This is a genomic window from Flindersiella endophytica, assembly GCF_054779015.1.
On sequence record NZ_BAAGYY010000023.1, the window covers coordinates 57,204 to 154,781 of the forward strand.

A 97,578-nucleotide genomic window follows, 5' to 3' on the forward strand; every position below is an offset into this window, starting at 1 on the left:
CGCGGGCGGCGATACCGGACTCGAGGGCGTCGACGTCGGCCATTGCCAGCGCGCCGAGGGCGTGGATGTGGGCGATCTGCTCCGTCAGGCTCTCGCCGTTCGGGCGCGGCCGCAGGGTGCCGTCCAGCGCCACGATCTCCGCGCCGGCGGCCACGACGTCCGACGCTGCCTGCATGGTCGGCGTGATCGAGACGCCGGAAGGCGAACCCTGCTTGAAGATTCCGATCATCGGCAGGTCGACGGCCGCCCGGATCGCGGCGATGTCGGCAGGGCCGTTGGCGCGGATCCCCGCGGCTCCGCCCGCCAGTGCCGCCCGCGCCATCAGCGTCATCGGCTCCGGGCCGTGCAGCGGGTTGCCCGGCCGCGCCTGGCACGACACGATCAGCGAGCCGCGCGGGAACGGCAGCTCCTGCCCGGCGGCTGCCACAGCGGCCCGCTCCCACCGGTGGACGTGGACGAGCGGCTCGTGCGCCCCAAGCGGACCCGACGCCAGCCGCGCCGCACCATCGAGCGGATCGCCTTGCGCGGCACGCACATCCACGCCGGGCACCAGCCGAGCCAGCTCCGTCGTGAACGGCTCCAGCAGCACCGGCCCGGCCTCGAACAGCCTGCCTGTGTACGCGACGGTCTCGACGCCGACTGCCCGCACCGCCGTAGCCGTGGTCTCGGCGAGATCCGATGCGGCCCGCTCGACGATCTCGAGCGCGGCGGCATCGCCGGAAACCGCAGCCTCGACAACGTACGGCGCGAACCGCGCCACGTCCGAGACGACGGCCGGCGAGGTGTACAGCGACTGGGCCAGCTGCGAAAGCTCCACGGCGTAAGCTCGCCGGGCCAGGGAGGAGAGCAGCGTCGCACCGGCTCGGCCGTCCGCCGCCCGATGCACCGCGACCAACCCGGCCCGGCCGATCGCGAACGCACTGCCCGCGTCACCGAACAGGTGCCCGCAGCCGTCGACTCGATGCGTACGCCCATCGGCGCCGACTCCCAAGCAGACAACGCCTGTGCCGGCCGCGAGCACCACGCCGGGCACACCTCCGAGCGCGCCCGCATGCGCGGTCACCATGTCGGGGCACAGCCGCACCTCGCGCGCGGACAGCGCTTCCGCTATCCCGGCCGCCAATCGCGAGCGCAGCAAGGGATCCGCCGGCGCACCGGACAGTCCGGCACATACCACGTCGACCGGTCCCGTCAGTCCGGCAGAAGCAGCAGCCGTCCGTACGGCCGCCACCATCGCGTGCTGATCATCGTCACCGGCGTGATAGCTGAAACCCCGTGCGCTTCCGGTGGCGCCGGACGGCAGGCAGCGCAGCCGGAGCCCGGTCTGCCCGCCGTCGACGGCGACCGCCGTGCTCATCGCCAGGGCCCGATCACACGTTGGCGGTCGCGCGGTAGACCGTGCCCTCGCCGCTGAGTACGACGGCACCCTCGTCCGCCCCGGCATACGCGGAGTGGCCAGGCGTCAGCGAGACCGTCTGCTTGCCGACCACCGACACCGAACCCGACGTACACACGAGGATCTGCGGCCCGTCGACCTCCAGCGGCACCGACTCGCCCACGGGCACGTCGACCCGCGACAGCCGGAACTCCTTCGCCGGCGTGACGTAGACCGCTTCCACGCCGGAGGTTTCCGGCCGCAGCACCCTGGGCGCCGCCGGAGTGAAGTCGAGGATGCTCACCAGCTCCTGCAGGTCGATGTGCTTGCTGGTAAGGCCTCCGCGCAGCACGTTGTCGGAGTTGGCGAGGATCTCCACGCCGAACCCCCGGACGTACGCGTGCAGGTTGCCGGCCGGCAGGTACATCGCGTCGCCGGGCGAGAGGAACACGTGGTTCAGCAGGAACGCCGCCACCACGCCGGCGTCGCTGGGGTAGCGCTCCCCCAGCCGCACCAGCAGGCCGGCGATCGGCAGGTCGGACTGTCTCGCGGCCGCCACCACCGCCTCGATCAGGCCCGTGCGGCTGCGCTGCGGCGCCGACATCAGCGACGTGAACGCCCGCCGGACCCCTTCATCGGAAGGGTTCTCGCGGATCGGCGTGAGGTAGCGCTGCAGCTCGGGGACGCCGAGCTTGTCGGCCTCGGCCAGTACGTCGTCGACCGGCCGGAAGCCCACCAGCGCCTCGAACGGCGTCAGCGCGCAGATCAGCTCGGGCTTGGCGTACGGGTCCTGGTAGCTGCGTTCGCGCGCGCCCATCGGGATGCCGGCGGCGTTCTCCCGGCCGTAACCCGCGCGAGCCTGCTCCGGGTTCGGATGCGCCTGCAGCGAAAGGGGTTGCTCGGCCGCGAGCAGCTTCAGCAGGAACGGCAGTCGTACGCCGAACTCCGCGTGCACCTTGGCGCCGAGCTGCGTCTCCGGGTCGTCGTTGATCAGGTCGAGCAGGGAGCCACCGTCGGCGTACGAAGGCGAGCCGGGGTGGGCGCCCATCCAGAGCTCGGCCTGCGGTTCGCCGGTGGGCGGCACGCCGAGCAGGTCGGGAATCGCGGTCTGGGATCCCCAGGCGTATGGCCGGATCGTGTTGTGCAGAAGGAACATCGAAGCTATGTCTCCGTCGAAGCGACGTAGCGGCCGAGGCCGACCGCGAGGTAGACCGCGGCATAGGTGCCGATCGCCTGCAACGCCGCATAGCGCGCGACCACCGGACCCTCGGTCCAGGACAACGTACGTGCGCGCACCTCGCGTGCCTCCGCCGCGGCCAGCAGCCGGCCGCGGCCTTCCCGGATCGCCGGCTCCTCGTTGCCGTCGTCCAGGAGGAACAGCGCGTGGCGCAGCTGTGGTGCCGCCGGGTCGGCGAACGGGTCGGCGAACGGGTCACGCGGCGGCGTCCCCTCGATCACCGGCAGCAGGTGGTTGGCGTCGGCGGCGAGTGCCGGACGTCCGGTCGCGCGCCGCAACGTCTCGACGATCCGCCGCCCGGCCCGGGCGGCCAGCACCGAGCCACCCCACACCAGCGGCAGCGCGTCGGCGAGGACGAGCGCCAGGTCCTTGGCGGGGTTGGTGGCCACGTCGGCGTACGGCGAGCACATCGTCGCCACCTCGTCGAGCGCCACGGCCACGGAGTCCGCCGCCAGCTCGGGGCCGAGCTCCATGCTGTGGAGCGCCTGCAACACCACGACGGCCAGTGCGAGCGGGTCGCCGGTCTGCGACGGCACGATCACGGTGTCGCGGCCCTGCCCGGCCTCGGCCAGCTCGGACTCCTCCGGGCAGGCGAGCAGCAACGTCGAGCCACGGCGTACGGCGTCGTTGACCGCGGAGGCCGTCTCGGCGTCGGCGTCACCGGCCGGCGCGAGAACGATCACCAGGTCGAGCGCGCCGACCCAGCCCGGCAGGCCAGGACCCGGCCAGGCGACGAACGGGACCGGGCACCAGGGCTCGAGTACGGCACGCAGCAGCCGGGCGTCGGCACCGGCGGCGACCACCGCGCGGGGGCGGCCCTGGCCGATCAGCGCGTGCACGGCGTGCTTGGAGGCCTCGGCCTCTCGGCGTACCCGGGCGCCGGACTCCGCCAGATGGCGCAGCGCGGAGTCGGCTCGGGCCAGTGCGTCCGAGTCGTCGAGCAGCGCGTCGTCGAACGGCTCGGTGCTCACGCGCCCGACCCGCTGTCGGACTCGCCTTCGTCGTCCGCGTCGTCCGTGCCGGTCTTCGCGGCGGACTCGCCGGGCTTGCGGGCCTCGTCGACCAGCAGCACCGGGATGTCGTCGCGGACGGGATAGGCGAGCAGGCAGTCTGTGTTGGTGCAGATCAGCTCGGAGGCGGCGTCGTCGACCCGAAGCGTCGACTTGCAGGCCGGACAGGCCAGGATCTCCAGGAGTTCACTGTCGAGGTTCATCACTTTCGTCCTTACTTCAGCAACCCAAGTACCTCGTCCCGGACCTGCTCCATCGTCTGCCCGTCGGACGCTTCGGCGTTGAGGCGAAGGACCGGCTCGGTGTTGGAGGGCCGCAGGTTGAACCACCAGTCGGCGTGCTCGATCGTGAGCCCGTCGAGCTCGTCGACCGTAACGCCGTCGCGGCCGGCGAAGGTCTCCTTGACGCGCGCCATCGCGCCGGCCTGGTCGTCGACCCGGGTGTTGATCTCACCGGAAGCGGCATAACGGGTGTATTCCCGCAGCAGCTCCGACAGCGGCTTGTCCTGGCCGCCGAGCGCCGCCATTGTGTGCAGCGCGGCGAGCATGCCGGAGTCGGCGCGCCAGAAGTCGCGGAAGTAGAAGTGGGCGGAGTGCTCGCCGCCGAAGATCGCACCGGTCTCGGCCATCGTCGCCTTGATGAACGAGTGGCCGACGCGCTCGCGGATCGGCTCGCCGCCGTTCTCCCGGACGATCTCGGGGACCGCGCGGCTCGTGATCAGGTTGTGGATGATCTTGGCGCCGGGTTCCTTGGCGAGCTCGCGGACGGCGATCAGCGCGGTGATCGCGGACGGCGAGACCGACTCGCCGCGCTCGTCGAGCACCCAGCAGCGGTCGGCGTCGCCGTCGAAGGCCAGGCCGATGTCGGCCTGGGTCTCGCGGACCTTTGCCTGGAGGTCGACGAGGTTGGCGGGCTCGATCGGGTTGGCCTCATGGTGCGGGAACGTGCCGTCGAGCTCGAAGTACATCGGGACCAGTTCGACGTTCAGGCCGTCGAGGACCTTCGGCACGGTGTGGCCGGCCATGCCGTTGCCGGCGTCGGCTGCGACCTTGAGGCGGCGGATTCCACTGAGGTCGACCAGGGTCTTCAGATGGTCGGCGTAGTCGGCGAGCAGGTCGCGCTGCTCGACCGTGCCGGCCGGGCCGGTGGCGGGTTGCAGGCCCTCCTGGAGCAGGCTGCGGATCTGCTCCAGGCCGGTGTCGCGTCCGACCGGAGCGGCGCCCGCGCGGCAGAGCTTGATGCCGCCGTACTGCGCGGGGTTGTGGCTCGCGGTGATCATCGCGCCGGGCTGCTCGAGCTTGCCGCTCGCGAAGTAGAGCAGGTCGGTGGATGCCAGGCCGATGTCGATCACGTTCGCACCCTGCGCGGTCGCGCCGGCGATGAACGCGGCGGCCAGCTCGGGCGAGGAGGTCCGCATGTCGTGGCCGACCACCACCGACTCGGGACGCTCCAGGATCTCGACGAACGCCGCGCCGACGGCATAGGCGATGTCGGTGCTCAGCTGGTCGGGTACGACACCGCGAATGTCGTACGCCTTGATGATCTCGGACAGAACCGATTCGAGGTCAGGCACGCCGACACCCTATCCGGATTGACTACTCGGTGATCTCGGGTGCGTAGAACGTGGGCAGCGGCTGTGGGCCGGTGTACTTCTGGCAGGTGCAGGGCTGCCGGGTGTTGCCCATCCAGCGGCCCTCCTTCCACTCGGTGACCTCGGCCTCGGCCCTGCAGCGGCCGTCCTCGCCGTGGAAGGAGACGGCGTGGCCGCAGGCGCAGATCGGCTGGATCTCCTTCTGCTTCCCGCGCCCGCCGCGACGGCTGGGGAGGAACCGGCCGGCAGCCATTCCGGCGGCGAAGATCGCTGCACCGATGAGCATCTCCAACATCTGTTCAACCCCTCCCGAAGCTTTGTCACAAGCCTATGCCCTGCGTGGGCGGCGGGGAGACCGTGGACGACGTACCGTTACTGCATGTCTGACTCTGGCTGGGTCATCCTCATCGTGATCTTGAGCATCCTCGCCCTGGCCACCCTGGCGGGCGCGATCGTGCTGCTGGTGAAGGTCTTCCGTACCCGGAAGCTGCTGGCCGAGCTGGGCACAGGCGGAAACGTGGCGTTCTGGCTCGCCGTGGTCTACACGGTCTTCCCGGTCGACCTCATCCCCGACCCGATCTACCTGGACGACATCGGGGTGCTGGCCGGCACGCTCGTCTACCTCACGCGGCTGGTGCAGAAGCGGCGGGCGGAACAGCCAGAGCTCCCCCGCGTCCGCTGACCGCGGGTGCCGGGCGCGCTGTTCAGCGCCTCTGTCCGATGGCCGAAGCCGCCTGGCGTCCGTGACCGCGTGTGCTGGGCGCGCTTCCGCACCGCTACCGGACGGCAGGCGCTGCACGGTCGTGTTCGCGGAGTGCGGTGCTTGGCCCGGTCGGCCGGATGGCGGAGCACTCCAGCGGCTGCGTTGGCCGGTGGGCCGCTCGCCGGGGGCGCTGCCCGCGGCGGAGCTCGATGGCCGACGCCGCGTGGCGTTCGCGGGCGCTGGGCCTGTTCGTCGGGGTTGCGGAGGACGCGCAGGTGGCCGCGCCGACCACTCGGCCGGTTGCCGAGCTGACTGCCCGGCGCCGATGCCGGATGGCGAGCATCGAGTGTCGTGCTCGTGGAGTGCCGTGCTTGGCCCGGTCGGCCGGGTGGTGGAGCACGCCAGCGGCTGCGTTGGCCGGTGGGCCGCTCGCCGGGCGCGCTGCCCGGGGCGGAGCTCGATGGCCGAAGCCGGGTGGCGTTCGCCGGTGCTGGGCCTATTCGTCGGGGTTGCGGAGGACGCGCAGGTGGCCGCGCCGACCGCTCGGCCGGTTGCCGGAACCGCTGCCCGCGCCACTTCCCGATGGGCGGCGCTGGCGGTCGTCCGGTTGGGTGGCGGCCTCGCGGACGGCGTTGGCCAGGGCCTCGAGGTCGTCGTGAGATGGGCGCAGGGCGTCCTCGTCGGGCGCGAGCCGGATGATCTCCCAGCCGCGCGGTGCGGTCAGCCGCTCCGCATGCTCGGTGCACAGGTCGTAGCAATGCGGTTCGGCGTAAGTCGCGAGTGGCCCCAGCACAGCCGTGGAGTCGGCATAGACATAGGTGAGGGTGGCCACCGCAGGCCGGCCGCATCCCGACCTTGAGCATTTCCGCAGCGAACCCACGCGAGGAAGAGTAGCGGCCCCCACCCCCAACGTCGCGCCGCCACGCGGCGGCCGGACTGGCCGAAGTTCGGCGACAGGCCGCAGTGGCCGTCTGTACCGGGCAGTAGGCTCGTTGGCTGTGTTGACGGATCGTCCTCAGCCGGGTTCGGCCGGCCGCCAGCCCAGCCGCCGGCGCGACCGGCACGGGCGTGGCATGCGTGGGCCGCTGGCCGTACGCGGACCGCTCGCGCCCACCGGCGTGCCAGTGGCGCGCAGCCGCGCCCAGCGGTTCGACGACATGGTGCTGGACGCCCTGGAACGCCTGGAGCGGCGGCTGCCGGACGAGCTGACCAGCGTCGAAGTGGCCGTCGAGGAGGTGCCCCCGCCGGATCGCCTCCTGCTGTCGGACGACATCCCGCTCGGCGCCGTGCTCACCACCGGCAACGGCCCGCGGATCGTGATCTACCGCCGGCCGATCGAGCTGCGGGCCGGTGGGCGCGCGGAGCTCGCCGCCCTGGTCAGCGACGTCGTGCTCGAGCAGGTGGCCGAGCTCCTCGGCCGCCACCCGGAGGACATCGACCCCGGCTGAGCCCTCACCCAGGCGCGCTCACCCGTCACCCGGGCCGGGGCACGTTCGCCTTGCAGGTCGCGTCCGCCTGGTTGCCCGCCAGGCGCTTCGGCAGCGTGCCGCTCGCCAGGTAGGCGGCCACCTGGTTGCCGACGCAGGGGAGGTTGCCGGTCAGCGACTCCGCGTGCGCGGTGCCGCCCGGCACCGCCAACAGGCTCGCCTTCGGGATCAGCCGCCGCAGCTCCAGGCTCCCCGCGTACGGCGTCGGCCCGTCGTGCGTCTGGTCGATCAGGAGCGCACTCCGCACCCCACTCCCCGACACGGCAACCGGCTCCTCCGCCGAGGCAGGCCAGTACACACACGGCGCAGACTGCCAGGTGTTCGCCCACGTCACCAGCCGTGCCCTCCCGTACGTCGAACGGGTGTCGCGCACCAACGTCTCGAGCGACGGCCACGGCGTGTCGGTGCAGGTGACCGCGAGGCTGGCCGCTTTGGTGTTCTCCGGCTCCAGCTTCAGCGTGTTCACGATCGGCGTCGGATCGCGCGAACGCAACCAGCTGGTCCACATCGTGGCCGAGCTGTCCCAGTTGTCGGGCGAGTACAGCCCGGTCAGGAACGCGTCGATCCACTCGTTCCGGCCGATCTGCCCGGGCGGTGGGTTGGCCGGCAGCGCGTTCATCGTCGCGTAGAACTTTCGCTCGACGGCCGACTCGGTCTTGCCGAGGTGGTACCGCCTGTCGTACTTCGCGAGCCAGCCGAACCAGCTCCTGCCGTTGGCCTCGAAAGCGATGTCCTGGCTGAAGATCGAGCGGTACCACACCTGCCGGGGGTTGACGTTGCTGTCGAGCACCAGCTTGTCCAGCCGGTCCGGGAACCGCGTCGCGTAGACCGCGCCGAGGTACGTGCCGTAGGAGAACCCGTAGTACGAGACCCGCGTGGCGCCCAGCGAACGCCGGATGCTCTCCAGGTCGAGCGCGGTGTCCAGCGTCGTCATGTGCTCGAGCAGCTTGCCGCTGCGCTTCCCGCACGCGGCGGCGTACCGCTGGGCGTGCTTGCGCCAACCCGCCACCTCGGCCGCCGTCGTGGTGACGTAGGTCCGCCGGTAGAGCAGGTCGTTGTCCGGGTCGCAGTGGACTGCCGGCCGGCTCGCGCCGATGCCGCGCGGGTCGAAGCCGATCCAGTCGTACCGGTCGCTGACGTGCCGCGGCAGGCCGTCGACCAGCGTGGGTACGGCCAGGCCGGGCTCGCCCGGGCCACCGGGGTTGGTGAGCATGACGCCGAGATACTGCTGCTTGGACACCTTGCGGGGCAGCCGCGACACCGCGAGCCGGAGCTTCGTACCGCCTGGATTCGCGTAGTCCAGCGGAACGGCCAGCGTGGCGCAGTCCATCTTGAGCTGGCGCAACTCGTCGTCCTGGCACCTGCTCCAGGCGAGCTTCCCGGCCACACCGGTCAGCCGCTCCGGCACCAGCGAGTCCTCGACGGCATCCTTCGGTGGCTCGGTGCATGCGGCGACGGCGGCAAGCAGAATCGCGACAGTGAGGGTGGCACGAGGCCAGGGAACGGCCATGTAGCGGCGCGTACCCCAGCCGTCACTCCAGGAAACTAGCGCAGTGCGACGCCCGGGTCCGGCGAGGCAACGGGACGCACGGTCGTCGTACGAGCGGTCGTGAGCTGCCACGACGACACCAGCGGCCCGTCCTCGGCAGACTCCACCTGGAGCCGGGTGCCGACCAGCTTGCCCGGCTCGGCCGGTGTCACGACCACGGTGTACCGCGACGAGCCCTTGATCCCCGGCAGCTTGGTCGAAAGCGTTCCGCCGGCCGGCACGGTCACCTTGATCGGCGGCTGCTGCCGTCCGTCCGGCGCGAGCAGCGTGATCTCGGCGTCGACGGGGGTACGCCCGAGCGCGCTCAGCAGCAGCGACGCCTTGATCTTCGAGCCGCTGAGCGTCGTGGGTACGACCGCCGGCCCGGTCAGGGGCGCCACCGCCGCCGAGTGCGCGAAGTCGCTCGGCCCGGCCTTCGGCCCGAGGTCGCTGCGTACGGAGGCGGTCACGGGCACGTCGGAGCTGATCCGGAGTCCGGACGCGATCTGGTAGGTCGCCGACTCCAGCGCGACCTGCTTGACGGTGCCGGCGGGCACCTCGAGCCGCCCGAGCTTGGCCGGCGTGAACGTGTTGTCCTTGCCCATCACCCCGAGGTCGACGACGGCGGAGGTGTCGCCGGGCGCGACGATCGTGAGCACCCTCGCACCGCTGCCGGACGCCAGCCCGGGTACGACCAACTGCTTGCCCGGCGCGCTCGCCGGCGGAATCCAGTCGATGCCGAGAGGCGTACCGGTGCTCCCGTCGACCATGTCGTCGCGCATCGCCGCGACCACGCGGCCCCGGGACACCTTCACCTGGACGGCCAGCCGCTGGCTGGTCGGCGCGTAGGCGTCGAGCTTGACGACACGCTGCTTGTGCGCGCCGACCTCGAGGCTGCGCGTCGCGTCGTCCTTGATCAGGCCCTTCTCGTCGTACAGCAGGATGTCGAGCTGGGCCGCGGTGTCGTCGGCGTTGCTGAGGTAGAGCCGGCCGTGCCGTCCGACCGCGCTGCCCGGGCCGACGAACCAGAACTCCGAGCCAGGACTCGAGCACGCCGCCTCCGACAGGCCGCGCGCCGGTCCGGAGGTGGTACGGGTGATCTGGCCGGCGGTCGCGCCGGGCGCGAGGCCCTGCGTCCCCTCCGCGATCAGGGGCTGCTGGCCGCCCTTGCGTACGGTCGTCGAGGCCTGCTGCTCGCGCCGGTTCGCCTTGGCGAGCGGCTTGCCGCCCGCGAGGTCAGCGATCGTCAGCTCGCCGCCTTTGCTCGCCTCACTGGCGGCCACGTCGTCGAGCTTGGACGGCGCGGCGACGGCGGCGACCTCGGTCGACGTCGAGCTCTTCGCGAACGCGGACTCCGGGCAGGCCAGCGTCGCCTGGTCCACGGGGACGCGGACCGACTGGGCGGCCGCCTTCCCGCTGTCGCCGGAAGCCGGGAAGAGCGTCGCGAGCCCGACCAGGAGGCCGAAGCCGCCGAGTACGGCACCGACCCGCAGCATGGCGTCGCGGCGACCGGCGATCGGAGTGGGCCGCCGGTTCCGCTTCTGCCGCTTGCTGGAACCCGAGCCCGCAGAACGCCGGCGCGTGGTCACCCGCCCGGCCCGCGGAGGCTGCCCCTGAGGTCCCTGAGCTCCGGGTGGCCCCTGCGGTCCGGCCTGCCCGGGATGCCCCGGCTGGCCAGGGCCTTGGTTCGGCGTGCCTCGTCTGGGGTTTCCGGTGTTCATGAGCGTGTCGTCACCTGGTCTCCGGCCCGGCGGATCGCGGTGTGATCCGGCAGCGCCATCGGGTCGGTCGCGCCGTGCCTGCCGCCCGGCTCGGTGTACTCGATCGGGGTGTCGCGGCGCGCCCTGGTGGGCAGCGACAGCACGAGCACCAGGATCACCAGCAGGCCCTGGAGTACGACCAGGCGTAGGTGCAGCGGCGAGTCGTGCTCGACGACCAGCCGGCCGCCGCCGCTCGGCAGCTCGAACGCCTGCGCCCACCCGTCGTACTCGATCGGCTTGAGCCGCTCACCGTCGAGTGTGGCGGTCCAGTCGGCGTCGGCAGCCTCGGCCAACACCAGCTTGCGAGACTTCTCGCTCGCAGGGATCGAGGTCTGGATCGCGCCCTGGCCGCCTTCCAGCACGGTCGTCTGCGCCGGGTCGCGGTCGCCTTCCTCGACGATCCGTGCCTGGCCGGCGGGCAGCTCGAGCTGCCAGGCGCCGGCGCCCGCGGGAGCGCTCGAACGGGTCAGGCCCGGCGTGGTGTCGAGCAGCTCGGAGAGCCGCTGGTCGGCCGGTGCGGGCAGGTAGATGTAGCCCACGCCGAACGTCGCCAGCCGCTGCGCACCGCGTTCCCTGGAGGCCTCGCCGAGCACCTGCGACACCGCCTGGTCGACCACGCGCAGCTTCGACACCGGGCTGGACGACTCGGCGTCGCCGAGCCGGGCTCCGTCGCCCCGGAGCAGGGCGTAACGGATCTGCTCACCGCCCTGTCGCAGTACCAGCGTGCGTGGAGCGGTATCGGACTCCATCGCGCGTGCCATGTAGGCGGGTACGGCTCCGGGCTGGCTGTCGAGCGGGCCGTCGGCGCCGCGGATCAGCCACCAGCCGCCGAGGAACGCCGGCGTCATCGCGCAGACGATCAGCAGCAGGCCGGCGCCTGGCTGCCGCCAGGAGAAGCTGCGCTGGCTGAACACCTGAACCGCGCCATCGGCCGCGTGCGCCACGGCGACGATCCAGCCGGTCGCGATCACGACGGCCGCGAAACCGGGCCACGCGGGCACGGAGTCGGGCAGCCAGTCGGTCTGGATCAGCAGCCGGCTCTGGACCAGGCCGATCGCGAGTGCGACCAGCGACACCGCCCAGGCGGCGATCACGCCGTTGGCGCGGTCGCGGCGCAGCAGCGCGATCAGGGCGACCGCGGCCAGCGGGATCAGGATCCACCAGGGCGCGCCACCAGGACCGCCGGGATCGGCGAACGCGAAGAGGTACGGCGGCAGCGCGGAGTCGGCCAGCCCGACCGTCGCGCGGCCGGCCTCGCCGAGCACCCATTCGGGATTCGACAACAGGGTCGTCAGCCACGGCAGCAGCAGGACGGGCGGTACGACGAGCACGATCGCGAACCGCGCCGCGAGCCGTCCGCGCGGGGCGTACGCCACCAGCGCCGCGATGGCGAGCACGGCCGCGAAGCCGTACGCCAGCGGGACGAACGCGGTGACCACGGCGAGCGCGAGCGCGGTCGCCCAGGTGCTGCTCCAGGACGCTTCCTTGGCGTTGCCGCGCACGGATCGCACCATGCGAACCGCCGCCATGCCGAGCAGCGGGAGCAGGATGGCCGCGGTGCAGGTGCCGATCCGACCGGCGGCGATCGCGCCGGTCGCGGCGGGCAGCAGCGCGTAGCTCGCCGCCGCCCAGATGCGTACGGCACGGGCCTTGGCGATCTCGCGGCTGAAGAAGTAGGCCGTCAGGCCCGCGAGCGGCACCGAGCCGAGCACGAGCAGGTCGACCGCCAGCCCGACGTTGCCGATCGTCAACGTCGACAGCGCGCCGACGACCGCGACGTACGGAGGCATGGGGGCTCCGCCGCCCAGCTCGACCAGCGGCCAGCTGGAGGTGTACGCGCGCCACAGCTCGCCGAAGCTCTCCTGAGCAGGCAGCAGCGCGCCACCGCCGAGCGAACCGCTGCCCAGCAGGCCTCGGCTCGCGACGACCGTGATAAGTACGAGCGCGCCGACCAGTAGCACGGACGGACGGGTGAGCACCCAGCGCACGACGCCGGAGCTCGAGTCGTCCATCGACTCGGCCTCCTCCGAGACCGGTCCGGACTCGGCGGCCGCGCCCCTGCGGCGGCGGGCCGGCCCGCTGTGGGTACCGGTGCGGGCCGAGACGACGCCCGCGAGCTGGTCGACGGTGTGCAGGATGCCGATCCAGGGCGGCGGGAACAGGTGGCGGATCGCCCGGCGGTTGACCTTCTTACGGCCGGCCCGGCGCAGGCGTCCGACCAGGATCAGGTCGGGACGCAGGAACGTGGTCAGCGTCGCGCGGAACTCGTCGTACGCGGCGTCCGGCCACTTGGCGATCAGCAGACCGATCGTACGGAAGAGACCGCCCGCGATCATGCGCAACCAGACCAGCGGAACGGCCCACCATGCGCAGTTGGCCAGCAGGGTGTACATCGCGTGGGTGCGGTCGACCCGGCGCACGCGGCCGCGTACGGCGTGCAGGCGACGGCCGCCACGGGCGGCTGCCTCGGCGTGGAAGACGATCGACTCCGGGCAGGTGATCACGCGGAACCCGGCTCGGATGGCGCGCCAGCCGAAGTCGACGTCGTCGCGGAACAGCTTGATCCGCGGGTCGAAGCCCTTGAGCCGTTCGAACACGTCGCGGCGGACGAGCATGCCGGCCGTACCCACCGCCAGCACGTCCCGGATCGAGTCGTGCTGGCCCTGGTCGAACTCGGCGTACTCCAGTCCGGTCTCGCGGTTGCCGCTGCCGGTGATCTGGACGCCCATCTCCAGCAGCTGGCGGCCGCGCGGCCAGCTGCGCAGCTTCGGCCCGATCACGGCTGCGGTGGGGACGTTCTGGGCCAGTTCGAGCAGGTGGTGCAGCGCTGCCGGCGTGGGGGAGCAGTCGTCGTGGAGCAGCCAGAGCCACTCGACGGCATGCTGGTTGCGAGCGGGCAGGGCACGCTCGGCCTTGTTGACGGCGGCACCGAACCCGGTCGACGGCGGCGCGTTCAGGATGACCTGCGGACCGAACGCCCGGCCGATCAGGTCGCGTGAACCGTCGCTGCTGCCGGTGTCGACCACGACGACCCGGTCGGGGGTACGCCGCTGCTGCCGGAGGCCGGCGATCAGCTCACCGAGCCAGCGTTCACCGTTGTGCGTGACGACGACCGCGGTGACGATGTGAGCCACCTCGTGCGGTGACGATGAGTTACCAGGCTGTGCCTGCCTTGGTGAGGCCCCGGAGCCCGGCGGTGCATTTCTGGGGGCGACCCCAGACCCCGCCATTCCTTCGTGCGCGCTCATGCCTGGCTTGAAGTCCTCTTGTCCGTTCGGTGTTGCTGCTCGGGGAGGAGCAACCGGTGGACACCGGCACCGTCGGACGTGGGCGAAGCCGCTGCCTCCGAGGTGCGGTGCAAGGCCTCACCCTAAGGCAGAACGCTGGATACTGCTTCGGCTTCGCGGGGTTACCACCCCGCCCGGGAGAGCGTCCCGCTGGCTCACCAGCCGGTTTGCGCGGATTGATCTTGCCGCGCTCGCCTCGGACCGGATGGGACCGTTGATCGTCGGCCCCGGTCCGAGCCCGGCACGGCAGGTGCCTGCCGGGCTCGAACCGGTTGGACTTTCAGCACGCTTTGGTGACTTTCGTACGGCCGGCCCGACCGTCTCTGTCACGCCCCTGAAGACACTCCATGCGCCAGCTCACCGCGCAACGGCAGGGTTGGCCCGAACTGACCCGAGCCGTGGATGTGCGGTGGCGAACTGGTGCGGAAGTTGTGGCCCCGTTGTCAGCTGGCCGCGCGTCTCTTCAGACGTCTGCGTTCACGTTCGGAGAGTCCGCCCCAGATGCCGAAGCGCTCGTCGTGCGCCAGCGCGTAGCTCAAGCACTCGTCGCGGACTTCGCATTCCAAGCAGACTCGCTTGGCTTCGCGGGTGGACCCGCCTTTCTCCGGAAAGAACGCCTCTGGATCGGTCTGCGCGCAGAGTGCGCGCTCCTGCCAGCTGAGCTCTTCCTCGGCGCCGCCGTGCAGCAGGTAGTTCTCTAGCACGGTCCTCGCCTCCTCGACCCGTTTCCCCGTCACATTGAGACCCCGTTTGGACGATGCAGGAACTTCCGTCAGAGTCGGGCCACCCCGACGGGGCCACGGCCGCAGGTGCCGCTACCCTGCACGTCATGTCCGTTTTGTCGCTTTCAGGTCAGTTGGCCCGATCGCGAGTGAATGACACGAGTGAAATTACACGCCGGAAATCCGCAGAAGTCAACCCGGGGTCTGCTATGAGGTCCATAACGGGTCTGCTATAGGGCGGAGAACTGGGCGCGCCGCCTTGACAATCGGGCCGTTCATGATCTTGCCGTGCCGGATCGGCGTCGCGGCGGACGCTGACAGCAGGAGAACGAGCAAGGGCCGCCAGTGTGCCGCCCACGCTCGCCAAAAGCCGCCGCGAGGCAGCTCCAAAGCCGCGCGAGGACGGTGGGAAGACACAGAGAAGCGGCATTCTAGGTCGCGGCCGCGTCCGCCGCCGGACACCCTCATGTCCGCCCACGGACGCCCTGCTCGGCTCTGCGGGGCTTCCCGGTGCGGCAGGGCATGGCCAGCCCGGCATCGCGGGGCAACGGCGAGGCATGCGGCTCAGCTGCAGCGCTCGGCCCCGCGGCGGGAGCTCTCGGGCCGATGCGGGCGAGGTGCGGCCAGATGCGGGGCGGGGTGGCTTGTGGGCGGCGGCGAGGGGACTTAAGGCCGTCCTGGGCCACCTCTCGTGCGGTGGCAGTCGGCCCCGAAGCTCCTCTAAAAGCGCAGGAGGGCCGGGCCGAGGCACGTGGTCTCGGTCCGGCCCTCCACGGTGTTCAGAATCGTGGCGAGCGTTGGCTCTGGCGCGTTACCGCGGGGGCTGGGACCACCAGCCCTGCTGCTGGTCGCCCTGGCCTTCCGGCTTGTCGGCGGGGTCCTGGGGTTGGTCCTGGCCGCCCAGCATTTGGTCGAGCTGGCCGCCCGAGCCCGCCGGGGGTTCGTCGCGGATGGCGCTGAAGTCGCCGCCGAAGATCTGGGTCTTCTCATCGACGGGCTGGGACTGGGCGGGCTGCTGGCCGCCGGGCTGGTCGCCATAGCCGGGCTGGCCGTACTGCTGCTGGCCGAAGTCCTGGCCGCCGCCGTACTGCTGCTGACCGTAGCCCTGCTGCGCCGGGTCCTGACCGTAGCCCTGCTGGCCGTACGCAGGCTGGCCGTACTGCTGCTGGCCGAACTCCTGCCCGCCGCCGTACTGCTGCTGCCCATAGCCCTGCTGGGCCGGGTCCTGCCCATAACCCTGCTGGGCCGGGTCCTGCCCATAACCCTGCTGGGCCGGGTCCTGCCCATAACCCTGCTGGGCCGGGTCCTGCCCATAACCCTGCTGTGCGGGGTCCTGGCCGTAGCCCTGCTGCGCGGGGTCGTAGCCCTGCTGGCCGTAGCCCTGCTGCGCGGGGTCCTGGGCGTAGCCACCCTGCTGCCCGTGCGACGAGACCGCACCGGCCTGGTCGCCGTAGCCGGCCTGCTGGCCGTACGCCACGGTCTGCTCAGAGCCGTACTGGCCGTAGGCGGGCTGCTCCTGGCCATAGCCCGGCTGCTGCTCCTGCCCGTAGGCCTGCTGCCCGTGCGAGGACACCGCGCCGCCCTGGCCGTAGTCCTGCTGGCCATGCGACGACACCGCACCACCGCCGGCACCCGCACCCGCCGGGTCGCCGTAGGCCTGCTGCCCGTGGGACGACACCGCGCCGCCCTGGCCGTAGTCCTGCTGACCGTGCGACGACACCGCACCAGCGCCAGCACCGGCACCAGCCGGGTCGGCCTGCGGCTCGCCCTCCTGACCGGGCAGGCCGTACGCACTCGGCTGCACCTGGCCGTAGTCCTGCTGGCCATAGGCGGGCTGCTGCTCCTGCCCATAGCCCTGCTGCTGATAGCCCTGCGGCTGCTGGCCGAACGCCTGCTGGCCGTACTCGGCGGCGCCATAGCCCGCCGCAGCACCCGCCGCGGCACCGGCACCGGCCTGCTGGCCGTAACCCTGCTGCGCGGGCTGCCCCTGCTGGTAGCCACCGAACTGGCCCTGCTGCTGGTAGCCGCCCGGCTGCTGGCCGGCGAACTGCCCGAACTGCTGAGCCTGCGCCGGCTGCGGCGCCGGCAGGCCCTGGAAAGTCAGGAACGTGAAGAACGCACCAGCGCCAAGCGCAACCAGTTGGGCAATCTGCACAATCAGTCCGACGATCTTGTCGGAGGCGTCGAAGTCGGACAACAAGCCCGCGAAGGCCGAAACCAAGCCGATCACACCAAGGACAGCGAGCCCGATCAAGGCGATCAGGGTTACGGTCCGAGCATTGGGAGTGGGCTCGCCAAGCCGGGTGCACAAGATCACCGCGAGCACGACCAGGGCGACGGACGCGAAGGCGGTGAGCTCGGTTCCGCCTGTCAGAGCGGCATCGGTGAACTCGCTCGCCCCGAACAAGCCGAAGAAGATCGTTACGCTCCTGAGCACCGCGGCGCCAAGAATCAGCCACGCGAAGATCTCGCGATAGCGCCCGGTTGTCTCGGTTAGCACTGTGCTACCCCCAGTCATGGTGGTTTCTCATCCATTTCAGCCTCCCATAGTCGGGAGTCGGCACGCTGTGTCCGCCCGGCGCGCCGCACGACTCACTATGTCGGATCTCCGGGTCTGGCGCACTCACTACCCCCGACGGTACGACAGATAAACCGGGACGGGTCCCGGTCCGGCCCGGCGATGTGCTCTGTCGGCGCTACGGGGGAGACTGGACGCGTGCGAATCACCGTCTTGGCGGGCGGAATCGGTGCCGCCCGCTTTCTGCGCGGCCTGCTGGCCGCGACCGAGAGCTTCGACGAGCCTGCCGACATCACCGTCATCGGCAACACCGGCGACGACATCACTCTCTACGGCCTGCGGGTCAGTCCCGACCTCGACAGCGTGATGTACACGCTGGGCGGAGGCAACGACGAGGCCCAGGGTTGGGGTCGCGCCGACGAGACCTGGAACGCGCTCGCCGAGGTCACCGCTTACGGCGGCGCGCCGGCCTGGTTCGGGCTGGGCGACCGCGACCTCGGCACCCACCTCGTCCGCACGTCCATGCTGTATGAGGGCCATCCACTCTCCGAGGTGACCGCGTTGCTCTGCGCGCGGTGGAGCCTGCCGGTCCGTTTGATCCCGATGACCGACGAGCGGGTCGAGACCCATGTCTACGTCGAGGACCCAGCGGCCGACGACGGCCGGCGGCGCCTGCACTTCCAGGAATACTGGGTGCGCCACCACGCCGGGCTGCCCGTCGCAGACCTCGAGGTCGAGGGGATCGAGCAGGCCAGGCCCGCACCAGGCGTGCTGGAGGCGATCACCAAGGCCGACCTGATCGTGTTCCCGCCGTCCAACCCCGTCGTGAGCATCGGGCCGATCCTCGCGGTGCCGGGCATTCGGGACGCCGTACGTTCGGCCGCCGCGCCGGTCGTCGGCATCTCACCGATCATCGGCGGCGCGCCCGTCCGCGGGATGGCCGACAAGCTGCTGCCCGCGATCGGCGTCGACACCTCGGCGAGCGGCGTAGCCCTGCACTTCGGATCGAGAAGCGACGGAGGCCTGCTCGACGGCTGGCTCGTCGACTCCCGCGACGAGGCCGCGGTCGCCCACGTGCAGGCGGCCGGCATCGCGTGCCGTGCGCTGCCGTTGCTGATGTCCGACGTCGAGGCGACCGCCGAGATCGCGCGCGCGGCGCTGGAGGTGGCGGAACAGGTGAAGCAGCAGTGAACGACGGCACGGTCTCGGTCCGGCCGGTCCACGGGCTGCCGGAGTTCGGTGCGGGCGACGACCTCCCGTCGATCATCGCCGGGGGCCTCGGCGCCGGCGGGCTCGCAGACGGCGACATCGTGGTGGTGTCCAGCAAGATCGTGAGCAAGGCCGAGGGCCGCGTCGTCGACGGCGTCGAACGTACCGACGCCGTGCGCGCGGAGACCGTACGCCTGGTCGCGCAGCGCGGGCAGACCCAGATCGTCCAGACCCGGCACGGCTTCGTGATGGCGGCGGCGGGTGTCGACAACTCCAACGTCGCGCTCGGCTCGCTCGTCCTGCTGCCGCTCGATCCTGATGCCTCCGCACGCGAGCTGCGCCAGGCGCTGTCCGCGCGCTTCGGCGGCGTCCGGATCGGTGTCGTGGTCACCGACACGTTCGGGCGGCCGTGGCGGCTCGGCCAGATCGACCTCGCGGTCGGCTCGGCCGGTGTGGTCGCGCTCTCGGAACATCGCGGGATGGTCGACGCCTACGGCAACGAGCTCGCGGTCACCGCTCCCGCCTACGCCGACGAGCTGGCCTCGGCTGCCGACCTGGTGAAGGCGAAGCTCGCGCAGGTACCGGTCGCGGTGATCAGCGGGCTCGGGCATCTCCTGACCGACGCCGACGGTCCTGGGGTCAGCGCGCTCGTACGCACCGGGCCCGACGACATGTTCGCGCTCGGCACCCGCGAGGCCATGCGCGCGGCGGCCCGGCTCCCCCGTACGGTCGGCGCGCTTCGCGAGGAGCCCGTCGACCTGGAGGTGGTCCGCGAGGTGCTCGCCGCGTTCGCCGTCCCGGGCGTGACCGAGATCGACGACCACCAGACCCGCAAGCCGATCCTCGACCAGTACGCCCTGCCGTCCACCTGCTGCCTGCTCTCCGTCGACGGTGCCGACCCGGTCCTGCTCGATCGGCTGAAGCTCGGGTTCGCGGTCGAACGCCTCGGCGTGCTCGACGTGGCCGCCTCCCTGCTCGCGATCGGCGCCCCGGAATGACTCCGGCGTAACGCCACGCCGTCGCCGGCCCAAGTACGGGCAAGAAGACGGCGACGAAGGGGGTGGCGGTGGAAGATCCACGGCGGATCGGCTCCGATCCGGAGGCGTTCGAAGCGTTCTATCGCAAGCACATCGAAGCGATCCAGCGGTTCGTCGCGAGGCGGGTCGACGACCCGTACCTCGCGGCGGATCTCACGGCCGACGTGTTCCTGGCGGCGATCGACTCGGCGGCGACGTACCGGCCGAGCCGGGGCAGTCCGGCGGGCTGGCTGTACGGCGTTGCGCACAACGTCGTCGCGGCCGAACGCCGGAGGCAGGCACGTGAGTTGCGCGCGACGAGCCGGCTCTCCGGCCGGCGGCTGCTCGAGGCCGACGATCTGGCCCGGTTGGAGGAACGCATCGACGCCGAGGCCCGGGCGAGGCAGCTCTATCAAGCAATGGACCAGCTGCCCGACAGCGAACGAGCTGTGCTGGAGCTGACCGCGCTCGAAGGCCTCACGGTGTCCGAAGCCGCACAGGCGCTCCGGATCACGCCGGTCGCCGCCCGCGTCCGGCTGCACCGCGCCCGCCGGAAGCTGCGTACCCCCTTCGTCGCCGGCGCCCGTACCGAGGAAGCGGAGACCCTGTCATGAACGGAACCTTCGAGGACAAGCTGCTCGGCCAGCTCAAGCAGGTCGTCACGGAACGCGCGGCCGAACCGGTGACGCGACGGCACTGGCGGCCACGGCTGGCCCTGGCCGGAGCGGTCGCGGCCACAGCCGCGATCGGCATCGCCGCGCCGGTGCTTGTGGCCGACAGGACCTCGCCGGCCTGGGCGGTCACACAGACCGGCGATCGGATCCACGTGACGATCCTCGACTACCGCGACGCCGAAGGGCTCGAACGCAAACTCGAGTCCATGGGAGTCAGCGCGGTTGTCGACTATCCACCGGCCGGCATGTCGTGCGGCCGAAACCAGTGGTTCCTCGACCACCCGAACGAGCACGAGACAGTCATCTGGTTCGACGGCGACGGTGACACGCTCAGCTTCTGGTTCAGGCGCGACACGCTTCGGCCCGAAGACACGCTGGTCATCGAGACCCGGGTCTTCGACGTGCGGCTCGGCAACGATGTGCCGGAAGCCGAGAGAGGCATCCGGTCGGTGCCCTCGATCCAGGTCGCCGGCTCCGGGGCGGAGGTACCCCCCTGCGACCCGACCCCGGATGACCGGCTCACCCGGTGACCTGTCACATGCCGCGGTACTCCCGCGGCGCATAGCGCGGGCCTCGGCGGGGTGGTGCCGACACCATCCCGCCGAACGCCGCCATCTCCAGCAGCCGGGTGACGCGATAACGATGCCCGCGCCAGCGCTCCAGTGCCGCGAGCATCGTCTCGTCGTCCCAGCGTTCGCCGGCGAGGGCGTGGCCGATCAGCTTCGGCAGGTTGAAGTCACCGACCGAAACCGCGTCCGGGTCGCCGTGGGCGCGCTGGCGTACCTCCGCCGCCGTCCAGACGCCGATGCCCGGGATCGACCGCAGCCGGCGCTCGGCCTCCGCGGGCGCGAACGAGATGGTCTCCTCCAGCCGGCCCGCGACAGTGCACGCACGGATCAGCGTGTTCCGGCGCTCCGGCCCGACGCCGGCCTTGTGCCACTCCCAGACCGGCAGCGCCGCGAGCCTCGACGGCTCCGGCATCACCCACAGCTTCACCGGCAGGTCCTTACCGCCGGGCGCGCGCTCGCCGAAGCGCCAGGTCAGCTCGCGGAACGAGCGCCAGGCCTCGGTCGCCGTGACCTTTTGTTCGAGGATCGCGGGGATCAGCGCCTCCATGACCAGGCCGGTACGACAGACCCGCCAGCCGGCGTATCGCTGCCGGGCGCGCTCGAGCAGCGGCAGCCCGGGCTCGAACCCGCTCGGGTCGTCCTCGCCGCCGACCATGCCGGGCAGCTGCTCCAGCACCCACTCCGCGCCCACGCCCCAGGCCTGCGCCGCCACCGTACGTTCGCGGGGCCGGGCCGTGATCCGCATGGTCGCCGGGCCCGCGGGGGTCCGGACACCGCGCCAGATCGCACCGTCGGCGGCAAGCCGGAACGTCGGGTCGCCACCGCCCCGGCGCAGTCCGGAAAGCGTCGAGCCGGGGTCGATCGGCGCCTCGAAAGCGAGCGAGCGGGTACGGCCGGGAACGTCGAGCACCGAACCAGTGTCGGCTATGAGTTTCGTTCCGTAGACTCCTCCCCTGGCCCAGCACATGTGACAAGCCGAACACGAGGACTCGAGGGGCAGGAAACCCGTGGCCAAACGCACCAAGACCGAGCCGTCCAGGCGTGAGCGCCTGGAGCAGATGCGCCGGGAGCAGCAGGCGACCGAACGCCGCCGGACGATCCTGATCATCGGTGGCTTCAGCCTGGTTGGCGTGCTGATCGTCGGCGCCGCGGCGTTCGTCCCGATCAAGAACTGGATCGACGACCCGGCGCGCAAGCCGATGTCGGCGTTCGGCGTCCCCGCTGCCCAGGCCGGCGTGACCGCGCCCACCAAGGACAAGGCGAGCGGCAACTCCGACCACAAGGAAACCGGCACGAAGATCAAGTACTCCACCGTGCCGGCCTCGTCGGGCCCGCACTGGGACACCCCGGCCTCGTTCGACCGCACGTTCTACACCAAGGAAGACCGGCCGGCCGTCGAGACGCTGGTACACAACCTGGAGCACGGCTACACCATCGTCTGGTACGACGAGACGCTCGCCAAGGACAGCGAGCAGTTGGACCAGCTGAAGCAGCTCGCGCAGAAGTTCAACCACACGACGCCCGACAACTCCAAGAAGTTCATCGTGGCTCCGTGGCTGAAGGCCGACGGCGGCTCGTTCCCGAAGGGCAAGCACGTGGCGTTCACACGCTGGACCAACGAAGCAGGGCGGCGGGTGTTCGCCAGCAAGGTCAGCGGCGAGGCGATCGAGCAGTTCATGAAGAAGTTCCCGCAGAAGGACTCCCCCGAGCCCAACGCGGCCTAGAGGGCTCCGCGCCTGTTTGCGAACGACCACGTTGGCCACGCCAGTAGGACCTTCGCCACGCCCCGGGGCGTGGTTAACCAGCCAATTGCGTGGTTAACGTGGTCATTCGCGGCGGGCGGGCATCGGTGGTGGGTGACGTCAGGCGTAGCGGTTGCCGTGGGTGTGCTGGACCCGCGCCGCGAGATCCTTCACCCGTTCGGCCATGCCCTTCGGGCACACCATCGTCACGTCGCGGGTGTGGACGACGATCGTGTCGTGCAGGCCGAGCGTGGCCACCAGATGGTCCGGATCGTCGCTCACCACGATGTTGCCCTCGGAGTCGACCATCACCGTGATCGCGTTGCAGGCGTTACGCGCCTGGTCGGCCTCCAGCGTCCGCGCGAGGTTCGGCCACGAACCGACGTCCAGCCAGTCGACGCTCATCGGCACCACCCGCACGTGCGCCTCGCCCTCGCCACGGGCGGCGGGCTCCATCACGGCGTAGTCGATGCTGATCTTGCGGAAGCCCTCGTAGGTCGACGCCAGCACCTCGTCCCGCGACGGTGTGTCCCACGCGGCCGCGATCCGGCGCATACCTTCGTACGACTCCGGCAGGTGTTGCCGCAGCTCGCCGAGCAGGGTGTCGGCGCGCCAGACGAACATGCCGGAGTTCCACAGGTAACGCCCCGACTCGACGTACTTCTCCGCCGTCTCGGCGTCGGGCTTCTCCTTGAACGCGGAGACGGTGAAGACGTCCGGCGCATCAGGGAGTGCCGTGCCGCGCTCGACGTAGCCCAGCCCGGTGTGTGGCGAGGTCGGCGGGATGCCGAACGTCACCACCGCGTGCGGGTCGGCCTCCACGGTCTCGAAGCCGAGCCGCAGGCCCTCCTGGAACTTCGACAGCGGCTCGATCACGTGGTCGGACGTGACGAACGCCAGCACGGCCTCCGGGTCGCGTGCGCCCAGCACGGCGGCGGCGAGACCGAACGCGTTCGCGGTGTCGCGGCCGGCGGGCTCGCCGAGCAGGTTGCCGGCCGGCAGCTCCGGCAGGTGCTCTGCCACCGTGTCGAGGTAGGCGGTGCCTGTGCAGACGTAGATGCGCTCGGCGGGCACCAGCCCGACCAGCCGTTCGAAGGCCAGCCGGAGCAGGCTCTTACCGTCGCGAACCGACAGCAGTTGCTTGGGTCGGGTAGCCCGGGACAGCGGCCACAGCCGGGTCCCGGAGCCGCCGGCGTTGATCACCGCGTACCGCATGTGCACCGACCCTACGTGATTTTGGTGACGGTCCTCGGCTGGGTCACCGCATTGGCACCGTGGATAGGCTGCGGACCGTGGCGAGTCTTCAAACCCCGACCAAGCTGCTGGCGGCCGCGTTGCGCGACGACCCGGGCCGTCCGCTCTACACGTTCTACGACGACGCGACCGGCGAACGGATCGAGCTGTCGGTCAAGACGTTCGAGAACTGGGTCGCGAAGACCGCCAACCTGCTGCAGGACGGGCTGGACGTCGACCCCGGCGAGCGAGTCGCGATCATGCTGCCGTCCCACTGGCAGGGCGCGGTCTGGATGCTCGCCGCCTGGTCGGCCGGCCTGATCGTCGACCTCGACGCCACCGCCGACGCGGCCGTGATCGTCACCGGGCCGGACACCATCGACGCCGCCAGCGCGGTGGGCGCACACGAGGTGGTGGCGCTGTCGCTGCGGCCGCTCGGCGGCCCGTTCACCGAGCCGCTGCCCGAGGGCGTGATCGACTACGGCGCCGAGGTACTGACGTTCGGCGACGTCTTCTCCTCACTCGGCTCCACCGACCCCGAACAACCCCTGCTCGGCCGCGGCGACGAGCTCCTTGACGGCATGCAGCTGGTGAGCACCGCGCTGGAACGGGCAACCGAGCTCGGCCTCGGCGAGGGCGCCCGCATCCTCACCGACGCCAACCCCGTCGGCCCCAAGGGCTACCTCGACGCCCTGCTCGCACCACTGGCCCGCAACGGCTCGGTCGTGCTCGTCCGCAATCCCGACCCCGACCTGGTCGACCAGCACGCCCGCGACGAGAAGGCCACCCACACCTTTCTCACCTGACCCAACGGGTTGATCTTGCTACGGGGTTCGAGTAGAACCCGAGAATGAGCGCCGACCAGACCGGCACAAACCGTACGCGCGAGGAGCTGTGGTTCCGGCGGCTCTCGCCACGAGAACGCCGAACGTTCTGGGGCTGCTTCGGCGGCTGGGCCGTCGACGCGATGGACGTCCAGATCTTCAGCCTTGTCATCACCGGCCTGGTCAGCCTCGGGTTCCTCGCCGACAGAGCAGAGGCCGGCCGGATCGCGACCGTCACACTGTTGTGCTCCGCCGTCGGCGGCTGGCTGACCGGCGTGCTGTCCGACCGGGTAGGCCGCGCGCGGATGCTCCAGATCACCGTCGTCTGGTTCTCGGTCTTCACCCTGCTCTGCGGTCTGGCCCAGGACGCCACCCAGCTGACGATCTTCCGCGCGCTGATGGGGTTCGGCTTCGGCGGTGAGTGGGCCGCCGGCGCGATCCTGATGGGCGAGACCGTCCGCGCGAGCTACCGCGGCCGCGCCGTCGGCACCGTGCAGTCCGGTTGGGCGATCGGCTGGGGCGTCGCCGTCCTGCTGTTCCTGGTGACCGACCAGCTGTTCAGCGACGACTGGTCGTGGCGGGTCCTGTTCATCCTCGGCGTCCTGCCCGCGCTGCTGGTGTTCTACGTCCGGCGTTTCGTGCAGGAGCCCGAGGTCTTCCGGGCGGACCGGCCGAGGGAGAACTTCCTGGCCATCTTCGCGCCGGCGCGGCTGCGGATCACCGCGCTGTGCGCGCTCGTGGCTGTCGGCGCCCAGGGCGGCTACTACGCGCTGACGACCTGGCTGCCGAACTTCCTCAGCACGGAACGCAACCTGAACCTGCTCGGCCTCGGCGGCACGCTGGGCCTGGTGATCGCCGGTGCCTTCGCCGGTTACCTGTTCGGCGCCTGGCTCACCGACCGGCTCGGAAGGCGCTGGGCGATCGTGGTCTGCGCGGCCGGCGCGTTCGCCGTGGTCATCCCGTTCACGACGGCCGACCTCCCCACCGCGCTGTTCACCGTCCTGAGCTTCCCGTTGGGCTTCTTCGGCTCGGCGTACTTCAGCGGGCTCGGCGCGTTGTTCACCGAGCAGTTCCCCACCGCGCTGCGCGGATCCGGGCAGGGCTTCGCGTACAACTTCGGCCGCGGCATCGGTGCGCTGTTCCCGTTCCTGGTGGGCGTCCTGGGCGACGCGCTCTCGATCGGCCTGGCGATCGCGATCTTCGCCGGCGCGGCCTACGCGGTGATGGCGGTCGCCGCGTTGCTGCTGCCAGAGACGCGCGGCATCGAGCTCACTCCGGCAACCGAGCCTTCCGGTACGGAAAGCGCCTGAGGTCGGCACTGGTCACGCCCGGCGTGTCGACGAACAGCACCTCCCGCGCGATCGGACCGTACGCCGCCAGCGGCGAGTGCACGCCCTTGGCCACGATCGCGCGGAACGACAACGGGTCGAGGCCGAGCGACGTCACCTGCGCCAGCGCCGACGGCATCACGACCCGGCTGGTGAGGACGACTGTCTGCCCCTCGTCGAGCGACACCACGGCGGTCCGTCCGCTGTCGAAGTGCCGCTGCCCCGCGTGGGTCGCCCCGCTGTCCTCGTACCGGCCGAGCGACAGCCCACGTACGGTGCCGGCCGTTTCGAGCGGCGGGCCCACCGACGGATCGGTACGCGCACCGATCCGCAGCTCGACCCGGCCACTCACGCCGGCCCGCCAGCAACGCTCCACCGCGTCGGCGTCGTCGATGATGCACAGCAGCTCCCGCAAGCCCAGGTGACGTGCCGCGTCCAGGAGCACGACCGAGTCACCGGGCGCGCCGGCACCGATGTTGTCGCCGACGTCGAGCAGTAGCACCGGACCGGCCCCGGGCTCGGCGTCCCCTGCCCGCCGGATCGCTTCTGGCACGGGCACCGCGCGGCCGGTGAGCTCGGCCCGCCGGGACAGGATCTCCTTGGCCAGCAGGTCCGCCTCCCGCTGCGCCAGGCCGGCGTCGCCGTCGGCCACCACGACGACGCTCATGCCGAGCTCGGGTACGTCGGCGTACGGATAGCCCTCGGCCACCGAGGCCGTGAGCACACCGGGCAAGGCCAGCGTGCGATCGAGCGCGGCCAGGATCTCGCGCATCGGTGAGGCGTCCGTGTTCTGGCGCAGGATGTCGATGACGGCAGGCACGTGTACGAGCGCCTGTGCCGGCACGACCTCCCGCCGCGCGGCGGCGGCCACCAGCTGGGCGACCTCGTACGCGCGTTCCTTCGCATCGACGTGTGGGTTGGTGCGGTAGGTGACAAGCAGGTCCGCGTGCTCGGCCATCCGTGGGCTGATGTTCGCGTGCAGGTCGAGCGCCGCACCGATCGGCGTACCCTCCCCGACCACCGAACGAAACCGCTCCAGCAGATAACCGTCGACATCGTCGCACTCCTCGGCGACCGCGGCACCGTGCAGCGCGGCCAGCACACCGTCCCAGGGTCCGCCCTCGGCCAGCGCGGCGACCAGCTGATCGGCCAACGTACGCAGGGCATCCGCGGTGATCGGGCCGGCGGGCGTCACCGTGGTGAACAGCAGCGGCACCACCTCCACCGGGTTGTCGTCCCGTCCGGCGGCCGCCAGGAAGCCGGCCATCGTCGTGCGCGCGTTGACATGCCGGTCGACGATCTGCTGTCCGCGCAGGATGCCGTCGCTCTCGAACGCCGCCAGATCGACCCGGCTCGGCGCGAACGTGTTCGCCTCGTGCATCAAACCCAGGGCGGCAAGTCGGACCATCACACCATCTTGACGCGACAAATGAGCAGAGTGGACGTCAGCCCGATATTTGTCTGCGGGCAGAGGATCGGACGTCAGTCCAATCTGGGTATAGGTGCGCGCATGCGAGGGATGACGGTGTTCTTGATCTGCGCGCTCCTGCTCTTCTTCTCCGCACCCGCGGCGGCGGCCGGAGCGCCTGCTGACCAGCCAGGGTTCGAGGTCGCGGCCAGGCCGGCCGGTGGGAAGTACCAGCTCGCCGGCCACGGCTGGGGCCACGGCCGGGGTATGTCGCAGTACGGCGCGTACGCCGCAGCCAGGACCGGCGCCGGCTATCGGGAGATCCTGAAGTTCTACTATCCGGGCACGAAGCTGTCCGGCCTGCCCGACGCCACCATCCGCGTCCGGCTGTCCCACAACGGCTCGCCCGTCCGCATCCGGCCCGAGCGCGGCCTGCAGGTCTGGTGGACGTACCAGAACGGCGCGCTGCGGCACGCCACGTTGCCGAGTACGTTCAAGGGCTGCCCCTACAGCATGTGGCGGGTGTCGAAGTCGGGCTCGTCGGACCTCAGGCTCGACGGCTACGCCTGCGGCAGGTGGCACACCCGGATCAAGCCGAGCCAGGTGCTCGGCAGCGGCCGGATCTCGTTCATCCCTCCCGACGACACGATCGGGGTGGAGCGGCGCGCGTCCGGCGGCTCGGCGGCCCGGCGGGCGTACCGGGGTGCGATCCGCGTCGTGCTGAAGGGCGGCAAGCTGCGGGCGATCAACATCGTGTCGTACGACAAGTACCTCCGCTCGGTGGTACCGGCGGAGTCGCCGTCGTGGTGGCCGCCGTCGGCGTTGCAGGCGCAGGCGGTCGCCGCCCGAAGCTACGCGGCGCGATCGGCGCGCAACAACAGTGGACGCTACTTCGACGTCTACGACACCACGGCCTCGCAGGCCTATCCGGGCTGGGTGAAGTTCACCTCGAAGTGGAAGGTCGCCACGGTCTACGAGGCCGGCCGTACGTCCAAGGCGATCAACGCCACGCGCGGCAAGGTGCTCGTACACAGCAAGGCGATCGCGCTCACGGAGTTCGGCTCGTCCAACGGCGGCTGGACGGCCTCAGGCCAGGTGCCGTACCTGCCTGCTCGCAAGGACGGCTGGGACCCGCGCAAGGACCCCAACCACAACTGGTCCGGCTCGGTGACCGTCAGCCGGCTGGAGAAGCGCTACCCGTCGATCGGCAAGCTCAAGGAGATCCGCGTCGGCAAGCGCACCGGCCACGGCGACTGGGGCGGGCGGGTCACCGAGCTGCGCATCGTCGGCACGAAGAAGACCAAGGTCGTGCGGGGCGAGGACGGCGTACGCAACGCGCTGGGCGTCAAGTCGGCCTGGTTCAAGATCCGCTAGCGCGGGCAGTGTCGGTGGTCGCCGCTAGCGTGCCGGAGCATGGCTGACCAACCGCCGCTCGTGCTCGTCGACGGCAACAACCTCTTGTGGCGTTCGGAGTTCGGCTTCCCGGCGAGGATCCTGAGCCGCGACAAGACGCGCGACGTGACCGGTGTGTTCGGCTTCTTCGCCTTGTTACGCAAGGGCATCCGCGAGAACGTCTCGTCCGAGCCCGAGGTCGTCGTGTGCTTCGACGGCGAGGGCGGTGCGGCCAGGCGGATCGCCGTCGACCCGGCCTACAAGGCCAACCGGTCAGGTGCCGACCTGACGCCGATCCTCGGCCTGCCGCACGTCCAGCGCGGCCTCGACGCGTTCGGCGTGCCGCACGCGCTGCTCGACGACGAGGAGGCCGACGACCTGATCGCGACCTACGCCGACCAGGCCGGTGCCGACGGCCGCGAGGTCTACATCTTCAGCCGCGACAAGGACTTCTTCCAGCTGCTCGACGACCGGGTGTGGCTGCTCGACACCGGCCGGGCCGCCGAGCACCGGCTGATCGGGCCGCACGAGGTGGAGCAGCGCTTCGGCCTGCTACCGGCGCAGTGGTGCGACCGTGCCGCCCTGGTCGGCGATCCGAGCGACAACCTGCCAGGCGTCCGCGGCGTGGGCCCGATCCGCGCGGCCCGCTATCTCGCGGGCGGACTACCGCTGGCCGAACTGCCCGGCTCGGGCCGGCTCACCGGCAAGACGGGGCAGACCGTGCTCGACAGCTGGCCCGACGTCGAACGCTGGCGGGGCCTGGTCGAGATGCGCGGCGACCTCCGACCACCGCATGACCTCACCGGGCAGAGCATGCCCGAGCTCCCGCTGGCCGCGGTCATTCTCGAGGAGCTGTGCCTTTGGTGACCGAACGACCGCCCGCGAACGCGCGATACTCCTCGACCATCCGGTCGATCGCCTCGGTCGCGTGCATCTCCTTCTCCAGCAGGTCGCGCAACTCCTCCTGGTAGAACCGCAGCCTCCGCCGGTCCGCCTCGGTCAACGGCACGCGCCGCTCGAACCACAACGGCAGCACATAGGCGTCGAACGCCTCCCGGAGCCGGCTCGAGGTCATGCCGAGCATGCCCGACCAGTACTCCACGTCTGCGATGGCGTTGCTCAACGACCGCGGGAGCACGGCCACGGCCTCCGAACGCAACAGGTGCGTGAAGTCGATCGGATTCGCCGTGACGGTGTAGTTCAGCAGCTCCCACGTGCCCTCGTCCAGCGGCTCCGTGGTCGTTGCCCAGCTGTCCAGCGCCCGGTCGATCGCCTGGAACGTGCTCTGCACCTCGTCCGCGCCCGGCCGTTCCAGCCCGATGAACCCCATCAGGTGCTCCAAGTGCTCGCGCACCCAGCGCCGGATCACCCTGCGTTCGCGCCAGTTCTCCAGCCCGATCGCCAGGAACGCACCCACGAACACACCGACGAACGACAGCGCGATCTCCACTCGGCCTCCCGCCCCATAAGCCCGCACGATCTGCGAAGACTAACCGGCCGCGGCCACCGGCAGGGTCACCTCGGCGAAATGGCACGCGACCGGGTGGCCGTTGCCCCGGTCCACGAGCTGCGGCTCCTCCTTCGCACACACGTCCTGTGCCTTCCAGCACCTGGTCCGGAACCGGCACCCGCTCGGCGGGTCCAGCGGGCTCGGCACATCGCCTGCGAGGACGATCCGCTCGCGCCGGCGTTCGGTCTCCGGGTCGGGCGCCGGCGCCGCTGAGAGCAGCGCCTGCGTGTACGGATGCGCCGGCCGGTCGTAGACGTCGTCGCGTACACCCGTCTCGACGATCTTGCCGAGATACATCACCGCGACTCGATCGCAGATGTGGCGGACCACCGACAGGTCGTGCGCGATGAAGATGTACGCGACCTCGAGTTCGTCCTGCAGATCCTCCAGCAGGTTGACGACACCCGCCTGCACCGACACGTCAAGCGCCGACACCGGCTCGTCGAGCACCATCAGCTTCGGTCGCAACGCCAGCGCTCGCGCGATGCCGATCCGCTGCCGCTGACCACCGGAGAACTCGTGCGGGTAGCGGTTCCCGTGCTCGGGGTTCAGCCCGACCAGCCGCAGCAGCTCGGCGACCCGCGCGCGCCCGCCATCGGCCCACTGTTTGTGGACCTTCAACGGCTCGGCGATGATGTCGTTGACCGGGAGCTTGGGGTTGAGCGAGGCGTAGGGGTCCTGGAACACCACCTGCACGTCGCGCCGCACCGGCTTGAGCTGCGCGGGCGACAACGTGGTGAGCTCCTGGCCCTCGAAGCGGACCGAACCGGACGTCGGCTTGTGCAGCTGCAGGATGGCCCGGCCGGTCGTCGACTTCCCGCAGCCGGACTCTCCCACCAGGCCCAGCGTTTCGCTCTTGTCGACTCGCAACGACACGCCGCTCACCGCCTGCACCTGGCCGACGACGCGTCTCAGTAGCCCCGAGCCGCGTACGGGGAAGTTCATCACCAGGTCTTCGACCTCGAGCAGAGCCATCACGCACTCTCGCTTTTCACTCTGAAGAACGCCGTGGGGTCCTCGGCGCCGGCCAGCTTGTCCCAGTGGTGGCAGGCCGCGGAGTGATCAACCTCGTCTGTGTCGTCCAGCGGCGGTTCGGTCGCGGCGCACACGTCGTCGGCCAGCGGGCAACGCGGCGAGAACGGGCATCCCGCCGGCAGGTTGATCAGCGACGGCGGCGCGCCCTTGATCGGGCGCAACCGCTCACCAGCCAGGTCGAGCGACGGTATCGAGCCCAGCAGCCCTGCGGTGTAAGGCATCCGGGGCCGGTAGAACACCGGATCGGTCGCACCGACTTCGACAGCCCGCCCGGCGTACATCACCATCACCCGGTGCGCCATCCCGGCGATCACGCCGAGGTCGTGGGTGATCAGCACGATCGCCGCGCCGACGGCATCCTTGACCTCCAGCAACTTCTCCAGGATCTGCGCCTGTACGGTCACGTCGAGCGCGGTCGTGGGCTCGTCGGCGATGATGATGTCCGGGTTGTTGATGACGGCCATCGCGATCATCGCGCGTTGCCGCATGCCACCGGAGAACTCGTGCGGATAGCTGCGCAGCCGCGCGGTCGCCTGCGGAATCCCCACCAGGTCGAGCATTTCCCCGGCCCGGGCCATCGCCTGCTTACGCGGCACCAACTGGTGCGCGAGTACGGCCTCGGCCAGCTGGTCGCCGATCGTGTGCACGGGGTTCAGCGCGGTCATCGGATCCTGGAACACCATCGCTAGCTTCTGGCCCCGCAGGCCGCGCCGCTGCCGCGCTGACATGGTCAGCACGTCGTCGCCACGGTAGAGAATCTGTCCTCGAATCCGCGCGTTCTTGGGTAGCAACCCCATCACGGCCATCGACGAGACCGACTTCCCACAACCGGACTCGCCCACGATGCCGAGCACTTCGCGCTCACGCACTTGGTACGAGATGCCGCGAACGGCGCGGACGATGCCGTCCTCTGTGGGGAAGTCGACGGTGAGGTTCTCCACTCGCAGGACCTCGTCCTCGCCGGGCGGACGTACATCGGACAGGGTCGTCGCCACGTGGGCCTCTTCTGCCGATCGCACCTCTCCCGACCCGAGGTCGAGTACTTCCGGCTGGCGTTCGCCGCCGGCCACCCAGTCGCTGGTCATTCGCGGATCCTGGTCTGTCGGGGGTCGAAGGCGTCGCGCAAACCGTCGCCGATGAAGTTCACCGACAACGCGATCACGATGATGAACATCCCGGGCCACCAGAAAAGCCACGGCCTGGTCAGCATGGCACTCCGGTAGACGCTGATGAGCTGCCCGAGCGAGGTGTCCGGTGGCTGCACCCCGAAGCCCAGGAAGGAGATCGCGGTCTCCAGCAGAACGGCCGCGGCGATCGTCAGTGTCGTCGACACGACGATCACGCCGACGGTGTTGGGCATGATGTGCCGGAAGATGATGCGCCTGGCCGGCGCGCCGATCGCCCGGGCCGCGTCCACGAACTCCTTCTCTCGAAGCGACAGCACCTCACCGCGCACCAGGCGAGCCGTTCGCGGCCAGATCACCAGGCCGAGCAGCACGCCGATCGGAAAGATGCCGAAGTCACCGACCATCTGCCCCACGACGGCGGCGATCACCAGCGTGGGAATGGCGATCATCACGTCGGTGAACCGCATGAGGACGGCCTCGGTGCGGCGCCGGAAGTATCCCGCGACCGCACCGATGATCGTGCCCACGAGCGTGGAGACGATGCCGACCGTGAACGCGATGAACAACGACTGCTGGGCACCGCGCATGGTCAGTGCGAAGTAGTCCTTGCCCACGTTGTCCTGACCGAACGGGTGCGCGCCGAGGTGGAAGCCGTCGCCGCCCAGGAACGACGGTATGAGGCTGAGCGTCGGCCGGCCCCGGTCGACGACCTGTGCGACATCGAAGTAGGACTTGTCCCACCATCCGGGTATCGGCCCGATGCCGATCGAGCTGAACGCGAGCACGATGACGCCGGCCAGCATGATCATGCCCGCCAGCGCGGCCCGGTGCCGGAAGAACCGGCGGCGGATCATCTCCGCCTGCGTGCGCGCGACGATCGCCATGCCCTGCGCGCGTTCGGCCGAGCTCGGCCCCGGCGGCTGGGCGCTCGGCACATCCTGAATCGGCAGCGTCATCGGACCTCCTCCTCAGGACAACCGGATACGCGGATCGAGGTACGCATAGGTGATGTCGGCGATCATGTTGAAGATCACGACTGAGGCGCCGGCGACCAGGAAGAAGCCCATCACCGGCCCCGGGTCGACGTTTCGCAGCCCTTCGGCGAACAGAGCGCCCATGCCCCGCCAGCCGAAGACCCGCTCGGTGATGACAGCACCCCCGATCACACCACCGAAGTCCAGTGCGACCAGCGTGGTGATCGGGATCAGCCCGTTGCGGAACACGTGCCGCGTGATGACCGTACGTTCCGGCAGGCCCTTCGCCCTCGCGGTACGGACGAAGTCCTGGTTCATCACCTCGAGCATGCTCGCGCGGGTGAACCGGGAGAACGTCGCCAGCGAGATCAGGATCAGCGCCAGCGTGGGAAGCACGAGATGCCCGGCGGAGTCCCAGGTCGTCTGCCAGAACGTGCCTTCGAAGTTCGGGGTGCGTGACCCGATCGTCGAGACCGGCCGGCCCAGCACCAGACCGGTGTACTCCTGGAATGCCCGCAGCAGGTGATCGAGGAAGATCAGCCCGCCGGTGAACAGACCGGTCAGGATCGCCGCCGGAATCGCCTGCCGGCGTTGGAGTCCGCCGAGCGCGAAGCCGAGCACCGCGCACACGGCGACGGTGACCGCGGTCAGCCCGGCGAACGTGAGCAGGCTCGGGTCGGTGAGCACGGGGTTGAGGACGAGATAGCTCAGCGTGCCCAACACCGCGGCCGCGATCGTCGCGTACATCGGACCGCCTGGCCGCAGGCTGCCGAACAGCACGGTGAACCCGAGCGCAATGGCGATCGACACCGCGAGGATGAAGCCGAATCCCAAGCCAGGGTTGGCGAACCACCGGGTCTGCGACAGGAACGCGAGCACGAGTGCGGTCGACATCATCCCGATGGCGGCGGTGGTGAGCCGCCGGCGGATGTCGCCGGACGCGATCGACCCCCAGACCAGCCCCGCGAGCACGGAGATCACGACGATCACGGTGGTCGGGATCGCCGGGTCTCGCAGCCAGTTGTTGAACTGGATCGCGGCGTACTGCTTGAGCATCGTCGACACCCAGAACACCGGCAGCGAGAAGAAGATGAACGCGGAGAACGTCACGGAGTAGTCGAATCCGCTGTACTGCCGCAGCGCCGTGATGATGCCGATGACGACACCGATCACGATCGCCAGCACGGTCGCCGCGATGACGAGTTGCAGGGTCGCGCTGACCGCCTGTCCGAGCAACGTCGAGACAGGCTGCCCTTCACGAGTCACGCCGAGATCGCCGCGCACTACGTGGGCGAGCCAGCTCAGGTAGCGCACCGGGATCGGCAGGTCCAGTTGCATGCGTTCGACGCGGTCGGCGATCTTCTGGTCGCGGTTGGGCGAGTTGTCCTCGCGAAGATCGGCCAACGGGTCGCCGGACAGCGCCGTCAGTACGTACATGATGAAGGTCGCGGCCAGAAGGACGAAGACGGAGACGATCAGCCTCCGCACGATGAAGACGGCCACAGGTCACCTCCTTGCCGTTGTGCCCCGGCGGCGGACCGCCGAGGCACAACGTCCAGCGTCAACGCGCTATTGCGCCGACCACTTGTCCATGTTCCAGGTGATGGTCGCCTGGGACGGGTTGGGCTCGATGTTCTTCAGCGTGTCCGTCCACGCCGTCAGTTGTGGCTGGGAGTAGAGCGGAATCGTCACCAGGTCGTCCCAGAGGGCCTTCTCCACCTGGGCGATCAGCGGGATCTGCGCATCCTTGTCGATGGTCTTGTTGATCTGGGTGATCAGGTCGTCGACCTTCTTGTTGGAGTAGCAGCCGTTGTTGTTGCCCTTCTCGGTCGGCGTGCAGGCCTTCGGCGACCTGAACGTCGACGCCCAGCCGCTCACCAGCGACGAACCGGACCAGCCGAACAGCGCCACGTCGAACGTCTGGTTGGCCAAGCCGCCGTCGGGGTCGAAGAAGTTCTCCTCGCCCTTGTCGACGATCTTGAAGCCGGCCTTGCCGCATTCGGCCGTGATCAGCTCGACCACCTGGGTGCGGCGCGGGTTCGGCACGATGTAGCCGATGTTCACCGTCGGGTTGGGCTGCCCGGCCTGGGCCAGCAACGCCTTGGCGCCGTTGATGTCGGGCGTGGTGTACTTGCCGGCACCGCCGCTCTTCTGCACGACGTTCTTGTAGTACGGCAGGAACGGAGCGACGTTGCGGACGTCCATCGGCTCGGCGTCCGGCTGGATCGGCTTGATCAGGTTGTCGACGATCAGCTTGCGCGGCACGCACTTGGCGAACGCTTCGCGGATCCGCTTGTCCTTCATCGGACCTTTGACCAGGTTGAAGTCGAGATGGTCGTAGGTGAACTGGGTTCCGACCTTGTGCTTGACGGCCTGCACGCTCTCGATCTGCTGCAACAGGTCAGGGTTGGGCTGCGGCTCGATGATGTTGACTTCCTGGTTCTGCAGCGCCTGGACCTGCTCGTCCTGCGCGATGAACCGGATCACGATCGTCTTGGACGCGGGAGGCGTGCCCCAGTACTTCTCGTTGGGAACCAGCGTGATCGACTGACCCTTGTCCCACTTGCTCAGCTTGTACGGGCCGGACGACGGGATCAGGTCTTCGCCGAGCAGCTTCCCCGTCATCACCCAGCCCTCGTTGTAGAACTTGGCGGCCTTGGCGAGCTTGGTCTTGTCGCCCGCCTTGATGGCGGCGATCAGGTCGGCCTCCGACAGGCCACTTTGCTTCTCCACGACCTGGGCGGGAAGCATCGTGGTGGCACCGGGACCGACCGAAGCCCAGTCGGCGAACGGCTCGTTGTAGACGAACGTGAACGACTTGTCGCCCGCGGCGCACTCGGGCACCTTGACGTGGTTGATGCCCTCGCCGCCGGAGGTCGAGAAGCCGTACTTGCCGGCGCTGGCGGCCCAGTAGAGCATGATGTCGTCGCAGTCGATGGGGCTGCCGTCCGACCACGCCGCCTTGTCGTTGATCGTGTAGTCGACGGTCAGCGGATTGTCGGACGACTTCTTGTACGTGCCGAACTCGGGATTGGGCTTGAGCTCGCCGTCGGCACCGAAGTACCAGAAGCCGGTCAGCACGCGCTGCAGCACAAGGGAGTTCTTCAGCGCGTTCGCGTCGGCGGTGTTCCGGTTGTAGGACGCGAACTCTTGCTCGGTGGTGTGCGTGATCGTGACGGCTTTCGGCTGCGCCGGACCGGAGGACTTCGGGCTCGTACCACTACCACCAGGTCCGCCGCAGGCAGCGAGTGTCAGGGCGCACCCTGCCAGAATCGCCAGAAGCTTCCCGCTACTTCGTCGCATTGCTGGCACAACCGACCTCCTCCGATAGTCGAGCAGGAGTGACTCTAAAAGATTCTTTGGATACCAAAGAGGACCATCAGCCCGGCAAACCCGCAAGTGGCAACGCCAAGATCTTTACGTACCTGAGATCGGCTGGCAACGATCGAAACATAAGATCGGACAATTCGGACAACCGTTGAACCACCTGGACGAACGTTACGTGTTCTTGTGTTCCTTCGCGAAGCGCTCGAACGCCTGTAGAGCTTGGGCGTTGACCAGAGCGCCGGTACTGGCCGCCTGGTCGACCGGTAAACCATTGAGGATCCGCTTGACCGGCACTTCGAGCTTCTTTCCCGAAAGCGTGCGCGGCACTTCCGGAACCACGACGATCAGGTCCGGAACATGCCGTGGCGACAAGGCGGCCCGCAGGTCGCCGCCGATCCGCGCGCGCAACTCGTCGTCGAGCTCGGCGCCGGGTGCGAGCACCACGAACAGCAGCAGCTCGTCGGTCTGGTCCAGATGGATGACGAGGCTGTCGGCGATCTCCGGCAGCGCCTCGACAGTGGAGTAGAACTCCGCCGTGCCCATCCGGATGCCGCCGCGGTTGAGCGTTGCGTCGGAACGTCCCGTGATGCGGCAACTGCCACGCTCGGTGATCTCGATCCAGTCGCCGTGCCGCCAGACGCCGGGAAAGTCCTCGAAATAGGCGGCGTGGTAGCGCGAGCCGTCGCGGTCGCCCCAGAAGCCGATCGGCATCGACGGCATGGGGCGTTCGATCACCAGCTCGCCGAGCTCGCCGACGACCGGGCGGCCGTGGCTGTCGTAGGCGGCTACGGCCGCGCCCAGGCAGCGGCAGGACAGCTCGCCGGAGTAGACCGGCAGCCACGGCGATCCGCCGACGAAGCCCGTGCACAGGTCGGTGCCGCCGGAGAACGACTGCAGGAAAACGTCCTTGCGGACGTTCTGGTAAACCCAGTCGAATCCTTCGGCCGGCAACGGCGCGCCGGTCGAGCCCATCGCGCGCAGGCGGCTGAGGTCGGCGAACTCCGAGGGGTTCAGCCCGGCCTTGTGGCAGGCCATGACATAGGGCGCGCTGGTGCCGAAGAACGTGATGCCGCACTCCTGCGCGATCCGCCAGAGATAGCCGAGATCGGGGTAGGCGGGATTGCCGTCGACCAGCACGATCGTCGCACCGGTGGCCAGGCCGGAGACCAGGAAGTTCCACATCATCCAGCCGGTCGTGGTGAACCAGAAGAAGCGGTCGCGCGGCCCGAGATCCATGTGCAGCGTCAGGGTCTTGACATGCTCGAGCAGGATTCCGCCGTGTCCGTGGACGATCGGCTTCGGCAGGCCGGTGGTGCCCGAGGAGTAGAGGACGTAGAGCGGGTGGTCGAACGGGACCGGCTCGAACGTCAGCTCGGTGCGCTCGGACAGGAAGTCCTGCCAGGTCGAGGTGTCGTCGCTCGCGCTGTCGTACGCATCGGCGCGCAGGTAAGGCAGTCCGACCAGGTGGCGTACCGACGGGAGCGCGCCGCGGATCTCGGCCACCTCGTCGAGCCGGGAGATGTCCTTGTTTCCGTAGCGATAGCCGTCGACCGCGACCAGCACGACGGGCTCGATCTGGCTCCAGCGGTCGACCACGCTGCGCGTGCCGAACTCCGGCGCGCACGAGGAGAAGATCGCGCCGAGGCTGGCCGTGGCCAGCAGCAGCACAAGCGTTTCGGGGATGTTGGGCAGGTAGGCCGCCACCCGGTCGCCGCGGCCAACGCCGAGCCGTTGCAGGCCGGCGCGGGCTCTCGCCACGGCGTCGAGCAGGTCGCCGCCGGTCAGGTCGACCGGCTCACGCGTCTGCGAACGGCTGAGCACGACGGTCTTCTCGCGCGGCACCGACCGCAGCAGGCGTTCGGCGTAGTTGAGCGTGGCGCCCGGGAACCACACCGCACCGGGCATCGCGTCGGAGGCGAGCACGGAGTCGTAGTTGCTGCCGATGCGGTAGTAGTCCCACACGCTGCCCCAGAAGCCGGGCAGGTCGTCGACCGACCACTGCCACAGCGAGGCGTAGTCGCGAAAGACCTTGCCCCGCTCGTGTTCGAGCCACCAGAGATAGTCGCCGATCCTGGCGCGGTCCAGCACATCATCGGGGGGCGACCATAACGTTGCGCCGACCTCGGCTCCCAACCTGCGCCTCCGACTTGGGTTCCAGTGCGACCTTGCCAATCCAGACGTTAACCCAAACCGGCGGGTTCCGCGCTACTGAGCGGGCTGATCGTTATGGTTCCAGCCGGCCCAGGCGGACTCGACCATCGAACGCAGGTCGTGTTCGGCGGTCCAGCCGAGCGTTTCCCGGATCCGTTCCGCGGAGGCGATCGACACGGCCGGGTCACCGGGACGGCGGCCGAGCTCCTCGGGTGCGAGGTCGGCGTGGCCGGTGACGTCGAGGATGGTGTCGACCACCTCGCGGGTCGAGGAACCCTTGCCGGTGCCGACGTTCAGCGTGAGCCGGCTCTGCCCGGCGTTCCCGGTGCCGTTGGCCAGGTGCGTCGCGGCCGCGACGTGGGCGGAGGCGATGTCGGACACGTGGATGTAGTCGCGGATCGTCGTGCCGTCGGGGGTGGGGTAGTCGGTTCCGAAGATCTGCGGCGGCTTGCCCTGCGTCAACTGTTCGAAAACCATCGGAATCAGGTTGTATGCCCCGGTGTCGGCGAGCTCGGGACGGGCCGTGCCGGCGGCGTTGAAGTAACGCAGGTTGACGTAACGCAGGCCGCTGGAACGCGCGACGTCGGCGATCAGCCACTCGCCGGCGAGCTTGCTCTCACCATACGGACTGGCGGGCCGGCAGGTGAGATCCTCGGTCAGCGTCTCGGCTTCCTGGTCGCCGTAGACCGCGGCGCTGGAGGAGAACACGAGACTGTCGACGCCCGCCTTCTCCATGCCGCGCAGCAGCGACACCAGCGAGCCGATGTTCTCGCGGTAGTAGAAGAGGGGGTTCTCCACCGACTCCCCCGGCTGCTTCTTCGCGGCGACGTGGACGACACCGCCGATCTCGTAGTCACCGAGCAGCATCGCGACCAGGCTGGTGTTGACCGAGCCCTTGACGAACTGCACTCCTTCCAGCTCGGCGATCCGCGCCTCCCTGCCCGTGGACAGGTCGTCGAGCACCACCACCTGCTCTCTGGCGGCGTGCAGGGCATGAACGACGTGTGCGCCGATGAATCCGGCGCCTCCTGTGACGAGCCAAGTCATGAAGCGACCATAGCGAGACACGCGTCAGATGATTACGGCTGCCGCTCCGCTCCGGGCACGTACAACTACCGCCCCCGCGATGAGCAGGGCGATCGCACACAGGGTAAGGACGATCTGGCCGGGGACGTAGGTCGCCGGGGTGCGACCGTAGAGATCGTTCAGGACGAAGCCCAGCCAGCCGTACGTCAGCAACAACCCACCGGCGAGCGCCAGCCGATGCTTCGCATCCCAGCCGGTGCGCCGCGACACCTGGCCGAGCCAGTAGGCCGCGACGGCCAGTGCCAGCAGGCCAAGCGCCACGCCGAGCCAGCTCTCCGGCCGCAACACATAAGCGCTCGATACGGCCAGCGCGACCGCGCCGACAAGCCACCACCTCGGCGCCGGCCGGTCGATCGCCGGCCGGTGCTTCGGCAGCAGGAAGGCCGCGACCACGAACGCCACCGCGACGACGGCGGCACCGGCCAGCTGGCCGGGTGCGGCGAGGAAGCCCTCGGTCGAGTGGATCTCGTCGAAGATCAGCCAGGAGCCGCCCAGGTAGATCAGTGCGACGATTGCCAGTCCGAGGTTCCCGAGCCACGGCGACTCCCTGCGCTCCTCGCGTACGAACGTCTCCACGATCGCGATCGGGGCGCCGATGCTCCAGATCACGTGGCCTCCGACGAACGCCAGCGCGTTGGCCGCGCTGAAGCCGAGCGCCGGGATGTAGGCGCCCGGCGTCACGCCGTCGAGCTCGGGCGGGTTGAAGAGCGTCTGGTCGATCAGGCCCGCCTCCAGCGTTCCGTACGCCGCCGCCAGCAGCAGGATCGCGGGCCAGCCACGGCCGGTACGGCGGGCGATCTCGCGGACCAGCAGCGCGCCGCCGCCGTACATCGGCGCGAGGAACGGCAGCGCGGGCAGCTCGGTGATCGGCACGTTGCCGAGGAGGAACTCGCCGACGAACGGCGACAGCAGGAACAACCCGGCGACCGGAAGCAGGCGGCGCAGCATCATGCCGGTCACTCTCCCCCGCCGCGAATCGGGCGGGCAGTAGCCAATCGGCCAGAACCGCTCGACGAAAGTTGCCTCTTGCGCAACGCATACCGAGTATGCATACTCAGGATGCATGTCGATCAGATACGGTTTGCTGGCCCTGCTCGAGGCCGGCCCGAAGCACGGCTACCAGCTGCGTGGTGAGTTCGAGCAGGCGACCGGTGGCACCTGGCCGCTGAACGTCGGGCAGGTCTACAGCACGTTGAGCCGCCTCGAGCGCGACGGCCTGGTCACGGGCGTTAGTGGCGAGGAGAGCGACGAGAACGGCCGGGTGCGCTACCAGATCACCAAGGCCGGAGACGCCGACCTGCGCCTGTGGCTCCGTACACCGATCAGCCGCGAGGCCCGGCCCCGCGACGAGCTGGCCATCAAGCTGGCGCTGGCGTTGAGCGTCCCCGGTGCCGACGTGCACCAGATCGTGCAGACCCAGCGCACGGCCACGATCCGCACGCTGCAGGAGTACACCCGGCTCAAGCGCACCCCCGGCAAGGACGAGCTCTCGCGGGACTTGTCGTGGTCGCTCGTCCTCGACTCGCTGATCTTCGCCGCCGAGGCCGAGGTCCGCTGGCTCGACCACTGCGAGTCCCGCCTGGCCCGCGCCGCTGCCGAACCAAGGCCGCAGCGCCCCAGCACCGGATCCAACACCGAAGAATCCGAACACGAGGGGATCAGGCATGAGCGGTAACCACGTACTGGAACTACGCGAGGTCAGCCGAACCCACGGCAAGGGCGACACCGCTGTGCACGCGCTACGCGGCGTCAGCCTCACCGTCGAGCCGGGCGAGCTGGTCGCCGTGATGGGCCCGTCCGGCTCCGGCAAGTCCACACTCCTCCACCTGGCCGGCGGCCTCGACTCCCCGACCCAGGGCAGCGTTCTGGTCGAGGACACCGAACTCGGCACATTGTCCCGGGCAAAGGTCGCCGCGCTGCGGCGCCGCTCGATCGGCTACGTGTTCCAGGACTTCAACCTCATCCCCGCGCTCACCGCCGCCGAGAACGTCGCCCTGCCACGCGAACTCGACGGCGCCTCCGCGCGGAAAGCCCGCAAGGAAGCGCTCAAGGCACTACGAGAGGTCGGCATCGACCAACTGGCTGACCGCTTCCCCGACGACATGTCCGGCGGCCAGCAACAACGCGTCGCCATCGCCCGCGCCCTGGTCGGCCAGCGCCACCTCGTCCTTGCCGACGAACCCACCGGCGCCCTCGACTCCGAGACCGGCGAACAGGTGCTGCGCCTCCTACGCGCCCGCATCGACGCCGGAGCCGCCGGGCTGTTGGTCACCCACGAGGCCAGGCACGCCGCCTGGGCCGACCGCGTCATCTTCCTCCGCGACGGCACGACGGTCGACGACACCGGCCGGCCCTCCGCCCCCGAGACGCTGCTCCACACGGCGCCATGAACGGTCCGGGGTGGGAGCCACGAAGGAAGCGGCGGGCCGGGGTGTGGAGGGGTCACTCCGGACCGCGGCTGACGGGGAGGCCGGCATGACCGGGCCCTGGCGGGTGAGCCTTCGCCTGGCATGGCGCCAGATCTGGCGGGCCAAACGTCGCAGCCTGCTCGTCGTCGCGATGATCGGCGGGCCCGTGCTCTTGTTCGCGGCGGTGTCGACGCTGTACCGCACCGCGTACGACCACAGCGAGGCCGAGGCCGCGCTGCTCCAGCTCGGCTCCGCCGACGCACTGGTGACGGCGAACCACGGGCCGCTGCCCCAGGACCCGACCGGCCACTTCTACGAATCGGCCGATGGCCACGGTGCTGCGCAGTGGTCGACGTCCGAGCAGGTCGCGGAGGCGACCGGTGGGCAGGTCACGGCATACCGCACCGGCGAGAACCTGGTGCTGATCCCGGCCGAGCACGGTGCGCGGGCAGTCGAGGCGCGCGAGGTCGACCTCCGCCGTCCGGCTGCGTCCGGGCTCGCGACCCTGACCGACGGGCGGCTGCCGCGTACGACCGGGGAGGTGCTCGTGTCGCGTGCGCTGGCCGATCGGGGGTACGCGACCGGCGATCGGCTCCCGATCGAAGGCCGCGGCATCCGCACCGTCGTCGGCGTCATGCGGCTGAGCGGAGTGAGCCCGCAGAGCGAGCTGCTCGTCGGACTGCCCGGATCCGTCCTCGGCGACGCCGACGCGAACGCGGCGTACCTCGTCGACACCGGTGGCCGGCCGATCGGCTGGGAGCAGGTCCAGGAGCTCAACCGGCACGGCCTGATCGTGCAGTCCCGTGCGGTCATCCTCGACCCGCCGCCGACGGCTGGACCGACCGAGGTGTCCGAGAGCTTCCTGGCGGTCGCGGCCATCCTGCTGATCGTGGTGATCGTGCTGCTGGAGGTCGTGCTTCTCGCAGGCCCGGCGTTCGCGGTCGGCACCAGGCGGCAGGCGCGACTGCTGGCCCTGGTCGTCGCGACCGGCGCGACCGGCAGGCAGGTCCGCCGGATCGTGCTGACCCAGGCGGCCGTACTCGGAGCCGGCAGCGCGATCGCCGGGGCGGCGCTCGGCGTCGTCCTGCTCGCGCTCGCCCGGCCGTGGCTCGAGGTGCCGCTGAACGCCATGCTGTACCCACTCCAGGTCGGCCCGGTCGACCTGCTCGCGCTGGTGGTCGCCGGCACGTTCGCAGCCGTGGTCGCCGCGAGACTGCCCGCCGCGCAGGCCGCCCGGCAGGACACTGTCGCGGTCCTGGCCGGCCGGCGCGGAGAGGTGGCCGGAAGGCGCGGCTGGCCGATCGTCGGGCTCGTGCTGGCCGTCGCCGGTGCCGCTCTCGTGGCGTTCGGCACGCCACGGATCGGCGGGGAGGGCCTGGTGGCCGCGGGCACGATCGCCGTCGTGGTCGGTGCGATCCTCGTCACGCCGGTCGTGATCCGCGCGGTCGGCCGGCTGGGTGGACGGTTCCCGCTGTCGATGCGGCTGGCCAGCCGCGACGCTGCCCGGCACACCAGCCGGACCGCGCCCGCGGTCGCCGCGATCATGGCGACGGTCGCCGGCCTCACGACGGTGGCGATCGCGTCGTCCAGCGACAGTGCCGAGCAGCGGCGGGACTACGAGCCGCGGCTCGCGATGGGCGCGATGGCGATCAAGATCCCGTCGGTCCGGCCGGCCACGGCTGTCGGGCTGACCGGACAGGTGGAGCGCGAGCTGCCGGGCAGCCGGCCCGCGCTCGCGTACGAAACCGGACCGAACGTCAGCGCGGACGACGGCGCCGGGCGCCGAGATCTCGGAGTGCTCGCCTGGTCGTGCCGTCGCGCCGACGTCGAGGCCTGCCTTGCCGCGGGCGGGGGTCAGGAGATCCGGTCGGCGGCGGAGATCTACGGCAACGTGGTCGCCCGGCCCGATGCCATCGGCTTCTGGCTGGCGACTCCTTTGCCGGCTGCGCAGCGACGGGTGCTGGAGCGCGGCGGCGTGCTGGTCTCGAACCCGAAGGCGATCGGCCCGGACGGCACCGTACGCGCGGTGACCTACCGGGAGGAGCCACAGGGTGAGGGCACGACGCTCACCGACACCAAGGTGGTCCAGCTGCCAGCGGTCGCGCTGCCACCGGCGACCGGGCCGGTGAGCGAGTACGTCGCCGAGACAGCGATGACACCACAGACGGCGAAGCGGCTCGGCCTCGACACCGCGCCGAGTCGCATCGTCGTACCTCCACCGCCCGGCGGGATCAGCTCGGGTCGGGAGGACCGGCTCCGGCAGCTCGTCCTCGGTGTGTCGCAGTTCTCCGAGGTCTATGTCGAGCGCGGCTACATCGACCCTTCGACGACGATCTTCCTGCTACTCGGCGTGGTCGGTGCGCTGATCGTGCTGGTCGCGACCGGCACTGCCACGGCGCTCGCCCTCGACGACGCCCGGCCCGACTTCGCCACGCTCGCGGCGATCGGCGCCGCGCCGGCCACCCGGCGGACGGCGGCCGCGGGCCAGGCCGCGATCACCGGCGTGCTCGGCGCGCTGTTCGGCGTCGCGGTCGGAACCGCACCCGGCCTCGCGCTCACCTGGCCGTTGACCGCTCCGTCGGCCGGAGGGCACGTGATCGACATGCCCTGGCTGCTGCTCGGCACCGTCGTCGTCGCCGTCCCGCTCGTCGCGGTGCTCGGCGCGGCAGTGCTCACCCGATCCAAGGTCGCGATGATGAGGAGATACGAGTGAAGCTTGGCCTTTGGCGCACCGCGTTCCGGCTGGCCCGGCGCATCGACGCCCACCTCGAGGTCCCGGCACTCACGCACACCGGCCGGCCGTTCAGACCGGAGACGCTGCTGGGGCGTGCGCGATGAGCCGCTGGCGGCCGATGTTGCGGCTGGCCTGGCGTACCGCCCTGCGGTCGAAGGGACGCACGGCATTGATCGCCGTGCTCGTCGGGCTGCCCGTGTTCGCCGGAGTCCTGGTCGACGTGATCGTCCGGATCGAGAACGGGCCGGTCGAGAGCAGATCGCTGTGGCAGTTCGGTACGGCGGACGCACATCTGGAGGTGACAGGCGCCGACCGAGTGGTCGTGCACGGCGTGGACGCGTTCAAGGTGCTGTGGAGCAAGGCCGGGGGCGCCCATAACCGGGACCCGCACGCGATCGACCCGGCCACGCTGCTGCCACCAGGCTCCCGAGTGATCCGAGCGCCGGAGTGGCCGAACGTCGACGTGACTACCCAGGGCCTGCGGGCGGTGGTCCCGGGTCAGCGGCTCGCCGCGGGTGATCACCTCGCCGCCGGTATGACGTTGCTGCGTTCCGGTCGCTACCCGGAGGCGGCGGACGAGGCCGCGATCAGCACGAGTCTCGGCCGGAGGCTGGGCGTGGGCGTCGGCGAGACGGTACGGATCGGCAAGGCCGGCACCCGGGTCGTGGGGATCGTCGACCGGCCCGACCGGCTCAAGGCCGAGGGTGTGCTCCTGCCACCTCGGCCGGCGGCAAGCGCACGAACGGCGTACCTGGTCGACCTGCCTGACCTCCGCAAGGAGGAGTTGCACGCACTGGCAGGACGGCTGCCCTCCAGCGGTGCTGTGCTGATGCCCCGGGATGCCCTCGTCCACCCGGAGGAGTGGGACTCGTTGTTGGCCGGTGGACCACCTCCGACCCTGGAGTCGCTGCAAGGGCTGGCACTGGGTGCGTTGTGTGTCGGCTTCGGCCTGCTCGAGGTCGTCCTGCTGGCCGGCACGGCTTTCGCTGTCGGCGCGCGCAGGCAGACGCACGACCTCGGGCTGATCGCCGCGACGTCCGGCGGCTCGGCCAAGGACATCCGGCGTGCCGTTCTGGCACAAGGTCTGGTCATCGGCCTGCTGGGTGCCACCGCCGGCACCGGTCTGGCGCTCGCGCTCCCCGTCCTGGCCAAGCCGGTCACCGAGCAGGTGCTCGACCAGGCGATCGACGTGTGGCCGTTCGCACCCCTGGACTACCTGGCCCTGATCGCGATAGGCGTGCTGTCCGGGCTCGCCGCGGCCCTGGTGCCGGCGATCGGTGCAGCCAGGATGGAACCGATCGACGCACTCTCCGGACGCTTCAAGGCCCTCGGCGGGCTGGCCAGACCTCCCAAACTGGCGATCGCGCTGCTCGGCGCGGGCGTGGCCGCAGGCATCGGCGGCGGTGCGCTGCTCGGATCTGCCTTCGAGGAGTTCCGGCGTTCGCAGGCCCAGCTGCGGGAGATCGGCATGGGCGCCTACAGCTCGGCCGACGGTCTCAGCCTGCCGGTGGGACTCTGCCTGCTGGGGTTCACGCTCGCGTCGTTCGGCCTGGTCCGGCTGATGCCCACACTGGTGAGCTGGGTCGGCGCGCTTGGCGCGCGGCTGCCGCTCAGCACCAGGCTGGCCTTCCGCGACGGCTCGCGGCACCGGCACCGTACGGGCCCGGCGGCCTCCGCGATCATGATCGCCGTCGCTGCCTCGATCGGTGGCGCGTTCGTGCTGGCCGGCGAGGAGGCCGCCGCCCGGGCGAGCTACACCGCGTCGATCCCGCCCGCCTCGGGGTTCGTCCAGTTGCCCAACCGGGAGGCCGGGCCGGGCAAACTCGCCGAGGCGGAGGCAACTGCCGAGCGAGCGGTATCCGGCGTTCCCGCCGACCATGTCTGGCGGCTGCGATCCGCGGTCACCAAGAAGGCGACGGTGAAGACGCAGACTCCGCAGCTCGATCTCGGCGGCAACGCATACGGCCTGCTCGACGGCGAGGTGGCGGTGATGCCGCCGGACTACCTCGACGTCTTCGGCACCGCTGCGGCATCAGACCTGGCCGAGGCCAAGCAGGCACTCCGCGAAGGCGAGTCGGTCGTGCTCAACCGCGCCTACATCCAAGCAGACGACAAGATCTGGATCTGGCACGAGACGCCCTCCAGCGACTGGGAGGGTTCGCCGCGGCAGAAGCTGGCCGCCGAGGTACTTGATCTGCCCGACGGCTACCGCTCCCTCCCACCCGTCGTGGTCAGCCCGGAGACCGCCGAACGCCTCGGCTGGCAGGTCAGGCCCTACGGGCTACTGCTCGCCCTGAAGGAAACCGTGACCCAGCGCGAGCTCGATGGGGTCGCCGGCTCGCTGGCCGGTTCAGGGCTCGAGCTCTATGTCGAACGTGGTTACCAGCCCGGCAACCAGCTGTTCCTGTTGATCGTGGCCGGTTTCGGGGCTTTCGTGACGCTGGTCGGTGTGGCCATCTCGGTCGCGCTCTCGGCTTCGGAGGGCCGCGCCGACCTGGCCACGTTGGCCGCGGTCGGAGCCCAACCCCGCCGGCGGCGTGCCCTGGCGGCCGCCCAGGCATTGCTGGTCGGTGGCCTGGGCTGCCTGCTCGGAATCCTGCTCGGCGCGTTCCTGGCGGCGGCCGCGCAGGCCGCGGTCGGCGCGCCGGAGTTCACGGTGCCTTGGACAAGCCTGCTGATCACGGCGGTCGTGATCCCATTGTTCGCCGCACTGTGCGCTGCGCTGTTCACCCGTTCCGAACTTCCCATGGTCAGGAGGGCAGAGTGAACGCCGGCTGAGGCTCGGCCGCGGGCTTCGAGCACCGTAGCCCGGCTTCGCGGTCCGCTACTCGATGCTGCCTCCGCCGCGTTCCTCGCTGGCGCCAAGCTGCCGATGATCCGACGAATCGAGTGGCGCGCGGAGAGGGTCCCCCGGCTCAATGGTCGAGCGGAGGGGGAAGTTCATGGAGTCGAAGCCATCCGGGCGCGGGTTCGGGCTGGGCGTCGGCACGGCCGCCGCGGCGGCTGTGACCGCCGCGCTGGTCAGGCCGGCGCCCGCGGCGGCAGCGGTGTCGGAGCTGCCCGGCATCGTACTGATGTCGGACTACGCGGGTGCCGACGACACCGAGAAGATGCGCAACGCGCTCAGCACGGTCCCGCGATCTCGGCCGGACGGCGGCCCGCCGTCATGGTGCCGCCGGGCACCACGTGGGCCACCGGCACCGCGCCGTTCCAGTTGTTCGACGGCTGCCAGATCGTCGGTGGGTTCGCGCCGGAGACGGAGTTCTCGTACGGCTCGCGGGTCACCTGCTCGGGCAGTGCGGTGTTCCGGCTGAAGCAGGGCAGCAACGCTCGCACCCAGGGCGTCGTGATCCGCGACCTCGGCTTCGAGGGCACGTCCTCGACCGACTGGTTCGAGCAGGTCACCGACAGCGGCGCCGGGCCGATCCTGGCGTACTCCGCCTTCGACGGGATCTCCGTCGACGGCTTCCGGACGTGCACGTGACCGGCGGCGTCTGCGTGGAACCGCACCGCGGGCGCTCGGGTACGTGCAGGAAGGTGCCGGCCGGATCTTCGTCAACGGCACCGAGATCGCCTGACCCCACCCGCGCCGGGGCATGGAACGGGCGCCCACCTCGCGGCCTTGAGGTGGACGCCCGGTCTGCGGAGTCCGGGACTCGCGGTCGCACCACGCGCGAATCGGACTTCCGCACTCCTGCCGGGGCGTACGTGCTGCCCGCGAAGTCACGTACGAATCGACGTCAGGAGCTCAATCCTCGAAGGATCAGCCGATCAGATCTCTGGAATGGGATCCAGTCGCCTGGCCGGCGTCGCAGCGGCGCCCGAACGCCGATGCGTGAGCCGGTCGATCAGCCGAGCCCTGTGCTTACCTGCGATCCGGCGGCCCCCGCCACCTCGCTGGCGCGCGCTGTGCGCCAGCCGGCTTGCCGCCCAGGCGGCTTCCGCACACTGCCACTCCTGTCCGCAGAACCGGCATCGCTCGGTCTCGGCCACCCGCTGAGGGACGACCCGCCAGCGCAGGCGGTAACGGACCTGCTGGGGCGCCGGCCGGTGTATCAGCGACAGATACCGGGCTTGGGCGTCCAGCAGTGGATCGGACCAGGCAACCCAGCCGTAGCCGGGCACGAAGACGCGCGCCGAATCCCCCGCCGGATCACTCCGGGAGGTGTGGGGGCCCGTCCCCCCACCATCGACATCTGACCGGTCGGCCAGGCGAGACTTCGAGACTTCCTCGAGGACGTTTTCTACTACCAATGCGTCGTCCGACGGCCCATCGGACTTGTCGGCTGGCTCGGCTGATGGTTCCGGAGGTTGAGCGGAATCGCCTTCGACTTCGCCGGAATCCTCCTGGGCTACCTCGGTCAAGTCATGCACAGAACACGCGGGCAAAGTGGCCGTCATGTGGGTGTCGCCCCTCCCTTTCGTTGGCCGCTTCGTACAGGGATCCGGCCCACCCTGCGTATTGCCCCGGTGATCACGAGTGTACGAATCGTTATGCCGTACGGAAGCAGCACAGAAGCGTCTCCTCGGGGCTTTACGGTGTCGTACGGGTGTCTTCCCTGGACAAGCCGGACCGAAGGAGAGGAAACCGGGCACACCCTCTTCCCTTGTCCGTTCAACGTGACTTATCCTGCGTGCGGGACCGGGGACTTGTGCTGACCGCTGTGGGGCGGAGGATTTGGGTGTCCGGTCGAGAACTGGCTCCGGTGTCGGAGCCTGTCCAATATTCGAGTCTGCTCAAGGCGTTGTTGCATAACCGCCATTTGCAGACACATGCCGCGTTCACGGCGGAGTACGAGAAGATCGCCCGCCGCATAGACCGCGGGTTGATCGGCAGTGCGCCAGGTCGTGAGCAGCTCCAACGCTGGCTTTCCGGCCGGGTGAAGACGCTGCCCCGTCCACACCACTGCCGGGTGCTGGAACGCATGTTCCCTGGTCATACGGCGGCGGAGCTGCTGGCTCCGTACCGTCCCGGCGCCGAGCTCGGAGAGCACACCGTCACGGTGCTGCCATCCGCCGAAGGCCTCACCGACCAGCGTGAACGTCCGATGGGCAAGGCCGGCAAGGTCGCGGGCGCGCTCGGCGATCTGGTCGCCGGCACGCTCTGGCACGGTCCCGACCAGCTCGAGGCCGCGCTCGACAAGGGCACCGCCGGCACCGGCCGGCTGGACTTCCTCGACGCCGAGGCCGAGCGGCTGGGCGCCCGGGTGATCAAGGTGACCCCGTCCAACCTGCTGGAGGAGACGCTGCTGCACCTACGCAGCGTGAAGGAACTGCTGGCCGACCGGCAGCCGATCTCCGCGCAGCAGCAACTGGCCCGGATCGGCGCCAAACTGGCGACGGTGATCGGAGAGATCCTGTTCATCGACAACCACTTCGCGCTGGCCAGGCGGTGGTACGTCGCGGCGCGTCGGTCGGCGCTGGAGGGCGGCGACCGCGAGCTGGCCGACACCGCGCTGTGCGGCGAGACCTACCTCCCGACCTACTCCGGCGACCCGCGCGGTGTGCTGGCGTTCGTCGAACCGCGGCTGGAGGCCACGCCGGCGCCCACGCCGACGCCGGCGGTCGCCTGGCTGTGGGCGTTCAGGGCCAAGGCGCACGCGGCGCTGGCCGACCAGCGCGGCTTCGAACGCTCGATCGTCGAAGCGCGCAACGTGCTCGACAAGTGCCGGCCGGAGCAGATCCGGCCGGGCATCTTCTCGTTCCTGCCGGAGAAGCTGGAGTTCTACGAGGCCCACGGCCGCGTCGACCTCGGCGACACCGGCGGCGCGATCCGGGCGGCCGAATCCGCGCTGCGCCGCTACGACCCGACCGACACCCAGGAGCCGGCCCTGGTCAAGCTGGAGAAGGCGAGCGCCCTGATCCAGCTGCGCGAGCTCGAGGAGGCCTGCCGCGTCGCGCTGGCCGCGATCACCGAACCCGTGACCTACCACGGCGCCCCGATCGTGATCCGGGCCCGCCAGTTCGACGCCCTGCTCGGCCCGACCAGCCACGCCAACCGCGAGTGGCGTGAGCAGCTCGCCGAGCTCCGCCTCCCCGACCCGTTCACGCTCACCTGACAGGAGCAGAGAGCAGCCGGCCTACGACCGGACTCGGTCTTTCACACGGTCTTCACCATCGGCGACCGCCCACCCAGGTATGTTGATCTTGTCCGCATCCTGGGACCGCAGGGCCGCGGATCGGCTGGTTCGACAGTGATCCTGCGACCAGGAACGACGCACCCCAGGTGCCAAAACCGGCACCAAATCCGGCGTTGGCTGTCCGTGCCACCCGTCGCACCCCTACGATCACCGTCGGTGCGCCGTCGTACTATGCGGAGCCCACGAGCAGACCAAGCAAGACCGAGCAAGACTCAGCAGGACCCAGCGAGATCCAGCAAGACCACCGACCGGGCGGGGCGCCCGGCCGACACATACCTATGCGGAGGGGGCGACCAGTGCAGGCGACCGCGTTCCTCGTCGGGCCCGTACCGCCCGGCGAGGCAGACGAGGTGCCCGTGGCCCGGCAGCTGCGGGCCCTCGGTTATGACGTCGTCGACACCACGTCCGGCGACGACGCGGGGAGCCAGTTGCTCAGCGCGGTGCAGGACGCCGGCTCCGGGCCGGTCGCTGTCGTCGACCGCCGCTACATCGGGCATCTCCATGTCCTGCGCCAGGTCCTGCGCGACCAGCGCTACGACGCCTCCTCCGGGCCCGGCGTCGTCGCGGTCTCGGCCAAGGGACGCGACCAGCTGCTCCACGTGCTGCCGGTCGCCGGTCCCGACGTCGTACGCCTGGCCGACGAGCTCTCCGACCACACCGACGTGCGCTTCGTCGAGGCCGCGCCGTTCGTCGCCGGCCTGGCCGACACCGAGGACGACCTCGAGGCGCTGCACGCCAGGATGGCCACCGTCGACGAGGAGAAGCTGCGGCTGAAGAACGCCGTCAAGTCCGACGACACGATGTTCACGACATTTGCCGTACGCACCTACTCCGGCTACGTCGCCCGCTGGCTGGCCCGCCTCGGCGTCACCCCCAACCAGGTCACGATCTTCTCGCTGCTGGTCGCCGTCGGCGCGGCCGCGGTCTGCACCACCGGCTCGCGGCTCGGCTACGTCCTCGGCGCCCTCCTGTTCCACCTGAGCTTCGCGCTCGACTGCATCGACGGCGACCTCGCGCGCTACTCCCTGCGCTACACCCGGCTCGGCGCGTTCCTCGACGCCACGTTCGACCGGCTGAAGGAGTACGCCCTCTACGCCGGCCTCGCGATCGGCTCGCTCAACTCCGGCGTCGACGTGTGGTGGCTGGCGGCCGCCGCGATGGCGCTGCAGACCATCCGGCACCAGATGCACTTCGCCTACGAAGAGGTCACCGCCGGCCCTGGCGAGGCGCCGCCGCTGAGTGCCGAGCTGCAGTCGAAGCTCACCGGCAGCCGGATGAAGGTCTGGCTGCGCCGCGCGGCCGTCCTCCCGCAGGGCGAGCGCTCCGCGCTCCTCTGCCTTCTGATCATCTTCACCACACCGCAGATCACGTTCGTCGTGATGCTGATCGCCGGCCTGCTCGCGGGCGCCTACGGCTTCCTCGGCCGGATCCTGCGCAGCCTGAAGCGCCTGCACCGCGGCTGGTCGAGACGCGCGGCCACCTCGCTCGGCGCGATGGTCGACGTCGGCCCGATCGGCTGGATCGTCCACCGCAGCCTGCCCGGCCGCTCGCTGCCGGCGCCGCTGGCCACGCTGATCGGCCTGGCCGTGCTGGTGTTCGCGCTCGCGGCCGCCGCGTTCGACAGCGAGACCTGGCGGGCCTGGGTGTGGGTCGGCGTGCTGTGGTACGTCCTCGCGATCAGCTTCGCCAGCCGGCAGCCGCTCAACGGCTGGGCCGACTGGGTGCTGCCGCCGTCCTACCGCGCCGCCGAGTACGGCACGGCGATCCTGCTGATCACCTATCTCGAGCCGGTCGCGCTGCCCGCCGCGTTCGCCTACGTCGCCGCGTGCGCCTACCACCACTACGACACGGTGTACCGTCTACGGGGTTCCGGCACCGCGCCGCCGAAGTGGCTGGTGATCGCCACCGGCGGTCACGACCTGCGGATGCTGGTGCTGGCGGTGCTGGGTGTTGCCGGCGGGGGCGTGATGGCGATCGGCCTGTCGGTGCTCGCGATCTATCTCGTCGTGCTGTTCGTCGGCGAGAGCGTCGCAAACACCGTGGGCTGGATCCGCGCGGAGAGCGCGCTGGCCGGTGGCCGGGTCGTGGAAGGCCACGAAGAGCTCCGGGCACCCGACGAGGCCGGCGACGACCGGGCGAGCAAGCCCGCCACCGGTGGCGGAGGCAGTACCCCAGGAACCACCCCAGAACAGGAGTCCCAATGATCGGTGTGGTGCTCGCGGCCGGCACGGGTCGCCGGCTGCAGCCGTTCACCGACACGCTGCCCAAGGCACTGGTCCCCGTACCCACCGAAGGCCCAGCGGGCGCAGCTGAGACCACTCCGCTCGACGTGATCCTCGGCAACTTCGCCGAAATCGGCCTCACAGATGTCGCGATCGTCGTCGGATACGCCGCAGAGGCCGTCGAGCAACGCAAGGCCGCCCTGCAGGACCGCTACGGCCTCAACCTCGAACTGATCCACAACGACCGGGCCACGACCTGGAACAACTGCTACTCCTTGTGGTGCGCGCGCGACCTGTTCGGTCAGGACGTCCTGCTGTCCAACGGCGACACCATCCACCCGGTCTCCGTCGAGCACGATCTCCTCGGCAACACCGGCCCGGCACTCGTGCTCGCGGTCGACAACGCCAAGCGGCTCGGCGAGGAGGAGATGAAGCTCCTCTACTCCGGTGAGCACGGCGTCACCAGGATCACCAAGCTGATGGATCCCGGGCAGGCCTACGGCGAGTACATCGGCGTCGCCGCGATCTACGCCGAGGTCGCCGCCGCCCTGGCCGACGCGCTCCGGGCCACCTGGGAACGCGACCCGGGCCTCTACTACGAAGACGGCTTCCAGGAGCTGATCGACCGCGGCGACTTCCGCGTCGAGGTCCAGCCGATCGGCGAAGTCCCCTGGATCGAGATCGACGACCACGCCGACCTCGCCCGCGCCGCCGGCGTGCTGCGCGAGCTGAGCGTGCGGCGCCAGGGGGTTTGAGCCCGGTTTGCCGATCCTTGCCCGGATGATCACGACGCCTGTCGTCGTCGACGTAAGGCATGGCGCGATCGCCGACCTCGCCGGGTTGCTCGCCGACCAGCGGATCTCGGCGGCCGGCCGGGTCGCGATCGCAGTGGGCGCGAGCTCCGGCGAGCGCCTGCGCGGCCTGCTAGAGCCGGGTCTGCACACCGCCGACTTCTACACCGTTCCGGCGGGCACCGTCGACGCCGCCGTCGCGCTCGCCGACCAGGTGAAGGGCCGCTCCTACGACGCGCTCGTCGGCGTCGGAGGCGGCAAGGTGCTGGACGTCACGAAGTACACCGCTGCCCGGGTCGGCCTGCCGATGGTCTCGGTCGCCACCAACCTCGCCCACGACGGCATCGCGTCGCCGGTGAGCATCCTCGACAACGACGCTGGCCGCGGCTCCTACGGCGTGCCCGCGCCGATCGCGATCGTGGTCGACCTCGGCCTGGTCCGCGAGGCGCCGTCCCGCTCCGTTCGCGCGGGCATCGGCGAGGTGCTGTCCAACCTGTCGGCGATCACCGACTGGGAGCTGTCGCACGAGCACACCGGCGAGCCGATCGACGGGCTCGCCGTCACGTTCGCGCGAACGGCCGCCGAGGCGGTGCTCCACCACCCCGGCACGATCGACGACGACGACTTCCTGCTCGTCCTCGCCGAAGGACTCGTGTTGTCGGGCCTGGCGATGGTCGTGGCCGGCAGCACGCGGCCCTGCAGCGGCGCCTGCCACGAGATCTCGCACGCGATCGACCTGCTCTATCCCGACCGGGCCGGTTACCACGGCGAGCAGGTCGGCCTGGGCGCGGCATTCGCCTCATACGTACGAAACCTGTACATAGGGTCTGGCTCCCCATCCCAGCCGGATAGCGAGGACGGTCATCCGCGCCCGGCTGGCAAGGCCGAGGAGGAGCCAGGAGGGGCCTCCGGCGATCGACGAGAACGCAGCCAGGCGGGATGCGGGGGCCGCCGCAGCCCGGCTGGGACGGGGAGCCAGACCCTAGCGACAATGAGTGGTGAACAGCTGGGGGCGCTCACTCGTTGCCTGATCAGGCACGGCCTGCCGGTGCTGCCCAGCGATCTCGGTTTCTCCGAAGGGGAATTCAGCCGGATCGTCGGCGCGGCACCCGACACGCGGCCTGGCCGATACACGATCCTCGAACACCTGAACCTCGACTCGGACGGGTTGCACGCCGTAGTGAAGGATTACGTACGTGACCGTGAACGCCCTGCCAACGATCGCTGAGCTTCGAGCGAAGGCACACCCCCCAGGGCTGCTCGACCGCCGTAGCGGAGAGCACTGGGCGGGCCGGTTGTACATGCGGCAGATCTCGCTGCATGCCACCCGCGGCTTCCTCGTGCTCGGCCTGTCGCCCAACCAGCTGACCGGCATCATGATCCTCTTCGGCGTCGCTGCCGGGTTCGCGCTTCTGATCCCGGGTCTGGCCGGCGCCATCCTGGCCGCCGTGCTCGTGCAGATCTATCTCATGCTGGACTGCTCCGACGGCGAGGTCGCCCGCTGGACCGGCAAGACCTCCACGACCGGTGTCTACCTCGACCGCGTGGGCCACTACATGTCGGAGGCCGCACTGCTCGTCGGCCTGGGCTTCCGGGCCGCCGACAACACCGCCACCGGCTACGCCGTGCTGGGCCTGGCGGCCGCGCTCGGCGCCGTCCTGATCAAGTCGGAGACCGACCTGGTCGATGTGGCTCGCGCCCGGCGCGGCATGGAGACCGTCACCGAGGCGGCCGTCGAGCCCAAGGGATCCGCGCTGGCCAAGGCGCGCAAGGCCGCGCTCGTCCTGAAGTTCTACCGCCTGATCCTCGCGATCGAGCTGTCGCTGTTCATCGTGGCCGTCGCCATCGTCGACGCCATCCGCGGCGACCTGCTGGCCACCCAGATCCTCACCGTCGCGTGCGCGGCGGTGGCTGCCCTGCAGGTGGTGCTCCACCTGGTCAGCGTGCTGGTGAGCAGGCGCCTGTCGTGACCGAACGTGAGCCATGGACTCGGCCAGCGGATGGCCCGCGGCCGAGCGTGGCCTGCGTGTTTCTCACCATGGGCGACCGGCCGGAGGAGCTGGAACGTGCCGTGCGCAGTGTCCAGGACCAGCTCGGCCCTCCGGTCGAGGTGATCGTGGTCTGCAATGGCGTTCCCGCGCCGAAGCTGCCCGACAGCGTCACCATCGTCGAGCTGCCCGACAACGTGGGCATCCCCGGCGGGCGCAACGCCGGGATCCAGGCCGGCCACTCCGAGCTCGTGATGTTCCTCGACGACGACGGCTGGCTGGCCGACCAGGTGATCGTGGAGCGGCTGCGCGACCGCTTCGTCGACGACCCGCGGCTCGGCATCGTGTCGCTGCGGATCGCCGACCCCGACAGCGGCCTCACCCAGCGCCGGCACGTTCCGCGCCTGGAGGCGAGCGACCCCGAACGTACGTCCGAGGTCACGACGTTCCTCGGCGGCGCCTCGATCATCCGGCGCCAGGTTTTCGACGAGGTCGGGCTGCTGCCGGAGAAGTTCTTCTACGCCCACGAGGAGACCGACCTGGCCTGGCGGGCACTCGACGCCGGCTGGCGGATCTGGTACGACGCCCAGTGCGTGCTCTACCATCCGGCCACGTCGCCGACCCGGCATCCCGCGTTCTTCAAGATGAACGCCCGCAACCGCGTCTGGCTGGCCAAGCGCAACCTGCCGGTGCCGCTGGCGGTCGTATACCTCCTCACCTGGATCCTTGTCACACATCTGCGTGTGCACAGCCGCGCTGGGCTGGCCGCGTGGTGGTCCGGATTCTTCGATGGCCTACGCTCTAGCGCCGGTGAACGTCGCCCGATGCACTGGAGCACCGCGTGGCGTATGACCCGATTACGCCGCCCGCCGATCGTGTGACGCAGTTGCAAGCGTTCAAGCAGCGAATCGACCGAGATATCGACCGAGATGAGGACACTGGCGAGCATGACTCAGGGCGCATCCGCGGTGACACGCATCACCATTGACGCCTGCCATCCGGCCCGGCCGGACTCGGCATGTCGTACTCTCAGGGCCATGGGTCCGGCGACACCGCGCGGCGGCCTGCGGTGAGTTCGGCGACCGCGACCCCCGCTGCCAAGCTGGCCGAGCGCTACGGTCTCACGCCGAGCTCGGCCCGGCCACCGCTGCGTGGGTACATCAAGCAGCTGTGGCAGCGACGGCACTTCATCGTCTCTTTCGCGACCTCGAAGACGATCACGCAGTACTCCGGCGCGCGCCTCGGCCAGGTGTGGCAGGTGCTGACGCCGCTGCTGAACGCCTCCGTCTACTTCCTGATCTTCGGCGTGCTGTTCAACGCGCGGCATGACGTCAAGAACTACACCGCGTTCCTGCTGACCGGCGTGTTCGTCTTCACGTTCACGCAGCGCTCGGTCAACTCCGGCGCCCGGGCGATCGGCGGCAACCTCGGGCTGATCCGGGCGCTGCACTTCCCGCGGGCCTGCCTGCCGCTGGCCTACACACTGGTCGAGCTGCAGCAGCTCGCGATCTCGATGGGCGTCCTGTGCGTTCTGGTCGTGCTCGCACCGCCGCACGAGCCGGTGACCTGGTCGTGGCTGTTGCTCATCCCGGCTCTGCTGATGCAGACGATGTTCAACGTCGGAATCAGCATGGTGATCGCCCGGATCGGCGCGTTCGCCCAGGACATCAACCAGCTGCTGCCGTTCATCCTCCGCACCTGGCTCTACCTCTCCGGCGTCTTCTTCTCGATCCCGCAGCGCATGGAGGGGGCTCCCGACTGGGTGCGGGAGGTAATGGAGGCGAATCCCGGCGCCGTCTTCATCGAACTGGTCCGGGACGCCGTGATCTCGAGTCACCCCGCCCACTCGAAGTTCTGGATACTCGGCATCGTTTGGGCAATAGTCGGTCTTTGTGTCGGATTCTGGTACTTCTGGTCGGCCGAGGAGAAGTATGGCCGTGGTTGAGCACCCACCGGAGACGGTTTTGCCGCCGCCCGACGGCGCCGCACCTACCGTCATCGTCGACGACCTGCACGTGACGTATCGGGTCTTCGGCGCGTCCGCGGGCCGGGGGAACGCGCCCGCGGCCCTCAAGCGCCTGCTGCGCCGGCAGAACTCCCCCGTGCTGCGCGAGGTGAAGGCGGTCCGGGGCGTCAGCTTCACGTCGTACAAGGGCGAGTCGATCGGGCTGATCGGGCGCAACGGCTCCGGCAAGTCGACGATGCTGCGCGCGATCGCCGGACTGCTTCCGGCGACCAAGGGCGCGGTCTACACCGACGGGCAGCCGTCGCTGCTCGGCGTCAACGCCGCGCTGATGAACGACCTGACCGGAGAGCGCAACATCGTGCTCGGCTGCCTCGCGATGGGCATGACGCCGGCGCAGGTCAAGGAGCACTACGACTCCATCAAGGAGTTCAGCAACCTCGGCGACTTCATCGACCTGCCGATGCGGACGTACTCCTCCGGCATGGCCTCGCGGCTGCGGTTCGCGATCGCGGCCGCCAAGAGCCACGACGTGCTGCTGATCGACGAGGCGCTGGCCACCGGCGATGCGGTCTTCCGGCGGCGCTCGGAGGAGCGGATCAAGGAGCTGCGCGAGGAGGCCGGCACGGTCTTCCTGGTGAGCCACAGCCTCGACGTCATCCTGTCCACCTGCGACCGCACGATCTGGCTGGACGCCGGTCAGATCAAGATGGACGGCGAGACCGCGCAAGTCGTGAAGGCCTACCAGGAGTTCACCGGCTGAGCAGCCTCACCCTCCACCCCGCCGCTCCGCGAATGACCACGTTAACCACGCAATTGGCTGGTTAACCACGCCCCGGGGCGTGGCGAAGCACCTGTTCGCGTGGCGAAGTACGAACGTGGCGCAGTGCCGGTTTCCGGCTCCGCCGCGTGGGCCGACCGGCCGGAGTTCAGGTGGCGGAGCGGACGCCGGCCTGCGAGCGCGGGCTGAGCAGGAAGCCGGCGCCCCATGTCATGTGCATCGTCCCGACCACGAGCGGCAGCCACAGCCTGGCCCCGGTCGGCAGGTCGCGGCCGTAGACCACCGATCCGGCCACGACGCCCAGGACGTACAGCAGCGGCACCAGCAGGCCCAGCAGCAGCAGCCAGGCCGCGCCGGTCGCCGCGCCGGCGACGGCCGCCACGAGACCGGCGAGGCAGCCCAGCAATGCGATCGGCGGCGCGAGGTAGCGCAGGCTGGCCGTACCTGGATGCGTACGGGTGACCGTGCGCCGCCACTGGCCGGTCTTGAAGAACTGCTTCGCCAGCGGCCGCAGGCCCGCGCGCGGGCGGTAGGTCACCTGCAGGTCCGGCGAGAACCACACGACGCCGCCCGCCTGGCGGATGCGGTAGTTGAGCTCCCAGTCCTGCGCGCGTACGAAGCGCTCGTCGTAGCCGCCGAGGCGCTCCAGGATCTCGCGGCGGAACACGCCGAGGTAGACCGAGTCGACCGGACCTGCCACGCCGCCGACGTGGAAACGTCCGCCGCCGAGGCCGAGCGGGCTGGTGTAGGCGCGCGCGACGGCCTCCTCGAAGGGCGTCTCGCCCTTGGCGGCCATCACGCCGCCCACGTTGTCGGCGCCGCTCTCGCGCAGCACCTCGACGGCCCGGCGGATGTAGCCGGGCGAGAGGATCCCGTGGCCGTCGACCCGGATCACGATGCCGTGGCTGGACTCCTCGATCGCGGCGTTCAGCCCGGCCGGCGTGATGCCGGCGGGGTTGGAGATCAGGCGGATCCGGTGGTCGGTCTCCGCGAGCTCCTTGGCGATCCGGTCGGTCAGGTCCATCGACGGCGCGATCGCGATGACCAGCTCCAGCTCGCCCGGGTAGTCCTGGGACAGGACCTGGCCAACGGCCGCACGCAGGTGCTGTTCCTCGTTGAACACCGGCATCACCACCGAAACCGGCGGCCAGGCGGCGCTCTCGGGCGTCTGGGTCACTAGGGCGGGTCTCCTCGGATCTCCTCGAACACGAACCGCTGCTGCGAGGAGACAACCGTACTCGGAGCCCTTATCCGGCTGAGCAGACGGAGCTGAGATCGGCCACGTCGCCGGACGGCTTGGGCGAGGGCCGTGGCTGGTCGCTCTGTTCCTGACCCTGGCCCTGGCCGTCCGGTCCGGTCCGCGAAGGCTGCTCGGACTCCGTCTTGCCGGTCTCGGTGTCGGCGACCGCGGAGATCGGCTTGGCCTGGCTGGCCTCGATCCCCTCTCGTACCTTCGTGCGGATCAGGTCGAAGTCAGGCTTCGCGGTCGTGATCAGCGGCGGTACGAACTGGACCGATGTGATCTTCTGCCGCTTGGCCTTCATCGAGAGCCGTACGAACGTGTCCAGCTCCGACGCCGGTATGTCGGTCGAGACGACTTCCTTGCCGGCCTTGGCGATGTCCTGGAACCGCAGCACGACGTTGCCCGGGTCGAACTGCTGCAGCATGGCCGACATCACGCAGCGCTGGCGGGCCATCCGGTCGTAGTCGCTGGTGCCGGTACGCGAGCGGGCGTACCAAAGCGCCCAGGACCCGTCCAGGCGCTGCTTGCCCGCCTTGATCACCCGCGTCGGCTGGCCGTTCTTGCCACCGATCAGGACCGGCTGCTTGACGTCGATCACGACGCCGCCCAGCGCGTTGATCAGGTCGCGGAAGCCGAACAGGTCGATCAGCGCGTAGTAGTTGATCTGCAGCCCGCTGATCTCCTCGATCGCGCCCCTGGTCGCGGTCAGGCCGGGGTTCGGGTCGCCGGGGAACAGGCTCTTGTGGTTCTCGGCCCACATGTAGACCGCGTTCAGCAGGCACTCCGAGCCGCAGTCGAAGCCGTGCGGGAACTGCTCGTGCATCACCGAGCCGCGCGGGAACGGCACCCGCTGCAGGTTGCGCGGGAAGCTGAACATCGCCGTCCGGCCGCTCGCGGCGTCGATCGAGACCAGCGTCATGCTGTCCGGCCGCAGCCCGATCCGGCCCGGGCCGGCGTCGCCGCCGAGCAGCAGGACGTTGAGCCGGCCCTCCTTGGGCGCGGAGACCTGCTTCGCGGCGAAGATCTCGTCGATCGAACGTTTGGTGACCGCGACGTACTGCGACGTGGTGAGCAACGCGCCGACGATCGCGAGACAGCTGACGGCGGCGGTGATCGAGACGATCAGGCGGTGGTTGCGTTCCATGCCGAGCGGCCGGGCGAGCCGCCAGGCGTCGACGAACAGTGCGAACCAGCCGACGGCGAGCAGCACCAGCACGATCCGCAGGAAACCCAGCACGGCACTCGTGGTCAGCAGCGAGATCACGAAGCCGGACGCGACGAGGCTCAGCAGGAGCAGCAGAACGACGGTAGCCACCAGGCAAAGCAGGACACGCAGGGCGATTCGGCCGACTTGTCTATTCCCGGCCACTATCTGGGCCGAACCAGGTGCGACCGCCGTCATCAGTAGCAGACTGATCGCACGCCGGAATCTTCGCTGTTCAACCCCCGTCATGCTGCTACCTTTCCGCCGATTCACCCGCTCGACCAGTATCGGTTGATCGGATGAGCTGCGGGCTGAGGCACGCCGGTACTCAACCGGCGGGTACCGCGGGTCAGCAACTCCAGGTAAGTTGCCACCATGTCCAGCGGCGGACGAAACGATGGCGGGCGCGACGACTCGCGGTACGACTGGCTCTATGGCGGCCAGGGCGGTAACCCGGGCGGGCGCGACGACCCCTACAACGACCCGTACGGCCAGGGCGGCAGCGAGCCGACCCAGGTGATGCCCACCGGTGGTGGTGGCGGGCGGCGTGCGGGCGGCTACCCGTCGTCCGGGCAGAACTATCCGCCACAACAGGGCTATCCACCGCAGCAGGGCTACCCCCAGCAGGGGTATCCGCAACAGGGCTACCCGCAACAGGGCTACCCGGGCCAGGGCTACCCAGGACAGGGCCAGCCTCCGGGGCAGGGCTACCCGCCGGGAGGCGGCCGTCCGCCGGGTCCGCCGGTCGAGCCGCTCCACCGGCCGCGACCGCCGCGGCGGCGTGGAGGGGTCCGCTGGCTGCGGATCATCCTGCTGGTGCTGCTGGCGTACGTCGTGTTCCTGGTCGCCATGCCGTTCGTCGGCTGGGGCCGGGTCGACCGCGTCGACATCTCGGGCGGCAGCAACCGGCCGCCGGACACCTCCGGCACCACGTACCTCATCGTCGGTTCCGACAGCCGCGAAGGCCTCACCGACGAGGAGAAGAAGGAGCTCGGCACCGGCAGCGCGGGCGGCCGGCGGACCGACTCGATCATGCTGCTGCAGGTGCCGTCGGCCGGCGTTCCCGTCCTGATTTCGATCCCGCGTGACTCCTACGTGCCGATTCCGGGGCACGGGCGCAACAAGATCAACGCGGCGTTCGCGTTCGGTGGTGCGCCGCTGCTGACCGAGACCGTCGAGAACGCGACCGGCCTGCGGGTCGACGAGTACGTCGAGATCGGCTTCGGCGGCTTCGCGTCCGTCGTCAAGGCGGTCCATGGCGTCGACATCTGCGTCGAGAAGCCGATCAAGGACAAGGACGCCCACATCGACCTGCCGGCGGGCTGCCAGACGCTGCAGGCGACGGACGCGCTCGGGTACGTACGCGCGCGGCACTTCGACCCCAAGGGCGACCTCGGCCGGGTGGAGCGGCAGCAGCAGTTCCTGTCGGCGCTCACCAAGAAGGCGATCAGCCCGTCGACGATCCTGAACCCGATCCGGTACGCCTCGTTCTGCCTCGCGGTCGGCGACGCGATCACGGCCGGCCAGGACACCGGCATCGTCGACATGGCGCGGTTCGCGCTCGCGATGCGTGCGGTGTCGGCTGGTGCGGGCGTCTCGTTGACCGTCCCGACCAGGCCCTACACCACGTCGGGTGGCTCGAGTGCACTGAAGTGGAAGTCGGATGAGGCGAAGGCGCTCTTCAACGCCTTGGGCGAGGGCAACCCCGTGCCCGCCGACCTGATCCCGTCACCGAAGCCGTCCTCGGGCAACTAGAGGACCTTCTCGAACCAGTGGTGGGCGTACGGTTCGTCGTTGAACGCCGCGACCTCGGTGTATCCGGCTGAGGTGTAGAGCGCCCGGGCCTGGACGAGCGCGCGGTTGGTCTCGAGGTGGAGGACTCGGCTGCCCTGGCCGCGGGCGTGGTCTTCGAGTGCCTTCAACAGGCGGCGGCCGACGCCCAGGCCGCGGGCCTCGGGAGCGACCCACATCCGCTTGACCTCGGTCGGTTTCTCTCCGTGGAACCTCAGCGCGCCACAGCCGATCGGCTCGGCGTGGAGGTACGCGAGCAGCAGGATCCCGTTGGGCTCGCGCAAGTCGTCCGGCTCGGCCCGGATGCTCCGGCCGGGGTCGAAGCCGTTGTCGAAGCGTTCGGCGAGCTCGTTGGCGTAGGCGGTCAGGCAGTGCCGGGCGTCCGGGTGCTCCGGATCGCACGGCTTGATCGCCACCGTTCCGGCCGTCAGCAACCGCTCGACGGTCTCCATGGCGGCGACCAGCTCGGCTTGCTGCCTGGCGTTGAGCGGTTCGAGGAACGAGCGGGCCAGGTCGTCGCTGCGACGGTCGAGGAGCGCGCGTTCGGCCTTGCCCTCGGTGGTCAACCGGGCAGTGCGGACCCGCTTGTCCTGCTCGCCGGGGCCCACCGCGACCAGGCCGCTGCGCTCGAGGGCGGACAGCACGCGGCTGAGGTAGCCGGAGTCGAGGTCGAGGCTGGCGCGCAGGTCGCGTAGGTCCCGGCCGTCCTCGCCGATCTCCCAGAGCACCCGCGACTCCCCGAGCGGCCGCTGCCGGGCGAGGTAGTGCTCGCGTAGTGCGCCGACCCGCTGGGTGACCGTTCGATTGAAGCTGCGTACCTGTGCGATGGCCTCGTCCTGGCTCATTTCTCTGACCTTAGTCAGAGATTTATTTCAGTGCTAGACTGACCGAAAAACCAATGTGGTCAGGCGGTCGGCGTTGGTCGAACTGGACAAGGGCACGCGGATCCTCGACGCGGCCGAGGCGTGGCTGCTCCGCGTCGGATACCGCAAGGTCTCGATGGCCGAGGTCGCCTCGCGGGCGGGCGTGGGCAAGGGCACGCTCTACCTCTACTGGCCCAGCAAGACCGCCCTCTTCGGCGCGGTGCTCGTCCGGGACACCGTCCGGGGGTTCGAGGAACAGCTGGGGGCTTTGCGCGCCGATCCCTACGAGTGCCTGCTGCACCGGACCCACCAGACGGCGTACCGGCTGATCATGCGCCGGCCGCTGGCCCGCGCCCTCTACACGCGCGATCACGAGGTGCTCGGCGAACTCCTCGGCAGCGGCGGCTCCTTCGCCGCCGGCAAGGCCGACACCGCCACGCGCTACCTGGAGGTGCTCCACCGGCACGGCCTGCTCGCCTCCGAGCCGTCGCCAGAACTGCTCTTCCGCCTCTCGGTGGTCACGGCGGGCGCGTACCTGCGCGAGGAGCTGCCGGGCGCCGACGCGTTCTCCGTCGATGCCAAGGCTTCCTTACTAGCGACCACCCTGCGGCAGGCGTTCGAGCCGCCGGGACCGCCGTCGCCGTCAGCCGTCCGTTCGGCCGCGGCCGAGGTGGTGGCGCTCTACCAGCACTGGCGGGACGAACTGGCCCGCACCCTTCCCACGGAACCACTGGAGACGTGATCTTTGTGGCCGTTGAACTGCTCCCCCTGACCGACGTACAGAAGACCTGCCTGCCGACGCTGTACGGCAAGGCCCTGGACGCCCGCTCGCCGGACCCCATCCTCGGCGACACACTCGCCGACTCGGCCGTACGGCAGCTGGACTTCGACTTCTCCTCGCTGAAGCTGCCCTCGCGGGCGGCGATCAGCCTGCCCATCCGCGCGAACCACCTGGACGGCTGGACCCGGGAGTTCCTGTCGGCGCGGCCGCGGTGTGCCGTGCTGCACCTGGGCTGCGGCCTGGACACCCGCGTCCACCGCATCGACCCGCCGGCATCCTCGGTGCAGTGGTACGACGTCGACCTGCCCGAGGTGATCTCACTCCGGGAGCAGCTCTATCCGGACCGGGACGGCTACGCGATGATCCCCGCCTCCGTCACCTCCGCGGAGTGGCTGGACCGCGTTGTGGATGACCGGCCCGTGCTCGTGGTCGCCGAGGGCTTGGTGATGCACCTGCCGACGGCCTCCGCAGCCGCCATGGTCGCGCGGATCGTGGAACGGTTCCCGAGCGGGCAGTTCTGCTTCGACGTCTACAGCGCGCTGACCGCACGTACGATCAGCTTCGCCTCACGGTTCGCCTCCAGCCGAGCCCACCTCCACTGGGGTCTGCCACCCCTCCTGGCCCGCGACGTCACCACCCTCCGCCTGACCGACGACGTGCCGTACCTCGCGCTGCCGGAACTCGGCGCCCGCATGGCCACCACCCCGTTCTCCCAGGCCATCTGGCGCGGCATGCTCAAGCTCAAGTTCCAGCGCGAGTCGATCCGCCACCTCCGCTACGAATTCGGCTGACGCCGCCGGAGCCGCCTGAGGCCTGATGCGATCGGAAGCCTTGTCCAGAACGCGAAGGACAGTCCGGCCAGGTCGGGAGCGCGGCTGCTGGTCAGGGGCGGCCGAGGCCGCGGTAGTCCCAGCCGGCGGCTCGCCAGGCCTCGCGGTCGAGGCAGTTGCGGGCGTCCAGCACGCGCTGCTCGGCCACGACCTCGGCGAGCCTGCTCGGGTCGAGCGTGCGGAACTCCTGCCACTGCGTCAGGTGCAGCACCAGGTGCGCGCCCCGGCAGGCTTCCATCACCGAGTCGGCGTACCGCAGCGTCGGGAACGAGCGGCGGGCGTTCTCGTTGGCTTTCGGGTCGTACACCGTGACCGTCGCGCCGTGGAGGTGGATCCGGCCGGCGATGTTGAGCGCCGGCGAGTCGCGGATGTCGTCGGTGTCGGGCTTGAACGCGGCACCGAGTACGGCCACCCGCCGCCCGATCCACTGGTTGCCCAGTATCTCGGCCGAGACGTCGACCACCCACTGCCGCTGCCGCAGGTTGATCGAGTCGACCTCGCGGAACAGGGTCAGCGCGTCCTCGACGCCGAGCTCACCGGCCCGGGCCATGAACGCGCGGATGTCCTTGGGCAGGCAGCCGCCGCCATAGCCGAGTCCGGCGTCGAGGAACTTCCGTCCGATCCGCACGTCGTAACCCAGCGCGTCGGCCAGTTCGGTGACGTCACCGCCGGTGACGTGGCAGACCTGGGCCATCGCGTTGATGAACGAGATCTTGGTGGCCAGGAACGCGTTCGCCGAACCCTTGACCAGTTCGGCGGTGGGGTAGTTGGTGATCACGACCGGGCAGCCGTTGTCGATGATCGGCGCGAACACCTCGCGCAGCGTCTGCTCGGCGCGGCCGCCGGTCACGCCGAAGACCAGGCGGTCCGGCCGCAGGGTGTCCTCGACCGCGAGTCCCTCGCGGGTGAACTCCGGGCTCCACGCCAGCTCGGCCTCCGCACCCACCGGCGCGAGCTCCCGCAGCCGACCGGCCAGCCGCTGGGCCGTACCCACAGGCACCGTCGACTTGCCGACCACCAGCGCCGGACGGGTCAGCAGCGGCGCCAGTGACTCGACGGCTTTGTCGACGTACGTCAGGTCCGCGGCGTACTCACCGTCACGCTGCGGAGTGCCGACGCAGATGAAGTGGACGTCGCCGAAGTCGGCGGCCTCTTGGTAGAAGGTGGTGAAACGCAGCCGGCCGGACTCGACGTGCTTGCGCAGCAGCGGCTCGAGCTCCGGCTCGAAGAACGGCACCTGTGCTTCGGTCAGCGCGGCTACCTTGGCAGGATCGACATCGACGCCGAGGACCTCGTAACCGAGCTCGGCCATGCCGGCGGCATGGGTCGCGCCGAGGTAACCGGTTCCGATCACAGTGATGCGGTACGTCACGGGCAGAAGCCTTCCGTACAGGGTTGGGCCCAGGACTCGGCAGGCTACCTCAACGTAGGATCTGCCTGGGTGAATGGCGCAGTGAACACCGCGCGAGGGTCAGGTGAATGGAGGGTGAGCGGGTGAGCGAGTTTCCCTTGTACGCGCCGACCGAGGAACACGAGGCGGTGCGCGAAGCGTGCCGCGCGGTGTGCCGCGACAAGCTGGCGCCGGGAGCGGCGGAGGCCGACCAGACGTCGACGTTCCCGCAGGCTTCGTACGACGCCTTGCGAGCGTCGGATTTTCACGCTCCGCACATCCCGGAAGAGTACGGCGGGGTGGGCGCGGACGCGCTGGCGACGGCGATCGTGATCGAGGAGGTCGCGGCGGCCTGTGCGTCGTCGTCGCTGATCCCGGCGGTGAACAAGCTCGGGACGATGCCGTTGCTGCTTGCGGGGTCTGATGATCTGAAGCGGCGGTTCTTGACGCCGGTCGCCGAGGGGTCGGCGATGTTCTCGTACTGCCTCTCCGAGCCCGACGCCGGCTCCGACGCAGCGGCGATGAAGACGCGGGCGGTGCGTACCGGGGACGAGTGGGTGCTGAACGGCGCGAAGCGGTGGATCACGAACGCCGGGGTCAGCGAGTACTACACGGTCTTCGCGGTGACCGACCCTGCCGCGGGTGCGCGCGGCATCTCGGCGTTCGTCGTGGCGAAGTCCGATTCCGGGGTGAGCTTCGGCGCGCTGGAGAAGAAGCTGGGGATCAAGGGCTCCCCGACCCGCGAGGTCTACTTCGACGACGTACGGCTGCCGCCTGATCGCCTGATCGGTGTCGAAGGCGAGGGCTTCAAGCTGGCGCTGCGCACGCTCGACCACACCCGCGTGACGATCGCGGCGCAGGCGGTGGGGATCGCGCAGGGGGCGCTGGACTACGCGAAGGGCTACGTGCGGGAGCGCAAGCAGTTCGGCCAGGCGATCGCGGAGTTCCAGGGCATCCAGTTCATGCTTGCCGACATGGCGATGAAGCTCGAGGCGGCACGGCAGCTGACCTACGTGGCGGCGGCCCGCAGCGAACGCGGCGACTCCGACCTCACCTTCTTCGGCGCGGCGGCCAAGTGCTACGCGTCGGACATCGCGATGGAGGTCACGACGGATGCGGTTCAGCTGCTGGGTGGCTACGGCTATGTGTCGGACTACCCCGTCGAACGCATGATGCGCGACGCGAAGATCACGCAGATCTACGAGGGCACGAACCAGGTGCAGCGCATGGTGATGGCCCGCAAGCTGCTCGCGGACTGAGCTTCTGCTCGGCCGCAGATCCGAAGCGTGAAGGTCGGCGTGACCGATGCGCGAAACGGTACTCGGTCCCAACTGGTACTCGGTTCCAACTGGTACTCGATTCCAACTGGTACTCGGTTCCAACTGGTACTCGGTTCCAAACGGCACTCGGTACCGGCTGGAACTGCGTACCAAATGGGACTCAGTACCAAGTGGAACCCGGTACCAGACAAGGGCTCGCCGAGGCCGCGCTCGCTCAGATCGCTCAGCTGTTGTCGCGGTTGGCTTCGCGGACCAGCTCAGGGATGCCGAGCGTGCGCAGGTGCTGGCCGCACTTCGGGCACCACACGGTCTTCGGTACGAGGGTGTGGCTGTGGCAGCGGCCGCACAGGAGGCGGATGCCCTGGCCGACGGCGAAGTCCTCCTCCGGAATGCGGATCTGGTCGCCGCAGCCCTGGCATTCGATGAGTACGTCGAGGGCGGGCCCACCCGGGTTCGGCCGCGAGACGTAGTAGCCGCACCCGACGCATGGTGCGTCGGCCGGGTCGGCGGGTCCGGTGGTCGCGTACCGGGAGTACAGCAGGTCGTTGACCTCCTCCAGCGGCCGGACGCAGACCGCGCACACCATGCTCGGCTCGACGACGATCGTGATCCGTTCGCACGCGTCACACGCCCGAGCCTGGGTTCCCAACCGCACCACCATCGCCGCGATCGCGCGGGCGGCGAGTCCGGAGTCCGCTTCGCAGCCCGGACAGCGCAGCACCGGATCGGCGCCGGAGCCGGGCAGCCGGCCGCATCCCGCGCAGGCCAGCGGGTCCGCCGCATCGTCCGAGGGCGATCGCATCGACGAAGTCATCGAAGCCCATCGTGCCGCACCCACCACGTAAGGAACCTGACAGCTTGGGCATCCGGCCAAGATCGAGGGGAAGATGGTTCGCGTGAGCAATCCTTGGGACGACCCAGCGACCATCGAGCGGATCCTTCGCGACTGCCAGACCTGGGCGGTCGTCGGCCTGTCGAACAATCAGGCGCGCGCCGCGTACGGCGTGGCCCGGTTCCTCCAGCAGCACGGCAAGCGCGTCGTGCCTGTGCACCCGAAAGCCGAGACCGTCCACGGCGAGCCCGGCTACTCCGACCTCGCCGACATTCCGTTCGCCGTCGACTGCGTGGACGTGTTCGTCAACTCCGACCTCGCCGGCCCGGTCGCCGCGGCGGCACGAGAGATCGGCGCCAAAGCGGTGTGGTTCCAACTCGACGTGATCGATCGGGCCGCGTACGAAACAACGACAGCCGCGGGTCTGTTGATGGTCATGAACCATTGCCCGGTCATCGAGTGGCCGCGGCACGGACCACGCTGAAGGAGCCCGTTCATCGTGACTCTGATCGACCAGTCCACCGAGTTCGGCAAGCGCGCCACCGCACGCCTCGACAGCGAGGCCGTCGGCTGGCTTACGACCGCGGGGAAGAGCGGCACCCCCGCGCCCAACCCCGTCTGGTTCCTCTGGCACGACGACACCTTGCTGGTGTTCAGCCAGCCTGACACGCCAAAACTTCGCAATATCGCTCGCAACCCGAGAGTGTCGTTCAACCTCAACGGCGACAGTACGGGCGGGGCGATCGTCATCCTGTCCGGAACGGCCACGGTCGACGCCGGCGGGCAGAGCGACGCCGAGATCGCCGCCTACGTTGCGAAGTACGCCGAGCACATCAAACACCTCGGCATGACCAACGAGCAGTTCTTCGCCGACTACTCCGTACTCGTGAGGATCGCGCCGGACCGCATCAGAGGCTTCTGACGACGTTACCGACCTCCTGAGCGGACCGGAAATCCTCGCTAGGCTCTGATCATGTCCGAGCCCTTCACGTATCACGTTGATGTCAGCAACTACGACGCGAAGTGGCGGACGTTAATCATCGACCAAACCCGTTCCACCCTGAACGAGCGAGATCCAAGGGACGTCGCCCGCGCGATCCTGGAGGACTGGATCGTCGACCACCCCGGCGACGTCGGCGGCGCCGAACGCGTCGAGGTGCACGGCGACAACGTCGAGAACTACCCTGACGACCTGATCTCGCACGTTCGGGTGTGGATCTTCCGGGGCCCCGTCAACGCACACGAGGCCTACCCCGCGGCCGCGGCCTACCTGGTCGACCGGCCCGAGGAATAAGCGAGGAACACCGTGGCCGAGCCATACACGTACCGTCTCGACGTCGCCGAGCAACGCGGCACCTGGGAGTGCCTGACGCTCGCCCAGCCGCGCACGTCCCTCGACTCTCGCCGGCCGAAGGACGTCGCCCGGGCCGTACTCGAGCGCTGGATCCTCGACAACCCCGGCCAGGTCCAGGGCGCCGACCGCCTGAAGGTCTTCGGCGACGACTTCGGCGACTATCCGCCGGACGCCGTGGCGCACGTGCGGGTCTGGGTGTTCCGCGGTACGCCGGAAGAACATGAGGAGAAGCCGGCGGCCGCCGCGTACCTCGTCGACGATCCCGACGAGTAGCCCCAGCTACGCCGGACAGCGACCCACCGGCCGGCTTGACCGGGACCGATTGGTCCGGCTATTCCGAGGCGGCTGCGCGCTTGGCCTGCAGCGCTTCGCCCTTTGCCCGGGCTACCGCTTCGAGGTCGCGCTGGAACTGTTCCATCGCGGCCAGGAGCTTCGGGTCACCAGCTGCCAGGATGCGGACGGCCATCAGCCCCGCGTTGCGCGCTCCGCCCACCGCCATCGTCGCCACGGGGACGCCGGCCGGCATCTGGACGATCGAGAGCAGCGAGTCCATCCCGTCGAAGTACTTCAGCGCCACCGGCACCCCGATCACCGGCAGCGGAGTGACGCTCGCCAGCATGCCCGGCAGGTGCGCCGCTCCCCCCGCCCCCGCGATCAGCACCGCCAGCCCGCGTCCCGCCGCCGACTCGCCGTACGACAGCATCTCCCGCGGCATCCGGTGCGCCGACACCACGCCCACTTCGTACGGCACGCCGAACTCGTCCAGCGTCGACGCCGCCGGCTCCATCGTGGGCCAGTCGGAGTCCGACCCCATCACGATCCCGACCTTCGGCGCCGCCGCGGCCTGGGAACCAGCCTCACTCATCGATCTCTCCGGTCAGGTACGCCGCCGCGTGGCGGGCCCGTTCGCGTACCGACGCCAGGTCGGTGCCGTACGCCGTGACGTGCCCGACCTTACGGCCCGGCTTGACCTCCTTGCCGTACAGGTGGATCCGCAGCCCGGGGTCGCGCGCCATGCAGTGCAGGAAGGCCCGGTGCATGTCCGGGTACTCGCCGCCGAGCACGTTGACCATCACGGTCCACGGTGCGCGGGTACGCGGCGTGCCCAGCGGCAGGTCCAGCACCGCTCGCAGGTGGTTCTCGAACTGGCTGGTCACCGACCCGTCGATCGTCCAGTGCCCGGAGTTGTGCGGCCGCATCGCCAGCTCGTTGACCAGGATCCGGCCGTCGCGTGTCTCGAAGAGCTCGACTGCCAGTACGCCGGTCACGTCCAGCTCGGAGGCGATCCGGAGCGCGATCCGCTGCGCCTCGACCGACCGCTCCTCCGGCAGGTTGGGTGCCGGTGCGGTCACCTCGAAGCAGATCCCGTCCCGCTGCACCGACTCGACGACGGGGTACGCCACCGCCTGTCCGGACGGCGACCTGGCCACGACAGCCGACAGCTCGCGCGCGAAGTCGACCTTCTCCTCGGCCAGCACGGGAACGCCGGCCAGGAACGGCTCCGCCAGCGCCGGATCGGACGGCCCGTCGATCACCCACACGCCCTTGCCGTCGTACCCGCCGCGCGTCGTCTTGAGTACCAACGGCCAGCCGCCGAGCTCGTCGGCCGAGAGCGAGCCGGGCTCCTCGACCACCTGATGCCGCGGGCACGGAATACCCAGCGCCGTCAGCCGGGCCCGCATCGCGCCCTTGTCCTGCGCGTAGACCAGCGCGTCCGGCCCCGGCTGGCAGGCCACGCCGTCGGCGACGAGCTTGTGCAGGTGCTCGGTGGGCACGTGCTCGTGGTCGAACGTCACGACGTCGCAGCCCTCGACGAAGCGTCGTAGCGTGTCGAGATCGCGGTAGTCGCCGACGGTCACGTCGCGGACCACCTGGGCCGCCGAGACGTCCGGTCCCTCGGCCAGCAGCCGGAAGTCGACGCCGAGCGGAATGCCCGCCTGATGGGTCATCCGGGCCAGCTGCCCGCCGCCGATCATTCCGACAGTTGGTACACCTGCAAGCTTCGCCACGATTTCGGAGACTAACGGACCCGTGCCAGCCCGCCGGGCGGGCTTCGGCAAACCTCGATAGAGTCGGCGGACTTGTCCCGGAAGGTCTGAGCTGTTGAAAGCTGTCATCGCGCTGTACCGCAAGGCGGAGCACATGGTGCACGAGGTCGCCAAGTTCGGCCTCGTGGGCGCTGTCGGCATGATCGTGGACATCGGCGTCTTCAACCTGCTGCGCTACGACTTCGGTGGCGCCGGGCTGCTGCACCACAAGCCGCTGACGGCTCGGGCGATCTCGATCGCGCTGGCCACGGTCGTGACGTACCTCGGCAACCGCTACTGGACGTGGCGGCATCGTGAGCGCCGGGCCATGCACCACGAGTACGGGCTGTTCTTCCTGCTCAACTTCGCCGGGCTCGTGATCAACCTGGCCGTTCTCGGCCTCGTGCTCTACGTCCTGCAGCTGTCCGGCCCGGTCACCGACAACATCGCCAACTTCATCGGCATCGGCCTCGGCACTCTCTTCAGATTCTGGTCCTACCGCCGCTTCGTCTTCCGCGACGCGCCACCGGACCCGCTTGACGACGACGCCCGCGAGCCGGCCGGGGCTTCTTCCGGCCGCTGAGCCACATCCCCGGCGGGCGCACCACCCCGCGCCGAGCGCCGCAGACGACAGGTTCCACGCGGGAGAGCACCGCGAACAAGCCGCGAGCCCGCTGCGACACCAGGGCCAGCCGCCATCCGCCCGCGACCGGCGAGGTCTCGTGCCAGCTTCTGGCGCTACCGCCGCTTCGTCTTCCGCGACGCGCCACCCGATCCGTTGGACGAGGCTCGCGAGCTGGCTTGGGCATCCTTCGAGCGCACGCCGGCATCCCCCGCGGGCGCGCCCTGCCGGGACGGATCATCGGCGGCGGCCGCCGGCGGGTTTCCGCGCGGTAGGAAGACCGCGAACACCGCCGGCCGCCGTGAGACCAGCTCCAGCCGGCCCCCACCGGCCTCGGCGAGGTCGCGGGCCAGGGCCAGGCCCAGCCCGGTGCCGCTCCGTCCGCTCACTGCCCGCTCGAAGATCCGCTGCCCCAGCTCCTCCGGCACCCCCGCCCCACCGTCGGACACTTCGATCACGACTGAGCCGCCCGGACGTACGCCGGTCGTCCGGCGGCGGACGGACACGGTGCCGCCGCCGTGGTGCAGGGCGTTCTCCAGCAGCGTCGCCAGGATGTGGCCGAGCGTCCCCGGCGTCGCCGCGACCGAGAGGCCGGCCAACCCCGTGACCTCGATCCGCCGGCGCGCCCGCTGGAACGCCGGCCGCCACTCCTCGACCTGCTGGCGTACGACCGTGTCGACGTCGACCAGCGTCGCGCGGGCCGCGTGGGAGTCACGACTTTGCGTGAGCAGTCGCTCGACGACCTGTGACAGCCGCTCGACCTGCCCGAGCGCGATCGCCGCCTCCTCGCGTACGACCGCGGAGTCGTCGGCGGCCAGGATCTCCTCCAGCCGCATCGACAGCGCCGTGAGCGGCGAACGCAACTGGTGCGAGGCGTCCTGCGACAGCTGCCGCTCGGCGGCCAGCGTCTCGGCGATCCGGCGCGCGCTCACGTCGAGCATCTCGGCCACCCGGTCGAGCTCGGGTACGCCGTAACGCCGCAGGTGCGGCCGCGGGTCGCCGGAGCCCAGACGCTCGGCCGCCGCGGCCAGCTCGCCCAGCTGGGCCGACAGCCGCCGGGCCTGCCAGAACCCGAACACCACCGCCACGGCCACCGCTGCCAGGCCGAAGCCGAGGATCGCGAAGAACTCCTGCCAGCCGCGGCCGAAGTAGCGCTGCCCGAACAGCCCGATCGGTACGCCGAACATGGTCGCGGTCACCATCGCGACCACCGTGGTGGTGACGACCAGCCGCCGGCGCATCGCTCCCCGGCCCTACGACGTCGCCGACGGAGTGGACGGTGTGGACGAAGCCGAAGGGTTCGACGGATCGGTTTCGAAGCGGAACCCCACGCCGCGCACCGTCGCGATGTAGCGCGGTTTGGAGGCGTCGTCGCCGAGCTTGCGGCGCAGCCACGAGATGTGCATGTCGAGCGTCTTCGTCGACGACCACCAGGTCGTCTCCCACACCTCGTTCATCAGCTGCTCACGCGTGACGACCTTGCCGGCGTCGCGATGCAGCACCCGCAGCAGGTCGAACTCCTTCGCCGTCAGGTGCAGCTCGTCGCCGTTGAGCCAGGCCCGCCTGGACTGCGGGTCGATGCGTACACCGTGCCGGTCGACGACGGCGTCCGGCGCACCACTGCTCTCGGCGACGGCGGCCGCCGGCTCGGGCGGGTTGCGCCGCAGCAGCGCGCGTACGCGGGCCAGCAGCTCGGCCAGCCGGAACGGCTTGGTGACGTAGTCGTCGGCGCCGGCGTCCAGCCCGACGACCGTGTCGACCTCGTCCGCGCGGGCGGTCAGTACGAGAACGGGCACCCGGCTGCCGTCCTTGCGCAGCTGCCGGCAGACCTCCAGCCCGTCGATGTCGGGCAGCCCGAGATCGAGGACGAGCAGGTCGATCTCGCCGCTGGCGGTTCGGTCGATCGCGATCTCACCGGTCGGTGTCAACTCGACGGTGTAGCCCTCACGGCGCAGTGCCCGGGCAAGCGGATCAGCGATGGCCACGTCGTCCTCTGCGACCATCACTCGCAAGGCGCGCTGCGGGTTCGCCCCGTTGGGCGAGTCCGCACGGCCAACCGACTCCCCGTCGCGCATCATGACTCGATGGTACGGCCGACACGCTGCGTGGTCATCTGTCGCGACCGGAAACGCTGCCGAACGAACCTGACAACCTTCGTAGGCATCCAAGTGGTTGTCGGGGTTGGGAGGGACGCGATGACGACGGGTACCGGAGACGTCCACCAGATCGAGGACGCCGCCGACGCGCAGGAGATCACGTTCGCCGAGTTCGTGGCGGGCCGCTCCCAGGCCTTGCTGCGCTCGGCGTACCTCCTGACCGGCGACGCGGCCCAGGCCGAAGATCTGCTGCAGACGGCGCTCGCCAAGACCTGGCGGCACTGGCGCCGGGTCAGCCGCGACGGCGCCGGCGAGGCGTACGTGCGACGGGTCCTCTACACGACGTACGCCACCTGGTGGCGGCGGCGCTGGCGTGCCGAGCTGCCCACCGAGGAGCCGCCGGAGCCGGCGGATCGTTCCGGCGCCGACGAGTACGCCGGTGTGGACCAGCGGACCACGCTGCTGCGGGCGCTGGCCAAGCTGCCGCGCGGGCAGCGGGCGGTCGTGGTGCTGCGGTACTTCGAGGACCGGACCGAGGCCGAGACCGCCACGATCCTTGCCTGCACGGTCGGCACGGTCAAGAGCCAGACAGCCCGTGCGCTGGCCCGCCTGCGTTCCTCCCCGCTCGTGACCGCACTCGTCGAGGAGGAGCGATGACCGACGACTTCGAGAGCCGCCTGCGGGGTGCGCTGAGCAGCGCCACCGACGGGCTGCCGGGCAATCCGAGCCGGTACGACCAGACCGAGACCAGGATCCGCCGCCGGCGGCGCCGGGTCGGGATCGCCGTGGTCGCGGCGGCGGTCGTCCTGGTCGTGGCCGGTGTGGCGGCACCTCCCGTACTCAGCCGCCTGATCGGTGGCTCAGTCGACGACGGCCTGGTGACTGGCACTCGCGACGTCGGCGACCTGGGCTGCCCGGAACCGTCGGCGCCCGGCGGGTCTCGGTGGACCGGCTCCGGACCGCTGGTGCCGGACGGCGCGGTGTCCGCCCGCTTCTGCCCGGGCCGGATGGGCGCCGGCGAGGCGATGCCCGGCGATCCGGAGCTGATGAAGGCCACCCTCACCCGTGGCGTCGGCGAGCTGACGGCGGCGTTGAACCGGCTTCCGTCCGGCAGCTTCAACCCGACGTGCACGTCGGAACTCGGGCCGACGTACAACCTGGTGCTCGGCTACCCGGACGGGCGGCGGGCGGTGATCGCCTTCGAGTCGTTCGGGTGTGGGGTGACGAAGTACGGCAACGAGTACCGCCTCGGCGGCGACCAGCTGGTCGACATCGGCAAGCGGCTGGTGCGTGGGCAGCCCGACGCCGCGCTGAAGTGCCCCGCTCACGACGCGGCGATGGGCGTGCCCGTCCCGGGGGCGGCCGGACCGCTCGTGCCTGATGGCGCGGACAGCGCTCGGCTCTGCGCCCGCGACAACCCGGCCGGTGCCGGCGGCGGGGACAGCGCGCTCTCCCAGGTCGTCTTCGACCCGGCCAACGCGGCGAAACTGGCCGGCGAGCTGAACGCGCTGCCGGCGGTCGACCCGAACGCCGTCTGCACGATGGAGCTGGGCACCACGTACGACCTGGTGCTCGGCTACCCGGACGGGCGGAGGGTCGTGACCACGTTCCAGGCGTACGGCTGCGGGTACGCGCAGTCCGGCCAGGCGTTCCGGATGGGCGCCAGTCGCATCGTGGGGTCCGCCGAGTCGCTCGCCGAGCAGCAGCGGCTGGAGATCAGCCCGCCGTCGACGCCGCCGATCGTGCCGCAGTGCCCGGTTCGGCTCGAGCCCGGAGAGAAGGGGCGGCAAAAGCAGCTCTACGAGTCCTACACGCGTGACCCGGACAGCGCCGTTCCGCAGCCGGCTGCTGGTGGACGGTTGTGCCGCTACAGCGGCTCCGACGACCTGGGTGAGCTGAGGAAGCAGCAGGAGCTGCCGCCGGAGCAGGCGGAGAGCCTGCGCGGGCTGGCCAACCAGTCGGCCAAGCAGCGAACGATCACCTGCGAATGGGACACCTACACCGGCCCGATCGACATCCTCCTGCTGACCGACCGCGTGGGCGGCCGATACGAGATCCGCGTCCTGCGCGGCAGCTGCCCCGCCCTCTTCGACGTGAACGGCGTGGCCAAGGCGAGCCAGGAGCTCCTGACCCAGGTGGACCAGATACTCGGCCCGCGCTGATCCGCGTCGGCGCGACTGGTGAGCGCCGCAGCTCAGCGGCGCAAGGCGGGCAGCCGCCGCCCAGATGACGGCAGACGGCTCGGCCGCCGGCGGGTCACGCCCGCACGGCCGGCGCAGGTGCCAGCACAGCACACCCGGCTCGGCCGCTCGACAGAAAGCTTGCAGGCGACGCGCGCCGGCGCCGGGGGGCGAACACCGCAGCCAGCGGCGCAGGGCAGGCGCAGTTGGCGGCGGCCAGCACAGCAGCCCTGCTCGACCGCTCTGCGTGATGCGTGGACGTGGCTCGTCGGCCTGGGCGGGATAGTCGCCAGCAGTGGAGCGGGCCGCCTGGGGCGAGCGGTCCCGCGGGCCACAAGCGCGGCTCGGCTCAGGTGAGGAGGCGCTTCAAGCTCTGTTCCAACTCACTGGTGTCGAGAGGTTGGGCCGTGGCGATGGCCTCGAGCACTGTGCCGTCGATGAGGGCGGCGGCTGCGCGGGCCGCGCGTTCGCCGGCCACCGGCGTAAGGGAGTCGCGGATGTTGGTGAGCCAGAGCTTGGCCAGCGGCCGCAGCCGCGCGTCGCGGGCGGCGGAGAGGTAGAGCTCGTACTCCAGCAGGGCTCTGGCGCGGTCAGCCACATAGTGTTCGATCAGCAACGCCACGGTGCGCGGCACGTTCGCGCTCGTCCGGATCTGCATCGTCCAGGAGCGCAGCTCTTCCCGCGCGGCTTCCGTCGCCGCTTGGAGGCCGGCGGCGATCATGTCGTTCAGCGTCGGGAAGTAGTAGGTCGTCGCGCCGAGCGGGAGGCCGGCGCGGGCCGCCACCGCGCGGTGGGTCGTACGGCCCGCGCCAACCTCGGCGATCGTCTCCAGCACGGCAGCCGTCAGCGCCTGGCGCCGGCCTTCCGGATCCCGGCGGCGCCCAGCAGAACGCCCAGCCCCGCTCACCAAAGCTTCATCACCACCAGTACAAACGTACATGTACGATCGTACTATAACTTCTCCCCAATCCGGGGCAACCTTCCGATCTGGACCGCGTCCTCACATGGCATAGACGAACGGAGGGGTTCGCGGTGGCGGAGGCATTTGACGAGGCCTTCAGTGAGTACGTGGCCGCACGACAACGGGCGCTGCTACGTACCGCCTATGTCCTCACCGGCAATCACCATGCCGCGGAGGACCTCGTGCAGACAGCGCTGGCACGCGTCTACCTGTCCTGGAACCGCATCCGGGACAAGCAGGCGCTCGACGCGTACGTGCGGCGGGCGATGGTCAACGAGCACACCAGCTGGTGGCGCCGCGCCTGGCGGCGCCTGGAGCACACCACGGACGACCTGCCGAATCGCCCAGCGGCGGAGCCTGACCTCGGCGCCGAAGACCGCGACGAGCTGAAGGAGTACGTCCACAGCCTGCCGCCCAGGCAGCGCGTGGCGATCGTCCTCCGCTACCTCGAAGGACTCAGCGAGGCCGAGACCGCCGAGATCATGGACTGCTCGGTCGGAACGGTCAAGAGCTCCACCAGTCGCGCACTGGCCGCCCTGCGCGACAAGTACGCCAGTACGACGACCGCCGACGCGGCGAAGGGATTGCGATGACCAAGCAGCTTGAGAACGAGCTCGCTGCCTGGATGCGAAGGCAGGCCGACCAGAGCTGGGACGGCACCGACATCGCTCCGGGCGCGTTCCGGAAGTCCCGCAGGATCCGCCGCCAGCGCAGGATCGCGACCGTGGTCGTTGCTGCCGCAGCACTCGCCGCCGTCGTCACGGCTGGTACGCAGGTGATCAACCTCGCCACGCCCGGGGACCAGGTGGTGAACACCCCGACGCCGAGCACGAAACCCACGCCCAGCCGGACCCAGGCGCCCAAGCCGCTGCCGGCTGACTCCAAGCCGATCAGCATCGACTTCGACAAGCTGCGCCACGGCACCACGAGCGTGGCCTGGTGGGACGCGAAGAACGGTGTCCTCCGCTGGGGCAAGCAGAGCCTGCCGCTTGGACAGAACGCGAGACCCGAGCTCTTCGCCCGGCTCAGCTTCGAAGGCGCCACTCGCTACGCCATGTTCCAGACCACCAGCGAGGTCGGCGCCCGGCTCGACCTGGTGGGCGGCGAGAGCGCCGGGAAGCAGCTGACCGACCAGGCCGAATCGTTCGCCGTCTCGGCCGACGCCAAGCAGATCGCGTACACGACCGGTGAGGATCACGGCGTCAACGTGGCCTCGAGCTCCGGAGAGGTCCTGCACCGCAAGAGGTTCGACTTCCTCTCCGAGGTCACCGGGTTTGCTGGCGACAGCGTGATCCTCTCGTCTCGGTACGACGACAAGGACCTTGTCCAGACCCATGTCTGGGACCTGCGCTCCGGTCAGGTGAGGACCGTCAAGGACGCACTGTCCGCCGCGGCCACTGTCCCGGCCAAAGAGCTGGTGGCCGTACAGACGGGGAACCCCGCCGAAGAGCTGTGCAACGCCGTGATCGACGTGAACGACGGCGACCGGCAGCTGTGGCGCGGGGGCTGCGGGATGGAGGTGGTCAGCCTCTCCCCGGACGGCCGGTACGCCGTGCTGTCGCCGCCCACCGAAGGCGACGTCACGGACGTGACGTACACCTTCGTGGACCTGCGTAACGGACGCGACGTGCTGAAGCTGCGGGCCACCTCCTGGGATGGCGTTGCCTGGGAGGCCGACAGCGCCCACGTTGTTCTCAACGCGTACTCACAGGACGACAACGCCCTGGTCCGCTGCGACCTGTTCGGCACGTGCGAGCTGGTCGGCGACCCGCTTCCGTGGGTGAACTCGAACCTCTACGCGCTACCGACCAACTAGCCGGAATATCGACAAACCAAGCAAAAACGGGATGGAGTTCAGCATGTCGACCTACCAGCAACCGCACCGCGGACGCGGCCGGATCACCGGCGTCGCGGCCGCCGCCGTCGCGCTCACTCTGGCGGTGCCGCTTACCGCCTGCGGGACCACCTCACCTTCCGCGTCGGCCAAGACCGGCCCCACGGAGACCACAACGACATCGGCCGAGCCGACGGTCAGCCAGACCTCGGACCAGACCGAGGACCCGTCCGCGCGGAAGCAAGGGGCCGAGGTCAAGCTCGACTTCGACCAGCTCCAGCGCGGAACGTCCGACGCGATCTGGTGGGACGCGAAGCAGAAGACGATCTTCGACGGCAACGAGAAGATCAAGGAGAAGTCGGTACCGACGTTGCTGGGGCGAGTCACCCTCGATGACGGCGGTCCCGGCTATCTCGTCTTCCATGACGCCGACGCGGGCACGTCGCGCGCGCTCGACGTGGTTACCGCGGAGGACCGCCAGACGATCGCGGAGGGCTCGATGGACGTGGGAACGGATCCGAGTGTTCCCGTCGTCTCGGCGGACCGGACCCAGTTCGCCTGGTCCCAGCTGAAGACAGGTTCCGAGCAGAAGGTGACGTTCATCGCCGATGCCAACGGCAAGATGATCTCCGACGTGGTGCCTTCCAAGGAGTACGACGTCATGGGCTTCACTGGAGACCGCGTAGCCCTCATGACCCCGGCCAGTGACGACCGGCCGGACGTCGCTCTCTGGGATCCCGCGAGTAAGCAGGTGACCCCCATCAAGGAACCGAACAACCTGACGGCAACCGATCCGGGCACCGGACTGCTCGCCGGCTACCAGATCGGGACCAAGCCCTGCGCGGGCGTGTACGACACCAGGGCCGGCGGCGAGCCCAAGCGGCTTTGGAGGCACTGTGACCTGGAGGTGGTCAGCTTCTCTCCGGACGGCAAGTACGCCGCGGCGTGGCAGTTCGAGGCGCCCGGCGCCGGGCCCGCGTGGGTGGTCGTCGTCGACGCCCGTACGGGCAAGCAGCTGCTGAAGGTCGACGCAGGGCTGGTCGACCAGGTGAGCTGGGACCGCTTCCGATCCGAGGACCAGGCCCGCCTGGTGCTAAGCGCCTGGGACAACGGCCCAGACGCCGAGGGCAAGGTCACGCCGGATGACAAGACCGCACTGGTCGCCTGCTCCCTCACCGCGAAGTGCGAGCTGCTGACCGACCCGGTGCACTACGACCCGTCGGCTGACAACCCGGCGCCGTACGTACTCGGCACGCTGTAGAACGAACGTCCCGGCCGGCTGCTGGATCAGCCGGCCGGGGTCAGCCTGGTGCGCGGCCCTGCCCGCAGCACCTGCGAGGGCAGCTCGTGCCCGACCAGGCGCTCGGCCAGGGCCGCTGCCGCGAGCAGGGCGTCGAGGTCGACTCCGGTCTCGACGCCCATGTCGTGCAGCATGTGGACGAGCTCCTCGGTGGCGATGTTGCCGCTCGCGCCGGGAGCGTACGGACAGCCGCCGAGCCCGCCGACACTCGCGTCGAAGTGGGTGACGCCGAGCTGCAGGGCCGTGAGGACGTTGGCCAGGCCCGTGCCGCGGGTGTTGTGGAAGTGCAGCGTGAGCCGCCGGTCGCCGAGGATTTCACTGGTGTGGTTGACCAGCTCGATCACGCGCGTGGGGGTCGCCATGCCAGTGGTGTCGCCGTAGGCCAGCGCGTCGGCGCCGAGGTCGAGTGCCCGGCGCGCCACCGAGACCACCTGATCGACCGGGAGGTCGCCTTCGTACGGGCAGCCCCAGGCGGTCGAAACCACTACCTCGCAAGGGATTCCGCGGTCGTGGGCGAGCGCGACGATGCGTTCGATGTCGGCGAGTGACTCCTCGACCGTACGGTTGACGTTGGCGCGGTTGTGCGTCTGCGAGGCCGACACGACGACCTCGAACTCCTCGAAGCCCGCGTCAAGCGCCCGTTGCGCACCCTTGAGGTTGGGTACGAGGGCGGAGTAGCGCACGCCGGGCTGCCTGGCCGCCTTCGCCCACACCTCGTCGGCGTCGCCCATCTGCGGGATCGCCTTCGGGGAAACGAAGCTCACCGCCTCGATCCGCCGCAGGCCCGTGCGGGACAGGGCGTCGAGGAGCTCGATCTTGCCCGCGGTGTCGACCGGCGGCTCGTTCTGCAGGCCGTCGCGCGGGCCGACCTCCCGGATCGAGACCGAGCCGGGCAGGTCGAGGTGCGTCAGTGCTGCCACAACGTCATTCATAACACGGCAACCAAACCCCTTCCCCGGACGTCATCCCGTACACAGCGGGGGACGGGGAGGCCTTCCGCTTTGTCCAGGGGAGGGGACCGTGCGTCCACGCATCGCATTGCTACCTGTTTTGATCTCTTTGACCGCAATCGCCGGATGCGCCGGCGACCTGCCGCTCACCGACTCCACGCCGCCGCCAACGGCCAGCGTGCGACCGGCGACGGCTACTCCAACGCCCACACCGACGCCCACGCCCACGCCCACGATCATCGGCAACGGCATCACCCAGCTGGCGCCGGCCGAGATCCTCGTGCGCACCAAGGACGCCACCACGAAGCTCACGTCGGTGCGCATGCGTGGCAAGTTCTCCGACAAGGGCGACCGCATCACCATGGACGTTCGAGCCCAGGGCTCGAACGTCGCAGGCCACCTCACGCTGAACGGTGACCGCATCGACCTGATCGTCATCGGGTCGACGGTGTACATCAAGGGTGACAAGGGATTCCTCACCGAGTACGCCGGCCGGGAGGGCGCGCGGCTGCTCGCCGGTAAGTGGCTCAAGACCAAGAGCGACAAGGATTTCGCCGAGTTCGTCTCGATCACGTCCATGTCGACGTTGCTGGCCGATCTGCCCGAGCCGGGCGAGGCCGTCTACGTCAGGAAGGGCAAGACAGGGACGGTGAACGGCGTGCCCGCGCTGGAGCTCACCGACGTCGAAGGCGGCCTGTTCTGGGTCGCGACCGAGGGCAAGCCGTACCTCCTGCGAATCGTCCCGGGCACGGGCGACGACTACATCGACCTGCTGGAGCCCGGCAAGCCGGTGACGGTCAGGAAGCCGCCGAGCCGGCTCGTGCTCGACGTGGACAAGCTCAGCTGAGTCGTTCGAGGGGAGATGCGAGATCACACCTGGCCGGCCCGCAGCGCGCTGCTGGTACTGGCGTTCACCGGGCCGGCCGCACTCGCCGGATGCGCGGGCGAGGAGCCGACCGCCGATCCGACGGCCTATCTGAGCCTGTCGATGACATCCGGCCCGACAGCGGCGTCGAATCCGGCCGTGACGCCGACGGTCAGCGGCAACGGGGTCGCGGAGCTGGAGCCGTCGGAGATCGTCGAACGTGCCACGCGGGCCACGCTGTCCGCGCCCTCGGTACGCGTCCGGGTAGGTGAGGACGACAAGGTCACCGTCGAGGCCCGCTTCGAAGGGCGGCGAGCGGCCGTCCGCGTGAGCCCCGGCGGCTCCGCGATCGACATGTTCGTCGACGGCGAGGAGTTCTATCTCAAGTCCGACCGGGCGTACTGGCTCAAGGCCGGAGACGAACAGGCGGCCCACCTGCTGGATGGCACGTACCTCCGGACGACCGTCCGCGACCCGGACTACGCTCCGTTCGTCCTGTTCTGCTCACTGCCGAGCACGCTGAACGTGCACCTCGGCGACCTCAACTTCTCCGGCGGGAAGGTGGGCGCACCCACGACACTTCACGGAGTGCCCGCCGTGCCCGTCGAGTCTCAGGGGGCCACCCTCTACGTCGCGGCTGAAGGGCCGCCGTACATCCTCGAGGTCGAGCTGATGCTCAGCTACGTCGAGTTCGTCGACTACGGAAAGCCGTTCAGCCTCCAGCCGCCTGCTCAGACCGTGGACGTGAGTGAGCTCAGGGCCATTCGGGGCGGCGCTTCTCGTTGAACGCCGCGATTCCCTCGCGGCGGTCCGGGGAGAAGGCCGTCGCCCGCCAGGCGGAGTCCTCGATGTCCAACCCGGCCGCCAGGTCGACGTCCAGGCCGCGACGCAACGCGCGCTTGGCGTTTCGTACGCCGACCGGTGAGTTGGCGGCGATCGCCGCGGCCAGCTCGAGCGCCGCCGTACGTGCCTCGCCGGCCGGGACCACGCGGTCGGCGAAGCCCAGGTTCGCGGCCTCCGAAGCCGGGACCCGGCGGCCGGTGAAGATCAGGTCGGCTGCCCGGGACGAGCCGATCCGCCGGGCGAGCAGCTGCGTGCCGCCACCGCCGGGCACCAGCCCCACGGTCACCTCGGGCAACCCGAACACCGCGGTCTCGTCGGCCACGATGAGGTCGCAGGACAGCGCCAGCTCGAAGCCGCCGCCCAGGGCGTAGCCGTGGACGGCCGCGATCACGGGCATCGGCAGCCCGAGTACGCCGTTGAACATCGCCTGGATCACCGGGCGCTGCGCCAGCAGCTCGGCGTCGCTGAAGTTGTTGCGTTCCTTCAGGTCGGCGCCCACGCAGAACGCCTTCTCACCCGCACTGGACAGGACCACAGCGCGGATGCTGCCCCGCGCCGCCAGCTCCACGCACCCGGTGGCGATCGCGCGGGCCTGGTCGGTGGACACGGCGTTCAGCGCTTCGGGCCGGTCCATCACCAGTTCGGCAACCAGGCCGTCGTGGTGCGCCCGGAGGGCTACGCCGTCGTAGCTGTGCACGCCGTCCGGCCCTACCCGCGCTGCTGAGCCGGCGGGTCGTCGTCGTTGACGCCGTCCTTGCTGAACAGCAGCTCGGAGATCGTCCGCTGCACTTCCTCGACCCTGGGCACGTCGTGCAGCTCGACCCGGCCCTGCTCACCGGCCGACCAGATGACGAGCGTGCCGCAGCCGAGGATCCGGTCGGACAGCTGCCGCTCGTGGGAGACGTCGTTGATCCGGCCGAGCGGGATGTCGCGGCCGGTACGGGTCAGCACGCCCCGACGCGTGATCAGCCGCTGGTTGGTGACGACGTACGTCGCCGAGAACCAGTTGAGCCACGGCCACACCACCCAGATGAACAGCACGATCACCGCGAGGGCGACGACGCCGAGCTGGAGGTACTGCTGGTACTCGCCCGTGGGCATGAACGTCACACCGGCCGCGGCGATCGCGACCACCAGCACGAGCACGACGGCCGGCCAGAACAGAGCCTTCCAGTGCGTACGCAGCTCGAGGATGACCTCTTCGTCCTGACCAAGCGCCTTGGCGGAGATGCCCATCGCCAGATCCTTCTCTCGTGTCCCGCTCTTCCCCGACAGGAGGATCATGCCAGTCCGTCAGCGAACGTGCACTACATCACCCGCACCAAACGCGCGTTCGCCGCCGTCCGGCGTACGGACGACCAGCCGCCCGTCGTCGTCGATCCCTGTCGCCTGACCCTCTACCCACTCCTGCGGACCGAGCTCGACGCGGACCCGGCGGCCCACAGTGGCGCAGAGCGAGCTGTAGAGCTCCAGCAGCGCGCCGGGCTCGCCCACGCCCGCCTGCCAGGCGTCGTACAGCCGGTGCAACGAGACGAGGATCGCCTGGAGCAACGCCGCCCGATCCGGGCCGGCCGCACCCTCCAGCGCGAGCGAGGTGGCCGTGGGCGCTGGCAGCTCATCGGCCTGGGTGGAGACGTTCAGGCCGATGCCGATGACGGCGGCCACGCCGGCCGGCGTGGCCGCCGCCTCCAGCAGGATGCCGCAGAGCTTGAGGTCCTGGTCCCCCGCCAGGACGTCGTTCGGCCACTTCAGCTTCGCCTGGACTCCGGTCGCCTCCGCGATGCCCTCGACGACCGCGCAGCCGGCGAGCATCGGCAGCCAGGTCCAGCGCCGGGTGGGCACGTCGGCGCCGGGCCGCAGCAGTACGGAGAACGTCAGCCCGGCACGCGGCGGCGAGGTCCACACCCGGTCCAGCCGCCCGCGGCCGGTCACCTGGTGCTCGGCGGCCACGACGGTCCACTCGGGGGCACCCGCGGCGGCCAGCTCGCGTACGTCGGCGTTGGTCGAGCCGGTCTCGTCGCGTACGTCCAGGTCGGCGATCAGAACGCCGAGCCGGGTCCGCAACTCGCCGGCGGAGAGGGGTGGCCGGTCGATGCTCACCCGGCCACCTTAGGCCGTGTCGCACAAGTAGCGGTGGTTAAGCTCGCGGCGCATCCGCGCCGCGCTGCCGCTCTCGCGGGCCGAAGCTCGTGTCGGGCATACTCGCAAGGTTCGCGAGGGCGGCAGCGTGGATGCGGGGCGTCGCGAGCCAGGCGATATTTGCGCGGCGCGGCCTAGGCCGTGCGCCTCAGCGCAGGAAGATCTCCACGACCGGCACCTCGACGTCCGGCTTCTGTACCGGCAGCTCGAGCGTGACCGTGCCCACCGGGATGTCCCTTACGCCGACGTTGCTGTCGGTCTCCTGGCCGGCGTACTCGCGGAACCGGACCTCCGAGGCGTCGTGCAGCAGCTGCGCGTACTTCACCCGGCCCGCCAGCCCGGGCAGGTGCAGGTGCCGGAACGGCCAGGAGAAGACGTGGGCGTAGAGCCGGTCGCCGTTCTGTGTGTAGCGCACGTCGGCCGGCGCCTCGAACTCCGAACGGCCGGCGCCGTAGATCGAGCGCCCGTTGCGGCGCGTCCAGCGGCCGATCTGCTTCAGCGTCGACAGCGCGCGGTCGTCGAACTCGCCGCGGCCGGTCGGGCCGACGTTCAGCAGCAGGTTGCCGTCCTTGGACACCGAGTCGACCAGCATCTTGATCAGCAGCTCGGGCGACTTCCAGTCGAGGTTGTCCCGGTCGTAGCCCCAGCTGCCGTTCAGCGTCTGGCAGGCCTCCCATGGCACCTCACGGCCGTCGACGATCGGGTTCGTGCGCGGCTGCACCTGCTCCGGCGTCACGAAGTCGGCCTCTTGCGGGTAGTCGAGGCGGTTGTTGATCAGGATCTGCGGCTGCAGGCGCCGAACGAGCGCCGCGAGCTGCTCCGAACCCCAGTCTTCGTGCCCCTTGCCGGGGAAGCCGTACGCCTCCCGGCCGGGGAACGAGAAGTCGAACCACATCACGTCGATGTCGCCGTAGTTGGTGAGCAGCTCCTCGACCTGGCCGTGGAGGTAGTCGCGGTACTTCGAGATGTCGCGGCCGGCGTTCTGCTTGCGCCAGTCCTCGTCGTCGATCTGCGGGTGGATCGTGTCCGGCGTGTAGTCGGGGTGGTGCCAGTCGATCACCGAGTGGTAGAAGCCGACACCCAGCCCTTCGGCCTTGAACGCATCGACGAACGGACGCACCAGGTCCTTGCCGTACGGCGTGTTGGTGGCCTTGTAGTCGGTGAGCTTGCTGTCGAACAGGCAGAAACCCTCGTGGTGCTTGGTCGTCAGCACGGTGTACTTCATGCCGGCGTCGGCGGCCGCCTGCGCCCAGACCGACGGGTCGTACAGGTCGGGATCGAAGTGATCGAAGTACTTCTGGTAGTCGGCGTCGGTGATCTGCTCGCGTTTCTTCACCCACTCGTGGCGGGCAGGAAGGGCGTAGAGGCCCCAGTGCACGAACAGCCCGAAGCGACGGGCGCGGAGCTTGTCGATCGACTCTTGCGGTGCTGGCATGCCGGCCAGTCCCTCCCTTGGATGGGTCGTTTCAGCGGTCCTAGCTACGTTTCCTATCAGATATAGGATCCGTCGCGGCCGCCAAGCCTGACCGAAAACGGCGTCCAGGCGGCTCCGCCGCGTGGCTAAATGACCGAGCACCCGTGGTCATTGCCGCACCCACGCTCGGGGCACGTGGCGGGGTCAGCCGGTGTTCTGCAGACCCGCGGCCACCCCGTTGACCGTGAGCAACACCAGGCGGCGCAGGCGATCGGCCTCGCCTTCGGAGACACCCTCGGTACGCAACGTCCGGAACGCCCGCAGCTGGAGGTAGGACAGCGCGTCGACGTACGGGTTGCGCAGCTCGACCGCCCGGCCCAGCACCCGCCGGTTCTCCAGCAGCCGATCGTGCCCCGCGATCCGCAGCACCCACTGCGTCGTCCGCGCGTGCTCGGCCAGCACCTGCTCGGTCAGCTCCGGCCGCCCGCCCAGCTCGAGATAGCGCCGTGCGATCCGGGCGTCGGTCTTGGCGAGCGACATCTCCACGTTGTCGAGCATGACGTTGAACAGCGGCCACTCGCGGTAGGCCCGCTGCAGCTCGGCCAGGTCGCCGACGGCCTCCAGCCCGGATCCGACGCCGTACCAGCCGGTCAGGTTGACCCGCGCCTGTGTCCACGCGAACACCCACGGAATCGCCCGCAGGTCCTCCAGCGAGGAGGCCGCCAGCCCGCGCCGGGCCGGGCGAGACCCGATCGGCAGCTGGCCCAGCTCCTCGACCGGCGTCACCTGGCTGAACCAGTCGGCGAAGCCGTCCGACCGCACCAGACCGTGGTAGGCGCTCCGCGCCGCGTCGTCCATCGTCGTCGCGATCGAGGCGAACGTCGAGGCGGCGCGGCCCGTCCGTTCCTCCGCCGCCGGTGTGGACGCGAGCAGCGTCGCCGCGGAGACCTGCTCGATGTGGCGTTGGGCGATCACCGAGTCGCCGTAGCGGGCGAAGATCACCTCGCCCTGCTCGGTCAGCTTGAACCGCCCGCTCACCGAACCCGGCGCCTGCGCCAGCACGGCTCGGTTGGCCGGCCCGCCGCCGCGTCCCAGCGCGCCACCGCGCCCGTGGAACAGCGTCAGCCGGATCCCGTTGTCCCGCGCCCAGTTCGCGATCGCGCCTTGCGCGGCGAACAGCGCCAGCGTCGCCGACAGCGGCCCGGCGTCCTTGGCGGAGTCGGAGTATCCGAGCATGACCTCGAAGCGGCGGCCGGTCTCCGCCAACCGGGCCTGTACGGCAGCCTGGTCCAGCGCCTCCTCGAGTACCGAAACCGAACGCCGCAAGTCGTCCTCGGTCTCGAACAGCGGCACCGCGTCCAGCGCGATCTTCCGGTCGCCGAGCGCGAACCGCGCCAGCTCGTAGACCGCGGCGATGTCGCCCGACGACTGCGTGAACGACACGACGTAACGCCGGCACGCGTCAGGCCCGAACCGCTGCTGGATCTGCGCCATCACGCGAAAGACCGACAGCACTTCCTCGGTCTGCGCCGACAGCTCGCCGCCGGCCCGCAGCTCCTCCAGCGCCTGCCTGTGCACCTGCGAGTGCTGGCGAATCTCCAGCTCCGCAAGGTGAAACCCGAACGTCTCGGTCTGCCAGATGAGGTTCTGCAGCTCGCCATAGGCCTGCCGCGGAGCACCGGCACCGGCCAGCGACGCCTGCACGGCCCGCAGCTGCCCGACGAACTCCTCCGGCCCCGCGAACGCGAAGTCGGCGTCCCGCGAGCGGGTCGCGGCCAGCCGGCGCGCGGCGACCAGCAACACCTGCCGGTGCGGCTCACCCGGCGAACGCATCGCGATGTCCTCGGCCAGCTCCGGCTGGCCGGCGCGGATCTCGTCGAGCGTGCGGCGCACGGCCGGCGACGGCGGCGTGGTCGCGGCGTCGGCGGTCAGCGAACGGCCGATCCGCTCGCAGGCCCGCTCCAGCGCGCGCAGGACGTGGTCGGCCTGGATCTCCATCGCCTTCCGCGTCACGGCGGCGGTGACGTTGGGGTTGCCGTCGCGGTCGGCGCCGATCCAGGAACCGAGCCGCACGAACGCGGGCACCTTCGCCGGTTGCCTGCCCGCGCTCTCGCCGGCCAGCTGGTCGTCGAGGCGGCGGTAGACCGCCGGCAGTGCGCGGAACAGCGTGTCGTCGAACACCGTCATGGCCGTGCGTACCTCGTCGAGCACACCCGGCTTGGTGACCCGGATCTGGGACGTACGCCAGAGCAGGTCGACCTCCTCGAGCAGCTGCCGCCGGTTCTCGGCCAGCTCGGAAGCACCCAGCCGCTTGTCGTCGCGCTCGGCGAGCAGCGTGGAGATCCGCCGGATCGTGGACGCGACGGCCCGGCGGCGCGCCTCGGTCGGGTGCGCGGTGAGCACCGGCCGGAACTCCAGGCCCTGGAGCAGCTCGAGCGCGCGCTCCTCGCCGTAGTCGGCGCGGATCTTCAGCGTCGCGTCGGCGACGGAGTCGCGGACGGGCTGCTCGGCGGTGTCGTACTCCCGCAGCGTGCGGACGCGGTGGTACTCCTCGGCGAGGTTGGTGAGGTGGAAGTAACAGGTGAACGCGCGGGCGACGTCCTCGGCACGTTCGAGGGTCCAGCCGGCGACGAGGTCCTCCACCTGGACGGCGGCCTTCTCGGCCGCTTCGGGGTCGTCGTAGGAGCGGGGTGGGCCCGTGCGGCCGGAGGCCGCGGGGGCCGGATAAGCACAGTGCGCCCCGATCGTGAGCTCACGGAGCCGTTCCACATCGTCAAGCAGCGGTTGCCCACCGTATTCTCGAACGACGGAGCCCAGGAGCTCTCCGAGCAGGCGGACGTCCGCGCGAAGCGGCGCCGGCACCTCGAATCGAGCATGCAGTCGCGACGGTGCTGTGGTCGGCATACTGCCAGCGTAGCCCCGGTTCGAGACTGCCATCTCGGCACCCGAGATACTGCTGTGAACAGCCCCCCGACGTTCAACTGTTGTTCTCCGAACCACCTCCGCCCGCAACATCTGTCGGCTACCGGCAACCGACTCTCCGGATGCGAGGTACGCTCGCTGCCCGATGGACGACGACATCCACACCACCAAGGGCAAGCTCGCTGACCTGGAGCGACGGCTCGACGAGGCGGTGCACGCCGGCTCGGAGCGAGCTGTCGAGGCACAGCACGCCAAGGGCAAGCTGACCGCGCGCGAGCGGATCGCGCTGCTGCTCGACGAGAGTTCGTTCGTCGAGCTGGACGAGTTCGCCCGCCACCGTTCGACGAATTTCGGACTGGAGCGCAACCGTCCGTACGGCGATGGCGTCGTGACCGGTTTCGGCACGATCGGCGGCCGGCAGGTCTGCGTGTTCAGCCAGGACGTCACGGTGTTCGGCGGCAGCCTCGGCGAGGTCTACGGCGAGAAGATCACCAAGGTGATGGACCTCGCGCTTTCGACCGGCTGCCCGATCATCGGCATCAACGAGGGCAGCGGCGCGCGGATCCAGGAGGGTGTGGTCTCGCTCGGCCTGTACGGCGAGATCTTCCGGCGCAACGTACACGCGTCCGGCGTGATCCCGCAGATCTCACTGATCATGGGCACCTGCGCGGGCGGGCACGTCTACTCCCCCGCGTTGACCGACATCACCGTGATGGTCGACCAGACGTCGCACATGTTCATCACCGGCCCGGCTGTCATCAAGACGGTCACGGGCGAGGACGTGTCGTTCGAGGAGCTCGGCGGCGGGCTGGCGCACAACTCCAAGAGCGGCAACGCCCACTACCTCGCGACCGACGAGCAGGACGCGATCGACTGGGTGAAGACGCTCGTCTCGTACCTGCCGCAGAACAACCTCGAAGAGCCGCCGGCCTACGCCGCCGAGACCGCGCTGGAGATCACCGAGCTCGACCGCGAGCTCGACGTGCTCATCCCCGACTCGCCGAACCAGCCGTACGACATGCACACGGTCGTCGAGCACGTGCTGGACGACGGCGAGTTCCTCGAGGTGCATCCGCTGTTCGCGCCCAACGTCGTCTGCGGGTTCGGGCGCGTCGACGGGCAGTCGGTCGGAGTCGTGGGCAACCAGCCGCTGCAGTTCGCCGGCTGCCTCGACATCGACGCGTCGGAGAAGGCCGCGCGGTTCGTGCGTACCTGCGACTCGTTCAACATCCCGATCCTGACGTTCGTCGACGTTCCGGGCTTCCTGCCGGGCACCGACCAGGAGTGGAACGGCATCATCCGGCACGGCGCGAAGCTGATCTACGCCTACGCCGAGGCGACCGTCCCGCTGGTCACGGTGATCACGCGCAAGGCGTACGGCGGCGCGTACGACGTGATGGGATCCAAGCACCTCGGCGCCGACGTCAACCTGGCCTGGCCCACCGCGCAGATCGCGGTGATGGGGGCGCAGGGCGCGGTCAACATCGTGCACCGGCGGCGGCTTGCGGAGGCTTCGGACCCGGACGCACTGCGGACCGAGCTGATCCAGGAGTACGAGGACACGCTCGCCAACCCCTACATCGCGGCCGAGCGCGGCTACGTCGACGCGGTCATCCACCCGCACGAGACGCGGGTGGAGGTCGTGCGCGCGCTGCGGTTGCTGCGGACCAAGCGGGAGACGCTGCCACCGCGCAAGCACGGAAACATTCCTCTGTGACCATGCCTTCCTTTAATGTGACGTCATGAACAGTCCATCGCGGGGACGAGTGGTCGCAAGCTGGATCTGGTCGTTCGTCCCTCTTGCGACCCTCGGACTCGGAACGGCGCCCGCGATGATCTGGGCGGCCATCCACAAGCGCCATCTCGGACAGGCCCTGATCGCAGCGCTCTACTCGTTGCTGACCGTTGTCTACGTCGCCTGGCCGACCAGTCCCGATGCGATGGTCGGAATATATGTGGTGCTTGCCTGGATGGCAGGCACCGTCCACGCGCTGATCATCCGCAGGTGGGCGTTCGACCTGCCCAAGCCCGCCACGCCTCCAGCGATCCAGCAGGTCACACCGAGGCCCATGCCGCCGCCACGACCTGGCGCCTGGATGTCTCCGTTGCAGGCCCAGCAGCAGGCCGTCCTCGCCGCTGCGATGAACGAGCGGCAGGCTCGGGACTTCGCCCGTAACCTCGCTGCCAACGATCCACAGCTGGCCCACCAGTTGCGGATCGGTCGAGTCGACATCCCGCACCGCGAGTTCCCCGACGGCGGGCTGATCGACGTCAACAACGTGCCCGGCGAGGCGCTGGCCGCGGCCACCGGACTTCCCAGTCACATCGCATCGCAGATGGCGGCAGCCGCACAGCAGGCCGACGGGTTCGGATCGCTTCCCGAGCTGTGCGCACTCACCCAGCTGCCGCCACAGACGTTCGACCACCTCGCCGACCGGTTGTACTTCCCGCAGCGACTGCCGTCCTGATGCGAGCGTAAGCGACCGATAACATACGGAGCATGGGGAACCGCCCGTGAGCAACGCGAAGGACAACCGCGGCAACGCCGACGAGCCGTCGTCGGCCAGGGTCTTCGCCAGCTGGCTGTGGGCGTTCGCGCCCGGACTGACGTTCGGGGTGGCGACCGCGCCGGCGATGATCTGGGCGACGATCTACAAACGCAGCTGGGCGCAGGGCTTCGTCACCGCGCTCTACGTCATCGCCACGATCGTCGCGGTGCTCGGGATGGGTGCGACGCCGCTGATCACCGCCGACGGGCAGATCTGGGCGGTGGTATTCCTGATGTTCGGCGGAATGATCAACGGCCTGGCCGTACGCCGGTGGGTGTTCGGCCTGCCACCTCCGCTCCCGCTTCCCTACCCCCAGCCGGACCGGCCGAAGACGCTGCTCGAACGCCAGCAGGACGCGATCGAGGCCTCCAAGGAGCAGGCGCGGGCGCGCGAGTTCGCGCGCAAGCTGGTCGAGGACGATCCGTACGAAGCGTTGCGCCTGCAGATCGGCCGGGTCGACATCGAGCACCGGGCCTTCCCCGACGGCGGGCTGATCGACGTCAACAACGTGCCGCCGACCGCGTTCGCCGAGGCGACCGAGCTGTCGCTGCAGGTCGCGCACCGGATCGCGGTCGTACGCGAGAAGGTCGGCGGCTTCGGTTCGGTCAACGAGCTGTGCACACTGTCCGAGCTGCCGCCGCAGACGTTCGACCACCTCGAGGGCCTGCTGGTCTTCCCGCCCAAGGTCGCCCGCGGCGGTTAGTGGCGTAGGGCGCCGGTGCGACAATGGGGCCGTGGACGAACCGCTGCTCAAAGTCGTGAAGGGCGATCCGACGCCTGCCGAGCTGGCCGCCGTCGTGTCCGCGGTGACCGTCAAGCTGGCCGCCGCGCGGTCCACGTCCGCGCCCCACTCGCGAGGTAAGGGCAGGGCGTCCGGCTGGGCGGCGTACTGGCGCAACGTCCGGCAGCCGTTGCGGCCCGGGCCTGGTGCCTGGCGGCGTTCCGCCCTCCCGCGCTAAATCTCGTTCCGCTTTCCCCGAAACGCGCATAGGGTGGCAGGCCATGGGCGCGACTGACGACATCGCTGATCGATACGTTGACGACTACGCCGCCGCCGATCCGGTGGGCGCCACATTCGCGGGTATCGCAGGCCACGAGCACGAACTGACCGACTACTCCCCCGACGGCTTCGCGGCCCGGGCCGAGCTCGAGCGCCGCACCGTCGCCGCCCTGGAAGCCGTCGAGGCGGCAACGGCCTCGGAGCAGGTCGCCAAGGCCGCGATGATCGAACGCCTGGGCCTGAGCGTCGAGCTCTACGACGCGGGGCTCTTGACCAGCGACCTCAACGTCACCGCGAGCCCGTTGCAGGACATGCGTGGCGCGTTCGACCTGATGTCGACCGACGGCGAGGAGTCGTGGCAGGCGATCTCCGACCGGCTGGCCGCGATCCCCGGCGCGCTCGCGGCCTACCGTCGTTCCCTGCTGTCGGAGGCCGAGCAGGGCCGGGTCTCCGCGCGCCGCCAGGTGCTGGCGTGCGCCGACCAGTGCCGGGCCTGGCAGCCCGACGAGGACAACGTCTTCGGCGGCCTGGTCGAGACCTACGACGGCTCCGGCCCGCTGCGTTCGGCACTGGACCGCGGGGCGAGCGCCGCCGGCCAGGCGCTCGGGGAGTTCGAGCGGTTCCTGCGCCAGGAGCTCGCGCCGAAGGCCGGCGAGAAGGACGCGGTGGGCCGCGATCGTTACGCCCTGGCCTCGCGCTACTTCCTCGGCGCGGTCGTCGACCTGGACGAAACCTACACCTGGGGCTGGGAGGAACTGGCCCGGATCGAATCCGAAATGGCCGCGGTCTCCGACCGGATCGTTCCCGGCGGCTCGGTCGACGACGCCGTGGCGGCGCTCGACGCCGACCCCGCGCTGCAGCTGCCCGACAAGGAGAGCTTCCGCGCCTGGCTGCAGGACCTGACCGATCGTACGATCGACGAGCTCGCCAGCACGCACTTCGACATCCCCGAACCCGTCCGGCGGATGGAGTGCTGCCTCGCGCCGACGTCCGAGGGCGGCATCTACTACACCGGCCCCAGCGAGGACTTCAGCCGGCCGGGCCGGATGTGGTGGTCGGTGCCGAAGGGCGTCACGTCGTTCACGACCTGGCGCGAGGTCACCACCTCTTTCCACGAAGGCGTTCCGGGGCACCATCTCCAGATCGGGCAGACCGCGTTCCGCAAGGACCGGTTGAACCGCTGGCAGCGCTTGCTGTGCTGGGTCTCCGGCCACGGCGAGGGCTGGGCGCTCTACGCCGAGCAGCTGATGGACGAGCTCGGCTACCTCGACGATCCTGGCGCGAAGCTCGGAATGCTCGACGCACAAGGCTTCCGGGCCGCTCGCGTGATCGTCGACATCGGCATGCACCTCGAGCTGCCAATCCCCGCGAACGCCTACGGCTGGCGGGTCGGCGAGCGCTGGACGCCGGAGCTCGGCCTGGAGTTCCTGCTGGCGCACTCGCGGATCGAGGAGGAGTTCCTCCGGTTCGAGCTGAACCGCTACCTCGGCTGGCCCGGCCAGGCGCCCTCGTACAAGGTCGGCGAGCGGATCTGGCTGCAGGCCCGCAAGGACGCCGAGACGCGCAAGGGGGCGGCGTTCGACCTGAAGGAGTTCCACCGCGCGGCGCTCGACCTCGGCGGACTCGGCCTCGACCCGTTGCAGGCGGCACTTCGCGAGCTTTAGCTCCGGTCGCGTTCCACTGAACGAAAACGTCGTCGGTCAAGACTTGTCAAAGGCGTCGGGCAGTACGACCATCTGGGTCATAACGGAGCGGTCATCGCCTGTCCGAGGAGGCCGTCATGGCCGAGGCTACGCAACCTGCCACGCAGCGCCAGCCCCTGGGAGTCAGCCGGCCTGATCTGAACGTTCAGGATCTGCCCACGCCCGAAGAAGTCTTCAAGGTCAGGCGGATCGGCGCCCGGCAGGTGGTGCAGTTCGTGCTCGGGCCCAGCCTGATCGCGCTCGGCATCTCGATCGGCAGCGGCGAGTGGCTGCTCGGCCCGCTCAACGTCGGCCAGTACGGCTTCGTCGGTGTCGGCTGGGTGATCCTCGTCTCCGCGCTGCTGCAGACGTTCTACAACGTCGAGTGCGCGCGCTACGTCATGGCGACCGGCGAGGTTCCCGTCGTCGGCTGGGGACGCGTGCCGCCGGGGTGGGTGTTGTGGGTTCCGCTGTCGGTCGTCATCGTCATCTTCGCGTTCATCGCGGGTGGCTGGGCCGCCTCGGCCGGGCAGGGGGTCTACGCGCTCGTCCACGGCGAGATCGCGCCGTCCGGCGCCGAGGAGCCGCGCCTGTGGGCGATCGCGTTGCTCGTGCTCGTCGTGCTGATCACCGCGACCGCCCGCCGGATCAGCCGCGCGCTCGAGCTCGCCAACTGGGTGATGGTCGGCTTCATCCTCGTCGTGTTGTTGCTGCTGGACCTCTTCCTCGTACCGGCGAGCATCTGGTGGGACGGCATCCGGGGCTTCTTCACACCGGCCGCGCCGCCCGCCGGCATCACCGCGACCCAGCTCGGTGCGCTCGCCGGATTCACCGCGCTCGCGTCCGGGCTGAACTGGTACGTGATGGGCCACTACCGCGACAAGGGCTACGGCATGGGTTTCCGTGCCGGGTTCCTGTCCGGCATGCGCGGCGGCAAGACCGAGGTGCTGGCAAGTGGGGTCACTTTCCCCGACGACGAGAAGAACCGCGCGCTGTGGAAGCGGTGGTATCGCTTCCTGCTCACCGACATGTGGGGCGTCTTCTTCGTGGGCGCGATGCTCGGCATGCTGCTGCCGACGATCCTGATGACCCAAGCTGTGCAGGTCTCCGGCCGGCAACCCACGTCCGAGAACGTTCCGACGTTCGTCGCCGAAGTGATGCGCGGGGAGTACGGCTCGTTCGTGTTCTACATCGCGCTGATCATGGGCGTGTTCATCCTGTTCAGCACCCAGCTCGGCATCTTCGAGGCGATGGTCCGCGTCACGACCGACGCCTCCCACGCGACGAGCTCCCGCCTGCGCGGCTGGATCGAGGGCGACCCGCGGAAGTTCTACTACCCGTTCATGCTCGTGCTGCTGATCGTGATCTCGGTGGTCATCCACGTAGCGCTGCCCGCCGACCTGGTGCAGTGGTCGGCGAACATGTCGAACCTGGGCGCGCTGATCTACCCGTTCCTGCTGATCTACCTCAACAGCAAGCTGCCCAGGCCGGCCCGGCCTCGGCCATGGCACTACGTCATCCTGGTGCTGAACTTCCTGTTCTTCGGCTTCTTCTTCGTCAACTTCATCTCCGACTTCATCGGAGACCCGCTGGTGACCTTCTAAAACAGACCGCAGCCCCGGCCGATGAAAGCCGACCGTGGCGGAGGCCGCGACGCAGGCCAAGTGGCCGGTGGATTGGTGGCGGCGGCGGGAGACGGTGGTCAGGCGCAGCCTGACCACCCCAGAGCGAAGCGATTGAGGCGGCAGAGGCTCCAAAGTCAAGATGCTGTCTCAC

At 69.9% G+C, this 97,578-nt stretch carries 87 protein-coding genes and 1 pseudogene (1 of these 88 cut by a window edge); 47 read left to right on the forward strand and 41 right to left on the reverse strand.

The window, feature by feature from the left end:
- The 7 genes and pseudogenes from ACYVF6_RS24645 to ACYVF6_RS24675 form a co-directional block, all read right to left on the reverse strand.
- Window positions 1-427 carry the 5' portion of an N-acetylmannosamine-6-phosphate 2-epimerase gene (locus ACYVF6_RS24645; RefSeq protein ID WP_460525544.1) on the reverse strand. Its footprint begins 251 nt before the window's first position, so only the first 427 of its 678 coding nucleotides appear in the window; it begins with the start codon at window positions 425-427; the stop codon falls past the left edge of the window.
- A gap of 81 nt (window positions 428-508) precedes the next feature.
- Window positions 509-1,444 (reverse strand): annotated as a pseudogene (locus ACYVF6_RS24650) (N-acetylglucosamine kinase); the annotation flags it as partial.
- On the reverse strand, window positions 1,371-2,531 hold the full coding sequence (gene manA / locus ACYVF6_RS24655) for a class I mannose-6-phosphate isomerase (RefSeq protein WP_460524876.1): 1,161 nt from the start codon (window positions 2,529-2,531) through the stop codon (window positions 1,371-1,373). The pseudogene ACYVF6_RS24650 and the gene manA, both read right to left, overlap by 74 nt.
- Window positions 2,532-2,536: 5 nt before the next feature.
- The gene (locus tag ACYVF6_RS24660) at window positions 2,537-3,583 is read right to left on the reverse strand and encodes an SIS domain-containing protein (protein ID WP_460524877.1); all 1,047 of its coding nucleotides are present in this window, start codon (window positions 3,581-3,583) and stop codon (window positions 2,537-2,539) included.
- Entirely contained in the window at window positions 3,580-3,825 is a 246-nt protein-coding gene (locus tag ACYVF6_RS24665; RefSeq protein ID WP_460524878.1) for a Trm112 family protein, read from the reverse strand. The genes ACYVF6_RS24660 and ACYVF6_RS24665 overlap by 4 nt, the downstream gene beginning before the upstream one ends.
- Before the next feature lie 11 nt (window positions 3,826-3,836).
- Window positions 3,837-5,195 (reverse strand): phosphomannomutase/phosphoglucomutase, encoded by a 1,359-nt coding sequence (locus ACYVF6_RS24670; RefSeq protein WP_460524879.1) that lies wholly within the window; start codon window positions 5,193-5,195, stop codon window positions 3,837-3,839.
- A gap of 22 nt (window positions 5,196-5,217) precedes the next feature.
- Window positions 5,218-5,508 carry a hypothetical protein gene (locus tag ACYVF6_RS24675; protein ID WP_460524880.1) on the reverse strand — a complete coding sequence of 97 codons (291 nt, stop codon included), beginning with the start codon at window positions 5,506-5,508 and terminating at the stop codon, window positions 5,218-5,220.
- A gap of 84 nt (window positions 5,509-5,592) precedes the next feature.
- Between ACYVF6_RS24675 and ACYVF6_RS24680 the strand changes: the two genes are divergently transcribed.
- The gene (locus ACYVF6_RS24680) at window positions 5,593-5,895 is read left to right on the forward strand and encodes a YkvA family protein (RefSeq protein ID WP_460524881.1); all 303 of its coding nucleotides are present in this window, start codon (window positions 5,593-5,595) and stop codon (window positions 5,893-5,895) included.
- A 517-nt stretch (window positions 5,896-6,412) separates the two neighbouring features.
- Here the strand turns inward: ACYVF6_RS24680 and ACYVF6_RS24685 are convergent.
- Window positions 6,413-6,748, reverse strand: coding sequence for a DUF3499 domain-containing protein (locus ACYVF6_RS24685; protein ID WP_460524882.1), 336 nt, complete (start codon window positions 6,746-6,748; stop codon window positions 6,413-6,415).
- Window positions 6,749-6,914: 166 nt separating this feature from the next.
- Between ACYVF6_RS24685 and ACYVF6_RS24690 the strand changes: the two genes are divergently transcribed.
- A complete protein-coding gene (locus tag ACYVF6_RS24690) occupies window positions 6,915-7,364 on the forward strand; it encodes a metallopeptidase family protein (protein ID WP_460524883.1) in 450 nt (149 codons plus the stop codon).
- Window positions 7,365-7,389: 25 nt separating this feature from the next.
- On the opposite strand, the gene ACYVF6_RS24695 is transcribed toward ACYVF6_RS24690, so the two are convergent.
- From ACYVF6_RS24695 to ACYVF6_RS24715, 5 genes are all read right to left on the reverse strand, one after another.
- Window positions 7,390-8,913: an alpha/beta hydrolase gene (locus ACYVF6_RS24695; protein ID WP_460524884.1), complete on the reverse strand. Its 1,524-nt coding sequence runs from the start codon at window positions 8,911-8,913 to the stop codon at window positions 7,390-7,392.
- Window positions 8,914-8,948: 35 nt separating this feature from the next.
- Entirely contained in the window at window positions 8,949-10,520 is a 1,572-nt protein-coding gene (locus tag ACYVF6_RS24700) for a DUF5719 family protein (protein ID WP_460524885.1), read from the reverse strand.
- Between the two features lie 128 nt (window positions 10,521-10,648).
- On the reverse strand, window positions 10,649-13,825 hold the full coding sequence (locus ACYVF6_RS24705) for a glycosyltransferase (RefSeq protein ID WP_460524886.1): 3,177 nt from the start codon (window positions 13,823-13,825) through the stop codon (window positions 10,649-10,651).
- A gap of 596 nt (window positions 13,826-14,421) precedes the next feature.
- A complete protein-coding gene (locus tag ACYVF6_RS24710) occupies window positions 14,422-14,682 on the reverse strand; it encodes a WhiB family transcriptional regulator (protein ID WP_460524887.1) in 261 nt (86 codons plus the stop codon).
- Window positions 14,683-15,511: 829 nt separating this feature from the next.
- Window positions 15,512-17,200, reverse strand: a complete 1,689-nt coding sequence (locus tag ACYVF6_RS24715; protein WP_460524888.1) for a hypothetical protein — start codon at window positions 17,198-17,200, stop codon at window positions 15,512-15,514.
- Between the two features lie 216 nt (window positions 17,201-17,416).
- Between ACYVF6_RS24715 and cofD the strand changes: the two genes are divergently transcribed.
- The 4 genes from cofD to ACYVF6_RS24735 all read left to right on the forward strand — a co-directional run bounded on the left by cofD (window position 17,417) and on the right by ACYVF6_RS24735 (window position 20,647).
- Window positions 17,417-18,409: a 2-phospho-L-lactate transferase gene (gene cofD, locus ACYVF6_RS24720; RefSeq protein WP_460524889.1), complete on the forward strand. Its 993-nt coding sequence runs from the start codon at window positions 17,417-17,419 to the stop codon at window positions 18,407-18,409.
- The gene (locus ACYVF6_RS24725) at window positions 18,406-19,425 is read left to right on the forward strand and encodes a coenzyme F420-0:L-glutamate ligase (protein ID WP_460524890.1); all 1,020 of its coding nucleotides are present in this window, start codon (window positions 18,406-18,408) and stop codon (window positions 19,423-19,425) included. Before cofD ends, ACYVF6_RS24725 begins: the two co-directional genes overlap by 4 nt.
- Before the next feature lie 68 nt (window positions 19,426-19,493).
- Complete coding sequence (locus ACYVF6_RS24730) at window positions 19,494-20,057, forward strand: RNA polymerase sigma factor (protein WP_460524891.1); 564 nt, start codon at window positions 19,494-19,496, stop codon at window positions 20,055-20,057.
- Window positions 20,054-20,647 (forward strand): hypothetical protein, encoded by a 594-nt coding sequence (locus ACYVF6_RS24735; RefSeq protein WP_460524892.1) that lies wholly within the window; start codon window positions 20,054-20,056, stop codon window positions 20,645-20,647. Before ACYVF6_RS24730 ends, ACYVF6_RS24735 begins: the two co-directional genes overlap by 4 nt.
- 4 nt (window positions 20,648-20,651) lie before the next feature.
- Here the strand turns inward: ACYVF6_RS24735 and ACYVF6_RS24740 are convergent, their stop codons facing one another.
- Window positions 20,652-21,596 carry a DNA-3-methyladenine glycosylase family protein gene (locus ACYVF6_RS24740; RefSeq protein ID WP_460524893.1) on the reverse strand — a complete coding sequence of 315 codons (945 nt, stop codon included), beginning with the start codon at window positions 21,594-21,596 and terminating at the stop codon, window positions 20,652-20,654.
- A 97-nt stretch (window positions 21,597-21,693) separates the two neighbouring features.
- Here ACYVF6_RS24740 and ACYVF6_RS24745 point away from each other — a divergent pair, with 97 nt between their 5' ends.
- The gene (locus ACYVF6_RS24745) at window positions 21,694-22,410 is read left to right on the forward strand and encodes a DUF3105 domain-containing protein (protein ID WP_460524894.1); all 717 of its coding nucleotides are present in this window, start codon (window positions 21,694-21,696) and stop codon (window positions 22,408-22,410) included.
- Between the two features lie 138 nt (window positions 22,411-22,548).
- On the opposite strand, the gene ACYVF6_RS24750 is transcribed toward ACYVF6_RS24745, so the two are convergent.
- Entirely contained in the window at window positions 22,549-23,643 is a 1,095-nt protein-coding gene (locus ACYVF6_RS24750) for a mannose-1-phosphate guanylyltransferase (RefSeq protein ID WP_460524895.1), read from the reverse strand.
- Between the two features lie 77 nt (window positions 23,644-23,720).
- Here ACYVF6_RS24750 and ACYVF6_RS24755 point away from each other — a divergent pair, with 77 nt between their 5' ends.
- On the forward strand, window positions 23,721-24,467 hold the full coding sequence (locus tag ACYVF6_RS24755; protein ID WP_460524896.1) for a TIGR03089 family protein: 747 nt from the start codon (window positions 23,721-23,723) through the stop codon (window positions 24,465-24,467).
- A 44-nt stretch (window positions 24,468-24,511) separates the two neighbouring features.
- Entirely contained in the window at window positions 24,512-25,795 is a 1,284-nt protein-coding gene (locus tag ACYVF6_RS24760) for an MFS transporter (protein ID WP_460524897.1), read from the forward strand.
- Here the strand turns inward: ACYVF6_RS24760 and ACYVF6_RS24765 are convergent.
- Window positions 25,755-27,221, reverse strand: a complete 1,467-nt coding sequence (locus tag ACYVF6_RS24765) for a M81 family metallopeptidase (RefSeq protein ID WP_460524898.1) — start codon at window positions 27,219-27,221, stop codon at window positions 25,755-25,757. The genes ACYVF6_RS24760 and ACYVF6_RS24765 overlap by 41 nt on opposite strands.
- Window positions 27,222-27,323: 102 nt before the next feature.
- Between ACYVF6_RS24765 and ACYVF6_RS24770 the strand changes: the two genes are divergently transcribed.
- Window positions 27,324-28,595 (forward strand): SpoIID/LytB domain-containing protein, encoded by a 1,272-nt coding sequence (locus ACYVF6_RS24770; RefSeq protein ID WP_460524899.1) that lies wholly within the window; start codon window positions 27,324-27,326, stop codon window positions 28,593-28,595.
- A gap of 39 nt (window positions 28,596-28,634) precedes the next feature.
- Window positions 28,635-29,480 carry a 5'-3' exonuclease gene (locus tag ACYVF6_RS24775; protein ID WP_460524900.1) on the forward strand — a complete coding sequence of 282 codons (846 nt, stop codon included), beginning with the start codon at window positions 28,635-28,637 and terminating at the stop codon, window positions 29,478-29,480.
- On the opposite strand, the gene ACYVF6_RS24780 is transcribed toward ACYVF6_RS24775, so the two are convergent.
- The 9 genes from ACYVF6_RS24780 to ACYVF6_RS24820 all read right to left on the reverse strand — a co-directional run bounded on the left by ACYVF6_RS24780 (window position 29,452) and on the right by ACYVF6_RS24820 (window position 40,774).
- A complete protein-coding gene (locus ACYVF6_RS24780) occupies window positions 29,452-30,063 on the reverse strand; it encodes a hypothetical protein (protein WP_460524901.1) in 612 nt (203 codons plus the stop codon). The genes ACYVF6_RS24775 and ACYVF6_RS24780 overlap by 29 nt on opposite strands.
- Before the next feature lie 39 nt (window positions 30,064-30,102).
- Window positions 30,103-31,098, reverse strand: coding sequence for an ABC transporter ATP-binding protein (locus tag ACYVF6_RS24785; protein ID WP_460524902.1), 996 nt, complete (start codon window positions 31,096-31,098; stop codon window positions 30,103-30,105).
- Window positions 31,098-32,243: an ABC transporter ATP-binding protein gene (locus tag ACYVF6_RS24790; protein WP_460524903.1), complete on the reverse strand. Its 1,146-nt coding sequence runs from the start codon at window positions 32,241-32,243 to the stop codon at window positions 31,098-31,100. Before ACYVF6_RS24790 ends, ACYVF6_RS24785 begins: the two co-directional genes overlap by 1 nt.
- Window positions 32,240-33,241 (reverse strand): ABC transporter permease, encoded by a 1,002-nt coding sequence (locus ACYVF6_RS24795; RefSeq protein ID WP_460524904.1) that lies wholly within the window; start codon window positions 33,239-33,241, stop codon window positions 32,240-32,242. Before ACYVF6_RS24795 ends, ACYVF6_RS24790 begins: the two co-directional genes overlap by 4 nt.
- 12 nt (window positions 33,242-33,253) lie before the next feature.
- Complete coding sequence (locus ACYVF6_RS24800) at window positions 33,254-34,762, reverse strand: ABC transporter permease (RefSeq protein WP_460524905.1); 1,509 nt, start codon at window positions 34,760-34,762, stop codon at window positions 33,254-33,256.
- 66 nt (window positions 34,763-34,828) lie between these two features.
- Complete coding sequence (locus ACYVF6_RS24805) at window positions 34,829-36,562, reverse strand: ABC transporter family substrate-binding protein (protein WP_460524906.1); 1,734 nt, start codon at window positions 36,560-36,562, stop codon at window positions 34,829-34,831.
- A 195-nt stretch (window positions 36,563-36,757) separates the two neighbouring features.
- On the reverse strand, window positions 36,758-38,674 hold the full coding sequence (locus ACYVF6_RS24810; RefSeq protein WP_460524907.1) for an acetoacetate--CoA ligase: 1,917 nt from the start codon (window positions 38,672-38,674) through the stop codon (window positions 36,758-36,760).
- Between the two features lie 117 nt (window positions 38,675-38,791).
- Window positions 38,792-39,784, reverse strand: a complete 993-nt coding sequence (gene galE / locus ACYVF6_RS24815) for an NAD-dependent epimerase/dehydratase family protein (RefSeq protein WP_460524908.1) — start codon at window positions 39,782-39,784, stop codon at window positions 38,792-38,794.
- Between the two features lie 24 nt (window positions 39,785-39,808).
- Complete coding sequence (locus ACYVF6_RS24820; protein WP_460524909.1) at window positions 39,809-40,774, reverse strand: hypothetical protein; 966 nt, start codon at window positions 40,772-40,774, stop codon at window positions 39,809-39,811.
- A gap of 112 nt (window positions 40,775-40,886) precedes the next feature.
- Here ACYVF6_RS24820 and ACYVF6_RS24825 point away from each other — a divergent pair, with 112 nt between their 5' ends.
- From ACYVF6_RS24825 to ACYVF6_RS24890, 14 genes are all read left to right on the forward strand, one after another.
- On the forward strand, window positions 40,887-41,498 hold the full coding sequence (locus tag ACYVF6_RS24825; protein ID WP_460524910.1) for a PadR family transcriptional regulator: 612 nt from the start codon (window positions 40,887-40,889) through the stop codon (window positions 41,496-41,498).
- Window positions 41,488-42,213: an ABC transporter ATP-binding protein gene (locus ACYVF6_RS24830; RefSeq protein WP_460524911.1), complete on the forward strand. Its 726-nt coding sequence runs from the start codon at window positions 41,488-41,490 to the stop codon at window positions 42,211-42,213. Before ACYVF6_RS24825 ends, ACYVF6_RS24830 begins: the two co-directional genes overlap by 11 nt.
- An 85-nt stretch (window positions 42,214-42,298) precedes the next feature.
- Window positions 42,299-44,944, forward strand: coding sequence for an FtsX-like permease family protein (locus ACYVF6_RS24835; protein ID WP_460524912.1), 2,646 nt, complete (start codon window positions 42,299-42,301; stop codon window positions 44,942-44,944).
- The gene (locus ACYVF6_RS24840) at window positions 44,941-45,069 is read left to right on the forward strand and encodes a hypothetical protein (RefSeq protein WP_460524913.1); all 129 of its coding nucleotides are present in this window, start codon (window positions 44,941-44,943) and stop codon (window positions 45,067-45,069) included. The genes ACYVF6_RS24835 and ACYVF6_RS24840 overlap by 4 nt, the downstream gene beginning before the upstream one ends.
- Window positions 45,066-47,732: an ABC transporter permease gene (locus tag ACYVF6_RS24845; protein WP_460524914.1), complete on the forward strand. Its 2,667-nt coding sequence runs from the start codon at window positions 45,066-45,068 to the stop codon at window positions 47,730-47,732. Before ACYVF6_RS24840 ends, ACYVF6_RS24845 begins: the two co-directional genes overlap by 4 nt.
- Before the next feature lie 399 nt (window positions 47,733-48,131).
- Window positions 48,132-48,449: a hypothetical protein gene (locus ACYVF6_RS24850; protein ID WP_460524915.1), complete on the forward strand. Its 318-nt coding sequence runs from the start codon at window positions 48,132-48,134 to the stop codon at window positions 48,447-48,449.
- Window positions 48,450-49,728: 1,279 nt separating this feature from the next.
- Window positions 49,729-51,024, forward strand: coding sequence for a hypothetical protein (locus ACYVF6_RS24855; protein WP_460524916.1), 1,296 nt, complete (start codon window positions 49,729-49,731; stop codon window positions 51,022-51,024).
- A 377-nt stretch (window positions 51,025-51,401) separates the two neighbouring features.
- Window positions 51,402-53,309, forward strand: a complete 1,908-nt coding sequence (locus ACYVF6_RS24860) for a DUF5941 domain-containing protein (RefSeq protein ID WP_460524917.1) — start codon at window positions 51,402-51,404, stop codon at window positions 53,307-53,309.
- A complete protein-coding gene (locus ACYVF6_RS24865) occupies window positions 53,306-54,082 on the forward strand; it encodes a phosphocholine cytidylyltransferase family protein (RefSeq protein WP_460524918.1) in 777 nt (258 codons plus the stop codon). Before ACYVF6_RS24860 ends, ACYVF6_RS24865 begins: the two co-directional genes overlap by 4 nt.
- Before the next feature lie 25 nt (window positions 54,083-54,107).
- Window positions 54,108-55,346, forward strand: a complete 1,239-nt coding sequence (locus ACYVF6_RS24870; protein WP_460524919.1) for an iron-containing alcohol dehydrogenase family protein — start codon at window positions 54,108-54,110, stop codon at window positions 55,344-55,346.
- On the forward strand, window positions 55,315-56,088 hold the full coding sequence (locus ACYVF6_RS24875) for a CDP-alcohol phosphatidyltransferase family protein (RefSeq protein WP_460524920.1): 774 nt from the start codon (window positions 55,315-55,317) through the stop codon (window positions 56,086-56,088). Before ACYVF6_RS24870 ends, ACYVF6_RS24875 begins: the two co-directional genes overlap by 32 nt.
- Before the next feature lie 56 nt (window positions 56,089-56,144).
- Window positions 56,145-56,987, forward strand: a complete 843-nt coding sequence (locus ACYVF6_RS24880; RefSeq protein WP_460524921.1) for a glycosyltransferase family 2 protein — start codon at window positions 56,145-56,147, stop codon at window positions 56,985-56,987.
- A gap of 137 nt (window positions 56,988-57,124) precedes the next feature.
- Window positions 57,125-58,051, forward strand: a complete 927-nt coding sequence (locus tag ACYVF6_RS24885; RefSeq protein WP_460524922.1) for an ABC transporter permease — start codon at window positions 57,125-57,127, stop codon at window positions 58,049-58,051.
- Complete coding sequence (locus ACYVF6_RS24890; protein ID WP_460524923.1) at window positions 58,038-58,832, forward strand: ABC transporter ATP-binding protein; 795 nt, start codon at window positions 58,038-58,040, stop codon at window positions 58,830-58,832. The genes ACYVF6_RS24885 and ACYVF6_RS24890 overlap by 14 nt, the downstream gene beginning before the upstream one ends.
- Window positions 58,833-58,998: 166 nt before the next feature.
- On the opposite strand, the gene ACYVF6_RS24895 is transcribed toward ACYVF6_RS24890, so the two are convergent.
- Window positions 58,999-60,027, reverse strand: a complete 1,029-nt coding sequence (locus tag ACYVF6_RS24895; protein ID WP_460524924.1) for a glycosyltransferase family 2 protein — start codon at window positions 60,025-60,027, stop codon at window positions 58,999-59,001.
- 70 nt (window positions 60,028-60,097) lie between these two features.
- On the reverse strand, window positions 60,098-61,408 hold the full coding sequence (locus ACYVF6_RS24900; protein ID WP_460524925.1) for an LCP family protein: 1,311 nt from the start codon (window positions 61,406-61,408) through the stop codon (window positions 60,098-60,100).
- A 264-nt stretch (window positions 61,409-61,672) separates the two neighbouring features.
- On the opposite strand from ACYVF6_RS24900, the gene ACYVF6_RS24905 reads away from it, so the two are divergent.
- On the forward strand, window positions 61,673-63,052 hold the full coding sequence (locus ACYVF6_RS24905) for an LCP family protein (protein WP_460524927.1): 1,380 nt from the start codon (window positions 61,673-61,675) through the stop codon (window positions 63,050-63,052).
- Here the strand turns inward: ACYVF6_RS24905 and ACYVF6_RS24910 are convergent.
- Window positions 63,049-63,933: a bifunctional helix-turn-helix transcriptional regulator/GNAT family N-acetyltransferase gene (locus tag ACYVF6_RS24910; RefSeq protein ID WP_460524928.1), complete on the reverse strand. Its 885-nt coding sequence runs from the start codon at window positions 63,931-63,933 to the stop codon at window positions 63,049-63,051. The two genes, ACYVF6_RS24905 and ACYVF6_RS24910, sit on opposite strands and share 4 nt — an antisense overlap.
- Window positions 63,934-64,006: 73 nt before the next feature.
- On the opposite strand from ACYVF6_RS24910, the gene ACYVF6_RS24915 reads away from it, so the two are divergent.
- Both ACYVF6_RS24915 and ACYVF6_RS24920 read left to right on the forward strand, forming a co-directional pair.
- Window positions 64,007-64,693 (forward strand): TetR/AcrR family transcriptional regulator, encoded by a 687-nt coding sequence (locus ACYVF6_RS24915; protein WP_460524929.1) that lies wholly within the window; start codon window positions 64,007-64,009, stop codon window positions 64,691-64,693.
- A gap of 5 nt (window positions 64,694-64,698) precedes the next feature.
- Window positions 64,699-65,523 (forward strand): class I SAM-dependent methyltransferase, encoded by an 825-nt coding sequence (locus ACYVF6_RS24920; protein ID WP_460524930.1) that lies wholly within the window; start codon window positions 64,699-64,701, stop codon window positions 65,521-65,523.
- Between the two features lie 91 nt (window positions 65,524-65,614).
- Here ACYVF6_RS24920 and ACYVF6_RS24925 read toward each other — a convergent pair whose 3' ends face one another.
- Window positions 65,615-66,934: a UDP-glucose dehydrogenase family protein gene (locus ACYVF6_RS24925; protein WP_460524931.1), complete on the reverse strand. Its 1,320-nt coding sequence runs from the start codon at window positions 66,932-66,934 to the stop codon at window positions 65,615-65,617.
- 107 nt (window positions 66,935-67,041) lie between these two features.
- Between ACYVF6_RS24925 and ACYVF6_RS24930 the strand changes: the two genes are divergently transcribed.
- Complete coding sequence (locus ACYVF6_RS24930) at window positions 67,042-68,211, forward strand: acyl-CoA dehydrogenase family protein (RefSeq protein WP_460524932.1); 1,170 nt, start codon at window positions 67,042-67,044, stop codon at window positions 68,209-68,211.
- Window positions 68,212-68,455: 244 nt separating this feature from the next.
- Here the strand turns inward: ACYVF6_RS24930 and ACYVF6_RS24935 are convergent, their stop codons facing one another.
- Window positions 68,456-69,046 (reverse strand): hypothetical protein, encoded by a 591-nt coding sequence (locus ACYVF6_RS24935; protein ID WP_460524933.1) that lies wholly within the window; start codon window positions 69,044-69,046, stop codon window positions 68,456-68,458.
- Between the two features lie 82 nt (window positions 69,047-69,128).
- Between ACYVF6_RS24935 and ACYVF6_RS24940 the strand changes: the two genes are divergently transcribed.
- Genes ACYVF6_RS24940 through ACYVF6_RS24955 form a run of 4 tightly spaced genes read left to right on the forward strand, consistent with a single transcriptional unit; the run spans window position 69,129 to window position 70,691 of the window.
- Window positions 69,129-69,548, forward strand: coding sequence for a CoA-binding protein (locus ACYVF6_RS24940; protein ID WP_460524934.1), 420 nt, complete (start codon window positions 69,129-69,131; stop codon window positions 69,546-69,548).
- Window positions 69,549-69,563: 15 nt separating this feature from the next.
- Window positions 69,564-69,986, forward strand: a complete 423-nt coding sequence (locus tag ACYVF6_RS24945) for a PNPOx family protein (RefSeq protein WP_460524936.1) — start codon at window positions 69,564-69,566, stop codon at window positions 69,984-69,986.
- A gap of 51 nt (window positions 69,987-70,037) precedes the next feature.
- On the forward strand, window positions 70,038-70,358 hold the full coding sequence (locus ACYVF6_RS24950; protein WP_460524937.1) for a hypothetical protein: 321 nt from the start codon (window positions 70,038-70,040) through the stop codon (window positions 70,356-70,358).
- A gap of 12 nt (window positions 70,359-70,370) precedes the next feature.
- Window positions 70,371-70,691 (forward strand): hypothetical protein, encoded by a 321-nt coding sequence (locus ACYVF6_RS24955; protein ID WP_460524938.1) that lies wholly within the window; start codon window positions 70,371-70,373, stop codon window positions 70,689-70,691.
- Between the two features lie 58 nt (window positions 70,692-70,749).
- Here the strand turns inward: ACYVF6_RS24955 and purE are convergent, their stop codons facing one another.
- Window positions 70,750-71,283, reverse strand: a complete 534-nt coding sequence (purE, locus tag ACYVF6_RS24960; protein ID WP_460524939.1) for a 5-(carboxyamino)imidazole ribonucleotide mutase — start codon at window positions 71,281-71,283, stop codon at window positions 70,750-70,752.
- Window positions 71,276-72,394 carry a 5-(carboxyamino)imidazole ribonucleotide synthase gene (locus tag ACYVF6_RS24965; protein ID WP_460525545.1) on the reverse strand — a complete coding sequence of 373 codons (1,119 nt, stop codon included), beginning with the start codon at window positions 72,392-72,394 and terminating at the stop codon, window positions 71,276-71,278. The genes purE and ACYVF6_RS24965 overlap by 8 nt, the downstream gene beginning before the upstream one ends.
- 127 nt (window positions 72,395-72,521) lie before the next feature.
- On the opposite strand from ACYVF6_RS24965, the gene ACYVF6_RS24970 reads away from it, so the two are divergent.
- Window positions 72,522-73,028: a GtrA family protein gene (locus ACYVF6_RS24970; RefSeq protein WP_460524940.1), complete on the forward strand. Its 507-nt coding sequence runs from the start codon at window positions 72,522-72,524 to the stop codon at window positions 73,026-73,028.
- A gap of 155 nt (window positions 73,029-73,183) precedes the next feature.
- Here ACYVF6_RS24970 and ACYVF6_RS24975 read toward each other — a convergent pair whose 3' ends face one another.
- Window positions 73,184-74,308 (reverse strand): sensor histidine kinase, encoded by a 1,125-nt coding sequence (locus tag ACYVF6_RS24975; protein ID WP_460524941.1) that lies wholly within the window; start codon window positions 74,306-74,308, stop codon window positions 73,184-73,186.
- A 12-nt stretch (window positions 74,309-74,320) separates the two neighbouring features.
- A complete protein-coding gene (locus tag ACYVF6_RS24980) occupies window positions 74,321-75,145 on the reverse strand; it encodes a response regulator transcription factor (RefSeq protein ID WP_460524942.1) in 825 nt (274 codons plus the stop codon).
- Window positions 75,146-75,262: 117 nt separating this feature from the next.
- Between ACYVF6_RS24980 and ACYVF6_RS24985 the strand changes: the two genes are divergently transcribed.
- Together ACYVF6_RS24985 and ACYVF6_RS24990 are read left to right on the forward strand one after the other, a co-directional pair.
- Window positions 75,263-75,820 carry a SigE family RNA polymerase sigma factor gene (locus tag ACYVF6_RS24985; RefSeq protein ID WP_460524944.1) on the forward strand — a complete coding sequence of 186 codons (558 nt, stop codon included), beginning with the start codon at window positions 75,263-75,265 and terminating at the stop codon, window positions 75,818-75,820.
- Window positions 75,817-77,325, forward strand: a complete 1,509-nt coding sequence (locus ACYVF6_RS24990; RefSeq protein WP_460524945.1) for a hypothetical protein — start codon at window positions 75,817-75,819, stop codon at window positions 77,323-77,325. Before ACYVF6_RS24985 ends, ACYVF6_RS24990 begins: the two co-directional genes overlap by 4 nt.
- A gap of 367 nt (window positions 77,326-77,692) precedes the next feature.
- On the opposite strand, the gene ACYVF6_RS24995 is transcribed toward ACYVF6_RS24990, so the two are convergent.
- The gene (locus ACYVF6_RS24995) at window positions 77,693-78,250 is read right to left on the reverse strand and encodes a TetR/AcrR family transcriptional regulator (RefSeq protein ID WP_460524946.1); all 558 of its coding nucleotides are present in this window, start codon (window positions 78,248-78,250) and stop codon (window positions 77,693-77,695) included.
- Window positions 78,251-78,375: 125 nt separating this feature from the next.
- Between ACYVF6_RS24995 and ACYVF6_RS25000 the strand changes: the two genes are divergently transcribed.
- From ACYVF6_RS25000 to ACYVF6_RS25010, 3 genes are read left to right on the forward strand one after another with little or no spacing between them, the layout of a single operon-like run.
- Window positions 78,376-78,897: a SigE family RNA polymerase sigma factor gene (locus tag ACYVF6_RS25000; RefSeq protein ID WP_460524947.1), complete on the forward strand. Its 522-nt coding sequence runs from the start codon at window positions 78,376-78,378 to the stop codon at window positions 78,895-78,897.
- The gene (locus tag ACYVF6_RS25005) at window positions 78,894-80,120 is read left to right on the forward strand and encodes a hypothetical protein (RefSeq protein WP_460524948.1); all 1,227 of its coding nucleotides are present in this window, start codon (window positions 78,894-78,896) and stop codon (window positions 80,118-80,120) included. Before ACYVF6_RS25000 ends, ACYVF6_RS25005 begins: the two co-directional genes overlap by 4 nt.
- A 43-nt stretch (window positions 80,121-80,163) precedes the next feature.
- Entirely contained in the window at window positions 80,164-81,399 is a 1,236-nt protein-coding gene (locus tag ACYVF6_RS25010; RefSeq protein WP_460524949.1) for a hypothetical protein, read from the forward strand.
- Between the two features lie 26 nt (window positions 81,400-81,425).
- Here ACYVF6_RS25010 and ACYVF6_RS25015 read toward each other — a convergent pair whose 3' ends face one another.
- Window positions 81,426-82,358: a hydroxymethylglutaryl-CoA lyase gene (locus tag ACYVF6_RS25015; protein ID WP_460524950.1), complete on the reverse strand. Its 933-nt coding sequence runs from the start codon at window positions 82,356-82,358 to the stop codon at window positions 81,426-81,428.
- Window positions 82,359-82,497: 139 nt separating this feature from the next.
- On the opposite strand from ACYVF6_RS25015, the gene ACYVF6_RS25020 reads away from it, so the two are divergent.
- Both ACYVF6_RS25020 and ACYVF6_RS25025 read left to right on the forward strand, forming a co-directional pair.
- Window positions 82,498-83,235 (forward strand): hypothetical protein, encoded by a 738-nt coding sequence (locus ACYVF6_RS25020; RefSeq protein ID WP_460524952.1) that lies wholly within the window; start codon window positions 82,498-82,500, stop codon window positions 83,233-83,235.
- Between the two features lie 15 nt (window positions 83,236-83,250).
- Window positions 83,251-84,039: a hypothetical protein gene (locus ACYVF6_RS25025; RefSeq protein ID WP_460524953.1), complete on the forward strand. Its 789-nt coding sequence runs from the start codon at window positions 83,251-83,253 to the stop codon at window positions 84,037-84,039.
- Here ACYVF6_RS25025 and ACYVF6_RS25030 read toward each other — a convergent pair.
- The 5 genes from ACYVF6_RS25030 to ACYVF6_RS25050 all read right to left on the reverse strand — a co-directional run bounded on the left by ACYVF6_RS25030 (window position 84,008) and on the right by ACYVF6_RS25050 (window position 90,553).
- Window positions 84,008-84,793 (reverse strand): enoyl-CoA hydratase/isomerase family protein, encoded by a 786-nt coding sequence (locus tag ACYVF6_RS25030; protein WP_460524954.1) that lies wholly within the window; start codon window positions 84,791-84,793, stop codon window positions 84,008-84,010. The genes ACYVF6_RS25025 and ACYVF6_RS25030 overlap by 32 nt on opposite strands.
- 11 nt (window positions 84,794-84,804) lie before the next feature.
- A complete protein-coding gene (locus ACYVF6_RS25035) occupies window positions 84,805-85,332 on the reverse strand; it encodes a PH domain-containing protein (RefSeq protein WP_460524955.1) in 528 nt (175 codons plus the stop codon).
- Window positions 85,333-85,389: 57 nt separating this feature from the next.
- Window positions 85,390-86,196 carry a biotin--[acetyl-CoA-carboxylase] ligase gene (locus ACYVF6_RS25040; RefSeq protein WP_460524956.1) on the reverse strand — a complete coding sequence of 269 codons (807 nt, stop codon included), beginning with the start codon at window positions 86,194-86,196 and terminating at the stop codon, window positions 85,390-85,392.
- A 187-nt stretch (window positions 86,197-86,383) separates the two neighbouring features.
- Complete coding sequence (locus tag ACYVF6_RS25045; protein WP_460524957.1) at window positions 86,384-87,670, reverse strand: alpha-L-fucosidase; 1,287 nt, start codon at window positions 87,668-87,670, stop codon at window positions 86,384-86,386.
- Between the two features lie 183 nt (window positions 87,671-87,853).
- Window positions 87,854-90,553 carry a phosphoenolpyruvate carboxylase gene (locus tag ACYVF6_RS25050; RefSeq protein WP_460524958.1) on the reverse strand — a complete coding sequence of 900 codons (2,700 nt, stop codon included), beginning with the start codon at window positions 90,551-90,553 and terminating at the stop codon, window positions 87,854-87,856.
- Between the two features lie 163 nt (window positions 90,554-90,716).
- On the opposite strand from ACYVF6_RS25050, the gene ACYVF6_RS25055 reads away from it, so the two are divergent.
- From ACYVF6_RS25055 to ACYVF6_RS25080, 6 genes are all read left to right on the forward strand, one after another.
- Window positions 90,717-92,288, forward strand: a complete 1,572-nt coding sequence (locus ACYVF6_RS25055; protein ID WP_460524960.1) for an acyl-CoA carboxylase subunit beta — start codon at window positions 90,717-90,719, stop codon at window positions 92,286-92,288.
- Between the two features lie 25 nt (window positions 92,289-92,313).
- Window positions 92,314-93,039: a hypothetical protein gene (locus ACYVF6_RS25060; protein WP_460524961.1), complete on the forward strand. Its 726-nt coding sequence runs from the start codon at window positions 92,314-92,316 to the stop codon at window positions 93,037-93,039.
- 46 nt (window positions 93,040-93,085) lie between these two features.
- Complete coding sequence (locus tag ACYVF6_RS25065) at window positions 93,086-93,823, forward strand: helix-hairpin-helix domain-containing protein (protein ID WP_460524962.1); 738 nt, start codon at window positions 93,086-93,088, stop codon at window positions 93,821-93,823.
- A 31-nt stretch (window positions 93,824-93,854) separates the two neighbouring features.
- Complete coding sequence (locus tag ACYVF6_RS25070) at window positions 93,855-94,079, forward strand: acyl-CoA carboxylase subunit epsilon (RefSeq protein WP_460524963.1); 225 nt, start codon at window positions 93,855-93,857, stop codon at window positions 94,077-94,079.
- 43 nt (window positions 94,080-94,122) lie between these two features.
- Complete coding sequence (locus tag ACYVF6_RS25075; RefSeq protein WP_460524964.1) at window positions 94,123-95,784, forward strand: DUF885 domain-containing protein; 1,662 nt, start codon at window positions 94,123-94,125, stop codon at window positions 95,782-95,784.
- 116 nt (window positions 95,785-95,900) lie between these two features.
- On the forward strand, window positions 95,901-97,406 hold the full coding sequence (locus ACYVF6_RS25080; RefSeq protein WP_460524965.1) for an Nramp family divalent metal transporter: 1,506 nt from the start codon (window positions 95,901-95,903) through the stop codon (window positions 97,404-97,406).
- Window positions 97,407-97,578 lie beyond the last annotated feature (172 nt).

Coding starts and splice junctions, on each gene's coding strand:
- ACYVF6_RS24990 (WP_460524945.1), top strand. CDS start 75,817: ATGACCGACGACTTCGAGAGCCGCCTGCGGGGTGCGCTGAGCAGCGCC.
- ACYVF6_RS24770 (WP_460524899.1), top strand. CDS start 27,324: ATGCGAGGGATGACGGTGTTCTTGATCTGCGCGCTCCTGCTCTTCTTC.
- ACYVF6_RS24975 (WP_460524941.1), bottom strand. CDS start 74,308: ATGCGCCGGCGGCTGGTCGTCACCACCACGGTGGTCGCGATGGTGACC.
- ACYVF6_RS25045 (WP_460524957.1), bottom strand. CDS start 87,670: ATGCCAGCACCGCAAGAGTCGATCGACAAGCTCCGCGCCCGTCGCTTC.
- ACYVF6_RS25010 (WP_460524949.1), top strand. CDS start 80,164: ATGTCGACCTACCAGCAACCGCACCGCGGACGCGGCCGGATCACCGGC.
- ACYVF6_RS24845 (WP_460524914.1), top strand. CDS start 45,066: ATGAGCCGCTGGCGGCCGATGTTGCGGCTGGCCTGGCGTACCGCCCTG.
- ACYVF6_RS24695 (WP_460524884.1), bottom strand. CDS start 8,913: ATGGCCGTTCCCTGGCCTCGTGCCACCCTCACTGTCGCGATTCTGCTT.
- ACYVF6_RS24820 (WP_460524909.1), bottom strand. CDS start 40,774: ATGATGCTGCGCCGCCTGCTTCCGGTCGCCGGGTTGTTCCTGCTGTCG.
- ACYVF6_RS24680 (WP_460524881.1), top strand. CDS start 5,593: ATGTCTGACTCTGGCTGGGTCATCCTCATCGTGATCTTGAGCATCCTC.
- ACYVF6_RS25060 (WP_460524961.1), top strand. CDS start 92,314: ATGAACAGTCCATCGCGGGGACGAGTGGTCGCAAGCTGGATCTGGTCG.
- ACYVF6_RS24765 (WP_460524898.1), bottom strand. CDS start 27,221: ATGGTCCGACTTGCCGCCCTGGGTTTGATGCACGAGGCGAACACGTTC.
- ACYVF6_RS25035 (WP_460524955.1), bottom strand. CDS start 85,332: ATGGGCATCTCCGCCAAGGCGCTTGGTCAGGACGAAGAGGTCATCCTC.
- galE (WP_460524908.1), bottom strand. CDS start 39,784: ATGACTTGGCTCGTCACAGGAGGCGCCGGATTCATCGGCGCACACGTC.
- ACYVF6_RS24905 (WP_460524927.1), top strand. CDS start 61,673: ATGTCCAGCGGCGGACGAAACGATGGCGGGCGCGACGACTCGCGGTAC.
- manA (WP_460524876.1), bottom strand. CDS start 2,531: ATGTTCCTTCTGCACAACACGATCCGGCCATACGCCTGGGGATCCCAG.
- ACYVF6_RS24795 (WP_460524904.1), bottom strand. CDS start 33,241: ATGACGCTGCCGATTCAGGATGTGCCGAGCGCCCAGCCGCCGGGGCCG.
- ACYVF6_RS24890 (WP_460524923.1), top strand. CDS start 58,038: ATGGCCGTGGTTGAGCACCCACCGGAGACGGTTTTGCCGCCGCCCGAC.
- ACYVF6_RS24870 (WP_460524919.1), top strand. CDS start 54,108: ATGATCACGACGCCTGTCGTCGTCGACGTAAGGCATGGCGCGATCGCC.
- purE (WP_460524939.1), bottom strand. CDS start 71,283: ATGAGTGAGGCTGGTTCCCAGGCCGCGGCGGCGCCGAAGGTCGGGATC.
- ACYVF6_RS24750 (WP_460524895.1), bottom strand. CDS start 23,643: ATGCGGTACGCGGTGATCAACGCCGGCGGCTCCGGGACCCGGCTGTGG.
- ACYVF6_RS25025 (WP_460524953.1), top strand. CDS start 83,251: ATGCGAGATCACACCTGGCCGGCCCGCAGCGCGCTGCTGGTACTGGCG.
- ACYVF6_RS25055 (WP_460524960.1), top strand. CDS start 90,717: ATGGACGACGACATCCACACCACCAAGGGCAAGCTCGCTGACCTGGAG.
- ACYVF6_RS25005 (WP_460524948.1), top strand. CDS start 78,894: ATGACCAAGCAGCTTGAGAACGAGCTCGCTGCCTGGATGCGAAGGCAG.
- ACYVF6_RS25075 (WP_460524964.1), top strand. CDS start 94,123: ATGGGCGCGACTGACGACATCGCTGATCGATACGTTGACGACTACGCC.
- ACYVF6_RS24885 (WP_460524922.1), top strand. CDS start 57,125: ATGTCGTACTCTCAGGGCCATGGGTCCGGCGACACCGCGCGGCGGCCT.
- ACYVF6_RS25050 (WP_460524958.1), bottom strand. CDS start 90,553: ATGCCGACCACAGCACCGTCGCGACTGCATGCTCGATTCGAGGTGCCG.
- ACYVF6_RS24805 (WP_460524906.1), bottom strand. CDS start 36,562: ATGCGACGAAGTAGCGGGAAGCTTCTGGCGATTCTGGCAGGGTGCGCC.
- ACYVF6_RS24850 (WP_460524915.1), top strand. CDS start 48,132: ATGGTGCCGCCGGGCACCACGTGGGCCACCGGCACCGCGCCGTTCCAG.
- ACYVF6_RS24675 (WP_460524880.1), bottom strand. CDS start 5,508: ATGTTGGAGATGCTCATCGGTGCAGCGATCTTCGCCGCCGGAATGGCT.
- ACYVF6_RS24935 (WP_460524933.1), bottom strand. CDS start 69,046: ATGACTTCGTCGATGCGATCGCCCTCGGACGATGCGGCGGACCCGCTG.
- ACYVF6_RS24665 (WP_460524878.1), bottom strand. CDS start 3,825: ATGAACCTCGACAGTGAACTCCTGGAGATCCTGGCCTGTCCGGCCTGC.
- ACYVF6_RS24980 (WP_460524942.1), bottom strand. CDS start 75,145: ATGATGCGCGACGGGGAGTCGGTTGGCCGTGCGGACTCGCCCAACGGG.
- ACYVF6_RS24735 (WP_460524892.1), top strand. CDS start 20,054: ATGAACGGAACCTTCGAGGACAAGCTGCTCGGCCAGCTCAAGCAGGTC.
- ACYVF6_RS24865 (WP_460524918.1), top strand. CDS start 53,306: ATGATCGGTGTGGTGCTCGCGGCCGGCACGGGTCGCCGGCTGCAGCCG.
- ACYVF6_RS24785 (WP_460524902.1), bottom strand. CDS start 31,098: ATGGCTCTGCTCGAGGTCGAAGACCTGGTGATGAACTTCCCCGTACGC.
- ACYVF6_RS24830 (WP_460524911.1), top strand. CDS start 41,488: ATGAGCGGTAACCACGTACTGGAACTACGCGAGGTCAGCCGAACCCAC.
- ACYVF6_RS24930 (WP_460524932.1), top strand. CDS start 67,042: ATGGAGGGTGAGCGGGTGAGCGAGTTTCCCTTGTACGCGCCGACCGAG.
- ACYVF6_RS24760 (WP_460524897.1), top strand. CDS start 24,512: ATGAGCGCCGACCAGACCGGCACAAACCGTACGCGCGAGGAGCTGTGG.
- ACYVF6_RS24775 (WP_460524900.1), top strand. CDS start 28,635: ATGGCTGACCAACCGCCGCTCGTGCTCGTCGACGGCAACAACCTCTTG.
- ACYVF6_RS24825 (WP_460524910.1), top strand. CDS start 40,887: ATGTCGATCAGATACGGTTTGCTGGCCCTGCTCGAGGCCGGCCCGAAG.
- ACYVF6_RS24950 (WP_460524937.1), top strand. CDS start 70,038: ATGTCCGAGCCCTTCACGTATCACGTTGATGTCAGCAACTACGACGCG.
- ACYVF6_RS24790 (WP_460524903.1), bottom strand. CDS start 32,243: ATGACCAGCGACTGGGTGGCCGGCGGCGAACGCCAGCCGGAAGTACTC.
- ACYVF6_RS24835 (WP_460524912.1), top strand. CDS start 42,299: ATGACCGGGCCCTGGCGGGTGAGCCTTCGCCTGGCATGGCGCCAGATC.
- ACYVF6_RS25080 (WP_460524965.1), top strand. CDS start 95,901: ATGGCCGAGGCTACGCAACCTGCCACGCAGCGCCAGCCCCTGGGAGTC.
- ACYVF6_RS24965 (WP_460525545.1), bottom strand. CDS start 72,394: ATGATCGGCGGCGGGCAGCTGGCCCGGATGACCCATCAGGCGGGCATT.
- ACYVF6_RS24910 (WP_460524928.1), bottom strand. CDS start 63,933: ATGAGCCAGGACGAGGCCATCGCACAGGTACGCAGCTTCAATCGAACG.
- ACYVF6_RS24985 (WP_460524944.1), top strand. CDS start 75,263: ATGACGACGGGTACCGGAGACGTCCACCAGATCGAGGACGCCGCCGAC.